Source organism: Mesorhizobium sp. M1088, from assembly GCF_040318575.1.
Classification (GTDB): Bacteria; Pseudomonadota; Alphaproteobacteria; order Rhizobiales; family Rhizobiaceae; genus Mesorhizobium.
This window is the reverse complement of sequence record NZ_JAMYMO010000007.1, coordinates 1-111,829: the sequence shown is the minus strand read 5'-3', so window position 1 is coordinate 111,829 and position 111,829 is coordinate 1. Positions and strand designations below refer to the sequence as shown.

113 protein-coding genes, 3 tRNA genes and 1 pseudogene (1 of these 117 cut by a window edge) are annotated in these 111,829 nt (G+C 62.3%); 66 read left to right on the top strand and 51 right to left on the bottom strand.

Going from position 1 to position 111,829, the window contains the following annotated elements:
• Nucleotides 1–293: the beginning of an aq_1923 C-terminal domain gene (locus NKH49_RS11515; RefSeq protein ID WP_352926117.1), read on the bottom strand. 922 nt of this gene lie to the left of the window's left edge; the window shows 293 of its 1,215 coding nt (coding positions 1–293); the start codon lies at nt 291–293; the stop codon falls past the left edge of the window.
• A gap of 372 nt (nt 294–665) precedes the next feature.
• On the opposite strand from NKH49_RS11515, the gene parC reads away from it, so the two are divergent.
• Both parC and NKH49_RS11505 read left to right on the top strand, forming a co-directional pair.
• Nucleotides 666–2,918 (top strand): DNA topoisomerase IV subunit A, encoded by a 2,253-nt coding sequence (gene parC, locus NKH49_RS11510; RefSeq protein WP_352926115.1) that lies wholly within the window; start codon nt 666–668, stop codon nt 2,916–2,918.
• 249 nt (nt 2,919–3,167) lie between these two features.
• A complete protein-coding gene (locus NKH49_RS11505; protein WP_352542394.1) occupies nt 3,168–4,388 on the top strand; it encodes an AI-2E family transporter in 1,221 nt (406 codons plus the stop codon).
• On the opposite strand, the gene NKH49_RS11500 is transcribed toward NKH49_RS11505, so the two are convergent.
• From NKH49_RS11500 to NKH49_RS11490, 3 genes are all read right to left on the bottom strand, one after another.
• Entirely contained in the window at nt 4,376–5,272 is an 897-nt protein-coding gene (locus tag NKH49_RS11500) for a DMT family transporter (RefSeq protein ID WP_352472036.1), read from the bottom strand. The genes NKH49_RS11505 and NKH49_RS11500 overlap by 13 nt on opposite strands.
• Before the next feature lie 122 nt (nt 5,273–5,394).
• Entirely contained in the window at nt 5,395–6,159 is a 765-nt protein-coding gene (locus tag NKH49_RS11495; RefSeq protein WP_352472035.1) for an arginyltransferase, read from the bottom strand.
• A 138-nt stretch (nt 6,160–6,297) separates the two neighbouring features.
• Nucleotides 6,298–6,768, bottom strand: a complete 471-nt coding sequence (locus NKH49_RS11490; RefSeq protein ID WP_352926112.1) for an RDD family protein — start codon at nt 6,766–6,768, stop codon at nt 6,298–6,300.
• 210 nt (nt 6,769–6,978) lie between these two features.
• Between NKH49_RS11490 and sthA the strand changes: the two genes are divergently transcribed.
• Nucleotides 6,979–8,367 carry a Si-specific NAD(P)(+) transhydrogenase gene (gene sthA / locus NKH49_RS11485; RefSeq protein WP_352472033.1) on the top strand — a complete coding sequence of 463 codons (1,389 nt, stop codon included), beginning with the start codon at nt 6,979–6,981 and terminating at the stop codon, nt 8,365–8,367.
• A gap of 9 nt (nt 8,368–8,376) precedes the next feature.
• Here the strand turns inward: sthA and NKH49_RS11480 are convergent, their stop codons facing one another.
• Entirely contained in the window at nt 8,377–9,051 is a 675-nt protein-coding gene (locus NKH49_RS11480) for an alpha/beta hydrolase (protein WP_352542396.1), read from the bottom strand.
• Nucleotides 9,052–9,266: 215 nt separating this feature from the next.
• Between NKH49_RS11480 and NKH49_RS11475 the strand changes: the two genes are divergently transcribed.
• Nucleotides 9,267–10,442: an OpgC family protein gene (locus tag NKH49_RS11475; RefSeq protein WP_352926110.1), complete on the top strand. Its 1,176-nt coding sequence runs from the start codon at nt 9,267–9,269 to the stop codon at nt 10,440–10,442.
• A gap of 23 nt (nt 10,443–10,465) precedes the next feature.
• On the opposite strand, the gene NKH49_RS11470 is transcribed toward NKH49_RS11475, so the two are convergent.
• Nucleotides 10,466–11,548: a LacI family DNA-binding transcriptional regulator gene (locus NKH49_RS11470; protein ID WP_352926108.1), complete on the bottom strand. Its 1,083-nt coding sequence runs from the start codon at nt 11,546–11,548 to the stop codon at nt 10,466–10,468.
• 163 nt (nt 11,549–11,711) lie between these two features.
• Here NKH49_RS11470 and NKH49_RS11465 point away from each other — a divergent pair, with 163 nt between their 5' ends.
• Both NKH49_RS11465 and NKH49_RS11460 read left to right on the top strand, forming a co-directional pair.
• Complete coding sequence (locus NKH49_RS11465) at nt 11,712–11,855, top strand: hypothetical protein (RefSeq protein WP_352472030.1); 144 nt, start codon at nt 11,712–11,714, stop codon at nt 11,853–11,855.
• Nucleotides 11,856–11,912: 57 nt separating this feature from the next.
• Nucleotides 11,913–12,056: a hypothetical protein gene (locus NKH49_RS11460; RefSeq protein WP_352472029.1), complete on the top strand. Its 144-nt coding sequence runs from the start codon at nt 11,913–11,915 to the stop codon at nt 12,054–12,056.
• Nucleotides 12,057–12,082: 26 nt separating this feature from the next.
• Here the strand turns inward: NKH49_RS11460 and NKH49_RS11455 are convergent, their stop codons facing one another.
• Both NKH49_RS11455 and NKH49_RS11450 read right to left on the bottom strand, forming a co-directional pair.
• Entirely contained in the window at nt 12,083–12,445 is a 363-nt protein-coding gene (locus NKH49_RS11455) for a DUF423 domain-containing protein (RefSeq protein WP_352766908.1), read from the bottom strand.
• A 61-nt stretch (nt 12,446–12,506) separates the two neighbouring features.
• Nucleotides 12,507–13,766, bottom strand: coding sequence for a multidrug efflux MFS transporter (locus NKH49_RS11450; RefSeq protein ID WP_352926106.1), 1,260 nt, complete (start codon nt 13,764–13,766; stop codon nt 12,507–12,509).
• 170 nt (nt 13,767–13,936) lie between these two features.
• Between NKH49_RS11450 and NKH49_RS11445 the strand changes: the two genes are divergently transcribed.
• Both NKH49_RS11445 and NKH49_RS11440 read left to right on the top strand, forming a co-directional pair.
• On the top strand, nt 13,937–14,599 hold the full coding sequence (locus tag NKH49_RS11445; protein ID WP_352702620.1) for a GntR family transcriptional regulator: 663 nt from the start codon (nt 13,937–13,939) through the stop codon (nt 14,597–14,599).
• 96 nt (nt 14,600–14,695) lie between these two features.
• Entirely contained in the window at nt 14,696–14,953 is a 258-nt protein-coding gene (locus NKH49_RS11440; RefSeq protein ID WP_023674477.1) for a DUF982 domain-containing protein, read from the top strand.
• Between the two features lie 51 nt (nt 14,954–15,004).
• Here the strand turns inward: NKH49_RS11440 and NKH49_RS11435 are convergent, their stop codons facing one another.
• Complete coding sequence (locus NKH49_RS11435; protein ID WP_352449291.1) at nt 15,005–15,163, bottom strand: hypothetical protein; 159 nt, start codon at nt 15,161–15,163, stop codon at nt 15,005–15,007.
• A 113-nt stretch (nt 15,164–15,276) separates the two neighbouring features.
• Nucleotides 15,277–16,320 carry an aldo/keto reductase gene (locus tag NKH49_RS11430; protein ID WP_352926104.1) on the bottom strand — a complete coding sequence of 348 codons (1,044 nt, stop codon included), beginning with the start codon at nt 16,318–16,320 and terminating at the stop codon, nt 15,277–15,279.
• Nucleotides 16,321–16,600: 280 nt separating this feature from the next.
• On the opposite strand from NKH49_RS11430, the gene ppk2 reads away from it, so the two are divergent.
• On the top strand, nt 16,601–17,524 hold the full coding sequence (ppk2, locus tag NKH49_RS11425; protein WP_352926102.1) for a polyphosphate kinase 2: 924 nt from the start codon (nt 16,601–16,603) through the stop codon (nt 17,522–17,524).
• Between the two features lie 48 nt (nt 17,525–17,572).
• On the opposite strand, the gene NKH49_RS11420 is transcribed toward ppk2, so the two are convergent.
• From NKH49_RS11420 to NKH49_RS11410, 3 genes are all read right to left on the bottom strand, one after another.
• Nucleotides 17,573–18,220: a dihydrofolate reductase family protein gene (locus tag NKH49_RS11420; protein ID WP_352926100.1), complete on the bottom strand. Its 648-nt coding sequence runs from the start codon at nt 18,218–18,220 to the stop codon at nt 17,573–17,575.
• A 400-nt stretch (nt 18,221–18,620) separates the two neighbouring features.
• The gene (hemB, locus tag NKH49_RS11415) at nt 18,621–19,652 is read right to left on the bottom strand and encodes a porphobilinogen synthase (protein WP_352542426.1); all 1,032 of its coding nucleotides are present in this window, start codon (nt 19,650–19,652) and stop codon (nt 18,621–18,623) included.
• Between the two features lie 86 nt (nt 19,653–19,738).
• Nucleotides 19,739–20,563: a DUF8605 domain-containing protein gene (locus NKH49_RS11410; protein WP_352472018.1), complete on the bottom strand. Its 825-nt coding sequence runs from the start codon at nt 20,561–20,563 to the stop codon at nt 19,739–19,741.
• 145 nt (nt 20,564–20,708) lie between these two features.
• On the opposite strand from NKH49_RS11410, the gene NKH49_RS11405 reads away from it, so the two are divergent.
• The 17 genes from NKH49_RS11405 to NKH49_RS11325 all read left to right on the top strand — a co-directional run bounded on the left by NKH49_RS11405 (nt 20,709) and on the right by NKH49_RS11325 (nt 37,089).
• The gene (locus NKH49_RS11405) at nt 20,709–21,752 is read left to right on the top strand and encodes an enoyl-CoA hydratase/isomerase family protein (protein ID WP_352542403.1); all 1,044 of its coding nucleotides are present in this window, start codon (nt 20,709–20,711) and stop codon (nt 21,750–21,752) included.
• Nucleotides 21,749–22,171 carry a DUF6163 family protein gene (locus tag NKH49_RS11400; protein WP_023674485.1) on the top strand — a complete coding sequence of 141 codons (423 nt, stop codon included), beginning with the start codon at nt 21,749–21,751 and terminating at the stop codon, nt 22,169–22,171. The genes NKH49_RS11405 and NKH49_RS11400 overlap by 4 nt, the downstream gene beginning before the upstream one ends.
• A gap of 202 nt (nt 22,172–22,373) precedes the next feature.
• A complete protein-coding gene (gene ldtR / locus NKH49_RS11395) occupies nt 22,374–22,889 on the top strand; it encodes a transcriptional regulator LdtR (RefSeq protein ID WP_023674486.1) in 516 nt (171 codons plus the stop codon).
• 338 nt (nt 22,890–23,227) lie between these two features.
• Entirely contained in the window at nt 23,228–24,481 is a 1,254-nt protein-coding gene (locus NKH49_RS11390; protein WP_023674488.1) for a L,D-transpeptidase family protein, read from the top strand.
• A 125-nt stretch (nt 24,482–24,606) separates the two neighbouring features.
• A complete protein-coding gene (locus tag NKH49_RS11385) occupies nt 24,607–26,253 on the top strand; it encodes a Na+/H+ antiporter (RefSeq protein ID WP_352472014.1) in 1,647 nt (548 codons plus the stop codon).
• 116 nt (nt 26,254–26,369) lie between these two features.
• The gene (glyA, locus tag NKH49_RS11380) at nt 26,370–27,683 is read left to right on the top strand and encodes a serine hydroxymethyltransferase (protein ID WP_352449301.1); all 1,314 of its coding nucleotides are present in this window, start codon (nt 26,370–26,372) and stop codon (nt 27,681–27,683) included.
• A gap of 70 nt (nt 27,684–27,753) precedes the next feature.
• Entirely contained in the window at nt 27,754–28,338 is a 585-nt protein-coding gene (locus NKH49_RS11375) for an invasion associated locus B family protein (RefSeq protein WP_352472055.1), read from the top strand.
• A 153-nt stretch (nt 28,339–28,491) separates the two neighbouring features.
• Nucleotides 28,492–29,001, top strand: a complete 510-nt coding sequence (nrdR, locus tag NKH49_RS11370) for a transcriptional regulator NrdR (RefSeq protein WP_352472013.1) — start codon at nt 28,492–28,494, stop codon at nt 28,999–29,001.
• A gap of 2 nt (nt 29,002–29,003) precedes the next feature.
• Nucleotides 29,004–30,134, top strand: coding sequence for a bifunctional diaminohydroxyphosphoribosylaminopyrimidine deaminase/5-amino-6-(5-phosphoribosylamino)uracil reductase RibD (gene ribD / locus NKH49_RS11365; protein WP_352926097.1), 1,131 nt, complete (start codon nt 29,004–29,006; stop codon nt 30,132–30,134).
• A gap of 30 nt (nt 30,135–30,164) precedes the next feature.
• On the top strand, nt 30,165–30,782 hold the full coding sequence (locus tag NKH49_RS11360) for a riboflavin synthase (RefSeq protein WP_352926095.1): 618 nt from the start codon (nt 30,165–30,167) through the stop codon (nt 30,780–30,782).
• Nucleotides 30,783–30,912: 130 nt separating this feature from the next.
• Nucleotides 30,913–31,407 carry a 6,7-dimethyl-8-ribityllumazine synthase gene (gene ribH / locus NKH49_RS11355; RefSeq protein ID WP_352501516.1) on the top strand — a complete coding sequence of 165 codons (495 nt, stop codon included), beginning with the start codon at nt 30,913–30,915 and terminating at the stop codon, nt 31,405–31,407.
• The gene (gene nusB / locus NKH49_RS11350; protein WP_023674496.1) at nt 31,404–31,904 is read left to right on the top strand and encodes a transcription antitermination factor NusB; all 501 of its coding nucleotides are present in this window, start codon (nt 31,404–31,406) and stop codon (nt 31,902–31,904) included. Before ribH ends, nusB begins: the two co-directional genes overlap by 4 nt.
• Nucleotides 31,901–33,118, top strand: coding sequence for an MFS transporter (locus tag NKH49_RS11345; protein ID WP_352770062.1), 1,218 nt, complete (start codon nt 31,901–31,903; stop codon nt 33,116–33,118). Before nusB ends, NKH49_RS11345 begins: the two co-directional genes overlap by 4 nt.
• Nucleotides 33,119–33,277: 159 nt before the next feature.
• A complete protein-coding gene (osmF, locus tag NKH49_RS11340) occupies nt 33,278–34,189 on the top strand; it encodes a glycine betaine ABC transporter substrate-binding protein OsmF (protein WP_352542407.1) in 912 nt (303 codons plus the stop codon).
• A gap of 43 nt (nt 34,190–34,232) precedes the next feature.
• Nucleotides 34,233–35,408, top strand: a complete 1,176-nt coding sequence (locus tag NKH49_RS11335) for an ABC transporter permease (protein WP_352926093.1) — start codon at nt 34,233–34,235, stop codon at nt 35,406–35,408.
• A complete protein-coding gene (locus tag NKH49_RS11330; protein ID WP_352926091.1) occupies nt 35,405–36,343 on the top strand; it encodes an ABC transporter ATP-binding protein in 939 nt (312 codons plus the stop codon). Before NKH49_RS11335 ends, NKH49_RS11330 begins: the two co-directional genes overlap by 4 nt.
• Nucleotides 36,340–37,089: an ABC transporter permease gene (locus tag NKH49_RS11325; RefSeq protein ID WP_352926089.1), complete on the top strand. Its 750-nt coding sequence runs from the start codon at nt 36,340–36,342 to the stop codon at nt 37,087–37,089. Before NKH49_RS11330 ends, NKH49_RS11325 begins: the two co-directional genes overlap by 4 nt.
• Nucleotides 37,090–37,116: 27 nt before the next feature.
• Here NKH49_RS11325 and NKH49_RS11320 read toward each other — a convergent pair whose 3' ends face one another.
• Nucleotides 37,117–37,350, bottom strand: coding sequence for a hypothetical protein (locus NKH49_RS11320; protein ID WP_352926087.1), 234 nt, complete (start codon nt 37,348–37,350; stop codon nt 37,117–37,119).
• Nucleotides 37,351–37,429: 79 nt separating this feature from the next.
• Here NKH49_RS11320 and NKH49_RS11315 point away from each other — a divergent pair, with 79 nt between their 5' ends.
• Both NKH49_RS11315 and NKH49_RS11310 read left to right on the top strand, forming a co-directional pair.
• Nucleotides 37,430–37,930, top strand: coding sequence for a DUF2165 family protein (locus NKH49_RS11315; RefSeq protein ID WP_352472005.1), 501 nt, complete (start codon nt 37,430–37,432; stop codon nt 37,928–37,930).
• 251 nt (nt 37,931–38,181) lie between these two features.
• Nucleotides 38,182–40,323 carry a sodium-translocating pyrophosphatase gene (locus tag NKH49_RS11310; protein ID WP_352501522.1) on the top strand — a complete coding sequence of 714 codons (2,142 nt, stop codon included), beginning with the start codon at nt 38,182–38,184 and terminating at the stop codon, nt 40,321–40,323.
• Between the two features lie 123 nt (nt 40,324–40,446).
• Here the strand turns inward: NKH49_RS11310 and NKH49_RS11305 are convergent, their stop codons facing one another.
• Nucleotides 40,447–40,980, bottom strand: a complete 534-nt coding sequence (locus tag NKH49_RS11305) for an outer membrane protein assembly factor BamE (protein ID WP_352472003.1) — start codon at nt 40,978–40,980, stop codon at nt 40,447–40,449.
• 114 nt (nt 40,981–41,094) lie between these two features.
• On the opposite strand from NKH49_RS11305, the gene NKH49_RS11300 reads away from it, so the two are divergent.
• The 7 genes from NKH49_RS11300 to NKH49_RS11270 all read left to right on the top strand — a co-directional run bounded on the left by NKH49_RS11300 (nt 41,095) and on the right by NKH49_RS11270 (nt 46,030).
• Entirely contained in the window at nt 41,095–41,634 is a 540-nt protein-coding gene (locus tag NKH49_RS11300; protein WP_352501523.1) for a ubiquinol-cytochrome C chaperone family protein, read from the top strand.
• 40 nt (nt 41,635–41,674) lie between these two features.
• On the top strand, nt 41,675–42,223 hold the full coding sequence (locus NKH49_RS11295; RefSeq protein WP_352926085.1) for a YceD family protein: 549 nt from the start codon (nt 41,675–41,677) through the stop codon (nt 42,221–42,223).
• Nucleotides 42,224–42,346: 123 nt separating this feature from the next.
• Nucleotides 42,347–43,417, top strand: coding sequence for a phosphate acyltransferase PlsX (plsX, locus tag NKH49_RS11290; protein ID WP_352472001.1), 1,071 nt, complete (start codon nt 42,347–42,349; stop codon nt 43,415–43,417).
• 9 nt (nt 43,418–43,426) lie between these two features.
• On the top strand, nt 43,427–44,398 hold the full coding sequence (locus NKH49_RS11285) for a beta-ketoacyl-ACP synthase III (protein ID WP_352682037.1): 972 nt from the start codon (nt 43,427–43,429) through the stop codon (nt 44,396–44,398).
• A gap of 104 nt (nt 44,399–44,502) precedes the next feature.
• Complete coding sequence (locus NKH49_RS11280) at nt 44,503–44,826, top strand: integration host factor subunit alpha (protein WP_023717292.1); 324 nt, start codon at nt 44,503–44,505, stop codon at nt 44,824–44,826.
• Between the two features lie 245 nt (nt 44,827–45,071).
• Nucleotides 45,072–45,614: a MerR family transcriptional regulator gene (locus tag NKH49_RS11275; protein WP_352682035.1), complete on the top strand. Its 543-nt coding sequence runs from the start codon at nt 45,072–45,074 to the stop codon at nt 45,612–45,614.
• Between the two features lie 74 nt (nt 45,615–45,688).
• On the top strand, nt 45,689–46,030 hold the full coding sequence (locus NKH49_RS11270; RefSeq protein WP_352926083.1) for a hypothetical protein: 342 nt from the start codon (nt 45,689–45,691) through the stop codon (nt 46,028–46,030).
• Between the two features lie 126 nt (nt 46,031–46,156).
• Here NKH49_RS11270 and NKH49_RS11265 read toward each other — a convergent pair whose 3' ends face one another.
• Nucleotides 46,157–46,348: a hypothetical protein gene (locus tag NKH49_RS11265; RefSeq protein WP_023674514.1), complete on the bottom strand. Its 192-nt coding sequence runs from the start codon at nt 46,346–46,348 to the stop codon at nt 46,157–46,159.
• Between the two features lie 317 nt (nt 46,349–46,665).
• Here NKH49_RS11265 and NKH49_RS11260 point away from each other — a divergent pair, with 317 nt between their 5' ends.
• Nucleotides 46,666–46,944, top strand: a complete 279-nt coding sequence (locus tag NKH49_RS11260; RefSeq protein ID WP_352471998.1) for a helix-turn-helix domain-containing protein — start codon at nt 46,666–46,668, stop codon at nt 46,942–46,944.
• A gap of 119 nt (nt 46,945–47,063) precedes the next feature.
• Nucleotides 47,064–47,522, top strand: a complete 459-nt coding sequence (locus tag NKH49_RS11255) for a YbaK/EbsC family protein (protein ID WP_352926081.1) — start codon at nt 47,064–47,066, stop codon at nt 47,520–47,522.
• Between the two features lie 38 nt (nt 47,523–47,560).
• Here the strand turns inward: NKH49_RS11255 and NKH49_RS11250 are convergent, their stop codons facing one another.
• From NKH49_RS11250 to NKH49_RS11220, 7 genes are all read right to left on the bottom strand, one after another.
• Nucleotides 47,561–47,755, bottom strand: coding sequence for a hypothetical protein (locus NKH49_RS11250; protein WP_023674517.1), 195 nt, complete (start codon nt 47,753–47,755; stop codon nt 47,561–47,563).
• 147 nt (nt 47,756–47,902) lie between these two features.
• A complete protein-coding gene (locus tag NKH49_RS11245; RefSeq protein ID WP_352471996.1) occupies nt 47,903–48,136 on the bottom strand; it encodes a hypothetical protein in 234 nt (77 codons plus the stop codon).
• Between the two features lie 768 nt (nt 48,137–48,904).
• Nucleotides 48,905–48,981 (bottom strand) — tRNA-Pro (locus NKH49_RS11240).
• A gap of 36 nt (nt 48,982–49,017) precedes the next feature.
• Nucleotides 49,018–50,307 carry an O-antigen ligase family protein gene (locus NKH49_RS11235; RefSeq protein ID WP_352817644.1) on the bottom strand — a complete coding sequence of 430 codons (1,290 nt, stop codon included), beginning with the start codon at nt 50,305–50,307 and terminating at the stop codon, nt 49,018–49,020.
• Nucleotides 50,304–51,839, bottom strand: coding sequence for an undecaprenyl-phosphate glucose phosphotransferase (locus NKH49_RS11230; RefSeq protein WP_352542416.1), 1,536 nt, complete (start codon nt 51,837–51,839; stop codon nt 50,304–50,306). Before NKH49_RS11230 ends, NKH49_RS11235 begins: the two co-directional genes overlap by 4 nt.
• 116 nt (nt 51,840–51,955) lie before the next feature.
• Nucleotides 51,956–53,080, bottom strand: coding sequence for a glycosyltransferase family 4 protein (locus NKH49_RS11225; RefSeq protein ID WP_352817641.1), 1,125 nt, complete (start codon nt 53,078–53,080; stop codon nt 51,956–51,958).
• A gap of 12 nt (nt 53,081–53,092) precedes the next feature.
• Nucleotides 53,093–53,656 (bottom strand): polysaccharide biosynthesis/export family protein, encoded by a 564-nt coding sequence (locus tag NKH49_RS11220; protein WP_352817638.1) that lies wholly within the window; start codon nt 53,654–53,656, stop codon nt 53,093–53,095.
• 255 nt (nt 53,657–53,911) lie between these two features.
• On the opposite strand from NKH49_RS11220, the gene NKH49_RS11215 reads away from it, so the two are divergent.
• On the top strand, nt 53,912–56,161 hold the full coding sequence (locus NKH49_RS11215; RefSeq protein WP_352926078.1) for a GumC family protein: 2,250 nt from the start codon (nt 53,912–53,914) through the stop codon (nt 56,159–56,161).
• Nucleotides 56,162–56,184: 23 nt separating this feature from the next.
• Here the strand turns inward: NKH49_RS11215 and NKH49_RS11210 are convergent, their stop codons facing one another.
• Nucleotides 56,185–57,414: a GNAT family N-acetyltransferase gene (locus NKH49_RS11210; RefSeq protein ID WP_352926076.1), complete on the bottom strand. Its 1,230-nt coding sequence runs from the start codon at nt 57,412–57,414 to the stop codon at nt 56,185–56,187.
• A gap of 89 nt (nt 57,415–57,503) precedes the next feature.
• Here NKH49_RS11210 and NKH49_RS11205 point away from each other — a divergent pair, with 89 nt between their 5' ends.
• Nucleotides 57,504–58,562, top strand: a complete 1,059-nt coding sequence (locus NKH49_RS11205; protein WP_352491885.1) for a polysaccharide deacetylase family protein — start codon at nt 57,504–57,506, stop codon at nt 58,560–58,562.
• On the opposite strand, the gene NKH49_RS11200 is transcribed toward NKH49_RS11205, so the two are convergent.
• Entirely contained in the window at nt 58,559–58,786 is a 228-nt protein-coding gene (locus tag NKH49_RS11200) for a DUF2842 domain-containing protein (RefSeq protein ID WP_023674629.1), read from the bottom strand. The genes NKH49_RS11205 and NKH49_RS11200 overlap by 4 nt on opposite strands.
• A 110-nt stretch (nt 58,787–58,896) precedes the next feature.
• On the opposite strand from NKH49_RS11200, the gene NKH49_RS11195 reads away from it, so the two are divergent.
• Nucleotides 58,897–60,033: a COX15/CtaA family protein gene (locus NKH49_RS11195; protein ID WP_502907867.1), complete on the top strand. Its 1,137-nt coding sequence runs from the start codon at nt 58,897–58,899 to the stop codon at nt 60,031–60,033.
• A gap of 15 nt (nt 60,034–60,048) precedes the next feature.
• Here the strand turns inward: NKH49_RS11195 and NKH49_RS11190 are convergent.
• From NKH49_RS11190 to speB, 3 genes and pseudogenes are all read right to left on the bottom strand, one after another.
• Nucleotides 60,049–60,861 (bottom strand): annotated as a pseudogene (locus NKH49_RS11190) (aminoglycoside phosphotransferase family protein); the annotation flags it as partial.
• Complete coding sequence (gene argC / locus NKH49_RS11185) at nt 60,862–61,788, bottom strand: N-acetyl-gamma-glutamyl-phosphate reductase (RefSeq protein ID WP_352575931.1); 927 nt, start codon at nt 61,786–61,788, stop codon at nt 60,862–60,864.
• A 29-nt stretch (nt 61,789–61,817) separates the two neighbouring features.
• A complete protein-coding gene (gene speB, locus NKH49_RS11180) occupies nt 61,818–62,825 on the bottom strand; it encodes an agmatinase (RefSeq protein ID WP_352471982.1) in 1,008 nt (335 codons plus the stop codon).
• 304 nt (nt 62,826–63,129) lie between these two features.
• Here speB and NKH49_RS11175 point away from each other — a divergent pair, with 304 nt between their 5' ends.
• Nucleotides 63,130–64,188: a glycerophosphodiester phosphodiesterase family protein gene (locus tag NKH49_RS11175; protein WP_352745892.1), complete on the top strand. Its 1,059-nt coding sequence runs from the start codon at nt 63,130–63,132 to the stop codon at nt 64,186–64,188.
• Between the two features lie 350 nt (nt 64,189–64,538).
• On the opposite strand, the gene NKH49_RS11170 is transcribed toward NKH49_RS11175, so the two are convergent.
• Complete coding sequence (locus NKH49_RS11170) at nt 64,539–65,417, bottom strand: aldo/keto reductase family oxidoreductase (RefSeq protein ID WP_352926072.1); 879 nt, start codon at nt 65,415–65,417, stop codon at nt 64,539–64,541.
• 94 nt (nt 65,418–65,511) lie between these two features.
• On the opposite strand from NKH49_RS11170, the gene NKH49_RS11165 reads away from it, so the two are divergent.
• Nucleotides 65,512–66,420 (top strand): LysR family transcriptional regulator, encoded by a 909-nt coding sequence (locus tag NKH49_RS11165; RefSeq protein WP_352614137.1) that lies wholly within the window; start codon nt 65,512–65,514, stop codon nt 66,418–66,420.
• Between the two features lie 87 nt (nt 66,421–66,507).
• Here the strand turns inward: NKH49_RS11165 and NKH49_RS11160 are convergent, their stop codons facing one another.
• The 6 genes from NKH49_RS11160 to NKH49_RS11135 form a co-directional block, all read right to left on the bottom strand.
• Nucleotides 66,508–67,038, bottom strand: a complete 531-nt coding sequence (locus tag NKH49_RS11160; RefSeq protein WP_352817620.1) for a hypothetical protein — start codon at nt 67,036–67,038, stop codon at nt 66,508–66,510.
• 224 nt (nt 67,039–67,262) lie between these two features.
• Nucleotides 67,263–67,745, bottom strand: a complete 483-nt coding sequence (gene rpsI / locus NKH49_RS11155; protein WP_023674644.1) for a 30S ribosomal protein S9 — start codon at nt 67,743–67,745, stop codon at nt 67,263–67,265.
• A 1-nt stretch (nt 67,746) separates the two neighbouring features.
• On the bottom strand, nt 67,747–68,211 hold the full coding sequence (gene rplM, locus NKH49_RS11150; protein WP_023674645.1) for a 50S ribosomal protein L13: 465 nt from the start codon (nt 68,209–68,211) through the stop codon (nt 67,747–67,749).
• 257 nt (nt 68,212–68,468) lie between these two features.
• Complete coding sequence (locus NKH49_RS11145; protein ID WP_352449337.1) at nt 68,469–68,867, bottom strand: type II toxin-antitoxin system HicB family antitoxin; 399 nt, start codon at nt 68,865–68,867, stop codon at nt 68,469–68,471.
• Nucleotides 68,868–68,894: 27 nt separating this feature from the next.
• Nucleotides 68,895–69,077 carry a type II toxin-antitoxin system HicA family toxin gene (locus tag NKH49_RS11140; protein ID WP_352449435.1) on the bottom strand — a complete coding sequence of 61 codons (183 nt, stop codon included), beginning with the start codon at nt 69,075–69,077 and terminating at the stop codon, nt 68,895–68,897.
• Nucleotides 69,078–69,133: 56 nt separating this feature from the next.
• A complete protein-coding gene (locus NKH49_RS11135) occupies nt 69,134–69,589 on the bottom strand; it encodes a PaaI family thioesterase (RefSeq protein ID WP_352926070.1) in 456 nt (151 codons plus the stop codon).
• 156 nt (nt 69,590–69,745) lie between these two features.
• Here NKH49_RS11135 and NKH49_RS11130 point away from each other — a divergent pair, with 156 nt between their 5' ends.
• The 5 genes from NKH49_RS11130 (at nt 69,746) to NKH49_RS11110 (ending at nt 73,400) form a co-directional block, all read left to right on the top strand.
• Nucleotides 69,746–70,567 carry an enoyl-CoA hydratase gene (locus NKH49_RS11130; protein ID WP_352926068.1) on the top strand — a complete coding sequence of 274 codons (822 nt, stop codon included), beginning with the start codon at nt 69,746–69,748 and terminating at the stop codon, nt 70,565–70,567.
• A gap of 9 nt (nt 70,568–70,576) precedes the next feature.
• Nucleotides 70,577–70,999, top strand: coding sequence for a VOC family protein (locus NKH49_RS11125; RefSeq protein ID WP_352926066.1), 423 nt, complete (start codon nt 70,577–70,579; stop codon nt 70,997–70,999).
• Between the two features lie 76 nt (nt 71,000–71,075).
• Nucleotides 71,076–71,597: a CoA-binding protein gene (locus NKH49_RS11120; RefSeq protein ID WP_352471975.1), complete on the top strand. Its 522-nt coding sequence runs from the start codon at nt 71,076–71,078 to the stop codon at nt 71,595–71,597.
• Between the two features lie 166 nt (nt 71,598–71,763).
• Complete coding sequence (locus NKH49_RS11115) at nt 71,764–73,044, top strand: O-acetylhomoserine aminocarboxypropyltransferase (RefSeq protein WP_352769999.1); 1,281 nt, start codon at nt 71,764–71,766, stop codon at nt 73,042–73,044.
• Between the two features lie 5 nt (nt 73,045–73,049).
• The gene (locus tag NKH49_RS11110; protein ID WP_352926064.1) at nt 73,050–73,400 is read left to right on the top strand and encodes a cupin domain-containing protein; all 351 of its coding nucleotides are present in this window, start codon (nt 73,050–73,052) and stop codon (nt 73,398–73,400) included.
• Between the two features lie 106 nt (nt 73,401–73,506).
• Here the strand turns inward: NKH49_RS11110 and NKH49_RS11105 are convergent, their stop codons facing one another.
• Nucleotides 73,507–74,760, bottom strand: a complete 1,254-nt coding sequence (locus tag NKH49_RS11105) for an LVIVD repeat-containing protein (protein WP_352471973.1) — start codon at nt 74,758–74,760, stop codon at nt 73,507–73,509.
• 15 nt (nt 74,761–74,775) lie between these two features.
• On the opposite strand from NKH49_RS11105, the gene NKH49_RS11100 reads away from it, so the two are divergent.
• Nucleotides 74,776–74,946, top strand: a complete 171-nt coding sequence (locus tag NKH49_RS11100) for a hypothetical protein (RefSeq protein WP_352682002.1) — start codon at nt 74,776–74,778, stop codon at nt 74,944–74,946.
• A gap of 127 nt (nt 74,947–75,073) precedes the next feature.
• The gene (locus NKH49_RS11095; RefSeq protein ID WP_352682001.1) at nt 75,074–75,988 is read left to right on the top strand and encodes a LysR family transcriptional regulator; all 915 of its coding nucleotides are present in this window, start codon (nt 75,074–75,076) and stop codon (nt 75,986–75,988) included.
• A 160-nt stretch (nt 75,989–76,148) separates the two neighbouring features.
• Here the strand turns inward: NKH49_RS11095 and NKH49_RS11090 are convergent, their stop codons facing one another.
• Nucleotides 76,149–77,396 (bottom strand): cytochrome P450, encoded by a 1,248-nt coding sequence (locus NKH49_RS11090; protein ID WP_352926062.1) that lies wholly within the window; start codon nt 77,394–77,396, stop codon nt 76,149–76,151.
• 97 nt (nt 77,397–77,493) lie between these two features.
• Here NKH49_RS11090 and NKH49_RS11085 point away from each other — a divergent pair, with 97 nt between their 5' ends.
• Entirely contained in the window at nt 77,494–78,597 is a 1,104-nt protein-coding gene (locus NKH49_RS11085; protein WP_352820079.1) for an NAD(P)/FAD-dependent oxidoreductase, read from the top strand.
• 3 nt (nt 78,598–78,600) lie between these two features.
• On the opposite strand, the gene NKH49_RS11080 is transcribed toward NKH49_RS11085, so the two are convergent.
• Nucleotides 78,601–79,191, bottom strand: coding sequence for a hypothetical protein (locus NKH49_RS11080; RefSeq protein ID WP_352918817.1), 591 nt, complete (start codon nt 79,189–79,191; stop codon nt 78,601–78,603).
• A gap of 374 nt (nt 79,192–79,565) precedes the next feature.
• Here NKH49_RS11080 and NKH49_RS11075 point away from each other — a divergent pair, with 374 nt between their 5' ends.
• The 7 genes from NKH49_RS11075 to NKH49_RS11045 all read left to right on the top strand — a co-directional run bounded on the left by NKH49_RS11075 (nt 79,566) and on the right by NKH49_RS11045 (nt 88,971).
• Nucleotides 79,566–80,960, top strand: a complete 1,395-nt coding sequence (locus NKH49_RS11075; RefSeq protein WP_352926061.1) for a TackOD1 domain-containing metal-binding protein — start codon at nt 79,566–79,568, stop codon at nt 80,958–80,960.
• Nucleotides 80,957–82,231 (top strand): glycosyltransferase family 2 protein, encoded by a 1,275-nt coding sequence (locus tag NKH49_RS11070; RefSeq protein ID WP_352820082.1) that lies wholly within the window; start codon nt 80,957–80,959, stop codon nt 82,229–82,231. The genes NKH49_RS11075 and NKH49_RS11070 overlap by 4 nt, the downstream gene beginning before the upstream one ends.
• A 14-nt stretch (nt 82,232–82,245) precedes the next feature.
• Nucleotides 82,246–83,256 (top strand): HlyD family secretion protein, encoded by a 1,011-nt coding sequence (locus tag NKH49_RS11065; RefSeq protein ID WP_352926059.1) that lies wholly within the window; start codon nt 82,246–82,248, stop codon nt 83,254–83,256.
• Nucleotides 83,257–83,601: 345 nt separating this feature from the next.
• Nucleotides 83,602–84,231, top strand: a complete 630-nt coding sequence (locus NKH49_RS11060) for an ATP-dependent Clp protease proteolytic subunit (protein ID WP_023674655.1) — start codon at nt 83,602–83,604, stop codon at nt 84,229–84,231.
• A gap of 304 nt (nt 84,232–84,535) precedes the next feature.
• A complete protein-coding gene (gene clpX, locus NKH49_RS11055; RefSeq protein ID WP_006332719.1) occupies nt 84,536–85,810 on the top strand; it encodes an ATP-dependent Clp protease ATP-binding subunit ClpX in 1,275 nt (424 codons plus the stop codon).
• A 280-nt stretch (nt 85,811–86,090) separates the two neighbouring features.
• On the top strand, nt 86,091–88,502 hold the full coding sequence (gene lon, locus NKH49_RS11050; protein ID WP_352501552.1) for an endopeptidase La: 2,412 nt from the start codon (nt 86,091–86,093) through the stop codon (nt 88,500–88,502).
• 196 nt (nt 88,503–88,698) lie between these two features.
• Nucleotides 88,699–88,971: an HU family DNA-binding protein gene (locus tag NKH49_RS11045; RefSeq protein ID WP_006201846.1), complete on the top strand. Its 273-nt coding sequence runs from the start codon at nt 88,699–88,701 to the stop codon at nt 88,969–88,971.
• 74 nt (nt 88,972–89,045) lie between these two features.
• Here NKH49_RS11045 and NKH49_RS11040 read toward each other — a convergent pair whose 3' ends face one another.
• Nucleotides 89,046–90,068, bottom strand: coding sequence for an aldo/keto reductase (locus NKH49_RS11040; protein WP_352926057.1), 1,023 nt, complete (start codon nt 90,066–90,068; stop codon nt 89,046–89,048).
• A gap of 183 nt (nt 90,069–90,251) precedes the next feature.
• Here NKH49_RS11040 and hxlB point away from each other — a divergent pair, with 183 nt between their 5' ends.
• Both hxlB and NKH49_RS11030 read left to right on the top strand, forming a co-directional pair.
• Nucleotides 90,252–90,818, top strand: a complete 567-nt coding sequence (gene hxlB, locus NKH49_RS11035) for a 6-phospho-3-hexuloisomerase (protein WP_352918808.1) — start codon at nt 90,252–90,254, stop codon at nt 90,816–90,818.
• 5 nt (nt 90,819–90,823) lie between these two features.
• Nucleotides 90,824–91,567, top strand: a complete 744-nt coding sequence (locus NKH49_RS11030) for a creatininase family protein (RefSeq protein WP_352926055.1) — start codon at nt 90,824–90,826, stop codon at nt 91,565–91,567.
• Between the two features lie 50 nt (nt 91,568–91,617).
• On the opposite strand, the gene NKH49_RS11025 is transcribed toward NKH49_RS11030, so the two are convergent.
• The 3 genes from NKH49_RS11025 to NKH49_RS11015 all read right to left on the bottom strand — a co-directional run bounded on the left by NKH49_RS11025 (nt 91,618) and on the right by NKH49_RS11015 (nt 95,463).
• Nucleotides 91,618–92,535, bottom strand: a complete 918-nt coding sequence (locus NKH49_RS11025) for a carbohydrate ABC transporter permease (RefSeq protein WP_352614125.1) — start codon at nt 92,533–92,535, stop codon at nt 91,618–91,620.
• Nucleotides 92,536–92,548: 13 nt separating this feature from the next.
• Nucleotides 92,549–93,670, bottom strand: coding sequence for a carbohydrate ABC transporter permease (locus NKH49_RS11020; protein WP_352456633.1), 1,122 nt, complete (start codon nt 93,668–93,670; stop codon nt 92,549–92,551).
• Nucleotides 93,671–93,798: 128 nt separating this feature from the next.
• The gene (locus NKH49_RS11015; RefSeq protein WP_352926053.1) at nt 93,799–95,463 is read right to left on the bottom strand and encodes an ABC transporter substrate-binding protein; all 1,665 of its coding nucleotides are present in this window, start codon (nt 95,461–95,463) and stop codon (nt 93,799–93,801) included.
• A 293-nt stretch (nt 95,464–95,756) separates the two neighbouring features.
• Between NKH49_RS11015 and NKH49_RS11010 the strand changes: the two genes are divergently transcribed.
• Genes NKH49_RS11010 through rbsK form a run of 3 tightly spaced genes read left to right on the top strand, consistent with a single transcriptional unit; the run spans nt 95,757 to nt 98,245 of the window.
• Entirely contained in the window at nt 95,757–96,815 is a 1,059-nt protein-coding gene (locus NKH49_RS11010) for an ABC transporter ATP-binding protein (RefSeq protein ID WP_352449436.1), read from the top strand.
• Between the two features lie 31 nt (nt 96,816–96,846).
• Nucleotides 96,847–97,299: an RbsD/FucU family protein gene (locus NKH49_RS11005; RefSeq protein WP_023674665.1), complete on the top strand. Its 453-nt coding sequence runs from the start codon at nt 96,847–96,849 to the stop codon at nt 97,297–97,299.
• A 4-nt stretch (nt 97,300–97,303) separates the two neighbouring features.
• Complete coding sequence (gene rbsK, locus NKH49_RS11000; protein WP_352769962.1) at nt 97,304–98,245, top strand: ribokinase; 942 nt, start codon at nt 97,304–97,306, stop codon at nt 98,243–98,245.
• Nucleotides 98,246–98,338: 93 nt separating this feature from the next.
• Here the strand turns inward: rbsK and NKH49_RS10995 are convergent.
• Nucleotides 98,339–98,415: transfer RNA gene (locus NKH49_RS10995), tRNA-Asp, on the bottom strand.
• 217 nt (nt 98,416–98,632) lie between these two features.
• Here NKH49_RS10995 and NKH49_RS10990 point away from each other — a divergent pair.
• Both NKH49_RS10990 and NKH49_RS10985 read left to right on the top strand, forming a co-directional pair.
• Nucleotides 98,633–98,708: transfer RNA gene (locus NKH49_RS10990), tRNA-Val, on the top strand.
• A gap of 20 nt (nt 98,709–98,728) precedes the next feature.
• Nucleotides 98,729–99,232 (top strand): hypothetical protein, encoded by a 504-nt coding sequence (locus NKH49_RS10985; RefSeq protein ID WP_352820086.1) that lies wholly within the window; start codon nt 98,729–98,731, stop codon nt 99,230–99,232.
• A gap of 182 nt (nt 99,233–99,414) precedes the next feature.
• On the opposite strand, the gene NKH49_RS10980 is transcribed toward NKH49_RS10985, so the two are convergent.
• The 6 genes from NKH49_RS10980 to NKH49_RS10955 all read right to left on the bottom strand — a co-directional run bounded on the left by NKH49_RS10980 (nt 99,415) and on the right by NKH49_RS10955 (nt 105,009).
• Complete coding sequence (locus NKH49_RS10980; RefSeq protein WP_352471954.1) at nt 99,415–100,071, bottom strand: GNAT family N-acetyltransferase; 657 nt, start codon at nt 100,069–100,071, stop codon at nt 99,415–99,417.
• Entirely contained in the window at nt 100,068–100,847 is a 780-nt protein-coding gene (locus NKH49_RS10975) for an SDR family NAD(P)-dependent oxidoreductase (protein ID WP_352926050.1), read from the bottom strand. Before NKH49_RS10975 ends, NKH49_RS10980 begins: the two co-directional genes overlap by 4 nt.
• Nucleotides 100,844–101,839, bottom strand: coding sequence for an ABC transporter permease (locus tag NKH49_RS10970; protein WP_352926048.1), 996 nt, complete (start codon nt 101,837–101,839; stop codon nt 100,844–100,846). The genes NKH49_RS10975 and NKH49_RS10970 overlap by 4 nt, the downstream gene beginning before the upstream one ends.
• A gap of 162 nt (nt 101,840–102,001) precedes the next feature.
• On the bottom strand, nt 102,002–103,042 hold the full coding sequence (locus tag NKH49_RS10965) for a sugar ABC transporter substrate-binding protein (protein WP_352926046.1): 1,041 nt from the start codon (nt 103,040–103,042) through the stop codon (nt 102,002–102,004).
• Nucleotides 103,043–103,081: 39 nt separating this feature from the next.
• A complete protein-coding gene (locus NKH49_RS10960; protein ID WP_352898362.1) occupies nt 103,082–103,846 on the bottom strand; it encodes an ATP-binding cassette domain-containing protein in 765 nt (254 codons plus the stop codon).
• The gene (locus tag NKH49_RS10955) at nt 103,843–105,009 is read right to left on the bottom strand and encodes an ROK family transcriptional regulator (RefSeq protein WP_352619162.1); all 1,167 of its coding nucleotides are present in this window, start codon (nt 105,007–105,009) and stop codon (nt 103,843–103,845) included. Before NKH49_RS10955 ends, NKH49_RS10960 begins: the two co-directional genes overlap by 4 nt.
• Before the next feature lie 323 nt (nt 105,010–105,332).
• Here NKH49_RS10955 and NKH49_RS10950 point away from each other — a divergent pair, with 323 nt between their 5' ends.
• A complete protein-coding gene (locus tag NKH49_RS10950) occupies nt 105,333–106,124 on the top strand; it encodes an alpha/beta fold hydrolase (RefSeq protein WP_352926045.1) in 792 nt (263 codons plus the stop codon).
• 74 nt (nt 106,125–106,198) lie between these two features.
• Here NKH49_RS10950 and NKH49_RS10945 read toward each other — a convergent pair whose 3' ends face one another.
• Together NKH49_RS10945 and NKH49_RS10940 are read right to left on the bottom strand one after the other, a co-directional pair.
• Nucleotides 106,199–107,491: a M23 family metallopeptidase gene (locus tag NKH49_RS10945; RefSeq protein WP_352926043.1), complete on the bottom strand. Its 1,293-nt coding sequence runs from the start codon at nt 107,489–107,491 to the stop codon at nt 106,199–106,201.
• 138 nt (nt 107,492–107,629) lie between these two features.
• Nucleotides 107,630–108,097, bottom strand: a complete 468-nt coding sequence (locus NKH49_RS10940; protein ID WP_352575971.1) for a peroxiredoxin — start codon at nt 108,095–108,097, stop codon at nt 107,630–107,632.
• 96 nt (nt 108,098–108,193) lie between these two features.
• On the opposite strand from NKH49_RS10940, the gene NKH49_RS10935 reads away from it, so the two are divergent.
• A complete protein-coding gene (locus NKH49_RS10935; RefSeq protein WP_352926041.1) occupies nt 108,194–111,571 on the top strand; it encodes a hypothetical protein in 3,378 nt (1,125 codons plus the stop codon).
• The last annotated feature ends 258 nt before the right edge of the window (nt 111,572–111,829 follow it).

The following is a 111,829-nucleotide window of genomic DNA, read 5'->3' as shown; positions in this document are numbered from 1 at the left end:
CCATTGGCTTCGGTCACACCTTCGAGCTTGACGTCGCCGATCTTGAGCGCCTCCTTTTCGGCCGCCGGTTTGACCGCTACGCCTTGCAGAATCATGCTGGAGGTGTCGCCGGTTACTCCGGTCCAGGAGAGGTCGACACCCTGCGCGGCGAGGGCAGCCTTCAGCCGGTCGGCGACCGCGGTATCCTGCGCGAATGCCGCATTCAGCGGCAGCGTCAGCAAAAAGGTCGAAAAAGCCAGTCTCTTAACAAGTGTCGAGTGTCTTTTAATAAGTGTCGAGTGTCTGATCGTCATCGAGAGCTCCCCTGAGAGTGTCCTGAAATTCTTTTCAAATCGTCGCGTCGTCACCATTCGGTGACGAACTGGACCGGAAAAAGGCGGGCCTCGGCACAATGGTCGAAAATCGCGGCCAAAGGCAAACCCGATCCATCAGCCTTGCGATAGAAGCAGGATGTAACGGATTGATGTTGGCCGGCGTCGCGACGCTTCCAATTCCTGTTGCATAATGGGTGTCGCGCAAAAATGTGCAACGGTTTTGCGATAACGACATGCATCAAAACAAGGACCTAAAGCGTCGCATGGGGCCGGTCGAACGCGATGCGCTTTAGGAGCACGCATACCGGTGTGCCTCTTGCCGCGAATCACCCGCTCGGCTAGTGCCAGCCCATGGGAAAAAGGCTTTTGCCGCCCGAGAGTGGCGGCGGCGACAATATTGAGCCGGTCGATCTGAAGAAGGCGCTGGAAGAGCGCTATCTCGCCTACGCGCTGTCGACCATCATGCACCGGGCGCTGCCGGACGTGCGCGACGGATTGAAGCCGGTGCATCGTCGCATCATGCATGCCATGCGCCTGTTGCGGCTCAACGCCGACCAGGGTTTTGCCAAATGCGCCCGCATCGTCGGCGAGGTGATGGGCAAATTCCATCCGCATGGCGACCAGTCGATCTACGACGCGTTGGTGCGGTTGGCGCAGGATTTTTCGATGCGCTACCCGCTGGTCGACGGGCAGGGCAATTTCGGCAATATCGACGGCGATAACGCCGCCGCCATGCGCTACACCGAAGCGCGCATGACCGAAGTGTCGACGCTGCTTTTGGAAGGCATCACCGAGGACGCCGTCGATTTCCGCCCGACCTACAACGAGGAAGACGAGGAGCCGGCCGTGCTGCCCGGCGCCTTCCCGAACCTGCTCGCCAACGGCTCGTCCGGCATCGCCGTCGGCATGGCGACCTCGATCCCGCCGCACAATGCGGCCGAGCTCTGCGACGCCGCGCTTCACCTGATTGATCATCCGGATGCGCCCGTCACCAAGCTGATGGATTTCGTGCAAGGTCCGGATTTCCCGACCGGCGGCATCATCGTCGACAGCCGAGCCTCGATCCTCGAAGCCTACGAAACGGGTCGAGGCGGCTTTCGCGTCAGGGCGAAATGGAGCCAGGAGGACCAGGGCAGGGGCACCTGGAACATAGTCGTCACCGAAATCCCCTATGGCGTCCAGAAGGCCAGGCTGATCGAAAAGATCGCCGAGCTCTTGATGGCGCGTAAGCTGCCGCTGCTCGAGGACATCCGCGACGAGAGCGCCGAGGACATCCGCGTCGTGCTGGTGCCGAAGAGCCGCTCGGTCGATCCCGGCATCATGATGGAATCGCTGTTCAAGCTGACCGAGCTCGAAAGCCGCTTTCCGCTCAACATGAACGTGTTGTCGCGCGGCAAGGTGCCGAACGTGCTGTCGCTGAAAGGTGTGCTCAAGGAATGGCTGGAGCACCGCCGCGACGTCCTGATCCGCCGCTCCAAGCACCGCCTCGGCGAGATCGAAAGGCGGCTGGAGATCCTCGCCGGCTATTTGATCGCCTACCTCAACATCGACGAGGTGATCAGGATCATCCGCGAGGAGGACGAGCCCAAGCAGGTGATGATGGTGCGCTGGTCGCTGACCGACACCCAGGCTGAAGCCATCCTCAACATGCGGCTGAGAGCGCTGCGCAAGCTCGAGGAATTCGAAATCCGCGAGGAATTCAATGGCCTGACCGGCGAGAAGAAGCAGATCGAGGCACTGCTTGCGTCCGACGCCAAGCAGTGGGCGACGATCAAGTGGGAAGTCGCCAATGTTCGCCAGAAATACGGGCCCGACACCGAGATCGGCAAGCGCCGCACCGAGTTCGCCGACGCACCCGAGCATGACCTGACCGATATCGCCCACGCCATGATCGAGCGCGAGCCGGTCACCGTGGTCGTTTCGGAAAAGGGCTGGCTGAGGGCCATGAAAGGTCATCTGACCGACCATTCGGCCCTGACCTTCAAGGAAGGCGACAGCCTCAAGCTCGCCTTCCACGCCCAGACGACCGACAAGGTGCTGGTCTTCACCACCGGCGGCAAGTTCTACACGATCGGCGCCGACCGGCTGCCGGGTGGGCGTGGCCACGGCGAGCCGATCCGCATCATCGTCGACATGGACAACGACCAGGATATCGTCACCGCTTTCGTCCATGATCCCAAGCGCAAGCTGCTGCTGGTGTCGCATGACGGCAACGGTTTCATCGTGCCGGAAGAAGAAGTCGTCGCCAACACCCGCAAGGGCAAGCAGGTGATGAACGTCAAGGCGCCCGACGAAGCCCAGCGCTGTGTGAGCGTCGCCGGCGACCATCTCGCCATTGTCGGCGAGAACCGTAAGATGCTGGTGTTCCCGCTGGCCGAGATCCCCGAGATGGGACGCGGCAAGGGCGTGCGCCTGCAGAAATACAAGGATGGCGGTGTCCTCGACCTCAAGACCTTCACGCTGGCAAGCGGCCTGTCCTGGCAGGATTCGGCAGACCGCACCTTCACCAAATCGCGTGACGAGCTTGCCGAATGGATCGGCGCCCGCGCCTCGGCCGGCCGCATGGTGCCGAAGGGTTTCCCGAGGACTGGCAAGTTCGGGTGAAGCGGTAATCTCCCCCCTCGAGGGGGAGATGGCCGGCAGGCCAGAGGGGGTCCCCGCGCATGAAGCGCCAGCCTGCTTTGTTCGTGGTAAGGTCGCGTCAGGACGTCCCGACCCCCTCTGTCGCCTTCGGCGACATCTCCCCCTCAAGGGGGGAGATTAGCAGCGCCACCCGAACATTTGGAATGTCGTCACGATTGCTGCACTATATCAGTGCATAAGCGATGCGATGGGCTAGGGAGAATTGGGCGCTTGAAGGAAATCAGGATCCAGAAGCCGGAGCGGCAACAGCGTCTGTTTGGCCTGTCGACGCCGCTCAGGGCCGCTGTCATTCCACCGCTGTCGGCGGCGCGCTGGCTCCTGGTGCTGATCGTCGCCGCCGGCGTATATTTTTTCCACGGCTTCCTGTTCCCGGTCCTTGCCGCCCTGGTTATCGCTTTCGCCAGTTGGCCGCTCTATCGGCGGCTGCTCGCAGGCGTCGGCGGCAACCGCACGATTGCCGCTACGCTTGCGATCCTGTTCATCCTGACCTTCCTGGTGGTGCCGATCGCGCTTGCCGGCACCTACGCCATCAACGAGGTGCGCGAATGGGTCGGCTGGGCTATCGAGACCAACCGCTACGGCGCGCCGACGCCGCACTGGATCGCCACGCTGCCTGTAGTAGGCGAATGGCTCAATGAACAGTGGACGGTCAACGTTGGCCATCCAGGCGGTATCGGCGAACTGATCCAGCTGATCAGCGGCGCCAATATCGGCAGCATCTATCGCGGCGCGCTTGCCGCCGGCGGCAGCGCCTTCGGACTTTTGCTGACGCTGCTGTTCATGATGATCGCATTGTTCTTTGCCTATCGCGACGGCGAGCATTTCGCCGGGCAGGTCGATCGCCTCGGCGAACGCATCCTGCCGGCCCGATGGGAACGGATCTCACGCGTGGTGCCGGCGACGATCTCGTCGACGGTTACCGGTATGACCGTTATCGCCATCGGCGAAGGACTGGTGCTGGGCATCGCTTACTGGTTGGCCGGCGTACCGTCGCCGGTGACGCTCGGCGCGCTGACCGGCATCATGGCGCTTATCCCCGGCGGCGCGCCGCTGTCGTTCACGCTGGTCTCGATCTATCTCGCCGCCAGCGGCTCGCCGATGGCGGGGCTGGCGCTGTTCGTCTGGGGCGCGGTCGAACTCTTCATCGTCGACAAGACATTGCGCCCGAAGCTGGTCGGCGGGCCGATAAAGCTGCCCTTCCTGCCAACCTTTTTCGGCCTGATCGGCGGCGTCAAGACAATGGGTTTTCTCGGCCTGTTCATCGGCCCGGTGCTGATGGCCCTGCTGGTCGCAATCTGGCGCGAATGGCTGCGCGAGGTGGAACTGACCGATGAACTCGCTGCCGCCGAACCGGCGGAGCAGGAAGATGCACCGCCGCAGATTGAAATTGTTGCCGAACGCGCCGCCGCGAAAAAGAATCAGGCCGGGTGACTGACGGCGAACGTGGCGCGGCGCTTGCGCCCGTCGTGCAACTGCCAGAGCGAATGGCCGATCAAGGTCATGATGAGGATCGCGCCGCCGATCAGGCTGTTGCGCGTCGGTGTTTCGGCGAAGATCATCCACACCCAGACCGGCGCCAGCACGGTTTCAAGCAGGTAGAACATCGCCACCTCCGGCCCGGAGATGTATTTCGGGCCGTTGGCGAGGCAGAAGAACGAGATCGGCATGATGACGGCACCGTTGAAGACGATCCACCATGGCGCGTTGACGTGAAAACCCACCTTGGAAACCATCAGGGTGGCGACGGCCAGCGGCAGGACCACTCCGATCAGCGCCGTGAAACCCATATCCTTGCCGCTGGCGCGCGAGATGGTGATGGCCGCGGCGATCATGAAAGCCGAGCATAGCGCCATCAGGTCGCCGAAGAGATGTCCGGTTCCAACGGAATCGCCGACAATGATCGTCACGCCGACGATCATAAGTGCCAGCGCTGCAAGCGTCAGGGGCCGTGGCCTCTCCTTCAGGAACAGCCATGACAAAAGGGCCGCGAACATGGTTGTGAACGCCAGGATGAAAACGAGGTTGGCTGTCGAGGTATTGTAGACACCGGTGATGAAGGCGATCGAGCCGAGCCCGTAGAGGCCGGCAACGATGAGCCCTGACCAGCCCGGTACAAGCTGCGGTGCCTTTGCGCTCAGCGATCGCCAGGCGGCCCAGATGATAAGCGTGGCGACGAAGGTCGTGCCGGTGCGCAACAGCAGGATCGTCCACGCCTCGCCGTCGGCGAGCCGGATCAGCGGAATGTCGACGGTCAGCGTCAGCCCGCCGATGGCGGTGATCAGAAGGCCTCTCTGGTGGTCGTTGTGGGAAGACATGCGGCAATTCTCGCGTAGGCTTGGAGGCGCAAAATTGACCCGCCCGGTTTCCCAGCCGATCGGCCGGAAGCCCAGCGGCATCCTCCTCGAAACAATTTAAGAGTGAATACCGAAAGCGAAGATCAGCGCGAAACCGCTTCGTGATTGTAGCGTTCCCAGCCTTTCGGGCCGAGATGCTCCTGCGGCTGGAAGCGCATCTTATAATTCATCTTGCGCGAGCCGTTGACCCAGTAACCCAGGTAGACATGGGGCAGGCCCATCGCCCTGGCGCGGGCGATGTGATCGAGGATCATGAAGGTGCCGAGCGAACGGTCCTCGAAGTCCGGGTTGAAGTAGGAATAGACCATCGACAGGCCATCGGCCATCTTGTCGGTAAGCGCCACGGCGATCAGTTCGCCCTGGCCCTTGCCGGTAATGAAGCTGTCAGGTCCGCGGCGACGGTATTCGATGACCTTGGTGTCGACATGGGTATCCTCGACCATCATGGCGTAGTCGAGCACGGTCATGTCAGACATGCCGCCACGGCGGTGGCGGACGTCGAGATAGCTGCGGAACAGCGAATACTGTTCGGTGGAGGGTTCGGCGTCGTGCATGGCGCCGACCAGATCCGAATTATGCTGTATGACCCGTTTCATGTTGCGGCTGGCGGTGAATTCCTGCGCCAGGATGCGCACGGACACACAGGCGCGGCAGGTCTCGCAGGCCGGCCTGTAGGCGATGTTCTGCGAGCGCCTGAAACCGCCCTGCGTCAACAGATCGTTCATCTCGGGGGCCTTGTCGCCGACCAAGTGTGTGAACACCTTGCGCTCGAACTGGCCCTCGAGATAGGGACATGGCGAGGGCGCGGTCAGAAAGAACTGCGGCGACTGGGTCGGGTGCTGCGTCATCGAGCCTTGGAAATACTCCTGCGAATCGCTCTACCTTTGGCGCGGACGCCGAAAAATTCAACAGGATTGTGAAAGCCTGGTTGATTGGACGTCTTCACATTTGTGCGCAAAGGCTGCGGCCGCGCTTCAAAAGTCTGCTCAGCGGCCACTGCGGCTGACAACGGTGCCGAGCAGCAGGTCGTGCAGCGTGCGCTTGCGGTCGGAAAACAGGCTCACCAGCAGGACCAGCGGCGAAAGGATGACATTACCGGCCCAAAACAGCACCGAATGCACGACGGCGGTCAGCCCGTCGATGCGGCTGCCGTCGAGTCGGTCGAGCCGGATGCCCATCATCTTCATGCCGGTGGTGGCCTGGTCTTTACTGCCGAGCGTGTTCCAGATGTAGAGGATGGCGACGGTCGGCACGAGAATGGAAAACAGCATCCAGCCGAGGCCGAGCGTCAACAGCCCGAACAGGAACACCAGGATCGCGAATGGAATGGTGAGCAGCGCGACGATGAAATAGTCGATGACGAAAGCGAGAATGCGCCGCGCGCGCACGCCCTCATAAGAGCGGACATCTTCGAGCCTGCTGGTGATGATTTCGCCGTCGAGAACGCGAGCGTTCATGCCATTTCCTCGTAATCGAACCCGGGTTAATGCACGGGCCGCGTATTGATGAAATGGTGAAGGTTCGCGGCGGAATCAAGATCGAGCCTTTCGCCGCCGTGTAGATGGCGACAGAGCGCCTGGGGCCGTCTGACTTGTTGAATTCACGGCGCGGATAGCGTTAGTTTGCTGCGGCGCACAAAGCGCGCCGAGCCGAGGGGACGGGGCGACATGGACTACGACATGCTGGTCATCGGCAGCGGCCCATCCGGGCGCCGCGCCGCGGTGCAGTCGGCCAAGCTCGGCAAGTCGGTGCTGGTGGTCGACAGGGGCCGGCGTCTCGGCGGCGTTTCGGTGCATACCGGCACTATACCGTCGAAGACGTTGCGCGAGACGGTGCTCAACCTCTCCGGCTGGCGCGAGCGCGGCTTTTATGGACGCGGCTACCGCGTCAAGCAGGACATTTCGGTCGGCGATCTGGTCGAGCGCCTGCACAAGACGCTCGACCATGAGGTCGAGGTGCTGCAGCACCAGTTCATGCGCAACACGGTCAAGAGTGCGCGCGCCGCGGTAAAATTCCTGGGCCCCAACAAGGTCAGCCTGACCACCGACACCGGCGACTACAGCGAGGTTGGCTTCGCCCATGCGCTGATCGCGGTCGGCACCCGGCCGCACCGGCCGCGCGACGTGCCGTTCGACAAGACACGGATCTTCGACAGCGACGAGATGCTGGAGCTCGATCGGCTACCGCGCACGCTGACGGTGATCGGCGCCGGCGTCATCGGCGTCGAATATGCGACAATCTTTTCGGCACTCGACGTTCCGGTGACACTGGTCGAGCCGCGCAACACGATGTTGGATTTCGTCGACCGCGAGATCGTCGACGACTTCATCCATCAGATGCGCGACCGCGGCATGACCATCCGATTGGGCAGTGCCGTCAAGGAGATCGCCTCGAAACCCGACTATGCTGAGGTGACGCTGGCCGACGGCCGCACCATACGTTCCGAGATCGTGCTTTATGCCGCGGGACGCACCGGCAATGTCGGCAATTTAGGGCTCGACGCCGTCGGCATCGAGGCTGATTCGCGAGGCCGCATTAAGGTCGATCCGCAGACCTTCCAGACCAGCGCGCCCAACATCTATGCCGCCGGCGATGTCATCGGCTTTCCGAGCCTGGCATCGACCTCGATGGAGCAGGGCAGGGTGGCCGCCTGCCATGCCTTCGGCGTGCCCTTGCCGCCCCCGCCCGAAACCTTTCCCTACGGCATCTACGCCGTGCCGGAAATCTCCACCGTCGGGCAATCCGAGGAGCAGGTGCGCGAGAGCGGTGCCGCCTACGAGGTCGGCGTGGCGCGGTTCCGCGAGACATCGCGCGGCCACATCATGGGTGTCAACACCGGTTTCCTGAAGCTTCTGTTCTCGATCGAAACACGCCGTCTGCTCGGCGCCCATATTGTCGGCGAGGGCGCGACCGAACTCATCCACATCGGCCAGGCGGTCATCAATCTCGGCGGCACAGTCGACTTCTTCGTCAACAACACCTTCAACTACCCGACGCTGGCGGAAGCCTACAAGATCGCCGGGCTGGACGCCTGGAACCGCATGGGGCGAGGGTAGCTTCGGGGCTCATCGATCCGACGCTGCAACGGCGACCGCAGGATCCGCCAGCCATTGCCCGACGATGTCGGCGTCCGGATCGCCGATTTCATGGCCGGAGGCAATGGTGTGGGTTTCGACCTTGGCGCCATGCGAGCTCAGTAGAGCGGCCAGCACCGGCGCGAATGGCGCGTAGGTCAGGTCGGCGGCGCCGGCGACGATCAGAGCCCGCGCCTTCGACAGGTCGGCCGGCGGCACCTCGTCGAGCACCGGCATCGGACGCAGCAATGCAGCGCGCTCGATGAAGCCCGGATGCAGCAGCATGACGCTTGAGACCAAATTGGCGCCGTTCGAATAGCCGAGAAAGGTCGCGTGGCGGAGATCGAGGCTGTGGCGCTTCGCGACGCCGGCGACGAAGGCCGCGAATGCCTCCGCCTCCGCGCGGATGCTTGCCTGCTCGAATCGCGTCGGGGTGATTCGCGTGAACCAACGGAACCCGTCCTCCTGAGGGATGCGGCCACGGACCGCAACCAGCGCCGCATGCGGCGCGATTTGCCGACCAAGCGGCAGCAAGGTCGTCTCGTCGACACCCGATCCATGCAACAGGAACAGCCAGTCACCCAGTAAGTTGGCGGGTCGATGGAGCCGGTAGAAAAAGCCTGAATTCTCCTGCAGAATACCGTCTTCGAGGCTCTCCTCGGCCATGGTCACATCCTCTTGATTTCGCGTTACTTTCGTTAATTTGCCGGCTTCAAAACAAAATATTTTCAAGCTCCGCGAAAGTTGATTGAACCGGGCGCATTTCAGTCCGTTTCTTTGCCGATATAATCCCCGCGGGGGATCGAAGCAGTGTGCGCCGGGTGGTCGCCCGAGGGATCGCATGCCGGACATAAAACAACCAGCTTTAAGGCCTTTTATCGATGACCATGCCAGTTTCGCCGGAACGCGATACGCGTATTGACGTGTTCCGGGCTCTCGCCCTCCTGACCATATTCATCGACCACGTGCCGGGCACCGTTTTCGAAACCCTGACCTATAAGAATTTCGGGTTTTCGGATGCGGCCGAGGCCTTCGTGCTGATCTCCGGCATGTCCGTCGCTCTTGCCTACGGCACCAAATTCCAACCAGGAAACCGGCTGGTCGCAACGCTGAAGATGTGGCGCCGCGCCGGCGTGCTCTATGTCACCCACATCGTCACGACGATGGTGGTCATGGCTATCTTCTGCGCAGCGGCGGTGTTTGCGAAACGGCCGGACCTTCTGACCCTGATCAACATCGAGCCGCTCGTCAGGAACCCGCCGCAAGTCCTCGTCGGCATCGTCACGCTCGGCCATCAGCTCGGTTACAACAACATACTGCCGGTCTATGCGGCCCTGCTGTTGATGGCGCCGGCCTTCCTGCTGTTCATCAGCTACAGGCCGCTGGCGGCGCTTGCCGTATCCGCAGCCCTTTGGCTGATTGCCGGTATCTACCAGATCGCGCCGCCGAACTACCCGGAGCCCGGTTTCTGGTTCCTCAATCCGCTGTCATGGCAATTGCTGTTCAATATCGGCATGGCCAGCGTGTTGCATGTGCGGCGTGGCGGCACCGTCCCTGTCAATCGCTGGCTGGTCGGCGCGGCCGCCGCCTATGTGCTGACGGCGCTCGTCTGGGTGCACAGCCCGCTGTGGGGGCATGTGTCATGGCTTGACCTGCCGGTGGTGCTGACCGGTTTCGACAAGACGTTCCTGTCGTTGCCGCGGCTGCTGCACATCCTGGCGATGAGCTATCTGGTCGTCGCCTTGCCCTTCGTCTCGAACCTGTTCCGCACCGGCCGCGACAATCCGCTCGCCATATTGGGCAAACGCTCGCTGCCGGTTTTCATTGCCGGCACGGTGATTGCCATGGCGGCGCAGGTGATGAAGCTGATCAACCCGGGCGGCATTGCCTATGACAGTCTGCTGCTCGCCGCCGGCATCGCCATGCAGTTCGCGCTCGCCTTCTATCTGGAGTGGCTGTCCGCCATCGGCTGGTCCGGCAAGGGCAAGCCGGTCCGCAACGAGGCGCCGCCTGTCCGTCCATCCTTTGGCATCGGTCCCATGGCGGCCAATAGGTAAGATTTGGAGCCGATCTGCCCCAGTCAGCCTGTACTTGGCGGCGGTCCGGACGATGCCCTGACGACAAGTTCGACGTCGAGCGTTTCTCGCCGCACGGTGCCGTCGAAGTCGAGGATTCTTCGCGCTGCCCGGCGGCCGATCTCGGCGATCGGCTGGGCGATGGTGGTGAGCGGAGGCTCGCAAGTTGCGGCTTCAGGCACGCCGTCGAAGCCGACGACGGAAACATCGCGGGGAACCGCGATGCCCCGTGCGTTGAGCCATTCCAATGCCACCATCGCGATCCGGTCCGACATCGCCAGGATGGCGGTCGGCGGTTCCGCCGAGGCGAAGATGGTTTCGACACTGGCCCTTGTGCTCGCCTTATCGTTTTCCGTCTCGTAGACCGGCACCTTGGCGGTGTCGACACCAAACCGGGAAAGCTCTTCGAAATAGCCGAGGAGGCGGTCACGGGTTCCGGTATAGACCGCGGTCCGGACCTGCTCGGGCGAGACAAGACCGGTGCTGTCGTCGGCGAAGGCCAGCGACAGCACGGCGAAGCGGCGATGTCCAAGTTCCGCCAGATGGCGCGCCGCGAGCCGGCCGCCGGCAACATTGTCGATACTGATCGCCGAGACCGTCTCGTCCTGCGAGCCGAGCTCGAGCGCGACGAAGGGGAGCTTTCGTTCGCGCGTCAGCTCAACGAGACGCGGACCGCCCTCGATGCAGAAAAGGATGAAGCCATCCACGAGGGCGCTCTGGATATTCCAGGCAAGTTTTTCCTCGTTGCCAGCCGACACGAGGGCTATCCCCGCGCCGGTGGCGTCGCAGGCTTCCGAGATGCCGGCCATCATCACGCGGGCAAACGGGTCGTCGAAGAAATAGGACAGCGGCTCGGTTGTGGCGACGCCGATTGCATTGACCTTGCCGGCGCGCAGCAGCCGGCCCTTGGGATCCGGGCCGGCGTAGCCCAGCGCCTCGGCCGCCGCCTTGACCCGCTCGCGGACTTCCTCGCGCACGATTTCGGGACGGCTGAAGGCATTGGAGGCAGTGCCGTGCGATACGCCCGCGGCTTTGGCGATGTCTGCCAGCCGGATGGGCCTCCTGCTGCCCTCGGTGGGTGATGTCATTTGTTCGTCTCCAGGACTCCTGTCCGACAGTAGTGCCGATTACCTAACATCTTCCTTGGATCGATTCAAATTTTTGCTTGACATTTATGCTGTGACGCATATTCTTGAATCGATCCAAGAGCGGTTTTGCCCGCACATTGGATCGATACAAGAGGAGAGGGCCATGCACCCCGTCAATTATCTGTTCGAGGACATTTACCGGAACGACTGGAGCATCCGCTCGAGCGCGGAGGCCCGCAAGGGGCGCGACAGGACCGGTCCGTGGATTCGCGACCTGCGTTTCCTCGTAGGACGCAAGCGGAGCTGATCGGCGGCCTATTTTTTGTGCCCGCTGATTGGATCGATTCAAAAAGGAGATTAAGCCATGCACCCGATCAAGCATCTGTTCGAAGACATCTATCGCAATTATTGGGGCATATCGCCGGCCACCGAACGGCCGGAGCGGCGGCGTGTGGTCAAAACGGCCAAACGCGACGGCCAAGTCCGGCCCGAACGTCGCCAAGACTGACAGAACCGGCGAACCTGGCTGCCGCGTCAAGGGCGCGGCCGCACCAGCGCCGAGGCGGCCATCATCAGCCAGCCGCCGATGAGCAACGTGCCGCCGATCGGCGCCGACATCGGGAACAGCCGCGAGCCAAGGAAGTCGCGGGCCAAAAGATCTCCCGAGAACAGCAGAAGCCCGACGAGAAGGATGAGGCTTCCGGTTCTCAGGACGCTATTTCCACCGAGCAGCCCGACCGCAAGGAAGACCGGCGCGTGCATGAGCAGGAAGGAGGCGGCCGTACCGACGAAAGCGCCGCCGAGATGCGCCGCCGCCGCCGAAAGCCCCACGCCGGTTGCACCGCACAGTCCGCCGGCAAAAACCAGAATGCTGCTGCCTGCCGTGTGTTCAGCCATGCTCGTTTCCACGCCTCCGTGATTCCTGACAACCGCCTGAGATAATGCTTGCGAACCCGTGTCAGGATTTGCCGGCTTCCGCCAGCATGTCGCGTTCGCGGCGCGACTGGACCAGCCAGTTATAGGCCGCTCCGCCCGCCATCAGAATGGATGTGCCGAGAAACACCGAGCGCATACCGAAATGGCCGCCGGCGAAGCCGCCGAGCAATGGTCCGGCGACCTGCCCGACATATTGCGCCGAGATCGACAAGCCAAGCACATTGCCGCCGACCCCGTCGGGCACATTGTGGCGGATGACGCTGGTGATGCAGGGCAAAAGACCGCCAAGCGCCAGGCCCATCAGGAAACGCAGGACGACGAGTTGCCAGCCCTGGGTAACGAAGGCCTGCGGGATCAGCAGCAGCGCCGAGACGGCGAGTGCGGCAACGATGACGTTCCAGTGGCCGATACGGTCGGCGAGCTTGCCGAGCCGCGACGCCGACAGGATGGCGCCGAGCGCTGCCGCGGACATGACGATGCCGGAGACCAGCGTGACCTGGCTCTGATCTTCGATGAGCTGCTGGACATAGACGGTGATGATCGGCTCGATCGACATGGTAGCGAAACTCAACAGCATGCCGGTCGCCAGCATGGCGACGACGGGGCGCTTGTCGGGAATCTGCGACCAGCCGTCTTGCACTTTTTCTTCTGACGCGGCCTTGGCGGCAACCGGGCGAGGCGCCTCCTTGATCAGCAAGGTGGTTGCCAGAAACGCCAGGAAAATGACGCCGCCGGCGAGCAGGAATGTGGCGCGGATGCCAATCAGCGGCGGCAGCGCGCCGCCGAGCAGCGGACCGACCAGGGCACCGGCGGTGATACCGGCCGACAGCACGCCCAGCGCCCAGCCGGAGCGATCCTTCGGCGTCTGCATGGCAACCAGGATGGTCGAGCCCGAAGAATAGCCGCCGGCAAAGCCGATCAGCAGGCGCAAGAGCACCAATTGCCAGACAGTCTGCACCATGCCGGTCAGCGACATGCACAGCGCCATGCCGAAACTGGCGCGCACCAGCATCAGTTTGCGGCCGTAGCGGTCGCCTAACCGCCCCCACAGCGGTGCGACCAGCGCGGCGGCAAGGAAGGTGGCGCCGTAGGCGATGCCCGACCACTGCACGATCGCCGCATGGCCCTTGGCGCCCAGCTGCTCGACGTAGAGCGGCAGGAAGGGCAACAGCAGCGTCATCGCCACAAGCGTGCTGAACGAGCCGGCAAAACACACGGCGAGATTGCGACGCCAGTGAACGTTATGTGTGCCTTGCACGGCGAGGGTGGTGTCTTGCGGCATGTCAGAGACTGCTATCGCTGAGTTGCTGTGGATACCATTTTGGGATACCAAGCTGGTATCCGTCATGGACGCAAAGGCTGGTCGCTGTCAATGCGGTCCCTGCAAAGTGATCGCCAATAATGGCCGGTGAACAGAGGGCCAATGAACCGGCTCCAACAAACGGAACGCCAATGTCGCAGATGCAGAACGTCGAAAAGCAGCTTCGCGAGATGATCCTCGGGCTCGAGATCGGTCCCGGCGAGCGGCTGACGGAGCGCTGGGTTGAAAGCCGCTTCGGCGCCTCGCGCACGCCGGTCAGGGCTGCGTTGCTGCGGCTCGAGACCGAAGGCCTGATCTGCCGCGACGGCCGCGGCTGGACGGTCTCGCCCATCAATCTTGCCGAGCTGGAGCAGATCGCCGTCTATCGCGAGGCGGTCGAGGTCGCGGCAGTCAGGCTGACTTGTGCCTTGCAGGACAGGGGTGCCGTCGAAATTATCGAGGCTATGCTCGATTCCTGCGACGACCAAACCCCGCGCGAGGAATGGCATCGTGTCGGCATGGATTTTCATATCGAGCTGGCACGCCTGTCAGGCAACGAGTTCCTGTTCAGAGCGGTTCGCGATGCGATGACGCGCCTGTCGCGCGCCCGCTGGCTCGAGGTTCGGGACGAGGCAGCGCTTGGCCGTGCCTGGGCCGAACACCATGCCATTCTGTCGGCGGTGCGGGCCGGCGATGCCGATAGCGCCGCCCGCCTGCTTTCGGCCCATATCATCGGCAGCCGCGACCGGCTGGTGACCTCGCTGCGCAACGACCGGCGCGGCCTGCGCGCCCGGGGATTTGCCGTCGTCGCTTGAGTGAGGATCGGCTGCCATTGATCACGAAAAGAGCAGATGAGCGAAGAATGCTACTTTCGGTCTCGCTTCGCAAATGCCGATGGCGTAAGAGCGGCGATGGAAAACAACCGATTTGACACACCCGTGACCGTCAAGGGCGCGGCGGGAAGCAATCAGCTCTTGCGTACGGCCCGGGAGGCTTCCGACTACCTCCTCAACAATTGGCCCGGCAAGCGCAGCCCCAAGCACCGCGAAGCGTTGCAAGCCTGTCATGATGCGCTGGCCGGCGACAAGCCGGCCATGAACGCAAGACGGGCCTTCATTGCCGCCGCTCGTGAAGTGAACGTCTTCGTCAGCGACAAGGCGCCCGCCTGAGGCATAGCGGGATTTGACCGAGGCCCGGACCGCCTGACAGGCCGGGCGTCATCACTCGGTCGTTTCGGTTTTGGTTTGGGACTCGCTCTCGCCCTCGGGCTTCGATCGCTCCTTGGCTGCGACCTTGGCAGCCTGCTTTTCCGCCTTCTTGGCGGCCTTCTGCCGGTCGCGTTCCTTGCGTTCCTGACCGTAGTTCGGTGCTCGTGCCATATCGTTTCCTTTCGTTGTGCTTGGCCTTTGCCTAGGAGCATTGGACCGCAAACACAACACCGCAAGGCACGATCGGGCTCCATATCTCGGCGCAGTCCGGAGAGCCCGGCTTTTCAGGCGCCGTCGCGGTCGAGAACGAGATCGGCCGGCCCGAACCGGTCCTTTGCCGTGAATTGCTGGTGCCAGTAGGGATAGAGCACGGGCGGCCTGCTGACCACATCGAGCCGTGTGCGCTCCTCATCGGCAAGCACAAGGCTTGCAGCGGCGATATTGTCTTTGAAATGCGCTTCGGTTCGTCCGCCGATCACCAGCGAACTGACAGCGGGCCGGCCGAGCAGCCAGGCAAGCGCCACCTGCGCCGCCGACACGCCGTGGTTATCGCCGATATCGATCAGCGTGTCGACGATCCGCCACAGCCGGTCCTCGTCGCGGATCGGCGGTTCCGACCAGCCGCTGAGCTGGCGGGCGGTCGGCTGGTCACGGTGGTATTTGCCGGACAGCAATCCGCCGGCAAGCGGGCTCCAGACCAGCACGCCGAGCCCCTGGTCGACCGAGATCGGCAACAATTCATACTCGGCCTCGCGCGCTTCCAACGTGTAATGGATCTGCTGGGTGACGAAGCGCGGCTGGTGATGACGGTCGCTGATCCCCAGCCCCTTCATCACTTGCCAGCCGGAATAATTGGAGCAGCCGACATAACGGACCTTGCCCTGCGCGACCAGCGTGTCGAGCGCGGTGATGGTTTCCTCAAGCGGTGTCAGGCCATCCCACTCGTGCAGGAAATAGATGTCGATGACATCCGTCCTGAGCCGCTTAAGGCTCCTTTCGCATTCGCGGATCAGATGGTAGCGCGACAGGCCTTCATCATTGGGGCCTTCGCCGATCCGCATGCGCGCCTTGGAGGCGATCAGCACGTCGCCCTTGCGCTTGCCGCCGAGCGCCTCGCCGATGATCTCTTCCGACACGCCGTTCGAATAGACGTTGGCGGTGTCGATGACATTGACGCCGGCATCGATGCAAAGGTCGATCATCCGGCGCGCCTCGTCGAGATCGGTCTTGCCGACCGCCGAAAACGCGCCGCCGCCGCCGAACGTCATGGTGCCCATGGTCAGCGTCGAAACCTTCAGCCCGGAACGGCCGAGAGTGCGGTATTCCATGTCGTATCCTCACAATTTATCGGGAAAGGGCGTTGCAGACGACAGCCCTCAATGAACCGGCTATTTGTAGGATAATTCGTTCCGCTTGTCGCCCGTTCCGCAGGGCAAGCTCGATCACATCTTGCGGATTTAAACGCACAGCCAGCGCAGTAGTGGCTGCAATAAAACCGTCATTGCCGGCCTATACTAACATCGGTCCAGCGCTTCGATTTCCGGCCGCCGGGCCGGGCGGCAGAGCGCCTGACAGCGGCCGGCAAGGCCTGTAAGCGGAGCAGCGTAAATGACCAAGATAAAACAGAATTCCCCGGCCAGGGACTGGCTGGAAGCGGAACTCGCCGACACGCTGGATGAAGACTATGAGCTGGAAATCTCGGAGCCGGCGCTGTCGATGGAGATCGCCAAGATCTACAAGAATGCGCATCCGCCATCGATCGACCGCCTGCAGTATTTTCGCGATCTCATCACGCTGCAATCCGAGTTGATCAAGCTGCAGTCCTGGGTCGCCTATCACAAGAAGAAGCTCGTCGTGGTTTTCGAGGGCCGCGACTCGGCGGGCAAGGGTGGTGTTGTCAAGCGCATCACCCAGAGGCTTAATCCGCGCATCTGCCGCGTCGCAGCACTTCCGGCGCCGACCGAGCGCGAGAAGTCGCAATGGTATTTCCAGCGCTACGTTCCGCATCTGCCGGCCGGCGGCGAGATCGTGCTGTTCGACCGCTCCTGGTACAACCGCTCCGGCGTCGAGCGGGTAATGGGCTTTGCCCAGCCGGATCAGGTCGAGGAGTTCTTCCGCGACGTTCCGGATTTCGAACGCATGCTGGTCCGCTCGGGCATTACGCTTGTCAAATACTGGTTTTCGATCACCGACGAGGAGCAGCAGATGCGCTTTTTGATGCGCATCCATGACCCGATGAAGCAATGGAAACTGTCGCCGATGGACCTCCAGTCGCGCGTGCGCTGGGAGCAGTACACCAAGGCCAAGGAAGAAACGTTCGCCCGCACCAATATCCCGGAAGCCCCGTGGTTCATCGTCGAGGGCAACGACAAGAAGAAACGGGCACGGCTGAACTGCATCGACCATCTCCTTAAGCAGATGCCCTATGAGGAGGTGCCGCACGAGGAGATCACACTGCCGAAGCGCGTCTTCAATCCCGAATACGAGCGCCAGGTACTGCCGCGCGAACTGTATGTGCCGGAGAAGTACTGACTAAAGCGGCGAGGAGGGCGCCGCTCCATGGCGGCACCCTGCAACAAGCTAGGTGCGCTCGATGATGACATGCGTGGCCTTCGGCGTCGCGACCTGCTCGCTGCAGCGATAGCCGAGCTTGGGCATGTCGATGCCGGCAAAAAGGCTCTCGCCGGCGCCTAGCAGGACCGGTGAGATCGCCAGATGCATTTCGTCGATGAGCTTTTCCTTGAGATATTGCCGGATCGTAGAAACGCCGCCGCCCAGCCGTACATCCTTACCGTCAGCCACTGCGTTCGCCTTCTCCAGCGCTGAGTGGATGCCGTCGGTCACGAAATAGAAGGTCGTGCCGCCCTCCAAGACAATAGGATCACGCGCATGGTGCGTGAGCACGAAGACCGGCACGTGGTAGGGTGGGTTGTCACCCCACCAGCCTTTCCAGCTGTCATCCGGCCATTCGCCGCGGATCGGCCCAAACATGTTGCGGCCGAGGATCCATGCGCCGACATTTTCGAAGCTGCGTGCCGCGAACGCCTCGTCGGTGTCCGTGGTCCCGCCATCCTTGCCGAGGACCATCTTGCGGAAGGTGCGGGTGCCGAACATCCATTCGTGCAGGGCTTCTCCGCCAACACCCAGCGGGTTCTTCAGGTCTTGGTCGGGACCGGCGCCGAAGCCGTCGATCGACAGGGTGAAGGCGCTGACGCGAAGCTTGGACATGGGAGCCTCCTCGATAACCAATTGTGACATGCAAGCAGTTATCGGGGTAGCTTAACTGATTGCATTTTGCAAGCGGTATTTTGAATCGCCGGCGGGGCAATCGCTTCCAAATCATGTTGGAATAACCAATCTCAATGTCGGCGCCGCCCGTCATCCGCCTGCCGGCAGCTTCTCCCTGTATAGTGACGGGGAGAAGGGGCTGGCCGCAACGTCGATGTTTTTGCAACGCTGGAGATTGGTGAAATCTTTTACGAACGCGTCTTTCTCCCTGCCACTTTACAGGGAGAAATGCCCGGCAGGGCAACGAGGGGCAGCGTAAACTTGAAGCGATGTCCTGCGGCGTTCCATGTGGCGCTTTGGACGAACGAACACTACTCGATGTAGACGCTACAAAGGCGCATCACCCCTTGAGCATCGCCGCCACTTCCGGCGCGAAGTAGGTCAGGATGCCGTCGCAGCCGGCGCGCTTGAAGGCGAGCAGCGATTCCAGCATCGCCTTTTCGCCGTCGATCCAGCCATTGGCGGCGGCGGCCTTGATCATCGAATATTCGCCCGAGACCTGATAGGCAAAGGTCGGCATCTGCAACTCGACTTTCAGCCGGCGGATGATGTCGAGATAGGGCAGGCCGGGCTTGACCATCAGCATGTCGGCGCCCTCGGCCAGATCCTGCTCGGCCTCGCGCACCGCTTCGTCGGAATTGGCGTGATCGATATAATAGGTCTTCTTGTCGCCCTTGAGCAGGCCGGCGGTGCCGACCGCCTCACGGTAGGGGCCGTAAAAAGCGGATGCGAACTTGGTCGCATAGGACATGATCGCCACATCCTGAAATCCATTGGCGTCGAGCGCATCGCGGATGGCACCGATCCGGCCGTCCATCATGTCCGAGGGGGCAATGATGTCGGCCCCCGCCGCTGCCTGGATGACGGCCGCCGCCGTCACTTGCTCCACCGTTTCATCATTGACGATAATGCCCTCGCGCAAGATGCCGTCATGGCCATGCGAGGTGAACGGGTCAAGCGCCGCGTCGGTGATGATGCCGATCTCCGGCACCGCCCGCTTGATGGCGCGGGTGGCGCGGTTGATGATGTTTTCCGGATCGAGGATGTGCGAACCGGTCTGATCGCGCAGGCCGAGCTCCACATTGGGGAAAGTGGCGATCGCCGGAATGCCAAGCTTGGCCGCGCGCTCAGCCTCCTTGACGGCGAGGTCGAGCGACAGGCGGAACACGCCGGGCATGGCGGCGATCGGTTCGCGCACTTGTCTGCCGTCGACGACGAAGATCGGCCAAATCAGATCGTCGACCGAGAGCCGGTTCTCCTGGACAAGGCGGCGCGACCAATCGGCCTTGCGCATGCGCCGCAGACGCCGGCTGCCGGTGATCTCGTCGACGCTGCGCGCGCCGGCAGGCTTTGCAGGGGTGAATTTGTTCATCGCAAAAACTCCGGATCGGGCGGCTTTTACCACGAGCCTCCGCTGCTGACCAATGCGACACGATTGTGCCAGGGTCCTGTCGGGCGCTATTCTGGTTGGCCATTGCCCGACAGGATCTGCGCAGCACCCCGCATGGCGACGCGGAATGCCTCGTCGAAGCTGACGCCGCGCACTTGCCAATTGTAGCTCTTGCCATTCAAGGCAAGCCGCCAGTCGGCTATCCAGCCCAGTTCCTTGTCGCTCCAGACGATACTGCCGGCGAGCGCCTGGTCGGCTCCGGCCTTCCTGGCAAGCTGGTCCAGCGTCGTGATATCGGCATGGCGCAGGGCCTGGTCGTCAAGCTTCGAGGCCGACAGCAGTGACGCTTCGGGAAACACAATCGGCATGACCAGCGGACCGGTGGCATTGACGAAGGATTCGCGCATCGCCGCCCCGCGCTCATCGTCGGCGGTCAGCACGAACTGCCTTGTGCCTTGCTCCGCCGCCAGGAAAATTGCCAGGCGTGGCCGCTCGCCAAGCCATGGTTTGCTGCCAAGCGCGGCAAGCACCGGATCGATAACGTCAGGCCTGTACAGACAAGTGAGATCATGCGGCCGGTCATGGGTGCCTTGTTCGTCATGGATTGGAATGCCTTCGAGACGGTCGCGATAGCGGAATTCGGCAACGAAGCTGCCGGCCTTGTCGCGCAGCGCCGCCATCTCAGTTCTCTTCGGCAGCCGCTGATCGCCGGACACACGAACCAGCACCGCATCGAGGCAGGCCTTGAAGCCGATCTGCCTGTTGACCTCGCCCTGGCCGGTGACGATGGTCTGCGATTGATAGAGCTCGTCGACGGTTTCGGCCGATACGGGAGGAGTGTTCGCAGCGATCAGGCCGACCACCATAACAGCAAGGCGCGGCAACCAAGGCATGGTTCAACCTTCCGGTTCAAAGCGCCAGCATTAGCACTGGGTGACGCCGACGACCATGCAGCGGATTGGCCGCCGCCATTGACGCGGCCATGCGCCACGCTTTAGCACTTCACTCCCGGCGGGCGCGGGGAGGGATTCTCTGGCGATGGATTTTGGCGGAGGCGACGAGATTCGCTTCGAAAGATTGGGCAGGGCTGGCGTCGTCACGCTGACGCGGCCGCAGGCGCTCAATGCCGTAACCCACCGCATGGTCAAGGCGCTGGACAAGGCGCTGCGCAGTTGGGAGCGCGACGACGGCGTCGACGTTGTCGTCGTCAAGGCCGAGGGCAGGGCATTTTCGGCGGGCGGCGACATCCTCCACATCTACGAAGCCGGCCGCGCAGGAAGGCCTCCGGTCGATTTCTTCGCCGATGAATACCGGCTGAACGCCCGCATCGCCCGCTTCAAGAAACCCTATGTCGCGGTGATCGACGGCATCGTCATGGGCGGCGGCGTAGGTATCTCCTTCCATGGTTCGCAGCGAGTGCTGACCGAAAACGCCCAGTTTGCCATGCCCGAGGTCGGCATCGGCTTTTTCCCGGATGTCGGCGCCAGCCATCTGTTGCCGGATCTCGGCGGCAGCTTCGGCATGTATCTGGCGCTGACCGGCAACCGCATCCGCTATGGCGATGCTTTGTGCTCGGGCCTCGCCACCCATACGATCAAGGCGGAGGACCAGGCCGGCTTCCTCGACCGTCTGGCGGAAAGCGGCGACCCGGAATCGGTGCTGCGCGGCTGCTTCGTCCCGGCCAGGCGCGAGACCGACAGGCCGACGCTGGAAGCCATCGCCCGGCATTTCGCGCAGCCGTCGCTGGCCGATATCGTCGCCAGTCTGGAGCGGGCAGCCGCTGCCGACGAGTTCGCGGCAAAGACGCTGGCCACCATCCGCACACGTTCACCGACCAGCCTGCATGTTGCATGGCGCCAGATTAGCGCCGGGCAGACGTTGTCGATGGACGAGTGCATGAAAATGGAGTTCCGTATCCTCAACCGCATGCTTGCCGGGCACGACTTCTATGAAGGTATCCGCGCCGCCATCATCGATAAAGGCTCGACGCCGCAATGGCGGCCGGCAGGTATCGATGACGTCAGCGCCGCCAACGTCGACGCCTATTTCGCATCGCTCGGCGAACGGGAACTGAAGCTGTGAGCGAGGTCGCCTCGAGACGCGTGGTGCTGCAGCCCTCGACGATCGAGGTCATCTTCGCCTGGTTCCAGCGCGTCATCGCCGGCTACTGTCTGCTGTTCGGCATCTTGTACTGGATCCGGCTGATCGGCTTTTACCCCGGCCCGTTGTGGCGCTTCGACCTGATGCCGGTACACTGGCAGGTGGCGGCGGTGGTGCTGGCGGTGTTTTTTCCGTTCGCTGCCGCCGGCCTGTGGATGCTGGCGTCCTGGGGGCCGGTGATCTGGTTCATCTGCGCGGTGACCGAGTGCGTCATGTATGCTGGCTTCCCCGAGTTGTTCGGCCACCGGCCGCTGATCGTCGCCTCGCACCTTGCGGTGGCGCTGCTCTACATAGTGTTCCGCGTGGTGATCTGGATCCAGAAGCGGCAACCCCGGCGATAGCAATTCCGGCCAGGATCGTTGGCTAAATCTTTAGGTTAATTATCCTTGCTCGGGTGACCGTCCGTTAAGCCTCTTTCGAAACCCCTTACCGGTAAGCTCTTGTTAGCCTTGGCGTTTAAGTCGAATTTTATGAGTATTCGATAGTGTCGCGGTCAAGGTGAAGAACAAAAAATCACCGGGCGACAAACGAGAGGCAAAGACAATGATCAATTCGCGTCCGGCGGCGAAGACCGCCAACGTATCCGATGACCGCCGCGAGGCGATCCGTTCGCTGTACATGGAATCGCTGCAGCTGGTCGAGCGGCTGCATCGCCGTCTGCTTGATGTGATCAAGGACGAATTCGACCGCAACGGTCGCTCCGACATCAACGCCATCCAGGCGCTGCTCCTGTTCAACATCGGCAATTCGGAGCTGACCGCCGGCGAACTGCGCTCGCGTGGCTACTATCTCGGCTCGAACGTCTCCTACAATCTGAAGAAGCTGGTCGATCTCGGCTTCATCAACCACCAGCGCTCGCGCATCGACCGCCGTTCGGTGCGGGTTTCGCTGACGCCGAAGGGCAATGAGGTGGCGGAAGTCGTCGCCGGCCTCTACGAGCGCCATGTCGGTTCGATCGAGCAGGTTGGCGGCATCAACACGGAGGAGTTCAAGCAGATGAACCGCGCCCTGCAGCGCCTGGATCGGTTCTGGAACGATACCATCGCCTACCGGATGTAATCGCATCCGCCGCATCTAGATTTGAAGCTGGACTACGGAAGTGCTGCCGCGGAGTGGACCAAAGGCCGGTGCCGAAAAGCACCGGTCTTGCCGTTTCGTCAGGCCGGCCGATCCAAATTCGAGCAACAGCCACGTTGCCGCCATATTCCAATGGAACCGAAGATGCGGGTGATGCTGGGGCCAAAGCCGTGCATTTGTCCTGTGCTCAAGTCACTTCCCATGTGGTTTTACACCGAAGTGATGCGGGCCATGGTTGGCTAATTGTTAAGAAGCCAACTCTAGAGTGCGGGCGAGACCGCCCGGTGGGTTGAATTGTAGCAAGAATGTCTGGAACGTCCATGAGAACCAGCCGCCGTTTCTTCCTTTCAGGAGCCTCCGCGCTCGCAGCCGCAATGGTCGCCGGCCGCGCCAGTGCACAGGATGTGATCGGGGATATCCTGAAATCCTCGGCGCGCGGCAATTGGGACGACCAATTCGATGCGCGTGCCAGCGAAGGCGGCAAGGTTGCCTCGACGCTGCCGATCTTCAGCCTGCAGACGGTGTCCTTCACCGAGCAGGCGATCATGCAGTATCAGAATATCGTCGCGCAAGGCGGCTGGGAACAGGTTCCAGACACCAAGAAGCTGCAGCTTGGCGTCGAGGATCCCGATGTGGTGCCGCTGCGCAGGCGCTTGATGATATCGGGCGATCTGGCGCAGAGCGCCGGGCTCTCGGAAGCGTTCGATTCGTACGTCGACTCGGCGCTCAAGCGCTTCCAGTTGCGTCACGGCTTGCCGGCCGACGGAACCACGGGCAAATATACTTTCGCGGCAATGAACGTGTCGGCGCCGGTTCGGCTTGGTCAGCTCCAGACCAATCTGCAACGGCTGCGTGAGCGGGCCGGCACGCTTGGCAACCGCTATGTTCTGGTCGACATCCCGGCGGCGCAGATCGAGGCTGTCGAGAACGACCGCGTTGTGCTGCGCCACACCGCAATCGTCGGCAAGATCGATCGCCAGACGCCGATCGTCAATTCCAAGATCAACGAAATCATCGTCAATCCGTACTGGAACGCGCCGGTCTCGATCGTGCGCAAGGATATCATTCCGCTGATGCGGAAGGACCCCAACTATCTCAAGGACAGCCATATCCGCCTGTTTGCGCCGGACGGCAGCGAGGTCGACCCAATGACGGTCGACTGGTCGACCGATGATGCCGCCAAATACCGCTTCCGCCAGGATCCCGGTTCCGGCAACGCGATGGCCTCAGTCAAGATCAATTTTCCCAGCCCGGACGGCGTCTACATGCACGACACGCCGCAGCAGAGCCTGTTCGGCAAGCTGATGCGCTTCGATTCCTCTGGCTGCGTGCGGGTTCAGAACGTGCGCGACCTCGTCACCTGGATTCTGCGCGACACACCGGGCTGGGATCGCCAGCATTTCGAGGCGGCGATCAAGACCGGGGAGAACACGCCGGTGCAGGTCACCAATCCGGTGCCGGTTTATTTTCTCTACGTCTCGGCCTGGTCGACAGGGCCGGGCGTGGTCCAGTTCCGTGACGACATTTACGGCCTCGACGGAGCCAACGAGCTGCAGATCACATCCGCGCTCTAAGCAGCTGAGTTCATTTGCAAAAGGCCGCCGGAAGGCGGCCTTTTTCGTTGCCGAGTCTTTCGCGGAAAGCTTTGCTGGGCCGATTGCCGGAAAAAGGACGCGGCGCTGTAGTCGGAAATCGCATCATGCATGTCGCAATGTTCATTCTGGTCGTGCTCATCTTCGTCGCCGTTTCGGGCGCGCTGGTCCGGCTGGTGCGGGTGCCGCTGCCGGTACTGCAGATCGCCATCGGTGCAGCGCTCGCCTGGCCGGTGCGCGGCATGCATGTCGAGATCGATCCCGAGCTGTTCCTGCTAGTGTTCATCCCACCGCTGCTGTTCAGCGACGCCTATGGTGCGCCCAAGCGCGAACTGATCGCGCTGCGCGGGCCGATCCTCGACCTCGCCATCGGGCTGGTCTTCTTCACCATTGTCGGCTTCGGCTACGCTTTGCACTGGCTTGTCCCGAGCATCCCGCTCGTCGTCGCTTTCGCACTTGCTGCGGTGCTGTCGCCCACCGATGCGGTGGCCGTCTCCTCGATCGTCGACAAGAGCCTGGTCCCGGCCCGGCTGATGCACATCCTGGAGGGCGAGGCGCTGCTCAACGATGCGTCGGGCCTCGTGATGTTCCGCTTTGCGGTGGCAGCTGCCTTGACCGGCAGCTTCTCCTTCGTCGCGGCATCCGTGACTTTCCTCTATGCCGTCGCTGCCGGCATCCTGGCCGGCGTGGCTGCCTTGTTCGTCGCCGCCAAGGTGCTGCAATTGCTGAACCGTATCGGCGGCGTGCCGTCCGAGGCGCAGGTGCTGGTCATGGTCCTGCTGCCGTTCATCGCCTATCTCGGCGCCGAGAATGTCGGCGCCTCGGGCATTCTGGGGGCGGTCACGGCCGGAGTGCTCACCGGCGGCTCCGGGATTTTCCGCTTTCTCGGCGTCTCGGCGCGCATACAGACCGTATCGCTGTGGACGACGCTATCCTTCGTCTTCAACGGCGCGCTGTTCATCCTGCTCGGGTTGCAGCTTCCCGAAATCATCGGCAACGTGCCGCCTGAGCTCGGCAGCCGCTATCCGGTCATCCAGCCAATCGCCACGGTGGTCGCGCTGACACTATGCCTGATCGGGCTGCGCTTCCTGTGGATCTGGGTCGGCGACATCGCGACGCGCGTCTCGGCGCGATTACGCGAGCAGAAGGCCGAGCCGTTCGGGCTGCGCGTCCGGATCGCCGGCTCTGTTGCCGGCGTGCGCGGCGCCATCACGCTGGCCGGCATCCTGTCGCTGCCGCTCACCATGCCGAATGGTTCGCCCTTTCCGGCGCGCGACGTGGTGATCTTCCTCGCCGCAGGCGTCATCATCTGCTCATTGCTCATAGCCAGCCTTGCCTTGCCCAAGGTGGCACGGGGGCTGGTCGAGCCGGGCGAGGATCCTGGCGCTGCCGAGGAGCGTCTTGCGCGCGTGGGCGCGGCCAACGCCGCCATCGCCCGCATCGAGAGCATGGCCGGCGCGACCGACGGCGATGAAGGGGAAATACCCGGCGCCCGGCTTGCCGCCGCCGATAGCATCGTCGCCGGCTACCGTCGCCGCATCGCTGCCTCCGACGAGGCCGACGAGGCGCGCGCCGAGGCCCGCGAGGCCGGACGGCTGGAGCTCGAATTGAGGCTGGCGGGCATTGAGGCCGAACGCGCAGCGGTTCGCGCAATGTTTCGCAGCGGCCAGATTAACGACCATACGATGCAGGCGCTGTTCACCGAGATCACGCTCACCGAGGCCCTGCTGAAGGGCCGGCAGGCAAGGAAATAGAGGCTGCCAGTCTCTCTGGCGCAATCCGGCCAGCAAATTTCGCGCTGCAAACGTGGCGGGCCGAAAGCAACTGTGTTAATGGCGCGACAGACCCCGAACCTTGAGGATTTCAGCCCATGGCAACAGCAGCGGCAGTGTCGAACAAATTCGAATCCTTTTTCGAAACCACGCTTGCCGATGCCGACCCCGAGATTTTCGGCGCAATCCGCAACGAACTCGGCCGCCAGCGCCACGAGATCGAGCTGATTGCCTCGGAAAATATCGTCTCGCGTGCCGTGCTCGAGGCACAGGGGTCGATCATGACCAACAAATATGCCGAGGGCTATCCGGGCAAGCGCTACTATGGCGGCTGCCAATTCGTCGATGTCGCCGAGGAACTGGCCATCGAACGCGCGAAAAAGCTGTTCGGCTGCAACTTCGCCAACGTCCAGCCGAATTCCGGTAGCCAGATGAACCAGGCGGTGTTCCTGGCGTTGCTGCAGCCCGGCGACACCTTCATGGGCCTCGACCTCAATTCCGGCGGACACCTGACACATGGCTCGCCGGTCAATATGAGCGGCAAATGGTTCAAGGTCGTCTCCTATGGCGTACGCCGGGACGATCATCTGCTCGACATGGATGCGATCGAGAAGACCGCCCATGAGACCAGGCCGAAATTGATCCTGGCCGGCGGCACAGCCTATTCACGTGTCTGGGACTGGAAGCGTTTTCGCGAGATCGCCGATTCGATCGGTGCCTATCTGATGGTCGACATGGCCCACATCGCCGGCCTGGTCGCCGGCGGCATGCATCCGTCGCCGCTGCCGCATGCCCATGTGGTCACCACCACGACGCACAAATCGCTGCGCGGGCCGCGCGGCGGCATGATCCTTTGCAACGACGAGGATATTGCCAAGAAGATGAATTCGGCCGTCTTCCCCGGCCTGCAGGGTGGACCGCTGATGCATGTGATCGCCGCCAAGGCGGTGGCTCTGGGCGAGGCGCTGAAGCCGAGCTTCAAGATCTATGCGGAGAGCGTCGTCGCCAATGCCAAGGCGCTGGCCTCCAGTCTGCAGGAAACCGGTCTCGACATCGTCTCCGGCGGCACCGACAACCATCTGATGTTGGTCGACCTGCGTCCCAAGAACGCCACCGGCAAGCGCGCCGAGGCTGCCCTTGGCCGCGCCAACATCACCTGCAACAAGAACGGCATCCCCTTCGATCCGGAAAAGCCTTTCGTGACATCGGGCGTTCGGCTCGGCACGCCGGCCGGCACCACGCGCGGCTTCGGTCAGGCCGAGTTCCGCGAGATCGGCAAGCTGATCGCCGAAGTGCTGGATGGACTGAAGGTCGCCAATTCCGACGAAGGCAACGCGGCCGTCGAGGCAACCGTGAAGGCCAAGGTGGCGGCATTGACGGATCGTTTTCCGCTTTACCCGTATCTTGGTTGACGCAGGGCGTCGGTCCCCCAACTGTGACGGCGCCGATCAACTGGCCACGGCTGCATCTCGGAGACGCTTGATGATGATGCGAATTTTCCGTTTCACCAGTGTTGGCGCTGCCTTGCTCACCTTAGCCACCTCTCAGCTACTCGGCGCGGCCTTGGCGCAGACCGAGCCGACGCCGGCAGCACCCAAGACAGAAACCTTCGGCAGGTGGTCCACCACGGTGGACGAGGTCAACACCGGTGAGGACGTGCGCAAGACCTGCGCCGCCTCGACGGTCTTTTTCGACGCTAACGGCACCAGTGGCACCCTCACGCTGGCCATCTCGAATGGCGACGTACTGCCACCCGAGGGCTATCCGAGCCTCATCATCGCCGTGAGAAACAGTGACTTGCCCAAGGGGGACAACATCCCGGCGGTGTTCCGCGACGTCAACGACAAGATCAAGGCTGGTTTTCATATTATCGCCGACGGACAGTGGATGATGGACAACAAACCCGAGACCACGGTTGCCATACTGCGTGCCATGCGCCGTACCAGCGCCCTCGATGTCAGCTTCGCCGACAAGCCGGTCGCGACGATATCGATGGACGGCTTCACCAAGGCCTATCGCTATCTCGGCACGTCCTGCGGCTTCCCGACCGGCGACGTCGCTCCCTGATTGGCGTATTGCCGTCCAACTAATTGCCGCTCTCGCAATTTTCCTCGTGCCTCGCTATCTCTGAGACGCGATCGGTCATCGGCCATACTTTGCCATCGTGGCAAAAACCTCTAAGCCGTTCGCACTACGAGAATCGCGAACCGAAGGCTCTCCATGCGCTGTCCCTACTGTCAGTCCGAAGATACGCAGGTGAAGGATTCGCGCCCTGCCGAAGACGGTGCAGCGATCCGCAGGCGGCGCGTCTGCCCGGATTGCGGCGGCCGCTTCACCACTTTCGAGCGCGTCCAATTGCGCGATCTCGTCGTGGTGAAGAAGTCTGGACGCAAGGTGCCGTTCGACCGCGACAAGTTGCTGCGCTCTGTCGAGATCGCGGTACGCAAGCGCAATGTCGACCCGGAACGTATCGATCGGGCGGTGACCGGCATCGTGCGCCAGCTCGAAAGCTCGGGCGAGACCGAGGTGGCCTCGGGGGAAGTCGGCCGGCTGGTCATGGAGGCGCTTAAGTCGCTCGATGATGTCGCCTATGTGCGCTTTGCCTCCGTCTACCGCAATTTCCGCGAGGCCAAGGATTTCCACGACGTGTTGGGCGAACTCAAAGGCGACGAGCTCAAAGCCGACGAGCCCAGGGGCGAAGAGCTGAAGAGCGAAGAGGACGCCAGCTGAGCATGGCAGGGTCCGGACGCAGCACGGCTGAACAAGAGGTCCTCGATCGCCGCTATATGGCGGCAGCCCTCAGGCTGTCGCGCAAGAATGCCGGGCGGACCTCGACCAACCCTTCCGTCGGCACGCTGATCGTGCGCGATGACGGCGACGGGCCGATGATCGTCGGCAGCGGCGTCACCGCCGTCGGCGGCCGGCCGCATGCCGAGACCGAGGCTTTGGCAGAGGCCGGCGAACTGGCGCGCGGCGCCACCGCCTATGTAACGCTGGAGCCCTGCGCCCATCACGGCCGCACGCCGCCTTGCGCCAATGCGCTGGTCAGTGCCGGCGTGGCGCGTGTGGTCGGCGCTGCCAGCGATCCTGACCCGCGTGTTTCCGGCAAGGGCTATGCAATCTTGCGTGCCGCCGGCGTCGAAGTGGTGGAAAAAGTGTTGGCGGCCGAGGCTGCGGAGCAGATGGCCGGCTATTTAATTCGATCTCTGAAAAAACGCCCGGAAGTGATCCTGAAACTTGCGCTTTCGAGCGACAACAAGATCGGCGTGAAAGGCGAGGGACAGGTCTCCATCACCGGCGATATCGCCCGACGCGAAGTCTATCTGATGCGCGCCGAAGCCGATGGCATATTGATCGGCATCGGCACGGCACTGGAGGACGATCCGGCGCTGACGGTTCGGCTTCCGGGACTGGAGAGCCGTTCGCCAGCGCGCATCGTACTCGACCGTCAGATCAGGTTACCCGAGACTTCGAAACTGGTCGCCGGCGTCGACCGTGTGCCGCTCTATGTCGCTGCCTGCGCCGAGGCCGATCCGCACCGGCGCGCCACGCTCGAACGCGCCGGCGTGCGCTTCATCGGCACTGAGACGTATGAAGGCGATATTGCGCTGCCGGAACTGCTCGAGGATCTGGCGGCACTCGGCATGGCCAGCGTGCTGATCGAGGGCGGCGCCAAGATCGCCAAGGCCTTCCTCGCCGAACAAGTGGTCGACCGCATCGTGCTGTTTCAGGGGCCGGATGCGATCGGCGGGGACGGCATTGCATCGCCAGTCGATGCCAACAATATCCCGCCGGGATTTCGCAAATTGCGCAACATGCGTTTCGGCGAAGATACATATGCGGAATGGATAAGAGACATCTAGGACCGAACTGATGTTCACGGGGCCAAACTAATGTTCACTGGAATCGTCACCGATGTCGGCACCGTCGCTGCCGTGAAGCCGCTCAGGGAAGGCGTCGGTTTGCGTATCGACACCGCTTACGATCCGCAGACCATTGCCATCGGTGCCTCGATTTCCTGTGGCGGCGTCTGCCTGACGGTGACGGGATTGCCGGAAGACGGCGCCAACGAGCGCTGGTTCGAGGTCGAGGCCTGGGAAGAAGCACTCAGGCTGACGACCGCGATGGGCTGGAAATCCGGCACGCGCATCAACCTGGAGCGGGCGCTGAAGATCGGCGACGAGCTTGGCGGCCATATCGTTTCAGGCCATGTAGACGGCATGGCCGAGATCGTGGGGCGCAAGGAGGACGGTGACGCCGTTCGCTTCACTCTGGATGCACCGCGAGAGCTGGCCAAATTCATCGCGCCCAAGGGCTCCGTCGCACTCGACGGCACTTCGCTGACCGTCAACAAGGTCGAAGGCAGCCGCTTCGACGTGCTGTTGATCCACCACTCACTGACGGTCACCACCTGGGGCGAACGCCAGGTCGGCGATCGCGTCAATCTCGAGATCGACACCATGGCCCGCTATGCGGCGCGACTGGTGGAGGCGGCTAAAGAGGGGCTTTGAGGCGCTCGTCCATAAAGCCCATTCCCTGGTGCGACCGCCGCCGAGTTGGCCTTGAAAGTTCCTTCGGCAATCTTCCGCTTGCGATCAAACCGGCTTCGGCCTAAGTCACCGGCGATCCCCGGAGACATCTATGGCAGGCACATCCCAACACGGCAAAGCGTTCATCCGTCCGAAGAAGAAGGCCCACGTTCTTGTCATCGAGGCGCGCTTTCACGACGACCTTGCCGACGCGTTGCTCGAAGGCGCGACAAAGGCCCTCGAGGAAGCGGGCGCGACATACGATGTCGTCACCGTTCCGGGCTCGCTCGAAATCCCGGCGGTGATTTCCTTCGCGCTCGACGGTGCCTCCGAAGGCGGGACGAACTATGACGGCTTCGTCGCCCTCGGCACGGTGGTCCGCGGCGACACCTATCATTTCGATATCGTCGCCAATGAATCCAGCCGTGCCCTGATGGACCTGTCCGTGCAGGATGCGGTCTGCATCGGCAACGGCATCCTGACCACCGAAAACGACGAACAGGCCTGGACACGGGCCAGGCGTTCGGAAGGCGACAAGGGCGGCTTTGCCGCGCGTGCGGCGCTGACCATGATCGCTCTAAAGGAACAGCTGGGAGCGCCCTCGTGAGCGAACCCGCTTCGCCCGGCCAGCCCACGGTGCGCCACGCCAACAAGCGCGGTGCTGCCCGTCTGGCCGCCGTGCAGGCGCTCTACCAGATGGATGTCGCCGGCAGCGGCGTCTTCGAGATCACCGCCGAGTACGAGGCGTTCAGGCTCGGCAAGGAAGTCGACGGCGCGCTCTATCGCGAGGCCGACGCGCAATGGTTTCGCGCCATTCTTGCCGGCGTTGTCGAGCACCAGAAGACCATCGATCCAGTCATCCGACAGGCGCTGACCGAGGACTGGCCTCTGTCGAGGCTCGATTCCACATTGCGCGCCATATTGCGCGCCGGCGTCTACGAGCTGATGCAGCGCGAGGACGTGCCGGTGGCGGTTATCGTCTCCGAATATGTCGACATCGCCAAGGCATTTTACGAGGAAGACGAGCCTAAACTGGTCAATGCGGTGCTTGATCGCGTGTCGCGCCGGGTGCGTGGCGAGGGCCGCGGCAAGGACGCCTCATGACTGCTATCGTCGCCGTTGGGGCGGGCAAGGAAGCGCGTCGCACCGCCTTCATCCTCGCAGCCTCGCAGGCGATCATCGGCTCGGCCGCACCCATCGCCATTTCCATGGGCGGATTGGCGGGGCAGTACCTGCTCGATGCTGACAAGTCGCTGGCAACCGCGCCGATCACCGGTTTCAATGTCGGCGTGGCGCTCGGTTCCTTGCCGGCCGCGGCGATCATCCGCCGGCTCGGCCAGCGCGACGGCTTCATGACCGGCACAGCGGTCACGGCGCTTGGCGGGCTGGTCGCCACGCTGGCGCTGTTTCATGCCAGCTTCTGGCTATTCGCTTTCGGCTTGGCCGTGATCGGCATCGGAGGCGCCTTCGTCCAGCAGTTCCGCTTTGCCGCCGCCGACAATGCGCCGCCTGAATTCAAGGCGCGCGCCATCTCCTTCGTGCTGGCCGGCGGCATCGTCACCGCCATCCTTGGACCGCAGATCGTCATCTTCACCGGCGACCTGTTCTCGCCGGTGAAGTTTGCCGGCTCGTTTGCGTCCATCCTGGTGCTGGCGGCGGTCGGCGCCGCCATTCTCTCTTTGTTGCGCATCCCGGCCAAGGCAACCGACAAGGTGGAAATCGCCGACAGCGACGCCCGGCCGCTCTCGGAAATCGTCACCAGGCCGCGCTTCGTCGCAGCGCTGTTTTGCGCCGTCGGCAGCTACGCGCTGATGAGCTTCGTCATGACGGGCGCGCCGCTGGCCATGGTGGGCTGCGGCCTTTCGACCGACGACGCCACGCTAGGCATTTCCTGGCATGTGATGGCGATGTTCGCGCCGAGCTTCTTCACGGGGTCGCTGATCTATCGCTTCGGCGCTGAGCGGATCCTGGCCATCGGCCTGGTGCTGCTGATTGGCTGCGCCATAGTGGCGCTGTCAGGGTTGGCACTGTGGCAGTTCTGGACGGCGCTGATCCTGCTCGGCCTTGGCTGGAACTTCAGCTTCATCGGTGCCACCGCCATGGTGGCCGACAGCTACCAGTCATCCGAAAAAGGCAAGGTCCAGGGGTTTCACGATTTCGTCCTGTTCGGCTCCGTCGCCTTCGCCTCGCTGATGTCGGGGGCGGTCTACAATGCCTGGGGCTGGGAGATGTTGAACTGGATGATTTTCCCGGTCGTCGTGCTGTGCTTCGTGGCACTGGGCGTGTTGAAGATGACGGGCTTGCGCGCGGCCAGCTGACGTCACGCTGTCGGGACGAGGCAACGGCGGAGTCACTCGCATCCGAACAAAATTATTGCGCCCATCCCCTTTCTTATGAAACCGTGTACCCCGACGGGGCATCGAAGCCATGCTCATATGCGGCAGCCGTATTCCGGTTCACAGCAAGGGATTTGTGAGATGTTTTCAATCAAGGTTCTGGCCGGCGCTGTACTGGCGCTCGGAGTTGCGTTGGCCTCGGCGAGTGCCCAGGTGGTGGTGTCGTCGAAGATCGACACCGAGGGCGGCGTGCTCGGCAATATCATCCAACTGGTGCTGAACGCCAACAATATCCAGACCACCGACCGCATCCAACTCGGCGGCACACCTGTGGTGCGCAAGGCGATTACAGCCGGCGAGATAGACATCTATCCGGAATACACCGGCAACGCCGCCTTCTTCTTCGAGAAGGCCGACGATCCGGTGTGGAAAGACGCCGCCAAGGCCTACGAGACTGCCAAGAAGCTCGACTACGACGCCAACAAGATCGTCTGGCTGTCACCGTCACCGGCGAACAATACTTGGGCGATCGCCCTGCGCAAGGAGGTCGCGGATACCAATAAGCTCGTCACCCTTTCCGACTTCGGCAAGTATGTCTCGGGCGGCGGCAAGGTGGTGCTGGCGGCCTCCGCCGAGTTCGTCAATTCGGCGGCCGCGCTGCCCGCTTTCCAGAAGACCTATGGCTTCACGCTGAAGCCGGACCAGTTGATCACGCTGTCGGGCGGCGACACGGCGGCGACAATTGCCGCCGCAGCCAACCAGACCAACGGCGCCAACGCCGCCATGGTCTATGGCACCGACGGCGGTATCGCGCCCTCCGGCCTCGTCGTGCTTGAGGACGACAAGGGTGTGCAGCCGGTCTACCAGCCGGCGCCGATCATCCGCGAGGCGGTGCTGAAGGAGCATCCCGAAATCGAGACGCTGCTGAAGCCGGTGTTCGCCAAGCTCGATCTCGTCACGTTGCAGGAGTTGAATGGTCGCGTGCAGGTTGGCGGCGAGCCGGTCAAGGGCGTCGCCGAGGACTTTTTGAAAAAGAACGGCTTCCTGAAGTAAGGCGATTCCGGCGCTCCGCTTTCGAGGTGCGCCGGATCGGCCGATGGGGGAGGGCGTGCGCATCCGGTTCGACAAGCTCGGCGTGGTCATCGCGGCGATATCGGCCTATGCGGCTTTTGCGGCGCCATTCGCCACCTTCCGCGCCAATCGCATCGTACCCGGCGAGGCGCGCTCGATCCTCGAATCTTTGCCTGCGACGGTCGGTCCGCTGTTGATGGCGATTGTCGTCGCAGCGGCGCTCATTGCGCTGCTGAAAACGCCGCTTGCTCTGCGCCTCGCCGCCAGTGTGGTTGCGCTTGCAGCGCTGGCGCTGCTGATCGGCGTCGCCGGCAGTTTCCTGACACCCGCCGGCAACACCTTCGCCCGTATCTCGCCGGCTTCGGGCTTTTGGCTGCTCATCTTCGCCTTCACGCTTCTGCTCGCCGACGTGCTTACGCGGCTGAACCTGTCGCCGCAGGTACGCATCGGCGTGCTTGTTGTCGCCGCCGCGGCGATCGGGCTGCTGCTCGTCTCGGGAAGCTGGAACAGCCTGTCGATCCTCAAGGAATATTTCAATCGCGCCGATAGTTTTTGGGCGGAAGGCTCCAAGCACGTGACGCTGGCGCTGGGTTCGCTGGCGGCAGCGGTGATTATCGGCCTGCCGCTCGGCATCCTCTGCCACCGCGTCGAGAAATTGCGAGCCGGCGTGCTCAACGTGCTGAACATCATCCAGACCATTCCTTCGATCGCGCTGTTCGGCCTCTTGATTGCACCGCTCGGCTGGGTCGCTTCGCATGTTCCGGGTGCTGCCGCGCTCGGCATTCGCGGCATCGGTACAGCGCCGGCTTTCGTCGCTTTGTTCCTCTATTCACTGCTGCCGGTAGTGGCCAACACCGTGGTCGGCCTTGCCGGTGTGCCGCGTGCCGCCAACGACGCAGCGCGCGGCATGGGCATGACCGACCGCCAGCGGCTGTTCGGCGTCGAGTTTCCGCTGGCCTTCCCGGTGATCCTCACCGGCATCCGCATCGTGCTGGTGCAGAATATCGGCCTCGCCACGATTGCCGCGTTGATCGGCGGCGGCGGCTTTGGCGTGTTCGTATTCCAAGGGGTCGGCCAGACGGCGATGGACCTGGTGCTGCTCGGTGCTGTTCCGACGGTGGTGCTGGCCTTCGCCGCTGCCATCATCCTCGATGCAGTGATCGAAATGAGCGCCAGCAAGCGCAGGGTTGAAACGGCATGATCGAGATCGAAGGCGTCACCAAGCGCTTCGGCGAGACGACAGTCGTCGACGACGTGTCGATAGTAATCGAGCCGCGCAGCATCGCCGTCATCGTCGGCACCTCCGGCTCCGGCAAGACGACGCTGCTTCGCATGATAAACCGGCTGGTCGAGCCGACATCGGGCGTGATCAAGCTCGACGGCGTCGACAACCGCTCGGTCCCGGATTATGAGCTGCGCCGCAGCATCGGCTATGCCATCCAGGGCCACGGGCTGTTTCCGCATCGCACGGTGGCGCAGAACATCGCCACTGTGCCGGTATTGCTCGGCTGGGACGCCAACCGCATCAAGGCCCGCGTCGACGAGCTGATGACGCTATACCAGCTCGACCCGCAAGCCTACGGGTCACGCTATCCGCATGAGCTTTCCGGCGGCCAGCAGCAGCGCGTCGGCGTCGCCCGGGCGCTTGCCGCGGAACCCAACGTGCTGTTGATGGATGAGCCGTTCGGCGCGCTCGATCCGATCATCCGCAACAAGGCGCAGGAGGATCTGCTGGCGATCCAGAAACGCTTCGGCACTACCATCATCCTCGTCACCCATGACATGGAAGAGGCCGTTCACATGGGCGACAAGATCGCGGTGATGGATGGCGGCAAAGTAGTGCAATATGCCGCGCCGGCCGAGATACTGGCGAAACCGGCCAGCGCGTTTGTCGAGACCTTGGTTGGCGCCAGTGAAAAACCGTTCCGGCTGTTGTCGCTTGGCCGGGTGCGCGACGCGGTGGAAAAAGGCACGGCCGAAGGCGAGGCGATCCCCGGTGACGCCAGCCAACGCGACGCGCTCGCCGAACTCCTGTGGTCGGGCCGCCCGGCACTTCCGGTGAAAGATACCGACGGCAAGCCACTTGGCCGCGTCACTGTGGACGGGCTGGTTAAGCGCGCGGCGAGGCCGGCATGAAAGCCTGGCTTCCCTTGCTGCTCAGGCTTGCCCTGGTGGTGGTGCTTATTGCCTTCGTCACCAATCCCGGCTGGTTCGAACCGCTGCTGAAGCCGCTGACAGAGAACAACGCGCCGGTAATCTACAATCAGGGCAGCCTTTTGACGTTGACGCTGCTGCATCTGCGGACCGTATTGATCGCGACGGTTGCTGCGACGATCGTTGCGGTCGCGCTCGCCATTCTGGTCACCAGGCCAGCCGGCGCCGAATTCCTGCCGCTGTCGCGCAGCCTGGTCAATATCGGCCAGACCTTTCCGCCGGTGGCGGTGCTGGCGCTTGCCGTGCCGGCCGTCGGCTTCGGCGAAAAGCCGACGCTGATTGCGCTGTTTCTCTACGGACTGCTGCCGATCTTCGAGAATGCGCTGACCGGCCTGACGACGCTGCCGGCCAACGTAGTCGAGGCGGCGCGTGGCGCCGGCATGACCGGCTGGCAAAGACTGGTCAAGGTCGAGCTGCCGCTCAGCGCGCCGATCATTCTCGGTGGTATCCGGCTGTCGGTGGTGATCAGCCTCGCCACCGCGACCATCGGCTCGACGGTAGCGGCGAGGACACTGGGCGAGGTGATCATCGCAGGCCTGCTGTCGAACAACCTCGCCTTCATCCTGCAGGGTGGCCTGATCGTCGCCGCCCTTGCCGTGCTGATCTATGACGGGCTGTCGGCGGTCGAGCGCTACACCGCCCGGCGCATGGGACGCGAGCCCGAGTAGCGTCTCGGGGCGAAGTTCGCTCTTTTTTCAGTGGCCGGTCGACCGCGTCGGATGATCGAGCGTCAGTTCCAGCGTTGTGCCAGTCTCGCCGGTGATCCAGCGGCGGCGGATGATGGCGAAATCGTGCTGTGTGTCGGCTCTAACCACAGAGACCAAGTCGCCCACCGCGCAATCACTGTCGAGATCGAGGGCTTCGACAGTCTCGGCAATGTCTTGCTTGCCGACATAATATCTCGCAATGGCTGTGAGCACGATGATCACTGGCCCACCCGTTGCGCGATCTTCGGGACTCGGCGATTGATGAGTGCGATGCCCCGATCTTTCAGCAGGAGTTCTTGCCATGACCGCGCGTTTCTCCAAGATCGTCATGTGTTTGTGTCTGGCGGCTTTCGCCTTCCTCGTCGCCTTCGGCAACATCACCGATTACGGCTCAAACTTCGCCTTTGTCCAGCATGTGCTGAGCATGGATACGACCTTTCCCGGCAATGCACTGATGTACCGCTCGATCACCAACCCGTCGCTGTGGACGGCTGGCTACTGGCTGATCATCATTGGCGAGGCGCTGACCTGCCTGCTTTACCTAATCGCCGCCTGGCAACTCTGGCAGGCGCGCAACGCCAGCGGACAGGCTTTCAACGATGCCAAGAAGTTCGCCATCATTGCCGCCACAATGGGCTTCCTCGTTTGGTATTTCGGCTTCATGGTCGTTGGCGGCGAGTGGTTCGCCATGTGGCAGTCTTCGACTTGGAATGGTCAGGAGGCGGCGTTCAAATTCTACATCACCATGCTGCTGGTGCTGGTCTTCGTCGTCCAGCCGGACGGCGACCCGCGTAAAGCCTGACCACTGTTCGCCGATTTCAACCGATCTAACCGGATGGCAGTGTCGACAGGCGCTGCCGTCCAGCCTTTTGGGCGAAACCCGGGATCTTTTGGGCGAAAGCCGGACAGGAACGGAACAATATCTTGACGTTCCGAGCCCTGTTTCGCATAAGCCGCTGCGAAGGGACGGATTCCGGTTGCGGAAAATTCGTCCCCTGTCTCAACGGCCCGGGGAGGGGTTCTTTTGGGCCACCAATCGAGGAAAATTCGGCAATGACCATAATTTCAGCTGTCATCGCCTGCGGTCTGCTTTCAGTCCTTTACGCCATCTGGGCGACACGTTCGGTCCTCGCGGCCGATCAGGGCAATGCACGCATGCAGGAAATTTCCGCGGCCATCCGCGAAGGCGCTCAGGCTTATCTGGCGCGCCAGTACACCACCATCGCCATCGTCGGCGTCGTGGTCCTGCTGCTTGCCTGGTGGCTGCTTTCGATCACCGCCGCCATCGGCTTCCTGATCGGCGCCGTTCTATCGGGTGCCGCTGGCTTCATCGGCATGCACGTCTCGGTGCGCGCTAATGTGCGTACCGCGCAGGCGGCTTCCAACAGCCTCGCTGCCGGTCTCGAGATCGCCTTCAAGTCGGGCGCCATCACTGGCATGCTGGTTGCTGGCCTGGCCCTGCTCGGCGTCTCGATCTACTACCTGATCCTGACCCAGTTCATGGGTCTGCAGCCAAACGATCGCGTCGTCATCGACTCGCTTGTTTCGCTCGGCTTCGGCGCCTCGCTGATCTCGATCTTCGCCCGTCTCGGCGGCGGCATCTTCACAAAAGGCGCCGACGTCGGCGGCGATCTTGTCGGCAAGGTTGAAGCCGGCATTCCCGAGGACGATCCACGCAATCCGGCCACCATTGCCGACAACGTCGGCGACAATGTCGGCGATTGCGCCGGCATGGCCGCCGACCTGTTCGAGACCTATGCGGTGACCGTGGTCGCCACCATGGTCCTCGCCGCCATCTTCTTCGGTGGCACCGACGTTCTCGGCGCGGCCATGCTCTATCCCCTGGCCATCTGCGGCGCCTGCATTCTCACCTCGATCGTCGGCACTTTCTTCGTCAAGCTCGGTTCCAGCGGCTCGATCATGGGCGCGCTCTACAAGGGCCTGATCGTCACCGGCCTGCTGTCAATTGTCGGCCTTGCCGTGGCCACCTCGGCATGCATCGGCTGGGGTGAGATCGGCACCGTCGCCGGCATGACCATCACCGGCACGAACCTGTTCATCTGCGGCCTTGTCGGCCTTGCGGTGACCGGACTCATCGTGGTGATCACCGAATATTATACCGGCACCAACAAGCGTCCGGTGAACTCCATCGCCCAGGCCTCGGTCACCGGTCACGGCACCAATGTCATCCAGGGCCTCGCGGTCTCGCTGGAAGCGACGGCGTTGCCGGCGATCGTCATCGTCGGCGGCATCATCTCGACATACCAGCTCGCCGGCCTCTACGGCACGGCGATCGCGGTGACGACGATGCTTGGCCTCGCCGGCATGATCGTCGCGCTCGATGCCTTCGGCCCGGTCACCGACAATGCCGGCGGCATTGCCGAAATGGCCGGCCTGCCCAAGGAAGTGCGCCAGTCAACCGACGCGCTCGACGCTGTCGGCAACACCACCAAGGCGGTAACCAAGGGCTACGCCATCGGTTCGGCCGGCCTCGGCGCGCTGGTGCTGTTCGCGGCCTACTCTAACGACCTGAAGTTCTTTGCCGCCAATGGCGACAAATACCCCTACTTCCAGGGTATGGGCGACGTCTCCTTCGACCTCTCCAATCCTTACGTCGTCGCCGGCCTGATCTTCGGTGGCCTGATCCCGTATCTGTTCGGCGGCATCGCCATGACCGCCGTCGGCCGCGCCGCGGGTGCTATCGTCCAGGAGGTGCGCAAGCAGTTCCGCGAGGATCCGGGCATCATGGCCGGCACCTCGAAGCCGAACTATGCGCGCGCCGTCGACCTTCTGACCAAGGCAGCGATCCGGGAGATGATCGTTCCGTCATTGCTGCCGGTGCTGGCGCCGCTGGTGGTCTATTTCGGCGTCCTCCTGATCTCCGGTTCGAAGGCATCCGCCTTTGCCGCGCTTGGCGCCTCGCTGCTCGGCGTCATCGTCAACGGCCTGTTCGTCGCCATCTCGATGACCTCCGGCGGCGGCGCCTGGGACAACGCCAAGAAGTCGTTCGAAGATGGTTTCGTCGACAAGGACGGCCTCAAGCACATCAAGGGCTCCGAAGCGCACAAGGCTTCGGTGACCGGCGACACGGTCGGCGATCCCTACAAGGATACTGCCGGCCCAGCGGTCAACCCGGCGATCAAGATCACCAACATCGTCGCGCTGCTGTTGCTGGCCGTTCTCGCGCACGGCTAAGCTCGGTCGCTATGGCCTTAAAACAAAACCCGCGGGATCGCTCCCGCGGGTTCTTCATTGCCTGAGATATGCCGCTTACAGGGAAGCGAAAGGAACGGAAGGAAGCCGACACCCTCGGGTGGATCAGCTGCCGCCGAGCGTGCTGCCGCCGCTGGCGCCGGGAATACCAGGCGCCAGCTTGCTGGCGCCACTGATGATCTGGCTGAGGAAGTTCTGGTCCTTGCCGCCGGTCGGCGTGGTGCGCGAGATGAAGTCGAACACCTTGCCGTCTTTCAAGCCGTAATTGGCGATCTGGGTGACGCGCCCGTCATCGCCAAAATAGACCGCCAGCACATGCTGGTCGACCAGCCGCGGCTTGTCGAAGGCGACATAGCGCTTGCGCGTCTGCGAAATGTAATAAAAGGCCTCGTTATCGAAGGTCGCCTTCGTCGAGGGAGTGCCGAGCGCCAGCAGCACCTGTTCGCGGCTTGAGCCGACCGGCACCAGGTCGATCGCCTGCTGGTCTATGACGTAGCCTTGCGTCAGCGTCTCGCTCGGATTGAGATCGCCGATCATCTTGGACGAATTGCAGGCGGAAAGTGCCGCAGCGATCACCAGCAGCGAAACCGCACCGCCGGGCTTGGGCAGGAAAGTCGACTTGAATTTCAGCGCGCGCAACTACAACTCCATAAGCTGGCCGCAACTTGCGCTGGGCCGCAAAACCGGTAAACCAGCTTGCTTGCCGATGCAACAAGGCCACTTCAACAAACGGTCCCGGGAGACCACCCTCAAATGTTCCAGCGCCTCTTTGGCCGCGAACGACATGCCAACCGCGCCATCACCGAGGCGCTTTACGCACAAATCGTGGCGGCGGCGCGGCAAACGGTGTTTTATTCCGCCTGGAACGTACCGGACACGCCGCTCGGCCGCTTCGAGATGCTGTCGTTGCACATGTTCCTGTTCCAGCACCGGTTGCGCGGCGAGGGCGGTGCTGCGGCAGAGGTTGCGCAGGTGCTGATCGACGAGTTCTTCATGGATGTCGAACATTCGTTGCGTGAATTGGGCATTGGCGACGTCGGCGTGCCGAAGCGAATGCGGAAACTGGCGAAAATGTTCTATGGCCGTACCGCCGCCTATGATGATGCGCTGCAAAGAAATGACCATGATGCACTCGCCGTCGCCCTTGCCCGCAATGTCAGGCCGGATGCCGGCGCCTGGCCGCAAGCGTCGCAACTGGCACTCTATGCCGCCGATGCATCAAGGCAACTCGCGGAACAGCCGACCGAATCGATCGTTTCCGGAACGGTGTCATTTCCCGTGGCCAACGCTTGAGCGACGGCAGGCCGATGAAGGTGGCGAAGTGGAGGCGAAGATGAAACACCCTGATACCCACAGCCCAGTGTCATTCCTGGCAAATGTCGCCCGGCTGCCGCAAAAGGGGCTGCCGGTGGTGATCGATGCCGACGCTGGGCAGCGCGCCCTGCTGGCCCTCGAGCACGAGCTGCTTTCGGTCGAGAACTATCGCGCCGAACTCCTGGTCGAGCCCTGGAAACGCAACGGAGTGAAAGTCAGCGGCCATGTCGAGGCCGATATAACGCAGGCCTGCATCGTCACCCTCGACCCGGTCGAGGCGCATATCGACGAGCCGGTCGAAGCGCTGTTCCTGCCGGAGCAATCCAAGCTCGGGCGGCAAGGTTTCGACGGCGGCGGTGAGATTCTGCTCGACGCCGAAGGCCCCGACAGCCCGGAAACCTTTTCCGGCGATGCGATCGACGTCGGGGCGCTTGCCGAGCAGTTCTTTGGCTTGGCGATCGATCCATATCCGCGCAAGCCGGGTGTATCGCTGGAGGCCGCCGGCGATGCCGAGCCTGTGGAGAATGAATTCCAGCAAAAGCTCAGATCACTGTTGGGAAAATCCTGATGGCTGACCCAATTTGAGAAAAGTTGGTTGTGCGGCAGCCCAAAACCGTTATTTTCGCCGAACCTTCGCGAGCCCCGCACCTTGGCAAGCCCGCTGGCCAATCAACCGTGAGATGAACACCGCGTGATCAGGATTTCCATCGATGCCATGGGCGGCGATCACGGGCCAAGCGTGGTCATCCCGGCGCTCATGACTGTCGCCACCCGCCGTCCGGATATACGCTTCGTCATTTATGGGCGCGAAGAAGTGGTACGGCCCGAACTCGCCAAATTCCCCAAGCTGGCGGAAGTGAGTGAGTTCGTGCACTGCGAGATCGCAGTGCGGATGGACGACAAGCCGAGCCAGGCGCTGCGCCATGGCCGCTGGAAGTCATCGATGTGGAAGGCCGTCGAGGCGGTCAAGGCAGGCACTGCCGACGCCTGCATCTCGGCCGGCAATACCGGCGCGCTGATGGCAATGTCCAGATTCTGCCTTCGCACCATGGCGACCATCGATCGCCCGGCAATCGCGGCGCTCTGGCCGACATTGCGCGGCGAGAGCGTGGTGCTGGACGTCGGCGCCACCATTGGCGCGGATGCGCATCAACTGGTTGATTTTGCCATTCTGGGCACCGGCATGGCGCGCTCGGTTTTCGGCATCGAACGGCCGAGCGTCGGGCTGCTCAATGTCGGCGTCGAGGAGATCAAGGGTCAGGAAGAGGTCAAGGAGGCGGGTCGTATGTTGCGCGAGGCCAACATGGCCTCGATGAACTACCATGGCTTTGTCGAGGGTGACGACATCGGCAAGGGCAGTGTCGACGTCGTCGTTACCGAGGGATTTGCCGGCAACATCGCGCTGAAGACGGCGGAAGGCACCGTTAGGCAGATCGCCGGCTATCTGCGCGCGGCGATGAACCGGACGCTGATGGCCAGGATCGGCTATATCTTCGCCAAGACCGCCTTCGATCGCCTGCGCGAGAAGATGGATGTCGGCCGCTCCAATGGCGGCGTCTTCCTCGGATTGAACGGCATCGTGGTGAAGAGCCATGGCGGGGCTGATTCGGATGGCTTCGCGGCGGCGATCGAGCTTGGCTACGACATGGTGCGCAACAATCTGCTTGACCGCATCGAAGCCGATCTCGACCTGTTCCATGCCCGCAATCCGAATGCCCAGACAATCCGGAAATCCGACGTCGTCATCGACGCAAAGGAATAGGAAAGAGCATTGATCAGATCCGTCGTGCGCGGCACGGGCGCCGCGCTGCCCCGCCGCATTATGAAGAATGCCGATTTCGAAGGCATGGTCGAGACGTCGGACGAGTGGATCGTCCAGCGCACCGGCATTCGCCAGCGCCACATTGCGGCCGACGACGAGACGACGGCCTCGCTGGGCGAGGCGGCAGCGCGCGCGGCCCTCGACAGTGCCGGCCTGACGGCTGACGACATCGACCTGATCGTGCTGGCGACCTCGACGCCCAACAACACCTTTCCCGCGACCGCGGTCGAGATCCAGAACCGGCTCGGCATGCACCACGGTTTTGCCTTCGACCTGCAGGCGGTCTGCTCCGGCTTCGTCTATGCAGTGACGACCGCGGACCTCTATATCCGCGGCGGCTTGGCCAGACGGGTACTGGTGATCGGCTCGGAAACATTTTCGCGTATTCTCGACTGGAACGACCGCTCGACCTGCGTTTTGTTCGGCGACGGCGCCGGCGCGATGGTGCTGGAAGCAGGCACGGGGGCAGGCGGCATCGCCGACCGAGGCGTTCTGGCGGCCAGCCTGCGCTCCGACGGCATCCACAAGGACAAGCTTTTTGTCGACGGTGGGCCGTCGACCACCGGAACGGTCGGGCACCTCAGGATGGAAGGCCGCGAAGTGTTCAAGCATGCGGTCGGCATGATCACCGACGTCATCGAGGCGACGTTCGCACAGGCCGGCATCGGCGCCGCCGATCTCGACTGGTTCGTGCCGCATCAAGCCAATAAACGAATTATTGACGCTTCGGCCAAAAAGCTTGGGATAGAGGAGCGGAAGGTGGTGGTGACCGTCGATTTGCACGGTAATACCTCGGCGGCTTCCGTGCCGCTGGCACTGTCCGCAGCCGTCGCCGACGGTCGCATCAGAAAGGGTGACCTGGTACTGCTCGAGGCGATGGGCGGCGGCTTCACCTGGGGTGCCGTCCTGCTCCGCTGGTAAGTGCCGAACTATCGGGTTCGGGTCCTTGACCTTGACGGATCAATTACTTAGGTTCTGCCGTTGCTTGTATCGATTTATGTTTTTGAGCTGATGGGACGGTTCGTATGGGGGGAAAGACACTTACGCGCGCCGACCTCGCCGAAGCCGTTTACCGCAAGGTTGGGCTGTCACGTACTGAATCGGCCGAGCTTGTCGAGGCGGTGCTGAATGAGATCTGCGAGGCGATCGTTCGCGGCGAGACGGTGAAGCTGTCGTCCTTCGCGACCTTCCACGTCCGCTCCAAGAACGAGCGCATCGGGCGCAATCCCAAGACCGGTGAGGAAGTGCCGATCCTGCCGCGCCGGGTGATGACCTTCAAGTCGTCGAACGTACTGAAGAACCGTATCCTGCGCTCCCATCAAAACAGCAAAGCCAAGGGCAGCAAGTAGCCGCCCAATACCCCTTTGCCAAGAATCATGCTCCAGGCTTCGGTTGAAAAATGAACCCGGCTTTTGCGCCGGGCTTGAATATTGTTTCATAAACCGCTGAAATAAGATGCGATTCGGTAGGCCGGATCGGCATTTGGGTGTGATCCGTTCCGCCGGGACGGAAAGCTGCTCTCTTTGTTAAGCGTGGTGTCGCCCGAACCCGGTTCCCGCCTTTCGCGATCATGCTCTAGCGTGAGGATTCGTCCATGGACAAGAGCCCTGATGCTTTCCGCACCATCAGCGAGGTCGCGGAGGATCTGGATTTGCCGCAGCACGTGCTGCGTTTCTGGGAGACGCGTTTCAACCAGATCAAGCCGATGAAGCGCGGCGGCGGCCGCCGCTACTACCGTCCGCAGGACGTCGAACTGATCAAGGGTATTCGTCATATGCTCTACGACCAGGGCTATACGATCAAGGGCGTGCAGAAGCTGTTGCGCGAGAACGGCAACCAGTTTCTGATCGCCGTCGGCAGTGGCGACATGGCGGCGGTCGAGGCGATCTCGCAGCGCCGACAGGCCGACACGGTACCGCTGACGCAAGCGGCGCAGCCGCGCGGCCCGGACGACGAAATGCTGGTTGGCCAGCCGAGGGTGAAACCCAGCCGTCGTTTTTTCGGTATGGGCAAGACCGACGAGGAAGGTCCGGTTCCGCCGGACACGTCAAAACTTTCCCGTGACAATCGCGCGTTGCTGCAGGAGGCGCTGTTCGACCTCCTGGAATGCAAGCGCCTGCTCGATCAGGTTCGCTAGAGCCCGCCGGGTTGACCGGAACGGTCTTCAGGGTCATGCGTTAGGCTTCCTTCTGCAGATGAAGGAAGCACGTCATGGCATCGCTTTCGAGCATCTCCGACACCGATCTCAACAAGCAGGTCGCGGCCTTGGCCAGGGAACTGGCCACCTTGAAGAAAGCCGTGTTGAAGCAGGGCGGCGCCTTTTACGAAGACGGGCGCGATACCGCGTCGGATTACTATTCGGATATCACTGAGCGGCTCGGCAACGCCTTGCCGGCAATCAAAAGGCAAGGCCGGGCGATCGAGAAGACCGCCCGAGATCACCCGGCGACGGCGGCCGCTGTCGGGCTGGTTCTGGTCGGGCTCGTCGCCAGTCTGTTCCTCGGCGGCCGACAGCAAAACGCGCCGCGAGCGCGTTCAAGGTCGGCACGTTAAGAAAAGCAAATGGCGGTGGTCAGCGGACCGCCGCCATTTTTCGCCGACACGGCAAACCCGGCAAGCGCGCCGCCCTTGATCCAGGACCAGAACGCCTGACTGCGGGTTGTTCGCCCGAGGGTGTTTTCAGTACTTCTTCGCGACAACCTTCTTGTGATGGTGGCGGTAGTGGTGGACGCGGTGATGGTAGTGATGGCGGTGATGCTTCTTGACGGTGGTGTGCATCGTCGTCGCATTCGCGCTGCTTGCGCCGATGATCGGCATCGAGAGGGCAAGTGCGATTGCAAGTCCAAGGGCGGAGAGAAGAGGCTTCTTCATGACATCGTTTCCTTTTTGCGCAGGCGGAATTTGAGCGTCACTGATTCAGGTCGGTGACTCGAGCGCTGCGGTTGGGACTATCGCCTTGGAGTTTTTCGGCAGTTTCTCCGGCCTGTAGAATTTTGTTTCCGAACTGTGTCTGCTGAGGATCCGGCCAGATGTCAGCTCGCCGGCATCCGCCATCCATTCCGGCGTCGGTTCACGATGCCGTGACGCTATCTTTGATGCTTGGCAAATCACCGGCGAGCGGGCATTCTCCCGATCGTCTCAGGCAACAACATGATTTGATCTAACTCTTTCATCCCACGGAGTTGCCAATGCCCCAAATAGCAAAACGCGAACCTTATTCCGAACTGGCGGCGAGCGCGGTTACGCCTGAACGCAGTGCCGTCCGAACCGCCCGGGAAGCCCGTGGATACAGCATCGAAGAGCTGTCCCTGGCGTGCGGGCTGGCAGCCTATGAGATTGCCGACGTTGAAAGCGGCAAGGATGCCGATCCCTCGAAACGTCGGCGTATTGCCTCCGCGCTTCAACTTCCGGAAAGCGCTCTGTTTGACGAAGCCGTGTTGCCTGCCAAAAGGCGATCCGTGTCGTAGCGACGTGTCATGCTTTTATTCCACGAGCTCGCCATGGGTCGCCCTGGCGGGCTTCGTTTTTTCGGCCACGTAGTGGACTTGCCGGCCGCCACGGCGACGCCAGACGGAAATTGCTGGAGATGAGCCTCGAATCCGTTCGCGCCTTCTTCGCCGCACACGCGCCCGACATTGACGTCATCGTCACGGAGGCAAGCTCGGCGACGGTGGCTCTGGCCGCCGAAGCGCATGGCGTAGCGCCGGCGCAGATTGCCAAGACGATCTGCTTGCGCGCCGGCGACCAGACGATGCTGATCGTGGCCAGCGGGATCTCCAGGCTGGACAATCGCAAATTCAAGGACCGGTTTGGTGGCAAGGCGCGAATGCTGGACGCCGACCAGGTGCTCGCCGCGACCAACCATCCCGTCGGTGGGGTGTGCCCGTTGGGCCTACCGGCGCCGCTCCCGGTCTACTGCGACATCTCGCTGCGCGCCTTTGACGAGGTCGTCCCGGCGGCAGGCGCGACGAATGCCGCCGTGCGGCTCAGCCCGCAACGCCTGGCCGAACTCGTCGACGCCGAGTGGGTGGATGTGTGCCAGTAGCGATTTATCCGGGTCGTGGAATCCGCTGAGCGTAACCGCTACTCGGTCTTCTGTGGCTCTTCTTTCTTGATCGTCTGAGCGTCCGTGACAGTCGACATATCGGCCTTCTCGACGCTTGCTGTCTTCGTCTGCGTGTCGACCGATGCCTGAACCTTGGAATGCGCGGGGCAATCCGCAGAGGCAGCTGATATGGACATGGTCAGTGCCGCGGCTATTGCGAGGAATGTCTTCATGATCATTCTCCTCTTTCGTTCGATGGGTAAAGTTAGCCCGTCTGGCACCGACCGCAAAATCACATTTGTTCACACGCGCTCCTGCGCACACGGAAGCCGACGCTGGGCCAGTGATTCAAATGGCTGCGCGGATAGCCGCTTGCCGTATCAAGGCCCACTGGCTCCGGCCGGAGGATTTTTGGCGTTAAAGATCTCGCCGCTCAGAGCCAGTCTCAAATCTTCGGCGCTGAGCTGACCACTTTCAAATAAATCCATCACTCTGCGGCCGAGCACTTCTCTGCCTGGATCTCCATCAGCGAGGCCTAGTTCACGGCATCGGGCATCAAGTGCCTTGGTCAACATGGTCAGCTCGGCAGGACAGGCAACTCCTTGAAGCGACATTGCATCTCTCCCGAAAAGGGCGAAAGCGCGTGGCATCTTCGTAGCGTCCGCTCGCCCTTACAACTGCGGACGACGGCAATTCAACTAGAGCCAACCTTTTTCGAACTCAACATTCAAACGTACCAAAACGCCGCGCGCTCCAATGCGAGGATCCTGCTACAATACGGTATGGCCGTCCGAATAGCGGTTGTCCTCGCGCTTCTTTTCGCCTTCGCCTACGGTTTCGCAAAACTCGCGGAACATTATCGCAGCGTTGGCGACAGGCCCTCTCCGTGTGAAGAATTGCCCTATCCTGATTGTCCTGACCAAAAAGCTCCTCCCCGGGAAGAAACTGAGCCTTGAGCGCGCGCCTGTTCAGGCCAGGCCAGCCGTCGGGATTGAATTAGTTCTTTCCAACCGATGGTTGGTGGACGCATTGCAGCTGATGCGCCTAGGATTCAGTACGATCCGCGCGCACCGGGCATGCCCAACCCCCGAGTCACCCCTGCCTGATGCAAGGCGCCTGATCGAGTCCCGCCGTTCTGGCATGTGCGGCGGGACCTTTTCTCACGATAAAGGTTGGCGTACGCAGCAAAGCTTACCTAGCCATTACCGCGCGGTTTCTCGGTGGGCTTCTGGCTAGACGCCAGCCTCCGTGCCTCGCGCACGAGTGATGCGTGATCGATTCCTCGATGAGATCACGCGCCTGCGTATGTTGCGCTGGCTGCAGTGCGGCTATTGTCTGTACAGCCAGTTTGGGGGAAAACTGGCTAAGCCTTTGGATTTTAATGGTCGGAGTGGCCGGATTCGAACCGACGACCCCTTGACCCCCAGTCAAGTGCGCTACCGGGCTGCGCTACACTCCGAACCGGTCGCGATGTATCGTGATAGACCGGGTCCGGTCAACCGAATTCGGTTGCTGTCCTGCCTGAGGCAACCGCGACGGGGATTGCCGGTCGCTGCGTCGCCCGCAACTGCCACTGGTGGCGGTATTCGAGCGCGATGGCACCCCAGATCAAGCCGAGCAGCAGGTAGACATGGCGCCAGTGGTCGATGTCGATGAAGGTGCCGAGCCCGATATTGCCGATGAAGGCGACGTAGGCGCATAGAAGATAAGGCTGCCACGGCCGGTCGCGCAGCAGAATGCGGAAGCCGGCGGCGATCGTCCAGCACGTCAGCGTCAGGAACGACACGAAGCCGAGCCAGCCGTAATCCATCAGCATCTTCAGCCAGATGTCGTGCGTGTCCTCGCCGAAGATCTTGCCGAAGACGAGCGGGCCGATGCCGAACGGATGCTCCAGTGCCATCTGAAAGCCGATCGTATAGCGGGCGAAGCGGCCGAGCCGGGCGGTGTCGTAGCTTTGTTCGAGCTGTGCGCGGTTCGAGAACATTTCGGCGACTCCTGGCAGTTGCAGGATGACGATCATTGCGATGACCAGCAGTCCGACGGCGGCGATGGTCATGACGACGACGCGCAGCCTGAACTTGCCGCTGGCGCTCTGCAGGAACAAGGCACCGGTCAAAAGGATCGCCGAAACGGCGAACATGCCCCAGGCGCCGCGCGAAAAGGAAAAGAAGATGCCGGCGGTGATGATCAGCAACGGCACCGCCAATAGCGGCATGCGTGCGACCGAGCCGGTAAGCAGCAGGTAGAGCAGGTAGATGCCGGGCAGCACCAGGAACGGACCGAACACGTTCGGGTCCTGGAAGGCGCCGGCGGCACGGTCGTATTTGGTGAAGATCTCGGCTCCTGGAAAGGCATGGAAATAGCCGGCTATGCCGACCAGCGAAGTCAGCACCGCCGACACCACATAGGCGACGAAGATCACCCGGTAGAGACTGGGCCGGACCGCCGTTACCGAAGCGAAAAAAACCGCGGTTAAGGCCAGGAACAGCGAGACGGCGAGATAGAGCGGCGTGCCGGCGAGGTCCGACATCTGCGTCATCGAGATCATGCCGCCGATGTTCATGATCACCAGCAGCACCAGCAGCGGCACCGCCGCGCGTTGTATGCGCAGGCCGAACAAGGGCCACACCACGATCAGCCCGACCATATAGAGGTCGTATGGCGCCGGTTCATCGATGACGAAGCCCGACAGGAAAACGCCGAGGAAAACCGCCCCCGACGCAATCAGTGCAATCAGCTTGGCGTTGACCGCCGCCGCCGGCAATACATAGGCCGTCGCGCTCAATATGCGTTTTCCGTGTTGAGCAGTCGGATCGGCGTCAGGAACAGGATTTTGAGGTCGAACAAGAGCGACCAGTTCTCGATATAATAGAGGTCGTATTCCGTCCGCATGCGAATCTTCTCGTTGGTGTCCATCTCGCCGCGCCAGCCATTGATCTGCGCCCAGCCGGTCACACCGGGTTTGACCTTGTGGCGAGCGAAATAGCCGTCGACCACTTCATTGTAGAGGAGGTTGTGCGACTGCGCGGCAATGGCGTGCGGGCGCGGCCCGACCAGCGACAGCGAACCGAACAGCGAATTGAAGAACTGCGGCAGTTCGTCGACCGAGGTCTTGCGGATGAAGCGGCCGACGCGGGTGACGCGCGGATCGTTCTTGGTCACGGTCTGTTTGGCCGTCGGGTCCGCCTTGTCGGTATACATCGAACGGAACTTGTAGACGTCGATGATCTCGTTGTTGAAGCCGTGCCGCTTCTGATGGAACAGCACCGGCCCCTTGCTGTCGAGTTTGATCGCGATTGCGGTCGCCAGCATCACCGGCGAGAACACGATGATGCCGATGATCGAAAAGACAATGTCGAAGGCGCGCTTGGCGACCGAATCCCAGTCGTTGATCGGCTTGTCGAAAATATCGAGCATCGGCACCGAGCCGATGTAGGAATAGGCGCGCGGCCTGAACTGCAGCGCGTTCGAATGCGCCGATAGCCGGATGTCGACCGGCAGCACCCACAGCTTCTTCAATAACTGCAGCACGCGCGATTCGGCGGTCAGCGGCAGCGATACGATCAGCATGTCGATGCGCGCGATGCGGGCAAATTCGATGAGTTCGGAAATTGTACCGAGCTTGGGATAACCGGCGACAACCGGCGGCGACCGCTTGTCGCCGCGGTCGTCGAAGATGCCGCAGATGCGGATGTCGTTGTAGGGCTGCCTTTCGACCGAGCGGATCAATACCTCCGCCGCCTTGCCGCCGCCGACGATGACGGCGCGGCGCTCCATCCGCCCGTCGCGCGCCCAGCGCCGGATCAGCTTCGACATCACCAGTCGGAGACCCAGGATCAGCACGAAACCGACGACGAACCATGTGCCGAAGAGCAGGCGCGAATAGTCTTCCGACATTTTCATGGTGAAGGCGGTGAGCGCCATCAAGGCGAATGTTCCGGCCCAGACCAGCAGGAGACGGCCGAAATTGGCGATCGGCCGCATCAGCGCGACGATCTGGTAGCGGTCGGTGACGTCGAACAGAACGACCGCGAGGAACGAAGTGGCGGCGATCGTCAGTGAGTATTGCCAGGCAAGATAGTTGAAAAAGCCGACATAATAGAAATAGACGGCAAGACCTGACACCAACAGCAGCGCGAATTCCACCATGCGCAGGACGCCGCTCACCATGATCGGCGACATCGTATCGCGCCGGTATTGCGAGGCGACCTGGCGGGCAACATCGTTCATGCCGCCGGCCGTATTGTTCTCGGCAGGGGCGTCGAATTTGCGCACCGCGTCTAGCGAAAAACGGCGCGCTGGGTCGATTTCGTTCATGGGGCGTCCGCAGGTTTCCCTCAGGTGAATAGCAAAAGAGAGCTAAGAAACCCTTGAAACAACGGATGGCTTTGGAGACGCTTTCACCAGGAGCAGCCCGGTGGAAACCCGTTGTTCTATTTTTTGAGCGCGGCGAAATAGGCCTTTTCGATTTCGGCGGCCATTACATCGGCGCCGAAGCGTGCCTTGAGGTCGGCGAGGCCGGGCATCAGGCCTTTGTAGGTGTCGAGATCGGCCAATGCGGCGCTTATCTTGTCGCCAAGTTCGCGCGGGTCGGGCCGGATCAGGACAGGCGAGCCGGTGTCGAAGATTTCCGGTATGCCGCCGACCGCCGTCGCGATGATCGGCTTGCCGGCGGCGAGCGCTTCCAGAACTATATAGGGCATGGCTTCCGCGCGCGAGGGAACGACGACCAGTTCGGCCAGCCTGAAGGCGAGCCTGGCCGGCATCGGCGCCAGGAAGCTGACCTCGAGGCCGAGCTGATCTACCTGGGCGCGATAGCGCGGCAGGTCGTCGCCGTCGCCGACCATCAGCGCTTTCAATGGGCGGCCGAGCCGTGTCGCGGCTCGCCCCAGCGCATCGATGAAGATGTCCGGGCCTTTGAGGTCGCGCATCATGCCGATATAGAGGAGGTCAACCGCATTGTGCTCGGTCCGCACCGGCTCGAACTCGGCGGCGCGCAGGCCGTTGTGGACGAGAGCGTTCGGAATGGGCGGCTCGCCGACCTTCCTGCGATAAGTCCGCCGCTCATAATCGGAAACAAACAGCAGGCAATCGGTGAAGCGAGCCATGAAGCGCTCGAGCGCGAAGAACAGCTTCCCCATGGCGGTGGTCTCGTCATAGTGAAGCGAGCCGCCATGCGGCGAATAAAGGCGGGCTACGCGAGACCTGGATACCCGCAACAATGAGCCAAACAGACGGGCATAGGCGCCACCTTTGGCGCCATGCCCGTGCAGCACGTCCGGCCGCAATTCTTTTATGATCCTGTAGGTGCGCCGGGCCGAGGCGAGATCGCCTGGCCCGACATGACGCTGCATCGGGGTGCGGTGAATGCCGAGCGCCAGGCTGCCTTTCATCTGTTCGAACAGCCGTTCCTCGAAATCGCCGCCCGTCGTCGAATCGCAAACGATGCCGACGGCATGGCCGGCGGCGACCTGAGCCTCGGTCAGGTCGCGCACATGCCGGAAGATGCCTCCGACCGGTGAGCGAAAGCAGTGGACGATCCTGAGTGTGTCCGCCACTTTGTCAGCACATCAAAACAGGCGTTCGCGAACATAGACTGTATCGCCGGGCAGCAGCGGGTCGGAGGTCACCACGCGTCCGGTTATCACCTTGCCGTTGATGTCGCGGGTAATGTCGACGCTTGCCTGGTTGGCGCGTGGCGTGAACCCGCCGGCGATGGCGACGGCTTTCTGCACGGTCAGGCCTGGAACGTAGGAATACTGCCCCGCCGCACCCACTTCACCCATGACGAAGATCGGCCGGTAGCGATCGATTTCTACCGAAACATCGGGATCCCGCAAATAACCCTGGCGCAGTTTCTCGGCGATCTCGCTTTCAAGCTGTTGGGCGGTGTGGCCGCGCGCCGGCACGTTGCCAACGAGCGGCAGCGAGAGATAGCCGGACTGATCGACGCTGTAGGTATTGGTCAGTCCTTCCTGCTCGAACACGGTTACGCGGACGCGGTCGCCGGCGCCGAGGCGATAGGGCTGGTCGAGAACTTCATGGAATGCGGCCGGCGTCGGCCGGTAGCTGGAGCAGCCCGAAAGCATCGATACGGCAAGCAGCGCGCGGAAAAGGGGAGCAGTGCTTTTCATGAGCGGACACGTACCTTTGAATAGCCGGCGACTCTGCGGCAAACCTTAACGATCGAGCTCGGTTATCATCCTGTTAGGGTTAATGGCCGGTAAAGGCGCGCGGCCGATGCGGGCCGGATCGACGAATGCAGATGGTTTTCAGCCTCTTGTTTGCGGCTTGTTAATAGAGCCTGACAGGTTCTTACCGCGATATTAACGGCTGAGTTACCATAGTTGTTTACGGTGCATGCTGACTCAGTACCGGAGCAGGGATGCATGTCCGTTCAATCCGCGGCCGCAGATGTCGACGTCGATCTCAGGCAGCTTTTCGCCGGCCTGGCGCGAAACTGGCTGCGCATCCTTGTCGTCGCACTGGTTGTAACCGGTCTGGCCTTTGCGCTCGCCTGGCTTGCAACGCCCGAATACAAGGCGGCAGCCAAGCTGGAGATCGGGCCTCGAGAATCGGAGTTCACGCGGCCAGCCGGGGCCAACGGCAACGAGCGGTCGATTCCCGACGAAGAGGCTGTGGCCACCGAGGTCCAGATCATCTCGTCCCCCGACATCCTCAAGCAGGTGGCGGCGAAGCTCAACCTGGCGAAATTGCCCGAATTCGACGAGGCGCTGAAGATGTCGGCGCTGAGCCGCGCCCTTGTCCTTGTTGGCTTGAAAAGCGATCCGTTCGAGATTCCGCTGGAAGAGCGCGTGCTGGACGCAATGCATGAGAAGCTCAACGTCTATGGCGTTGAAAAAACCCGCGCGATCGCAATCGAGTTCTCGTCAGAGGATCCAAAGCTTGCCGCCGCGATCCCGAACGCCATTGCAAACGCCTATATCGCCTCCAAGGGCAATGCCAAGCTCGAATCGAATTCCGCCGCCACCGACTTTCTGGCGCCGGAAATCGCGGATCTGCAGAACCGGGTGAAGGAGGCGGAAGCCAAGGTTGCCGCATTCCGTGCGCAGTCCGATCTTTTGATGGGCGGCAACAATTCGGTGCTTGCCACCCAGCAGCTGTCCGAATTGTCGAGCGAACTGTCACGCGTGCGCGCCAATCGCGCTTCGGCGGAAGCGACCGCTGACAGCGTGCGCAGGGCGTTGCGCAATGGCGGCTCGCTGGATGCCGTTCCGGAGGTGTTGTCTTCCGAACTGATCCAGCGCCTACGCGAGCGGCAAGTCGAACTCAAGAACAACATCGCCGACCTTTCCACCACCTTGCTCGACAACCATCCGCGCATCCGCGCGCTGAAGTCGCAGCTCGCGGATCTCGACCGCCAGATCCGCAACGAAGCGGAAAAGATCATGAAAGGTCTGATGGCGCAGGCCGAGACGGCGAAGGCGCGAGAGGCTCAACTCGTGGCAGACGTCAACACGCTGAAGGCGGCGTCCGCCCGCGCCGGCGAAGAGCAGGTGGAACTCGATGCGCTGCAGCGTGATGCCGCGACCAAGCGTCAGCAGCTCGATCTCTATTCATCCAGCTATCTCCAGGCGGCCGCACGCAAGGATCGCAACTATCTGCCCGTCGACGCTCGCGTATTTTCGGACGCCCAGGTGCCGGCCGAACCTTATTTCCCCAAGATTGGTCCGATTGTCAGTGCGGCCTTTGTCGGCTCGTTGCTCATCATGGCGATCGTCACGCTGCTGCAGGAACTGTTTTCCGGCCGCGCCATGCGTCCGGCCGCCGGTGCCCATTTCGAGCGCATCGAGCAGGTTGCGATGCCGGCTGTCCAGGCCGAACGCGTGATGGCCGAGCCCGACCCGTCGGTTGGCCGGTCCGAACCGGCAGTCGTCGAGATCGATGAGGCCGACGACGACAATATCATTGAAAGCAAAGTGGAGCCGGAACCCGTCGCGGTGGCGGAAGCGGCTGCCGAGAAAATCGAACCGGAGTACTCTGAAATGGCCGCTGGAGACATTGAACCGGCACGTTCTATCCTCGGCGAGGTCGACATCGACAAGGCCGCGGAAAAACTGATCGCCACCGGTGCCGCCCGCGCCATATTCGTGTCGCCAGAAGGCGACGAGGCGGCTGCCTCGGCAGTGCTGGTGGCGCGCGCAGTCTCCGACGCCGGGCTTCGCGTGCTGCTGCTTGATCTCACCGCTTCGGGTGCCGCCTCGCGGCCGATGCTGGACAGCGGGCTGTTTCCGGGCATCACCGATCTGCTCGCCTCGCAAGCGCAGTTCAGCGATGTGATCCACCCCGATCTCTATTCGGACTGCCACGTTATTCCCGTCGGCACAGCCGATCCGGTCCGCGCCATGCGCGCCGCCGACCGGCTGCCGATCATCATGCAGTCGCTGACCACCGCCTATGATTTGGTCGTGGTCGAATGCGGACCGGCCGACGCGCAAGGCATCAGCCGCCTGGTGGGCGAGGGGACCGAGGTCTTGCTCTCCATGCTTGAGCCGGACGACGAGGTGACGCAGGCCGCGGTCGCGCTCATCGAGAGTGGCTATCCCGACCTGACGCTGGTCACGCCCATCGGCCATGTGGCGCCGGGCCCAATGCCGGGACGGCGCTCGGCCGCCTGAGGCAGTTTTCTCTCAAATCGAAATCAGCTGTCGTCTTCGCCTGCGGCCGGTGCTGTCCGCCCCACGGCTTTACGGCGCAGCAGCTTGGTCAGCTTCCAGACCATTGGGCTGTGCTTGATGAATGCCTTCAGGCTTGCGCCGTGCCTGAGCGCAAGCGCCAGCGCACGACCTTTCGGCGTCAGCGGAACCAGCACCTCGAAATGCTGCGTTTCGACATCGCACCACAATCGCTTGTAGGGTTCGTCGCCGACCGAGAAATCATAGATTTCGAAACCCGCCTCGCAGGCTTCCTGGATGTTCTCGAAGAACAGGAAGTCGCCCGGGCTGGTGTGTGCGAGGTCGTCCTCGGCAATCGCCCCGAATTCGCAGATCAGCCGCTTGCCCGAGCGGCTCGACCCGGTGACTGCACGAAGTTTGCCGGCGACTTCCAGCCCATGCAGGACGAAGGACGGATCTTCCTCTTGAAGCGCGTCGGCAAACAGCGAGCGGAAAAAAGCGCGCACCTCCGCCTCACCGAAAACATTGGCGATGCCCATCTTGCGGAAGCGGAATTCCTTCATCTCGAAAAAGGCATCGAGCAGCGTGTGCACCTCGTCCGAAGTCCTCGCCTCGATGCGACGATAGCTGCCAACGGCCTCGAACTTGCGCGCCTGCGAGCGATGCTTCTTGCGCCTGCGCTTGCCGCTCACGCGGGTGAGCAGTGCGTCAAATCCTCCCACAAGACCGGCAGCCAGCGACAGATTGGGGCTCGAAAAATGCGGCAAGGCGGAGAGCGGGTTGGCAACGCCGTCGAGATCGGGCAGCAGCCGCTCCAGCGCGACAAGATCGATGTCGCGCCGCGCCTTGGCAATCGCCGCCAGCATCGAGCGGATCGCCGCGCTATCGGCATTCGCCAGCCATTGCGGGTCGGCGGCGGCAAAATTGCCGTTTGCATGGCGGCCGCCCATGAACCGGGCGACGCGGAACGCTCCACTGCGAGTGACCTCCAGCGCCAGTGAGAAAACCGGCCTGTCCTCGGCGCGCAGCGTCGCAACGACAACGTCGGCGCCGGTATGTGCGGCCCAGTTCAGGATCCAGCCGGCGCTTTGCGCAGGGGCAAAAAGCGCCGAATGGCAGAATTCTGCGTACGCCGCCAACGCCGCACTATCGGCGACCGAGGTTGACAGGCCGGCTTTGCCGGCCGGCAAGGCATACGGCGACGCCTCGCTGCTTGCCAGCCGATTGCCGTCAAATGACGCGGTGGCGTCAACCATACCTCAATCCTTGGGGCGTATTCGTCGCGATTGGGGGTCCGCGCAGGCGCATTCCATGCTTAATGAGCTTAGGCGCAAAAGGTGAATGAATGATCGACGGGGGCGAGGCAATCCGCAAACTGGCGCTCAATCTCGCCCGCTATTCCGGTCTCGCGCCGCTGGCCAAGCCGTTTATCGGCGGCCTTGGCGCCATCCTGATGCTGCATAGGGTAACCGCGACACCGGAAAAGCCGAACGGCGTCAACCGCCACTTGAACATCGCGCCCGGGTTCCTCGACACCGTGATCGCCGACATGAAGGCGAACGGCTACAGTTTCGTCACGCTTGACGAGGCGATCGAGCGCATCAAGGCTGGCGACAAGGACGGCCAGTTTGCGACAATCACCGCCGACGACGCCTATCGAGACAACATGACCGAGGCGCTGCCGGTGCTGGAGAAACACGGCGCGCCGATCACCATCTACGTCGCGCCGGGGCTGATCGACGGCGCTGCCGATTTGTGGTGGGACGTGGTCGAGGACATCGTCAATGCGCGCGATCGCCTGACGCTGACGACGCCGGATGGCCCGGTGACAATCGACTGCTCGAGTCCGGGAAAAAAGGTCCAGGCCAATGCGCGCCTGCACGCTCATCTGACGCTGAAGGTGCGCGAGCAGGACCAGCGTGCGGTGTTGCGGGATCTGGCGCGCTCGAACGGCATCGAGTTGGGTGGTCCGCGCCCGAGCACGCTGATGAACTGGGACGAGATCCGCACCATGGCCGGGCACCCGCTGGTGACGATCGGCGCACATAGCGTCAATCACTGCAATCTGAAGCGGCTTTCCGAGAGCGATGCGCGACATGAGATCGGCGATGTCAAGCGCATATTGCAGGCCAAACTCGGCGAGGAGCCGCGCCATTTCGCCTATCCCTACGGTTATGCCAGTGCCGTCGGCCGCCGCGAAGTAGGCCTAGTCCGCGATGCCGGCTACGCCTCGGCGGTGACGACCCGCCACGGCATACTCCGCGCCGAGCATGCCGGCTTCCTGCACGCCCTGCCGCGCATTTCGGTCAATGGCCGCTACCAGAGCGTCGCCCACATCCGAACAATGTTGTCGGGCGTGACGACGCCGCTGGCCAATGCCGGCAAGACGGTGGTGACGATCTAACTGTTGCCTCGCCCCTTCGGCCGCGGCTCCAGGATCAGCCATTTGATGATGCCCATCGCCGGCAGCACCCACAAAAGCCCGCTGAGCAGGAAGAAGATGAAGTGCGCCAGCGGCCCGGACTGCGACAATTGGGCGACCGCCACAATCGAGGCGACCAGCGCATAGACTATGACCAGCACTACCAGCAGGAAGCTTCCGATCAGCTTTTTCAGGCGAATGGGCATGGCGCGATCTCGTTGATCGCTATCGCTTAGGCCGAACAGCCAATACGCGCAACCCGCCAGAAACGGCGCGACGGCGTGCCGCGCTGTCCGGTCTTGCAAGCCGGGTTGCGATGGTTCACCAATCCGCGACTTCAACTGCCGGGAACAAATCCATGGCTGCTGCCATATCCGATGCCGCGCCTTTCGCCGCCCGCGATCGCGACCTTCGCAACCGCGCGCTGGTACGCGGTTGGCTCTATGTCGTGCTCCTGGTGCTGTTTGCGCTGGTACTGGTCGGCGGCGCTACAAGGCTCACCAATTCCGGACTGTCGATCACCGAATGGCAGCCGATACACGGCGTCATCCCGCCGCTCAATGATGCCGAGTGGCAGGAGGAGTTCCTGCGCTACCAGCAGACCCCGCAATATGCCGAACTCAACAACGGCATGAGCATCGAGGCGTTCAAATCGATCTTCTGGTGGGAATGGGTGCACCGCATCCTGGCGCGTAGTGTCGGCGTGGTCTTCGCCCTGCCGTTGCTGTTCTTCTGGGCGACGCGCCGCATCGAGCGGGGCCTCGGCACGAAGTTGTCGGGCATCCTCCTTCTCGGCGCTCTGCAGGGCGCGATAGGCTGGTGGATGGTGGCGTCCGGGTTGGTTGACCGGGTTTCGGTCAGCCAATATCGGCTGGCGACGCATCTGACGCTGGCGGCGCTGATCTTCACGGCGACCATGGTGGTCGCGCGTGGGCTGGCGCCGCACTCGGAACCTGCCGCCGACCGCTCGACGCAACGTCTGGCCGGCTTCCTGGCGCTGCTGGCGCTGGTCCAGATCTATCTCGGCGGGCTGGTCGCAGGGCTAGACGCCGGCTTGAGCTACAACACCTGGCCGCTGATGGACGGCAAGCTGGTCCCCGACGACCTGCTGCTGCTCGAGCCGGCATGGCGCAATTTCTTCGAAAACCCGAAGACGGTGCAATTCGTCCACCGGGTCGGCGCCTACACGATCTTCGCGGTCGCGCTCTGGCACATGATTGCGACACGCCGGCGCCTGCCGGGCACGACGCATGCCCGACGCGCGACGCTTCTGTTCCTGATTGTCGTGGTGCAGGCATCGATCGGCATCGGCACCCTATCGATGCATGTGCCGCTGCACATGGCCCTGACGCATCAGGCATTCGCGCTGGTTCTGCTGGGCTTCGCCGCCGCGCATTGGCGCGGTACCAAGGGCGCTTACCCGCTGCCCCACGAGATCGCTCTCAGAGGCTGAGCCGCACCCGCCGGATGCCGCGGCAATCGCCAGCTCGCGGTTTTCGTCGACCGCATTGCGATCTTCATGATGCCATGCAGCCGACAGGCAGCCATAGGCGATGGCGTGGTCCAGTATCGCGGGCGGCGACTGGCCGAGCGTTGCGGCAAAGACATGCGCCATATGCGCGATCCGCCGCGGATCGATGCAAAGATCGTCTCGGTCGAGTGGGTTGTAGAACACATTGGCGGCATCGAAGCCGGGGTCGCCGAGAACGCCCTTCGGGTCGATCGCCAGCCAGCCGCGCGGACCGTGCATGATGTTGTCGTGATGCAGGTCGCCATGCAGCGGCCGCACGTCGTGCGGATTGGACAACAGCCGTTCCGCGATTTCGGCAGCTTCGACATACAGGCTCTTTTCGCCGGCGGCGCGATCGGCCTTCGCCTTTTTGAACAGGCTGGAAAACCGGGTCCGCAACGGCTGAAGGTCCGGCGGGGCAGGGTGCTTCGACGGCGAGACCAGCCTTGCCATCACCTCCGCCGCGATCGCGGTGGCGGCATTGTCGCCCTGATCCGCAATCATCTGTGACAGCGAGGTTTCGCCGGCATACTCGAGCAGCATGCGGTGGCCATCGCGGCCCAGCAGCCGCACCGCGCCTTCGCCGCGTCGCCAGGCGAGGAAATGCTCGCCGCGCAACTCGTCCTCGACATCGTCGAAAGGCTTTAGATCCTTGACGATTGCCGGTGAGCCGTTTTCGCGAGCAACCTTCCAGATGCGGCTGCTGAACGTTTCGGCGATGAGTTCGGGCGCGCCGACCTTCCAGCGCTTTGGAAATGCCGGCACATCCATTCAGAGGCCGAGCATCAGATCCATGTTCTGCACGGCGGCGCCCGAGGCGCCCTTGCCGAGATTGTCATAGACCGCAAGCAGCAGCGCCTGAGCTCGATCGTCATTGGCGAAGACGTAGAGCTTCATCCGGTTGGTGCCATTATAGATCTCCGGATCGATGTCGGGCATGCGTTCCTGATGCAGATACGGTGCCACCTCGACCACGCCGCCATCGATGGAAGCGAAATGATCGGCGATCGCCGCGTGAAGCTCGGCGCCGGTCGGCACATGGTCGAGGCCGCCGAGTTGCAGCGGCACCACCGTGATCATGCCTTGCGCGAAATTGCCGACTGCCGGCTGCATGATCGGATCGTGCGAAAGCCTGGCATAGGTCCTGAGTTCCGGCACGTGCTTGTGCTGCAGCGTCAGTCCGTAGGGCAGGAATTCCGGCGCATCCTCGCCCTTGGCGACATAATCCTCGATCATAGGCCGGCCGCCGCCGGAATAGCCGGAAATGCCGTTGACGGTGACCGGAAAATCGGCCGGCAGCAGCCCCGCCGCAACCAGCGGCCGCAGCGTCGCGATTGGTCCTTGCGGCCAGCAGCCAGGATTGGCGACGCGCTTCGCCGAAGCGATCTTCTTCGCCTGGTCCTTGTCCATTTCGGCGAAACCATATTCCCACCCATCGGCGACACGATGCGCCGTCGAGGCGTCGATCACTTTGGTGGTGTCATTGGCGATCAGCGAAACGCTTTCCTTGGCGGCCGCGTCCGGTAGGCAGAGAATCGCGACATCGGCGGCATTGAGGAACTCGGCGCGCGCTGCCGTTTCCTTGCGGCGCTCGGTCGGGATGGAGATGATTTCCAGGTCGCCGCGCTCGGCAAGCAGCGCCCTTATCTGCAGACCGGTGGTGCCGTGCTCGCCGTCGATGAAGATTTTCGGTTTCATTGCGTGCCAAAATTCCTGTTATCTCAAAGCTATATGCCGCTCGCCTGATTCAATCCGGCAACGCTGTGATTGCCTTGGTTCATTTCCTCGAGCCGGGCCTTTCGTTCCGCCAGCAGCCCGAGATAGTGCATGGCCACCATCGAGCCGGCAATCGCCGTTATATCGGCGTGATCATAGGCTGGCGCAACCTCGACGACGTCGGCGCCGACGATATCGAGCTGGTTGATCTGGCGCAGCACCGACAGGATCTTTGCCGAAGACGGGCCTCCCGCGACCGGCGTTCCGGTGCCGGGCGCAAAAGCCGGGTCCAGGCAATCGATGTCGAAAGTGACATAGGTCTTCTTGCCGCCCGTACGGTCGACGATGGCATAGGCGATGTCGGACGCACGCATTTCCTCCACTTCATGGCCGTACAGGATCTTGATACCGAACGTGTCGGGCGCATGGGTGCGGATGCCGATCTGGATCGACCGGTCGGGGTCGATGATGCCCTCCTTGACTGCACGGCCGACGAAGGAGCCGTGATCGATGCGCTTGCCGTCGTCGGGCCAGGTGTCCTGGTGTGCGTCGAACTGCACCAGAGCCAGCGGGCCATGGATGGCGGCATGCGCCTTGAGCAGCGGCCAGGTGACGAAGTGATCGCCACCGAGTGACAGCAGAAAGGCGCCGGATTTCAGGATCTTGGCCGCTTCGCGTTCGATCGTGGCAGGCGTCTTCTGGTGATTGCCGCTGTCGAGCAGGCAGTCGCCATAATCGACCACGGCAAGCTGTTCGAACAGATCGCGCGAAAACGGATATTGCGGGTCGTTGTCGAGGATGGCCGAGGCGCGGCGGATTGCCTGCGGTCCGAAACGGGCGCCCGGCCGATTGGTGACCGCAGCGTCGAAGGGAATGCCCCACACCACCGCATCGGCGTCCTTCACGTCCTTCGAATATTTGCGCCGCATGAACGACAGGGCGCCGGCATAGGTCGGCTCGAACGACGCACCCGTCCTGGAGCGGGTGGTGAAGGCATGATCGATGGTCCTTGGCGGCATGAAGCGATCTCCTGTGCGTCGACGCGCACCCTTATTGGACATAATTCTCAGAATTGCGACCCCTGCGGAGGATCATGGCCATTCGATCCGGTCACAAATCCTTGCTCGCCAGGCGAACCCGGCAGGCTCGCCAGGAGATTGCCTGGCAAGCAACCGAAAGTAGCCGCCGAAGACTGCTTCGGCCGGCGCTGACCTGATTTTCCGGCATTTTGCAAGCCGGCTTCGTTCACCTGCCTGTCACGGGCATCGCTTAACCGGGGTGCGATCCCGGTACGGAGCGATTCTCGTGCGAACGACCTGTCTCATGCGAACGATTTGGCTGAGCCTTCTACTTTCCGCGGCGCTGGCGCTCTCCCTTGGCCAGGCGTCGGCAGGCGAAACGCGCGCCAGGCAGATTCTCGACCGCTTCGAGCACGCCAACCAATGGCGCGACCATGTGATAGTGGCCGCGCACCGCGCCGGCGGCATGCAATCCGGCAAGACGCTCTATCCCGAAAATTCGATCGCCGCCGCCGAGGCGTCGATCGCAATGGGCGCCGAAATCGTCGAGGTCGATATAAGGCGCTCGAAGGACGGACAGTTCGTCGTCATGCATGACAGTTGGCTCGACCGCACGACGAATTGCAAGGGTGAGGTGGTCAACCGCACGATGGCCGAACTCAAGACGTGCCGTTTGGTGATCGAAGGCACCGGCGCCGTTACGGGCGAGACGGTCTCGACGTTGCGCGAGATGTTGATGACGACCAGGGACAGGATCCTCATCAATCTCGACAACAAGCTCGACACCGAAAGCCTCGTCGGCATGGTCGCGGTTGCGCGCGACCTCGGCATGGCCGAACAGGTGATCGTCAAGGAGAACCTGTGGAATGCGGAGCGGATTGCCAGTGTCAAGGCCGCCATGGACGCGATCGGCAGCGGCTTCCAGTTCATGCCGATTATCGCCGATGACGCGGTTCGCGACGCCATGTTTGCCGAGAAAGTGGGCCGGGCCTTCCCGATGCGCGCGGTCGAGATGATCAACTGGCGCATGGGATCAGAGACACTGACCGAGACCGGCGGCCCGCTGTTCAGCCCGCGCATGCGCGCGCTGGCGGTGAGGGGCGACTGGCACATCTGGGCCGACACCTATGCCATCGTCAACAAGCCGGGAGGCTTCCTCGCCGGCGGTCGCGGCGACGAGCTGGCGGTTGCGGCCAGCCTGCCGCGCGAGACTTATGGCTTCTGGGTCGAGCGCGGCGCCACCATCATCCAGACCGACGAACCGAAGGCCGCCATCAGTTGGCTGGCGGCGAACGGTTTTCGCGTGCCCTATGCCGGTGAGAAGCGCCCGGCCGAGCCGGCCAACACGGCCAGCATCAACTAGACCGGCGCGGCGAGAATTGGATCTCCCTCTTGTGGTGACGATGCCCGGCAGGGCAGAAGGGCGCTGTCCCGCCGACCCCAGGCCGGCAGCGCCAAACTTTCGAAGGAACCCAGAAACAGAAAACCCGCCTCCGTGGGCGGGTCGCTGGAGCCAAGCACCATACCCAGATTAGTAGCATAGCTGCCGGCCCAAAGCAAGAACAAAATGTGGCGTAGTAGCAGAAAAATGCGACGATCCTTCAGCGCCTCGGCGGTTCCGCCTGCAAGGTCGCGCCTTCGCTGTCCTGCCGGCAATCTCCCCCGCAAGGGAACCCACTTGGGGGAGATTGGCTCATCACTGCCTTCGGCAATCTACCCGCAGGCCGCCATTGCCACACCATCCAGCTCCTTGATGACATCGTCCGACAGTTCGAGGTCGGCAGCGGCGAGGTTCTCCCGCAGATGCGCGACGGAAGACGTGCCGGGAATCAGAAGAATGTTGGGCGCGCGGCGGAGCAGCCAGGCGAGCGCGACCTGCATGGGCGTGGCGCCGAGGCGTGCCGCGACCTTGGACAAGGTCGACGACTGCAACGGGTTGAAGCCGCCAAGCGGGAAGAACGGCACATAGGCGGTGCCGTCGCGGGCCAGATCGTTGATCAAGGCATCATCGCCCCGATGCGCCAGATTGTACTGGTTCTGCACGCAGACGATCCTGCACATCCTGCGGCCTTCGGCGACCTGTGCGGCGGTGACGTTGCTCAGCCCGATGTGGCGCACGAGGCCCTGTCGCTGGAGCTCGGCAAGCGTCGCAAGCGGCGCCTCGATCGACCCTTCGGCGGGGCCATGCGCGTCGAACATGACCCGAAGGTTGACCACCTCCAGCACGTCGAGTCCGAGATTGTGCAGATTGTCTTGCACCGCCTGTGTCAGCTCTTCTGCCGAGAAAGCCGGCAGCCACGAGCCATCCGTGCCACGTCGGGCACCGATCTTGGTGACGATAACGAGGTCGTCTGGATAGGGTGCGAGCGCTTCGCGGATCAACAGGTTGGTCATGTGCGGGCCATAGAAGTCGCTGGTGTCGATGTGGTTGACGCCTTGTGCAACGGCTTCGCGCAGTACGGCCAATGCCGTGTCGTGGTCCTTTGGTGGGCCGAAGACGCCTGGCCCTGCGAGCTGCATTGCGCCGTAGCCGAGCCGTCTCACCTTGCGGTCGCCGAGGATGAATGTGCCGGACTGGTCGACGCTGGACATGGTCTTTCTCCTTCAGGAACGGTGCACAGATAGACGCTGTCCGATCTCATGATAATTGGGTACAATTCGCACGGGCTGTGCGGAATGACGAACAATGCAGATTGATCTCGGGGACCTGAACGCCTTCGTGGCCGTAGCGCGCGCCAAAGGTTTTCGGGATGCGGCACGCGCCAGCGGCGGTAGTGCGTCCGGCTTGAGCGAGGCGGTGCGGCGCCTGGAGACGCAGCTCGGTGTCAGGCTGCTCAACCGGACGACCCGCAGCGTTGTCCTGACGGAAGCCGGCGAAGGCCTGCTGGCGCGGCTCGGTCCTGCCTTGACCGAGGTGGAGTCGGCCCTCGACGTAGTGAACGGCTTTCGCGACAGGCCGGCAGGTACGTTGCGCCTCAATGTGCCGGTCAGCGCGGCGCGGCTGGTACTGCCCAGCATCGTTCCGCCTTTTCTCGCCGCCTATCCGGGCATCCGGTTGGAGGTGATCTCGGAGGAGAGCTTCGTCGATGTGCTGGCGGCGGGGTGCGACGCCGGCATTCGCTATGAGGAGCGGCTGGAGCAGGACATGATCGCTGTGCCGATCGGACCGCGTGTGCAGCGCTTCGCCACCGCCGCCAGCCCGGCCTACCTGGATCGTCATGGCCGGCCGCAACACCCGCGCGACCTGCTCGGCCACGCCTGCCTGCGCGGCCGCTTTGCCAGCCGTGCGATGCCGCCGTGGGAATTCGAGCGCGACGGCGAGGTGGTGCGGGTCGACCCGACGGGGCCGCTTCTCGTGACCCTGGGCGGGGCGACTGACCTCAAAGTCGATGCAGCCATCGCCGGCACCGGCATCATCAGCCTGTTCGAGGATTGGCTACGTCCTCACTTCGAGAGCGGAGCGCTCGAACCGCTGCTTGAACCCTGGTGGCAGAGCTTCTCCGGGCCGTTCCTTTACTATCCCGGACGGCGCCTCGTGCCGGCGCCGTTGCGGGCGTTCATTGACTTCATCAAGGCGTCCGCCGGCCAGCCCTGACACCCGGGAGAGCCGCGCCCGAAAATAAGCGCGGCTCCCTTCCCTCAGGTGACCCGCCACTACGCTTCGCGGCAGGTCTTGCTTGATCTATTTGACTGGAATCATCAGGTGCGCGTAGGGCGTGTCGGGGAACATGACGTATGGTTGTGTGGGGTTCGGCTCGTGGGGATACAAGGCCATCATGTCTGGTGCGTTCATGACCATCACGTGCGGACCATCATGCAGCCATTCGGCCCCCTCCGGCGGCTTGGTTGCAAAGGGGTCGGTATTGCTGGCCGCATCGCCTCCTTTTAGCATGTAGGCGAAAGCAACTTTCCCTGCAGGCGGCTCCTTCTTGGACATGATCGCGTGCATCCACGCCATCCCGTTCTCATCCGTGCACATTGGGTCGTCGGCGGGAGTGCTCGGGTCGTCCGGGATGCAAGTGAAACCGTTGGTGCCCTTCCTCAACGTTTTCATCTCCCAATTCACGACGGCGGCGTTTTTGCCGACAGCCGCCGGTGCCGCTGTAATCGCATTCTCGATCAGCTGCTCGTCGCTTTTGTCGGCCGCAGGCGCGGCGAATGCCCAAGTGGCGGCGACAGCTGCCAGAAACGCACTGCTGGAATGAATGCGCATTGCCTCCTCCTTCGCGAGCGTCGGGTTACCGGCGCGTCGCAACGTGCACAGCTCCCGCTCTGTGGAGTTGGCTGCTGCCCTGGGATCTGGAACGCGCCTGTAATTAAGATACTACTAATATTACGTTGGGTCACCTGAAGATGCGGGATTGCTATGTCGACAAAGAAAAGGGGGCTGCGAATACGCAGCCCCTCTGAAAAAATCGATAGAAAACAGGTCTCTGTTTAACGCTTCGAGAACTGGAAGGAGCGGCGGGCCTTCGCCTTGCCGTACTTCTTGCGCTCGACGACGCGGCTGTCGCGGGTCAGGAAGCCACCCTTCTTGAGCACGGCGCGCAGCGCCGGCTCGTAATAGGTCAGCGCCTTGGAGATGCCGTGGCGCACGGCACCGGCCTGGCCGGAAAGGCCGCCGCCGATGACGGTGGCAACGATGTCGTACTGGCCGGCGCGATTGGCGGCGATGATCGGCTGGTTGAGGATCATCTGCAGCACCGGACGCGCGAAATATTCAGCGAACACCTTGTCGTTGACGACGATCTTGCCGGAGCCGGGCTTCACCCAGACACGGGCGATAGCGTTCTTGCGCTTGCCGGTGGCATAGGCGCGGCCCGACTTATCGAGTTTCTGGACGTGGACGGGTGCGGCCGGCTGGGTGTTGGTATTGCCGGTGGCAGCTCCGAGTTCTGCGAGCGAGGAAAGCTCAGCCATCTTACGAAACCTTCTTGTTCTTGGCGTTCAGCTTGGCCACGTCGAGGACGACGGGCTGCTGGGCGACATGCGGATGTTCCGTGCCTGCATAGACGCGGAGGTTCTTCATCTGGCGACGGCCGAGCGGGCCACGCGGGATCATGCGTTCGACGGCCTTCTCGACGACACGCTCGGGGAAACGACCCTCGAGCAGCTGGCGCGCGGTGCGCTCCTTGACGCCGCCGGGGTGGCCGGTGTGCCAGTAATAGACCTTGTCGGTGAACTTCTTGCCGGTGAACACCACCTTGTCGGCATTGATGACGATGACGTTGTCGCCGTCGTCGACGTGCGGGGTGAAGGTGGGCTTGTGTTTGCCGCGAAGATGATTGGCGATGACAGTGGCGAGACGGCCGACGACGAGACCCTCGGCGTCGATCAGCACCCACTTCTTCACCACATCCGCAGGCTTCTGCGAAAAGGTTGCCATGGATTGTTGCTTTCGGTTCGGACCTTCAAAAGAAGGCGTTTCTTGTTGCTTGGATTGGCGAAAGGCGCTTGCCCGCCGCCAATAACAAAACGGCGGCCTTTGCGGGCCGCTGCTTCGTCACGGCTTATAGGGGAGGGGTTCGACCGCGTCAAGGCGCATGAAACACTTGCCAGAAGATAAAGCCAAATGAAAACAAGGACTTGTGTTAAAGGTATGATTTTACCACATCGCGATTTTGGCTCTATGTCGGGCAAGTCTCAGTGCTTTGCCTCGATTTCCTTGCGAGCTGCGCTGGAGAGGAATGCCGATCGCGTTATGCCTCGGTCGCGCGCTGCGGCGTCGATCGCCCGCAAAACGCCACGCTCGAAAGTCACATTCGCCCTCACGACGGCGCTGTCATTGTCGATGAGTGGTACCGAGACCAGATAGCCTCCTTCAGCAAGTGCTTTGCGTATATCCGCAAGCGCGATGATCGCCTCGTGGCTGGACGGTTCGGGAACAGGCATATCCTCCGCCCACAGTTGCAATGCTTCGACTGCATTCGGTACGATGTCTTCCGCCTCGTCCGCGGCTGAAAAGCAGCCGGGAATGTCGGGAAAGCGAATGCCGAACGCGCTGTCGGGATCTTTATCGACCAACGCGAAATAGTTCTTCATCTCAGCCTCCAAGCCGCTTCAGGTCGCCTATATCCAGCCCGCTTGCTTGGCGATGGCGCGAGCTGTACCGGTTGGTAGATCCTTCTCCGGATGCGGAACGATCAACACGATCTCGCCCTTTCGGAACTTGTGATGTGAGCCGCGTATGGAAACCAGCTCGAAACCGTCGTCCTTGAGACGCTTCACGATTTTGCGGCTGTCACGCTCCAGCAAAGATCACCCATGCGCACATATATACACATCAAGGAAAAATTCAATCGAAAGCATCAGGCCGGCGCTCGCTTTGGCGGGATCGAATAGGTGCCCGTTGCGTGCGCTACCGTGTGTCCCTTCGGGCCGGCGACGATGTCGATATCGAACACCATCAGGCTCTTGCCGAGCTTGAGGATGCGGCAATGGCCGTCGATCGGCCCGGCCTCGGCCTTGCGGACGAAATTGATGTTGAGACTGGTGGTGACCGAAAGCGCATCCGGTCCGGCATGCGAGAGCACGCAGACATAACCGCCTATGTCGGCCAGCGTGAACAGCGCCGAACCCGACACGGTGCCGCCGGGACGCAAATGGCGCTCGTCGGCGTTGAGCCGCACGACACAGCCGCCTGGAAACACCTCCAACGCCTCGTAGAAGGTGAACTGGTCGTTGAGCTGCGGGAAAATGGTCGCCATCAGCGCGTTGATTTCGGCAGCCGTCAGCACCGGCTTGAGATTGCTGTGGGCGGGCATTTCAGTCTCCCGGTTTGCGCCCTGCTTGTATGAACGCGACGTGGCGTTTCTGGCAACAGCCATTCATTAGGGCAGTAGCGGACGAGGGAGTTGGACGAAGCGAGACGGCATACTAGATTAGTCCATCATCGATCCGGAATCGCGGAGGAACGACCTATGGCCGAAATCGTCGCCATCAAGCCTGCCGTTGCCGAAGGGCCGGTCGTCTCCAGGCTGGACAACGGTGTGCTGCGCCTGACGCTCGCCAATCCGCCGGCCAACGCTCTTTCGCTTGCAGTGATGGCGGCGCTGACGGCGGAACTCGACCGCGCCAAGGCCGACAAGTCCGTCCGCGTCATCGTCCTTGGGGCGACCGGCAAAGTGTTCTGCGCCGGGCACGACCTCAAGGAGTTGAGCGCGCACCGCGCCGATGCCGATCGCGGCAGGGGCTTCTTCGAAAAGACGTTTTCCGCCTGCGCCGCGCTGATGCAGGCGATCGTTCGCCATCCTAAGCCGGTGATCGCCGAAGTCGACGGTCTGGCGACGGCGGCCGGATTGCAGTTGGTCGCCAGCTGCGATCTCGCCATCGCCTCGCACGAGGCGACCTTCTGCACGCCTGGCGTCAATATCGGACTGTTCTGCTCGACGCCGATGGTGGCGCTGTCGCGCAACGTCTCGCGCAAGCACGCCTTGGAGATGCTTTTGACCGGCGAGACGATCGATGCGGCAACCGCCAAGGAATTCGGCTTGGTCAACCGCGTCGTGCCGCGCGAATATCTGAATCAGATTGTCACCAAATACGCGCAAACCATTGCGTCCAAATCCTCTCTGGTCGTCAAGATCGGCAAGGAAGCCTTCTACGAACAGGCAGAAATGGGGCTGGCCGAGGCCTATGATTACACCGGGCGCGTCATGGTCGAGAACATGCTGGCGCGCGATGCGGAAGAGGGCATTGGCGCCTTCATCGGCAAGCGCAAGCCGGAATGGCCGGAGGAGTAGGAGGCGGATATGGAACCGCGCATCTCCATCATCACCATCGCCACCGACGATCTCGACCGTGCGACGCGCTTCTATGAGGCGATGGGCCTGACCCGCCATGCCGGGATCACCGACGGCGTTGCCTTCTTCCAGATGGGCGGCGCTATTCTTGGCTTGTTTCCGCGCCCAAGCGCCGAAGAGGATTCGGGCGTCAGCTTCTCGAAGGCGCCGTCGGCCGTCTACCTCGCCTACAACACCCGCTCTGACGCCGAGGTCGACGAAGTGCTTGCGGCGGCTGAGAAGGCTGGCGGCAAGATCGTCAAGCCGGCCGGGCGCGCCTTCTGGGGCGGCTGGTATGGCTATTTCGCCGATGCCGACGGGCATGTCTGGGAAGTTGCGCACAATCCGGCCTTTCCGATTGCGGAAGACGGAACGATCTCGCTGCCGGGCTGACGACGTTCTCCCTGGCCCATTGCAAGCCACTTGCTCGGCTGTTGGCACCTCACTCCGAAGCGCTGTATGACGAGGCATGAACCACGACGCCTACGACAACGCCTATATCGCCGGCATCCTCAATTCGGTGAAGACCATCGCCATGGTCGGCGCATCGGCCAATGACGTGCGGCCGAGCTATTTCGTGCTGAAATATCTGCTCGGCAAAGGGTTTTCGGTGTTCCCGATCAATCCCGGCCAGGCCGGCAAGGAAATCCTCGGGCGGATGACCTATGCCAGGCTGGCCGATGTTCCAGAGCCAATCGACATGGTCGACGTGTTTCGCGCTTCCGCTGCCGTGCCGGGCATTGTCGACGAGGTGTTGCGGCTCGATCCGCTGCCGAAAGTCATCTGGATGCAGCTTGGCATACGCCATGACGAGGCGGCGACGCGCGCAGAGGCTGTCGGCATCAAGGTGGTGATGAACCGTTGCCCCAAGATCGAATATGGCAAGCTGTCCGGCGAGATCGGCTGGACCGGCGTCAATTCCGGCGTCTTGTCCTCGAAGAAGCCGCTGATGCGCCCGGGATTCCAGAGTTTCGGCGTTCGCCAGAAGTAGGTAGTGAATAGAGAATGGTGAATAGAAAGATTTTTCTGGAAGGCGGGCAAGGCGGCATATGAGCCGCTTGCAATCAGGGTGGGGCTGGCCGACTTTGCCATTCACCATTCACCATTCACCATTCACCATTCACCATTCACCATTCACCATTGAGGGAGGTTTTTCGATGGCCCGCACGCCCGGTTTCAATACGCTCGCCGTCCATGCCGGCGCCAAGCCGGATCCGGCGACGGGCGCACGCGCGACGCCGATCTACCAGACCACCTCCTTCGTCTTCGACGATGCCGACCATGCCGCCTCGCTGTTCGGGCTGAAGGCGTTCGGCAACATCTATACCCGCATCATGAACCCGACGCAGGCAGTGCTGGAAGAGCGCATCGCGGCACTCGAAGGCGGCACGGCAGGCCTTGCGGTCGCCTCCGGCCATGCCGCGCAGGTGCTGGTCTTCCACAATCTGATGCAGCCCGGCGACAATTTCGTTTCCGCGACAAAGCTTTACGGCGGCTCGATCAACCAATTCGGCCACGCCTTCAAGAATTTCGGTTGGCAGGTGCGCTGGGCCGACACCAATGACGTCTCGACCTTCGAGAGCCAGATCGACGACAGGACCAAGGCAATCTTCATCGAGAGCCTGGCCAATCCCGGCGGCGTCTTCGTCGACATCGAGAAGATCGGCGACATCGCCCGCAAGCACGGCCTGCCGCTGATCGTCGACAACACGCTGGCCTCGCCCTATCTGCTGCGGCCGATCGAGCATGGCGCCGACATCGTCGTGCATTCGCTGACCAAGTTCATCGGCGGTCACGGCAATTCGATCGGCGGCGCCATTGTCGACGGCGGCACGTTCGATTGGTCGAAGTCGGGCAAGTATCCGATGCTGTCGGAGCCGCGCCCCGAATATGGCGGCCTCGTCCTGCACGAGACCTTCGGCAATTTCGCCTTCGCCATCGCTGCTCGCGTGCTCGGCCTGCGCGACATCGGCGCGGCGATTTCGCCGTTCAACGCATTCCTTATCCTGACCGGTCTGGAAACCTTGCCGCTCAGGATGCAGCGCCACTGCGACAATGCGGCGGCGGTCGCCGGATGGCTTTCCAACCATCCCAAGGTCGCCTGGGTTTCCTATCCCGGCCTGCCCAGCGACAAGAACAACGCGTTGCAGAAGAAGTACTCGCCGCTTGGCGCCGGCGCGGTGTTCACATTCGGGCTGAAGGGCGGCTATGCGGCGGGCATCAAGTTCGTCGAGGCGCTCGAACTGTTCTCGCATCTGGCCAATGTCGGCGACACCAAGTCGCTGGTCATCCACCCGGCATCGACCACGCATCGCCAGCTTTCCGACGAGCAGAAGATCAACGCCGGGGCAGGGCCTGACACGGTCAGGCTTTCGGTCGGCATCGAGGACGTCAACGACATCGTCGCCGATCTGGAACAGGCTCTCGCCAAGGTTTGATCGCCATGGCCACACCGAAATTTCTTTCCGTCGGCGTCGACGCCGTCGAACCGGAACTTGGCGCACCAGCGCCGGATCGCCTGATGTCGGGCGATCCGAAATTCCGCACCTGGAATGTCGAGGAACAGCACGGCGGCCTCTATGCCGGCGTCTGGGAAGCGACGCCAGGCAAATGGCGCATCGAATTTGATGAGTGGGAGTTCTGCCACATCCTGTCAGGGGTTTCGGTGATCGCCGAAGACGGCGGCGACGCGCGCACCGTCAGGGCAGGCGACAGTTTCGTGCTGAGGCCGGGCTTTAGAGGAAGCTGGGAAGTGCTTGAAACGACGCGCAAGGAGTATGTAATCAAGCTTTGATCTCGCATCGCGCCGGATTTTACAAAAGCGATCGATTTCCGTGTCGGGAAATCCGTATCGGCTGATCATGTCGCGGTGCCATGAAACGTCAGGGTGAATGTGACCGTCACGTTCGATCCGTTTCCGGCCGCGGGCCGGTGTAGCGGAGAATCCAGAGCCCCTGGTTCTTGTCAGTTATGTAAATGAAGCCGCGCCGGTCCACGACCACGTCCTCGGTCTGAACAACCAGCTTGTCTTCCGGCATAGGGCCGTAGCGTCGGACTGGCTCCGGCGGGATGAAGTAGCCGACCTCGCGCGGAAGCCGAGTATTCGAGACGTCATAGACCCTGAGCCCGGCGTTGAAGTGCGCGATATAGAACAGATCGCCTTGTTTCTGGACATCGGGATGATGCTGGTGGTGGTTGATGTTGTGCGGTCCGCGCCAGCCGCCACGAGTTGTGAAATCCGAATAGGGAGCGCCTTCGGGTGGCACTGGTTCGGGCAACAGCGACAGCAGAAAGGGTTCACTGGAATCGGAAATATCGACGATCGAAGCGTGATGCATCGGACCAAGTCCATAGGTGACGTTCTCCGAATTGGCGAAGGCAATGCCGCGCTCTGGAATCGGCAGCACGCTATGCACACCGAAGCGCGAGTGAAACGGAGGGCTGAAGCTCAGGCCGCCGACCTGCCTCGGCTGGGAGACATCGCTAATATCGAGCACAACGATTCCCGCCGCACCATAAGGCAAATAGACAAGATCGCCAGTGACATAAGGCGGGCCGTGCAGCGAGACATCCTCGCCCGTGCTGGCGCAGAAGGCGCCGCACATGCATTGCGGCTTCAGTCGCAACCGGTAGCGATCGGCGGTCTCCTGGTCGGCGGCGGGCTTCGCAGCCGCAAAGCTCTCGCCGCCGGCCTCGTGCTGGCCCGGCACCCACCAGCGTCCGGCTTCGCGCGGATTCGAGCGATCCGAAATATCGAGGATGACGTAGATGTTGCCCCTGTAACCCGGCATGCCGGCGGCAAGGTGGACATAACGTCCACCGGGATAGAGGTTGCGATGCGTGCCGTTTCCGCCGGTGCGGTAGTGACTGAGTTGTTTCGGATTGATGGGGTCCGCGATATCCCAGATCAGAACGCCTTCGCCGAACGGTGCGTCGGGGTCACCGCCGAAATTAGCAAAGGGCTTTTCGAGGGCGGTCACCATCGTGTCGCCGGACAAATCTATTTGTAGAGTCCAAGTATTCGTGCCGAGATAGGGCACGAACTTGACCGTCTCGGGCTTGGCCGGGTCGGTCACGTCCACGATGCTCCAGCCGGAGTGCCAGAAGTGCCCAGTGTAGAGATACCAACGTTCGCCAACCTGCCTGATCGCCATTTTGAAGGCTGGGCGATGATCGAGATCGGTATAGCCCACTGCTTCGACATTGTGGGCGAAAGCGCCAGGGGGCGCTGGCGACGAAGCTGGAACGGGCTGGGCAAGGGCCTCGCAGACAAGACCGGATTGAGATGTCGCGGCGACCGTCGCGCCGATGAGCGGCACTTTCAGCATCTGGCGGCGTGAAATCTCGGAATTTTTCAAAGCGCGTCTCCCGGATTTTGCAGCTTTCCGGATTTTGCAGATTCCGATACTTTCCGTCCAATATCGTTTGAGGCATGGGTAATTCTATTTGGGAAATTAAAGGCTGAAGATGAACCACAAGCTGATGCAGTCCTTCATGGCCGTCGCCGAAGAGCTGCATTTCGGGCGCGCGGCAGCGCGCTTGCATATCTCACAGCCGCCCCTGACAAAGCAGATCCAGCAACTGGAACAGGCGATGGGTGTGCGCTTGCTGGAGCGCACCAAGCGCAAGGTCGAACTGACTGCGGCGGGGCGTGTGTTCCTTGATGAGGTTAGGGCCGTGCTTCAGCAGACAGAGCAGGCGGTGGAGCTTGCTCGCAAAGCCGATCGTGGCGAAACCGGCCATCTTGCTGTCGGATTCATCGACGCGGCTATCTACAGCGTGGTGCCGTCTGTCGTCCAACGCTTCACCAAGCGCTATCCCGAGGTCGAGTTGAGCCTGACCGACCTGCGCATTCCCAATCAAGTCAGGGCTGTGGCCGAACGCCAGCTCGATATCGGTTTTGTTCATCCTCCCGTCGTTCACAACGCATTGAAGGTCGAAAGCATACTGGTCGAACCCCTGATCGTGGCCTTGCCGGAAACGCATCGGCTGGCCTCGGAAGCAGAGGTCGCGCTAGCCGACTTGGCCTCCGAAGCGTTGATTCAGTTCCCGCGCAGCATCAATCCATCCCTCTATGACGAGATCGTCGGGTTGTGCCGTTCATCCGGGTTCAGCCCGAGGATCGTTCGAGAAGCAACGCCGAAGCAGACAATCATCGGACTTGTATCCGTCGGGCTGGGCGTCTCGCTGCTGCCCGCCTGTCTGCAAAATTTGCGCCGGAGCGGCGTCGTTTATCGCCCTATCCAGGGACGAACCTTGTCTATCGACACTTCAATCATCTACCGGCATGAACAACCCTCGCCGGTGCTGAAGGCCTTCCTCGACATCGTCCGCGAGACGACGCAAAAAGATTCAAATCCCGTCTCTCTTCAAGCTTCATGACCGAATTTCTGTAGGCATCCGGGATTTTTAGTGTGAGGTCCTGCTTCGGGTAGCTTCATCGTTCAATCAGCGATTATTTGGCACTCGCGGCCTTGAGATGTTACCTATTTGACCGGAATTCGCCGGAGCCGGCTTCGAAGCCTGTCGTCGGAAGCCGTCCTCAGATTCTGACGGCAAGCGTTTCCAGCCCGTGGAAATGATAGGTGTCGCGGAAGCGCGGCTGTTCGGCAAGATGCAGCTGCGGTAGCCGGTCGAACAAGGTTTTCAGCGACACCTGCAGTTCGAGCCGGGCGAGCGGCGCGCCGATGCAGAAATGGATGCCGGCGCCGAACGATACGTTCTTCTGGTCGGCACGGTCCGGCCTGAAGGCGAGGGGCTCGGCAAACGCAGTAGGGTCGCGATTGGCCATGCCGAGCAACAGCCCGATCGTCTCGCCCGGCTGGACGATGATCCCCGGCCCGGCCTCGACCTCCTGATAGGCGTAGCGCGTGAACATGTGTAGCGGCGCGTCGAAGCGCAGGCACTCTTCGACCGTCGCGGCTGTTGCTTCCGGTGAGGCGAAGAAGCGGCGCGGGTCGCCGCCTTGCCCAAGGATCGAGCGCACCGCATTGCCGGTCTGGTGGACAGTTGCTTCATGGCCGGCATTGAGCAAAAGGATGGCCGAGGATACCAGCTCGTTCTCCGACAGTTTCTGGCCGTCCTCCTGTGCCGCAATCAGCAGCGACAGAAGATCCTCGCCCGGCCTCTTTCGCCGCTCGGCGACGTAGCCGCGCAGAAAATCGGAAAAGTCGCGCGCGGCGCGATTGGCCGTGTCCTCCGTCTCGCGGGTGCGGCCATGCATGTACATGGCGACCATCCGATGCGACCAGTCGAGCAGCTGCGGCCCCATGTCGACCGGCACGCCGAGCATTTCCGCAATGATGGTGATCGGCAAGGGAGCTGCGAATGCCGGCAGCAGGTCGACTCCTCCTGGTTCGAAACGGTCGATCAGTTCGTTGGCCAGCGCCTCGACACGTGGCCTGAGCCGCTCGACCTGGCGCGAGACGAAGGCGCGGTTGACCAGCGTTCTGAGCCGTGTGTGGACAGGCGGCTCCAGCTCCAGCATCGAATTGGCCTCGATGCCGTCGAACGCGCTGAGGTGCGTGCGGTCCTGACCGATGCCTCGGCTGTCCGGAATGCCGGCCGGGTTCTGCCGGCCGAAGCGGCGATCGCGCAGCAGCCGGTTGACGTCGTCGAAGCCGCCAAAGCACCAGAAACCAAACTCCTCCCAGAAGAAGGCGTTCGATGCGCCATGCAGGAAGGCGTAGGCTTCGTACGGATTCTGGAAGAACGCCGGCTCGTGCGGATCGAGCCGCAGGCGACGCGTGGCTGGATCAAAAGCAAGGTAGGGCGGCTTCAATTCGGTCATGCCAGATCATTAGCGCGGCTTGCCAGTCTGGTGCCAGACCGTATGTTGGCCCTCCAGTGAGGTGAGCCGCCGAAGCGGTTGCGGAAGGACGGTTTTCATGAATGTGATCGTGGTCGGTGCAGGCATTGCCGGGCTATCCACGGCGTGGTCACTGGTCAGGGCCGGGCACCTCGTCTCGATCGTCGAGCAGGGACCGATCCCCAATCCGCTTGCCGCGTCGGGCGACCATCATCGCATCATCCGCCGCGCCTACCGGGCCGGAACGGGCTACGGCCGGCTGATCACCGAAGCCTATGAAGCCTGGGATGAGATGTGGGCCGATCTCGGCGAAAGCCATCTCGATCCGCGCGGCTTCATCTGCATTTCGCGCCAGCCGGGAGATGAGGCCGAGGAATACCGAGAAGGCATGGAAGCCGGGAACTACCCGTTCGAATTGTTCGAGCCGGATGCCGCGGTCGAACGCTGGCCGTTCCTGCAGCCTGGTTCATTCCGCTATGCGTATTTTTCGCCGGACGGCGGCGCGCTGCACTGCCGCAAGATCGCCGCCGGCCTCGCCAGGTGGCTGCGCGCGAACGGCGCCAATGTCTACGAGAACAGCAAGGTGGTCGAGATCGACGCCGAGGCCGGGCATATCGTGCTGGCAGGCGGCGAAACGATGCAGGCCGACCGGATCGTCGTCGCTGCCGGCGCCTGGGTGCTGAAACTGTTCCCGGAGCTGGACGGCGAGCTGAAAACCTGGCGCACCGCGCTCGCCTATGTCGAACCGCCGGCGGATCTGCAGGCAGCCTGGCAGGCAGCGCCGGTTGTCCTCGACATTGGCGGCACTGTCGACGGCTACGCAATCCCGCCGACAGGCGGCGCCGGCATGAAATTCGGCTCGGGCCTGCACAGGGTGCCGACCAGCGATGCAGACTGGAACCGTCAGCCGGTACCGGGCGAGGGTGAGGCGATCCGCAACCTGTTTTCGCCGCCGATCGCTCGTATCGAGGAGTACAAGGTCACCGAAGTGGTCACCTGCGCCTACACATTCACCGCCGACGAGAAGTTCCTGGCCCACCGGAAAGGCAGATGCCTGATCGTCTCGGCCTGCTCCGGCCACGGCTACAAGTTCGGCGCGGCGGTCGGCAGAAGGGTTGCGGCCTGCGTCGGCAGTGGCGATGTCGGCGGCCTGAAGAAATGGCTCAGGGCGGAGGTGGCCTGAGCGCTAATACTGGCAATGCCTCGGAATATGCACGCGGCGCCAGCTGGATGAGCCCTCCCTGACCACCACGCGGCGGGCCACTGTCTGATAAGACGCCGGAATGTCGATGATGCGCCGTTGCTCCGGCCGCACCAGAACCTCTTCGGCGACGCTCTCGTATTCGGCGGGGAGGACAACGCGCCGCCGGCGTTCCGGCTCAACCACGACGATCTCGGCCACCCGTTCATAGCGCGCCTTGTGCCTGACCTTGCACAGCACCTGGCGGCCATCGATGATGCGCCATTCCCAGGAATAGCCGCCGTCATCGACCCTCACGGACCGGTAGATGGTGCGGGTGATGGCGGGCACGATCTCGTAGCTGACGCGCGCCGGCGCGATCTGCACCACGCGCTCGCGCGTCCCGTAGATCGGCGCTTCATACTGCACCTGCTGGCCGGCTGGGCTGACGAGCACGTCCTCGTAGACCGTGTCGTAGAAGGCCGGCCGATTGACCTGCTCGTAGCATTCGACCGCGCGTCCGCCGGCCGCCGTTTCCGACATTGTGCCGAGCATGGTCAGGCCGGCAATGGCGAAGGAAGAAGCTTTCCTGGTCATGGAACTCCCCCTGTTTGAACCGCATGAAGCGGGTTCAACGTTGAACTGTAGGGAAAGCCATGTCGTGGAAAAGGCGATTCATCAAACTTCGTTAATTCGACTACCTGAGTCCGACAGACAAATTCTTGCTGCCAATTAAGCATCCGCTAACAATCAACGAATAACATTTGACGTATTCGAGTTGATTGACTTGGTCGCTGGTCAGGAACGTCGTGGGGGGACGTAGCTGGCCATCCGGTGTCGCATGCGATCCCGCGTTTTCCGCATATCTCGTCCTGCAATAATCCTTTCAGTAAATGTGACGTTGCCCTTGGATCCTCCACCCAGGCTGCAAGTCGTACCTGTGGCGGCGTTCCTTTGCGAGCGCCGGGCAAATGGAGGCCGACATGCCCGCAGAACTTGTTCCGAAATCCGTTGTGCAACTGCCGGCACCGACGGCTTCCACCGCAAGCCATGAACTCACCGACCTTTGCCTGGCACTCTGGGCCAGAATGGGATTGTCCTGGAAGCCTGCCGTCGAATGGTTCCCACGCGTGGTCGTTCTGCATTCGGCGATCTACCGCACGATGTTCGACTCCTCGTCGGAAGGGGACATCGATGCCGTTCTTCTGGCCGATGAGCGGCGTAACTCGCCGCTGGACAACCTGCGTGACCACATTCCGCTGGCGATGGTGCCTGTCATCGATCTGGGCGGCCGTGCCGGCCGGTTCGCGGATGTACATTTCGATCTGATGCAGCAAACGACTTGGGCGGAGACGGCAAAATGCATACTCGATTTTCGCCGCCGCCGCCAACAGCTTGCCGCGCACATCCGTTCGACAAATACGCCCGAAACGCGCTTTCTTGCGCATACCTTCGCCGCCGGCAGAAGCATCGAAGCCAAGCGCTATCCGATGACGTCGGCCTCCATAAGCTATCCGGGCTTTCCGTCGGCGGCCAAGACAATCCCGATCGCCGAAGATCTCTCCCATCGCGGACTTCTGCTTAAGACCTTCTTCGACCGCGTGCATGAGTGCGGCGCCTGCGGGTCGCGGCGGCTTACCGTTCGCGAGGAATGTCCCTCCTGCCGTTCGGCCGATATGTTCGAGGCCGAGCTTATTCATCATTATCGTTGCGCGGCTCTTCGTCCTGAAGGCGATTTTCGGCAGGGAAGCGCACTGGTCTGCCCCAAATGCAGCCAGCAATTGCGTCACTATGGAAAGGACTATGACAAGCCCGGCCACTCGCAAATCTGCAGGAGGTGCAAGGATTCGACATCGGAGCCGGCTGTTGGATTCGTCTGCCAGGATTGTGATGCGCGGGCTGATGGCGACAGCGTTAAACGTATCGACCTTTTTTCCTACGCACTCACGGATCAGGCGCTGTCTCTGCTCACCAGTCCGGAGAAAAAGCTGCCAACGTCCTTGTTGGGGTTGCCGCCGTCCCTGGTTCAGGAACTCGACCGCGCACGCATGACCGGAGCGAAGGGCCCGCCGTTGGCGGTCACGGAATTGCGTTACGGAGCACGAGAGTCGCTCATAAAATCAAAGGGCCAGGACGTCTTTGAGAAACTGCGCCGTCTCTTCATCGAAAACCTGAGCAATTACCTTGCGGAGACAGGATCGGTGCACAAAGGCGCCGCCGCCGACTATTTCATCATGACGGCGAAGGGCGACGCAACATTGTCGGAGCAGATATCGGCAATGCTTTCAATCTGCGAGGCGTCTTTGGGCGAAAAGCTTGATCCTCGCCCTCGGGTGGCGACCAAAACGGGGCAAGCCTCGCGTTGAATGATCTCGAACTCGGATTTGCGTTCCTGCTAGCTCAATCGACGGCGAGCCTGGCCTCCGTTTTCTGGTACACGCTGGTCTTTGAGTTCCCCCGCTACATCATTCCGTTCGTCGCGGCCGCTGTGACCATGCGTTCGCGTGATGCCGCGGGTTCGATTGACCATGAGCGACCATTACGGCCCAATGTAAGCATCATTCTGGTTGGCCATAATGAGGCTGAGTCCATCGAAACCTGCGTCCGCTCGTTGCGGGAACAGTCTTTCAATGACTTCGAAGTTGTCATTGTCAGTGATGGTTCGACCGATCGGATGAGCAGGGTCTCGCAAGCTCTGGTCAAGAGAGGTTATGCCTCGCGCATCATTTCGACGGATCTGCGGGGCGGCAAGGCGAGCGGGATCAATCTGGCGTGCCGCGTAGCCAAAGGCGACATACTGATCAATGTCGATTGCGACTGTTCGTTTGATCGGTACGCGATCGAGAATATTCTCGGCCCCTTTTCGGATCCAGCGGTTGGAGCGGCATGCGGCGATATTGCACCGCGCAACGGCCACGCGAGTATCGTCGCCCAGTTTCAGGAGATCGAATATTTGCAGTCGATTTCGGTCGGAAAGCGTATTGCTGGAGCTCTCGATCAGGTCGTTTGCATTTCGGGAGCGTTCAGCGCCTTCAGGCGCAAAGCCCTTTTGGGGGTTGGGGGGTTCGACGTAGGCGGTGGCGAGGATCTGGATGTCACGCTGAGATTGCGGCGGGCGGGCTGGCGCATGGCCTATGTACCGGATGCGATCTGCTATACGGACGTCCCGATAACCGCATACCAATATATCCGCCAGCGATTGCGCTGGGAACGCGATGCCATTTGGCTACGCTTTCGCAAACACTACCGCCTGTTTCATGTCTCGGACTCGGGTTTCCGGCTTCCGGAGGCCCTACACCAATGGGATTTCCTCCTTTTCAACGTCGTTGGTGCCGCGATATTCCCGCTCTATCTCGTCTGGCTCGCCCTCCAGTACGGCTCTTTCACGCCCGCGATCCTCATCGGCATGCAGTGCGGCCTCCTGGTTCTCGACGTGTTTGTGCTGGCGCTGGCCAGTTGGACCACCGAGCGGCGGGGGTTCTGGCGAAGCATATGGTTCCTGCCCGGCTACTCCCTGTTCATGACCTATGTGATGAGACCCGTTCGATTGATCGCCTATATCGATGAATGGGTGTTCTCAGGTTCACATCGCGACAACTACACGCCGATCAAAGTTCGGCTAGAGCGGCCCTGGTAGAGAACGAGTTTCAGATGAAATACATTCGAAAACATGTCCGAGTGGACAATCTGGGAAAACAGCAGCGCGCGAATGTGGGAAGTTGGGGTCGCATCGTTTACCTCGCTCTCCTCGGTTTGTTTTCCTCTTCGATCGTCTACTACCTCATTGGTGATGCGGTCGTCTTGTCAGCGGACGGTATTGTCCTGAAGGATCGGTATGCCGTCGATGCCGCCTATCCGGCCAAGGTGACGCATGTCTTTGTCAAGGCGGGAGACAAGGTCGAGCCCGGTACATTGCTCGTCGAGCTTGAATCGTTCGACATGGTCAAGGAGATCGCGGAGCTGCTGTTGCGACAGGGTGAACTCGCCGTTCGCGAGGGCCAGCTCCACAGCCGACACGAAGCGATCCAGTCCGTGATGCCGCTGGCCGAGCGGACAGCGCGTGAAACCAGGACGACACTTGCGAGAATCGACACCATCGTCACGGCAGGCATCGTCTCGACTTCGACGAAGGACGAAGCCGTTCGTGGCAGCTTCCAGGCCGCCGAACATCTGGCTGATCTGACCGGTCAACTGCAAGCGACCAAATCCGAACTCGCCCTGGTGGCGCAATTCCGTGCGAGATCGGGCGAGGCTATGGATGAGGTAAAGGCCATATATGACGGCGGAAACATCCGCTCGGTCACGGAGGGGGTCGTTGGCGCGAAGGTGCCGGTCCCTGGCCAGGTGCTGCGGTTCGGCGATCCGCTTCTACAGATCGACGGCGGCAAGTCCTACGTCCTCGCCTATCTGCCGGACAACTATCTGTTTTCGCTGCGCGAAGGAATGGCGGTCGACGTGGGTAACGGAACCGAGCGTGCAAGAGGAACAGTCGAAAAGATTCTGTCGGTCGCCGACGCGTTGCCGGACGAGTTTCAGAACATGTTCCGGCCCCGCGACAGGTCAAGGCTGATCCGTATCGCACTCGATGAGGCGAATTCCTTCGCGGTCTCGCAAAAAGTATCAGTGAGTGGTTGCGCGTTCGGCTTCTGTTGGGCCAGGTAATGCCTGCTTAATCCTGCGGAGGCAGCTACTTAGCCGTCCCGGGAACGCAGTCAATCTTCCTCGCCCGATACGACGTTCCAGGCCCTTCGCGTTGCGAGCAACGCCAGTGCCACCATGGCCGCGCGAAACCGTGGGATCAAAGAGGTGAAGTCAATCCACCAGGATCCGTGCCACGTCCTCCGGGCACCGTCCGGCAAGCTTGATTCGTTTTAACCAAGTGGCTAGGAGAGGCGGCCTTGCGCTAGGGTGAGCCGGCATCCTATTTACACAATAACGATCCAGAACCGATTCTGCCCGATTGCAAATCTCCGGCGCCGGAATCCCATCCTCAAAAAGGGATAGTCCATGAAGAACCCCGTCGAAACCTACATGAACCTCGTTCCGATGGTGGTCGAACAGACCAATCGCGGCGAGCGGGCCTACGACATTTTCTCGCGGCTCCTCAAGGAGCGCATTATTTTCATCACCGGCCCGGTCGAGGATGGCATGGCGACGCTGGTCTGCGCGCAGCTGCTGTTCCTCGAGGCGGAGAATCCGAAGAAGGAAATCAACCTCTATATCAACTCGCCCGGCGGCGTCGTCACCTCCGGCATGGCGATCTACGACACCATGCAGTTCATCAAGCCTGCGGTGTCGACGCTCTGCATCGGTCAGGCCGCCTCGATGGGCTCGCTGCTCTTGACGGCGGGCCACAAGGACATGCGCTTTGCCACGCCGAACGCCCGCATCATGGTCCACCAGCCTTCCGGCGGCTTCCAGGGCCAGGCTTCCGACATCGAGCGCCATGCCCAGGACATCATCAAGCTGAAGCGCCGCCTCAACGAGGTCTACGTCAAGCACACCGGCAAGAGTTATGATGAGATTGAAAAAACGCTCGACCGTGACCATTTCATGACTGCCGACGAGGCCAGGGATTTCGGCCTCATCGACAAGGTCATTTCGTCACGTGAGCCGGTCGAAGGTATTGCCTTATAGGTCCGCGGTGGCCCCGCGGTGGCAATGAGTGGCGGGATCACGCGCTTTTGGCGCAGCTTGCGGCATTTCGGCCACAATTGGCTGTTCCCTCGACGGGTGCAATTGCCTACGTTAAGGCTATGTTGATTTTCGACGGCTTAGCTTTGCGTGGGGTTGTTCGAATCATTGCCCCGTTTTCCGATTTGTGTTTCGTACGGAATGCGTTGCGGGAGCCGGGGCACTGGCGGCGGCGGATTCCCGCGATAGATTGAATATGCGCCCTTTCAACCAGACCATCGGCGGGCGGCCATGAAAGGACATGAAAATGAGCAAGGTCGGCAACAACAGCGGTGATTCCAAGAACACGCTTTATTGCTCGTTTTGCGGCAAAAGCCAGCACGAAGTGCGCAAGCTGATCGCCGGGCCGACGGTGTTCATCTGCGACGAATGCGTCGAGCTGTGCATGGACATCATCCGCGAGGAGAACAAGACCTCGATGGTAAAGTCGCGCGAGGGCGTGCCGACCCCGCAGGAAATCCTCAAGGTTCTCGACGACTACGTCATCGGCCAGCCTTACGCCAAGCGCGTGCTGTCGGTGGCCGTCCACAACCACTACAAGCGCCTCGCCCATGCCGGCAAGAACAACGACGTCGAGCTGGCGAAGTCGAACATCCTGCTGATCGGCCCGACCGGCTGCGGCAAGACGTTGCTGGCGCAGACTCTGGCCCGCATCATCGACGTCCCCTTCACCATGGCCGACGCGACGACGCTGACCGAGGCCGGCTATGTCGGCGAGGATGTCGAGAACATCATCCTGAAACTGTTGCAGTCGGCCGACTACAATGTCGAGCGCGCCCAGCGCGGCATCGTCTATATCGACGAGATCGACAAGATCTCGCGCAAGTCGGACAATCCCTCGATCACCCGCGACGTGTCGGGCGAGGGCGTGCAGCAGGCACTTTTGAAGATTATGGAAGGCACTGTCGCCTCCGTGCCGCCGCAGGGCGGCAGGAAGCATCCGCAGCAGGAATTCCTGCAGGTCGACACCGCCAACATCCTGTTCATCTGCGGCGGCGCTTTCGCCGGCCTGGACAAGATCATCTCGGATCGCGGCAGGAAGACCTCGATCGGTTTCGGCGCCATCGTCGCTTCGCCCGAGGATCGCCGCACCGGCGATGTTTTCCGCCTGGTCGAGCCTGAGGATCTGTTGAAGTTCGGCCTCATTCCCGAGTTCGTCGGCCGTCTGCCCGTCCTGGCGACGCTGGAGGATCTCGACGAGCCGGCGCTGATCCAGATCCTGACCGAACCGAAGAACGCGCTGGTCAAGCAGTATCAGCGGCTGTTCGAGATGGAGAACGTCGACCTGACCTTCCATGAGAACGCGCTGTCGGCGATCGCCAAGCGCGCCATCGAGCGCAAGACCGGCGCACGCGGCCTGCGTTCGATCATGGAAGCGATCCTGCTCGACACCATGTTCGAGCTGCCGGCACTGGAAGGCGTGCGCGAAGTGGTTATTTCGGAAGAGGTGGTGTCAGGCAATGCCAGGCCGCTCTACATCTATTCCGAGCAGAAGGAAAAGAAGGGCAACGTCAGCGCCTGACGTGAGCCGGCAATGGATTTTTCTGAAACGGCGCCGCAGGGCGCCGTTTTGCTGTCGCACACCGCGTACGGCGCCGCGTAATGGCTGCGGATTGGAGGGACGGACCGTGTTGACCCTTGATCTTTACCCCCTGTGCCTCCAACTAAAGGCGGAAGGCCGTGGTGCCGAATTCTGTGCTGTAAAACTCCCGTCACAAACGGTGGTAGGCGGAACGATCCCCGGTCGTTAATATGAGATTCGCGGTTGGCCGATTGGCGGCCGCGACATGAAAGGTTGGACAATGGCCAAATTATCCAAGGCTCCCAGCGACGGCGTCTTCGCGGTCCTCCCACTGCGCGACATCGTGGTGTTCCCGCACATGATCGTTCCGCTCTTCGTCGGGCGTGAAAAGTCGATCAAGGCGCTGGAAGAAGTGATGGGTCAGGAAAAGCAGATCCTGCTCGCGACCCAGATGAATGCCGCCGACGACGATCCGGAGCCCGATGCCATCTTTGACATCGGCACGCTCGCCAATGTGCTGCAATTGCTGAAACTGCCGGACGGCACCGTAAAGGTGCTGGTCGAAGGTGCCTCGCGCGCGAAAATCGTCGCGTTCACCGACCGTCCCGACTTCCACGAGGCCCGTGCTGCGGCGCTGGTCGAACCGGAGGAGGAAGAGGTCGAAGTCGAGGCGCTGGCACGTTCCGTGGTTACCGACTTCGAGAACTACGTCAAGCTGAACAAGAAGATCTCGCCCGAAGTGGTGGGTGCTGCCAGCCAGATCGACGACTATTCCAAGCTCGCCGACACGGTCGCTTCGCACCTTGCCATCAAGATCCCCGAGAAGCAGGAGATGCTCGCCACGCTGTCCGTCAAGGAACGGCTGGAAAAGGCGATGGGCTTCATGGAAGCCGAAATCTCGGTGCTGCAGGTGGAGAAGCGCATCCGCTCGCGCGTCAAGCGCCAGATGGAGAAAACGCAGCGCGAATACTACCTCAACGAGCAGATGAAGGCGATCCAGAAGGAGCTCGGCGAGGGTGAGGACGGCCGCGACGAGGCCGCCGAGATCGAGGCGCGCATCAAGAAGACCAAGCTCTCCAAGGAGGCCCGCGAAAAGGCGGAAGCCGAGCTGAAGAAGCTGCGGACGATGTCGCCGATGTCGGCTGAATCGACCGTCGTGCGCAACTATCTCGACTGGCTGCTGTCGATCCCATGGGGCAGGAACTCCAAGGTCAAGCAGGACCTGGCCTTTGCCCAGAATGTGCTCGATACCGATCATTTCGGCCTCGACAAGGTCAAGGACCGCATCGTCGAATATCTCGCTGTGCAGAGCCGCCAGAAGAAGCTGAAGGGGCCGATCCTGTGCCTCGTCGGACCTCCCGGCGTGGGCAAGACCTCGCTCGGCAAGTCGATCGCCAAGGCGACCGGCCGTGAGTTCATCCGCATGGCGCTGGGCGGCGTGCGCGACGAGGCCGAGATCCGTGGTCACCGCCGCACCTACATCGGCTCGATGCCCGGCAAGGTCATCCAGTCGATGAAGAAGGCGAAGAAATCCAACCCGCTCTTCCTGCTCGACGAGATCGACAAGATGGGCCAGGATTTCCGCGGCGATCCGTCATCGGCTTTGCTCGAGGTGCTCGATCCCGAGCAGAACTCGACGTTCATGGACCATTACCTCGAGGTCGAATACGACCTGTCGAGCGTGATGTTCGTGACGACGGCGAACACGCTGAACATCCCTGCGCCTTTGATGGACCGCATGGAGATCATCCGCATCGCCGGCTACACCGAGGACGAGAAGATCGAGATCGCCAAGCGTCACCTGATGCCCAAGGTGATCCGCGACCACGCGTTGCAACCGAAGGAGTTCTCCGTCGGCGAGGACGCGATCCGCGGCATCATCCAGACCTACACCCGTGAAGCGGGCGTCAGGAGCCTGGAGCGCGAGCTGATGAAGCTCGGGCGCAAGGCGGTGACCGAGATCCTGAAGACGAAGAAGAAGACGATCAACATCACGGCGGACAATCTTGCCGATTACCTTGGTGTTCCGCGCTTCCGCTTCGGCCAGGTCGAGAGCGACGATCAGGTCGGCGTGGTCACCGGGCTCGCCTGGACGGAAGTCGGCGGCGAGCTGTTGACGGTGGAAGGTGTCATGATGCCCGGCAAGGGCCGCATGACCGTGACCGGCAATCTGCGCGACGTGATGAAGGAATCGATTTCGGCGGCGGCGTCCTATGTCCGCTCGCGGGCCATCGATTTCGGCGTCGAGCCGCCACTGTTCGACAAGCGCGATATCCACGTCCACGTGCCGGAGGGTGCAACCCCGAAGGACGGACCGTCGGCTGGCGTGGCGATGGCGACGGCGATCGTCTCGGTGCTGACCGGTATCCCGGTCAGGGCCGATGTGGCGATGACCGGCGAGATCACGCTGCGCGGCAGGGTGCTGCCGATCGGCGGCCTTAAGGAAAAGCTGCTTGCCGCACTCCGCGGCGGCATCAAGAAGGTGCTGATTCCGGAAGAGAACGCCAAGGATCTGGCGGAGATTCCGGAGAACGTGAAGAGCGGCATGGAGATCATTCCGGTCTCACGGGTTGGCGAAGTGTTGCGCCATGCGCTGGTGCGCATGCCGGAACCGATCCAGTGGGTCGAACCCGTCAATGCGCCGGCCGTGGTCGATGTCGGAGACGAGGCTGGTAAATCGCTGGCGCATTAGTGCTTGCTAAAGTTGCAATGCACAAAGAGAGAGCCGGGCCTTGAGCCCGGCTTTTTCATGTGAAGAACCGCGGATTCCCGGGCTTTTTTCGACTTTCCCGGCGCTTTTCGACTTGGTTGCCGGAGCGCTTCTTTCTAAAGTCCGTTTCCTGCCGGATGAGTCGAGTGTTCCGGTTTTCTCATGGAAGGGAATTTTTATGAACAAGAACGAACTGGTGTCCGCTGTCGCCGATGCCGCGAGTATTTCGAAGGGTGACGCGCAGTCGGCGGTTGATGCGGTGTTTTCCGTCATCACCGGCGAACTGAAAAAGGGCGGCGATGTCCGGCTTGTCGGCTTCGGAAATTTCACCGTGTCAAAACGCGCCGCGTCGACCGGCCGCAATCCGCAGACCGGTGCGGAAGTGAAGATCCCGGCGCGCACCGTGCCGAAGTTCTCGGCCGGCAAGGGCCTCAAGGACGCGGTCAACTAGGCGCCTCCTTAAGTCTTTCAGAGAAAAGAAAAGCCGGCATATCCGGTTTTTCTTTTCTGATGGAAAAGGCGGCGCTATGCCGTCGGCGCGTCCGTGCGCATCAAGCCTTCTTTCTTGAGATCGGTCCACAGCGCCGACGGCAGCTTCGCGTCGAGCAGCGAGCGATTGCTTTCGACTTCGCCCGGCCGCTGGCCGCCGGGGATTACCGAGACGACGGAAGGATGCAGCAGCGGGAACTGCAGCGCCGCCTCGATCAGGCGCACGCCGTGGCGTTTGCAGACGGCCTCGATGCGGGTGACGCGGTCGATGATGTCTTGCGGCGCCTCCGAATAATTGTAGTAGGCGCCGGGCTTCGGCCCGCTTGCCAGGATGCCGGAATTGTAAGGCCCGCCGAGAACGATGCCGATGCCGCGTTGCTGGCATAGCGGCAGGAAAGACTGCAGCGCTTCCTGCTCCAGCAGCGTGTAACGCCCGGCAAGCAGGAACAGATCGAAATCGCCGCGCTCGGCCAGCGTCTGGGCAACCTGCCACTCGTTGATGCCGCCGCCGAATGCCTTGATCACGCCCTGGTCGCGCAATGCCAGCAATCCGTAGTAGCCGGAGCTCATGAATTCCTGGATGCGCTGGTCCGAGGCTTCCTTGCTGCCATGGGTGAAGATGTCGACATCGTGCACGAAGAGGATGTCGATGCGGTCGACGCCGAGCCGTTCCAGCGAGGCCTCGAAGGAGCGCATGACGCCGTCATAGCTGTAATCGTAGACCTCTCGGCGCGATGGGGTGTCGAAGAATTTGCCGATGCCGGTGCGCTGTTCCGGCGGGCAGGCGCGCATTATGCGCCCGACTTTGCTGGACAGCACGTAGTCGTCGCGCTTCTTCGAACGCAGGAACGGATTGAGCCGCGTTTCGGCTAGGCCTAGCCCATAAAGCGGCGCGGTGTCGAAGTAGCGGCAGCCGACCCGCCATGCCGCCTCCAGCGTAGCATTGGCATCCTCGTCGGAGACGGCGCGGTAAAGATTGCCGAGCGGTGCGGTGCCGAAGCCGAGCTCGGTGAAGGTGATGCCGCCATTGCCGATGCGGTCGAAATGCCGTGTCTTCATATGCTGCCGTTTCCTCATTTGGATTTGCCGTGACACTATCACGGCTGTAGCGCATCAAAAGCACTGCGTGTCGTTGGACACCGATTTTCGCGGTGATAGCATGAATGAAAACAAGCCGTTCGGGGCAAAGGTGACTGAGATATTCAAATGGTTCTCCGGCACCGGCAAGCTGGTGCAAATGTCATGACGGACGCCGGCGAAAACCTGTTTGGGATTGCGCTGAACGAGCTTGGCACCGTGCTGGAGCGTATCGACGCAAGCCGCATCGACGCCGCTTGCGCCATCTTGGCCGGTGCGAAAAAGATCGTCACCTATGGCTGCGGCCGCGAGGCGCTGCAGGTCAAGGGTTTTGCCATGCGGCTCTATCATCTCGGTCTGCCGGTGTCGGTCGTCGGCGACATGACCACGCCGCCGCTGGGCGCGGGCGATGTCTTCCTCGCCAGTTCCGGCCCGGGTGAGACGTCGACGGTGCTGACCTTGATGCAGGTCGCGCGCGAGGCCGGTGCCACAGTCCTGCTGCTCACCGCGCAAGCCGACAGCACTGCCGCAAAGCTGGCCGACTTCACATTGCTTATCCCGGCTCAGACCATGGCCGACGACCAGGGTCCCGAAAAGACATCCGTCCTGCCGATGGGCTCGGTGTTCGAAGGCGTGCTGTTCGTCCTCTTCGAAGTGATGGTGCTGAAGCTCAGGGATCTGACCGGCGTCTCGCCGGGAGCGATGCGCGCCCGCCACACCAATATGGAGTAGGTGTCATGCGCTACGAATTGATGCTGCCGCATCAGATACGCAAGGTGATCGCCGAAAACTGGCCGGTCGTGTTGCCGCTGGGTGTGCTTGAATATCACGGCGAGCACATGGCCGTCGGCATGGACACGCTGGCGGTGGTCAAGAGCCTGGAACTGTTCGAAAAAGAAGCCGAGATCGTCATTCTGCCGCCCTTCTATTACGGCGCGGCGAGCTATGCTGTTGCAGCACCAGAGGGCAGTGGTTCGCTGCAGGTCGGCGGCAATGTGCTGGCGCCATTTGCGGAAGAACTGTTCTATAGCCTGCTGCGCATCGGCTTCCGCAACATCCACGCCATCATTCACCACCAGACCGAAAATTTTGCCGCCGGCATGCCAACCGATCTCGCCTTCAAGGCCGCCGGCCGGCAGGCGATCTTCCGCTTCCTGGAGAAAGAACGTGGCGAAGGCTGGTGGGGCTCTGCGGCGATGGCTGACTATTATGCCGAACACGCCGAGGGCAGCAATTTCTTCAACTGGGTGCAGGTGCATCCGTTGATGCCGGCCTCAATGCACAGCCAGTACCCGTTCGACCATGCCGGCATCGGCGAGACGTCGCTGATGCTGGCGCTGTGCCCGGAGGCGGTGGATGCCGGCCGCTTCGCCGACAACACCGGCTGGTACACGGCAAGTGCGCCCGAAGCTTCGGCGGAATTGGGGCAAAAAGGGGTTGCCATGATCCTCGAGCATTTGCGGGCAACGCTTTCGGGTTAGCGCGCTTTTCCCTTCTCCCACAACAAGGGGAGAAGGGAGAGCCGGCGCAGTTATTTCACCGCGCCCGCTGTCATGCCCATGATCAGGTAACGCTCGAGCGCGATGCCGATGACGGCGAGCGGTGTGATGGCGGCGGTGGCAAGCGCTGCCATCGACCACCAGTTGATGCCTTGTGAGCCGGTCTGGCTCGCCACCATGACAGGAATGGTCTTTGCGTCGGTCGAGGTCAAAAGCGCGGCGAAGAAATACTCGTTCCAGCACAGCACCATCGCCAGGATGAAGGCGGCGACCATGCCCGGCAGCGCGATCGGCATGACGATGCGCAAGAAGGCGCCCCAGATCGACAGGCCGTCGACGAGTGCTGCCTCCTCCAGCTCCACCGGGATGGAGTTGAACTGGTCGCGCATGATCCAGATGACGATCGGCAGCACCATCAGCGTATAGAGCAGGATCAGCCCGACGCGTGTGTCGAGCAGGCCGACCTCCCGGTAAAGCACGAGGAAGGGCAAGGCCAAAACCACCGGCGGCAGGATCAGCTGAGACAGGAAGAAGAAGGAAATATCCTCGTTCCTGAACCAGGCGAACTTGTAACGATAGCGGGTCAGCCCGTAGGCGGCGAGGCTGCCGATGACGATGGCGAGGCTCGACGCGCCGACCGAAGTGATGACCGAATTCATGAAGCGCTTGATGAATTCGTCGCGGACCGTCGACGTCCGAAAGATCGAGTCCGGCGACAGGCCGAGCGAACGCCAGCCTTTCCAGTCGGGCCGGAAGTCGACGAACGGGATCAGATGGCCCTGGGTGACGTCGACCGCGGTCTTGAACGAAGTGGTTATCGTCCAATAGATCGGGAACAGGCAGATGAAAGCCCAGAAGATGAGCGCGCCGTAGATGAAGACGCGGTTGGCGACGAAGCTCGCCGGCGAGCGGATTTCGGAAGCGGCATAGTCGGTGGTCTGAACGCTCATCTTGCCGGCCCGATCAGTTGACGTTGCGCACGAAGCGGCTGGCGAACTTCAGCAGCCAGGTCACGAACACGATGATGATGATCAAATAGGCCATCGCCAGCATCGTGCCGTAGCCGACGTTCGAACGGTCGCGATATTCGCGGTAGATGAAACTGGACACCGAATCGGTCGCGCCGCCCGGCCCGCCGGAGGTGACGGTGATGATGATATCGGCGAGCTTCAGCTTGAAGATGATGCGCAGGATGACCGCTGTCACCGACACCGGCAGCATCAGCGGGAAGGTGACCTGCCAGAAGGTCTGCCAGGCGGTGGCGCCATCGACACGCGCTGCCTCGAGCACCTCGCGCGACATTGCCTGCAGGCCGGCGAGCAGCATGATCATCATGAACGGGATGAACGTCCACGCGTCGAGCACCATGATCGAGATGCGGGCGGTGATCGGGTTGGAGAAGAAGGCCGGGTTTTCCCAGCCGAGATGCCGCGCCAGCGTCGCGGCGGGCCCGAAGCGGTATTCCATCAGCGACTTGCCGATCATCCACGACACCGCCACCGGCGACAGCATCAGCGGCATGAGAAACACGACGCGGAAGAATTTTCGTGCCCTAATCTGCGCGTTGAGCAGCAGCGCCAGGCCGAAGGCGATGACATATTCGACGAACACCGCCAGCACGTAGAGCACCATGTTGAACAGCGCGTTGCGATAATAGGCGTCGTTCAGCATCTGCCAGAAATTGTCGAGCCCGTTGAACTGCCGTCCGCTGAAGGAACTGAGGTTCCAGTCGGTCAGCGCGATGTAGAAGCCGAACAGCGTCGGGAAGATCACCATGGCAATGGTAAACAGCAGCGCCGGCAGCAGGAACAGAGCGCGCTGGCCGTCCTCGCCGCGCGTCAGCACCTGGCCGATGCCGAGCGCGACACCCCACAGCACGTAGGCATAGACCACCGGCCGCCAGGTGTCGAAGCCGATAGTGTCGACCTCGCTCTTGTAGAGGATTTGCAGCGCGATCACCGCCAGAAGGCCGAGCGTCGCAGCAGCCATCAGCGCCCAGCCAAGCCGTTTGCGGCTCCGCGGAATCAGGTCGGATGGCACGGCGCCTGCCGGCCATTCACTTGTCGACAAAGTCTGGTCAGCCAGGGTCCGGTCAGCCACGCGTCTTGCCTGTTCACAGGAGGCTCGATGACCGGCCGAGCCGATCGAGGCCGGGCCGGTCAAGCGGATGTCCGGCGGCTGTGCGCCGCCGGACCAGGTTTCACGATCTCAGCCTACATGCCGAGCGATGCCTTGTAGAGCTTGACCTGTTTGTCGCGGCCGATCTGGTCGGTCAGCTTCTCCCAGGCGGCTGCGATGGCGTCGGCGCCTTCCTGCGCCTTCATCTTGCCGGCAAAGGTGTTGGCCAAAATGTCCTCGGCGGCGCTGTAGTACTGGAAGATGCCGGGGATGCGCGGCTCGATCGCCGCGTTCGGATGGTTGTAGCTGTCGGCTTCCGACTTCAGATACGAGGTGATGAACGCCTCGTCGTAGCCCGCCGCCACCCATTCCGGAATGTTGAAATGCGAGTTGCGATAGGGCTGGAAACCCGACGGATAGGCCGCGCACCAGAGCGACAGGTCCTTGCCGCCGAGGTGGGCAGCGGCAGACCATGCCGCCTTCTTCTTCTTTTCGTCGCTGTCGACGCGGGCCATGACGTAAACGCCCCAGCCGAGATAGGCGCAGTTCGGCGCATGGTTCGGGCCGCTGGCGAGCTTGTCCCACTGGCCGGTCTTGGAGTTGTAGACATCGTCCGAGCCCGGCAGGATCGAGAAGCCGGTGATGTCGCCGACGACCGAGGAATCGTTGGTCTTGACGTTCGAACCGACGTCGCCCCACCAGGTAACCATCGAACCGGTGCCTGCCAGGAATTGCTGGAAGGCGGTGGTGTTCGGGTCGGCGTTGATCTGGTCGGCAGGTTCGGAGGGCAGGGCATCGATGACGTCTTGGATCGCCCGCACCCATGCCGGATTGTTGACGCGCGGCTTCATCGTGTCGGCATCGAACAGCCAGGCCTTGTCATCGGGATGCTTGGCGTAGGCGCTGGCGCGGCTGCCGAGGAAATAAAAGCCGAAACCGCCCCAGGGCTTGGGCGCATCGAGATAGCCAAAGACATCCTGGCCTTTCACCTGCTTGCCCTTGAGGAACTTCGTCACCGCCTGCACCTGCTGCCAGGTCTTCGGCACACCCCATTCGCCTTCTCCGCCGCCGTCCTTCCAGGCCTTGGCGAGGTCGGCATCGGCAAACACGTCGGTGCGGTAGTTGAAATTATGTGCGTCGCCGTCAACGGTCACGCGATATTGCTTGCCGTCCCATGTGCCCACCGGCGGCTGCAGATAGGCCACGACATCCTTCATGTCGATCTGGTCCTTGACCCAGTCCGGCATCTCGGAGGTGAGACCCTTGCCGCAGACGTCGCCTTCGAACGGTGCCCCCATTTCGATGATGTCGAAATCGACGGTGCCGGTCGCGATCGACTGCTGCAGGCGGGCGTTGTAGTCAGCCTGCGCCAGGTCGATCCAGTTGATCTTGGCGCCGGTATAGGTCTCCCACGGCTTCAGGAAGCCGCGAAACAGCACATTGTGCAGGTTCTGGTTGTTGAGGCCCATGAAGGTGAGTTCGACACCGGCGAATTCGCCTTCCTTGACATTGGCCTTGGTGGCGGCAAGGCAAAGCTCGCCGACCTGCTGGAAGTCGGCATCGGTCGGCTGACCCTTGCCGACACCCGGAATCTGCAGGATCTGCGCGCGCAGGTCGTCGGCGGCCGCAGCCGTGCGCGTCAGCGCACCAAGTCCGGCGCTTGAGGCCGCCGCGAGGGCGGCCATGCTGGCCGCTCCCTTCAGCACGTCGCGGCGGGTGGCCCCGGCGCGGACAAGTTGGTTATAAAGGCTGACTTTCATTTCGTTCCTCCCAGAAGGTCAATTGTGAATTGGTTCAGATGGTGGAGCGCCGATTATGTTCCCCAACGACAGCGACTCCGGTAAATAGCGGCCCGAATTCTCCCTCCCGCGACGCTTGGCATTCAGTGCCGGACAAGCGTACCGGTGCGCCCGGAACAGGGTCATAAGCCGGACACTGTCACTATTCGCACAACGAAGTGCGGTGTCAACGTGAATGGGTTTTTTATCTATAAGAGACTGACTTGCCCTCGCCGTTTGCGTTGTTTAGCTTCACGGCAACTGAAGGGGGAATGATGGCTCAAGTCGCGATCCGCAATGTGGCCAAGGCGTTCGGAACCGTCAAGGTTCTGCACGATGTCAGCGTCGACATCGCCGACGGGCAGTTCGTGGTGCTGGTCGGGCCTTCCGGCTGCGGCAAGTCCACGCTGCTGAGGATGGTGGCCGGGCTGGAGACGGTCTCCGGCGGCACCATCGCCATCGGCGAGCGCATCGTCAACCATCTGCCGCCGGCCAAGCGCGACATCGCCATGGTGTTCCAGAACTACGCGCTCTATCCGCACAAGACGGTCGAGCAGAACATGGCCTTTGCTCTCAAGCTGCGCAAAACCGACCCGGCGGTGGTCACTGAGCGGGTCAAGCGCGCCGCCGACATCCTCGACCTCAATCCCTACCTCAAGCGCTATCCGCGCCAGCTCTCTGGCGGCCAGCGCCAGCGCGTCGCCATGGGCCGCGCCATCGTGCGCAACCCGCAGGTGTTCCTCTTCGACGAGCCGCTCTCCAATCTCGACGCCAAGCTGCGTGTCCAGATGCGCACCGAGATCAAGGAACTGCACCAGCGGCTGAAGACCACCACCATCTACGTCACCCACGACCAGATCGAGGCCATGACCATGGCCGACAAGATCGTGGTGATGCGCGACGGTCGCATCGAACAGGTCGGCGCGCCGCTGGAATTATTCGACCGGCCAGCCAACCTGTTTGTCGCCGGCTTCATCGGCTCGCCCTCGATGAACCTGCTCAAGGGCGTCGTGCGCAAGGGCGACAAGCCCGTCGTCGAGATCGCCGGGACGCCGTTCCCGATTGCGGCGACCAGTGCCGTCGAGGATGGCCGTAATGTCGTCTACGGCGTGCGGCCCGAGCACCTCGAAATCCATCCCGATGGTGTTCCGGCGAAGATTTCGGTGGTCGAGCCGACCGGTTCCGAGACTTTGGTGTTCCTGCGCTTCGGCGAGGGCGAGATGGTGGCGCTGTTCCGTGAGCGCCACGACTTCAAGCCGGGCGACACACTGCACCTGAAACCGCGGCTCGACCAGGTGCATCTCTTCGACGCAGAGACCGGCAAGCGTCTCTGATTTCGCCCCAGCAAACTTCGCGAGGAATACCATGCTCAAAGGAATCAATCCGCTGCTCAATGCCGATGTGCTGCAGGCGCTGCGGGCGATGGGCCACGGTGACGATCTGATTATCGCCGACACCAATTTCCCGTCCGATTCGGTGGCGCGCCAGACCGTGCTTGGCCGGCTGCTGCGCATCGATGCGTCGGCGGCCGACGTGGTCAAGGCGGTACTGTCGCTCTATCCGCTGGACACCTTCGTCGACGATGCCGCCGCGCGCATGGAGATCGTCGGCAAGCCGGACGACATTCCCGCCGTGCAGCAGGAAGTGCAAAAAGAGATCGATGCCGCCGAGGGCAAGGCCTGGCCGATGATCTCGGTCGAGCGCTACGCCTTCTACGAACGCGCCAAGAAGGCCTATTGCGTCATCCAGACCGGCGAGCGCCGCTTCTATGGCTGTTTTGCGTTCCGCAAAGGCGTCGTGCCACCGGATGCGGAGTAGCGGGATGCCGGCGAATCCGATCGTCATGAAGCCGGTTGTCATATTGGGCGTCTTCGTCGCCGATACGGCCTACCGCGCCGCCCGCCAGCCGCGCATGGGCGAGACGATCCTGGGCACGTCCTTCACGCTCGGCCCCGGCGGCAAGGGCTCGAACCAGGCGGTGGCGGCCGGCCGGCTCGGCGCCGACGTCACCTTCCTTACCCGCCTCGGCGTCGACCCCTTTGCCGATATGGCGAGACAGACCTGGTCGCACGCCGGCGTGAAGAGCGCCGTCATCGACACGCCGGAAAGCTACACCGGTGCCGCCTATATCTTCATCGAGGAGACGAGCGGCAACAACGCGATCATCGTCAGTCCGGGTGCGGCGATGCTGATCTCGCCCGCCGATATCGAGGCAAATGCCGGCCTGATCCGCGCGGCCGGCGTTTTCGTCACCCAGCTCGAACAGCCGATCGAGGCGGCGCTGCGGGCGCTGGAGATCGCGCGCGGGGCAGGGGTGACCACCATCCTCAACCCGGCGCCCGCGGCCAGGCTTCCGGACCGCATCTACACGCTTTGCGACTATGTCACGCCGAACGAAACCGAGGCCGAGGAACTGACCGGCATCAAGGTGTCCTCGATCGACGACGCCCGCCGTGCCGCCGACAGCCTGCTTGAGAAGGGCGTTGGGGCAGTCATCGTGACGCTTGGCGAAAACGGTGCGCTGCTGCACACGGCCGATCGTTCCGAGCATGTCGCAGCGGTCGCCGCCGGCCCGGTGGTCGAGACCACAGGCGCGGGCGACGCCTTCAACGGCGGCCTGGCTGCCGCGCTGTCGAGGGGGATCGAACCTCTGGAAGCGGTGCGCTTCGCCTGCGCCGTCGCAGGCATCTCGGTGACGCGCCCGGGCACCGCGCCGTCCATGCCGACGCTGCAGGAGGTCGAGGCGCTGCTCGCCGAGGGGTGAGACCGTATGGATTACATCATGAACGACGACGGTTTTTGACAAATCAACGTCGACATTTCTCCGACACCAGGGGACGTGACCCCAAAGGAGAAATGGCGCGAGTGACGGGGCTCGAACCCGCGACCTCCGGCGTGACAGGCCGGCACTCTAACCAACTGAGCTACACCCGCGCATGGACGAGCACGTGTCAGCCGTGTTCGTCGTTGGGGCGGTGGATAAGGGGTAAGCCACCGGGTGTCAAGCGGACCCGGACAGCATAACAGCAAACAGCAGAAGGTTTTTTGACAAGCCGAACTTTGTTGCCGAAACCGGCTCCCGGCCAAGCCACTGGCCGCTCATTTGGCCTTGCGAAGCCGGTCCTAACTGCTTAAAGGTCCGGCCCGGAGCGGGCGATTAGCTCAGTTGGTAGAGCGCTTCGTTTACACCGAAGATGTCGGCGGTTCGAGCCCGTCATCGCCCACCATTTTCCTCGATGTGTTCAGTTTGGGCTACACCGCTCAAGCTGATCGCCAGGTGAGACGCATCCGATCACTGTGCTACTCGGACTTTGGTCTGATTCAAACTGTCTTTCCGCAGGGACTTAAGTCTGATCTGCTTGCCTCTCATGAGGGAAACGATTGCCGAAAGCTACAACTTGCAGTATCTCAATTGCGTATGGGCATGGGCGGGAGCGAAAATATTCCTGGATGGCTTGCGAGTCATCTTCCGGAGGATCCCGTGATCGCAGGAGATCTCGCGGATAAGATATCGAAGGAAGCTGAAAAAAACCGGCTTCCAGGCGATCGGGTTGTGAAGACAACCCGTAACGAAGAAGACACCTTCAAGAAAGAACAAGTCGAAGCTTATCCCGACGCCGCGGTTGCAGGAGTCTTTGCCAGCGGTTCATTCCTCGCCCTGTTGGTATTAGCCATTTATCTGCTTTATGTGCTCTCGATTGTGGCCGGGGGAACGGTCGCGGATGTTCCCCTGCCGCCCATACTGCACTAGTAGACGCTCCGCCAACACTCTGATTAGCCCGCACCGTGTTGGCCTGGCGCCTTCCAGAAGGTTCGGTTGGTGCGGCAAAGGTGTTCACGCGGAGGCACATGGTTGCTGCAGCACCGCAGCATTGTACTTCCATAATCCTCCCGGTCAGTGTCCATGCAGGTTGTGCGATTGCTTGCCGCGGCTCAGCGTGCAGCTTCTGCCCGATGAGCAAGCCGTTTTCCGATGTAAACGCAATGCATCGGCAGGTCCGGGTGCTGCAGCACCCGAAATCCGATCGTCCTATAAAACCTTAGCGCACCATCGTTCTCCGGCATGACTTCGAGGTGGATGCCGGTCGAGCCGCTCGCGGCAAGGCGCTGCTCGAGGAAGGCCATCGCGCGCCTGCCGATGCCTTTCCCGCGCGCTTGCGGCAACAGGTCGATATGGCCATGCGACGGGTAGGCCGCCAGCGCAGGCGGAACAGCGAAATCGGGGTGGTGGATCCGGTACCGCGCCCAGTCGCTGCCGCGCCAGCGCGAGTTGTCGGGTCCCGGGTCTACCACGCGCCGCTGCAGGTCCGGATACCAGTCTGATGCCAGGCTGGCATTGAAAGCGCCCGTATCGGCTGCGCCAAGCAGATAGCCGGCCGCACCTGTGGGGCTATCGATAATAAAGGCCAGATCGGGTTCGAGCACCTGGTAGGGAATAGTGTAGAGGAGGCCGAGCAGGTCCGGGTCGTCCTCGCGGCCGCTGGCATCCTTGCCGGCATCGCCGGTCTTGAGACAGATCATCGCAAGCGCTGCATGATCGGCGGTGGTCGCCCGGCGCAGGAAGAAACCGCCGCCGAAATCGAGGATCATGGCGGCAGCAGCCGGAAATCCTTGCCCTCGGGCAAAAGCTGCCCGCCGTCGACGATGATGGTCGTGCCCGTGATGTAGCTGGCGTCGTCCGAGGCCAGAAACAGGAAGGCGTTGGCCACGTCGCGCGGGCTGCCGAGCCGGCCGAGCGGAATGGCGTCTTCCATGTTCTTGATGAAGGCCGCACCGCGATGCTGCTCTATGCCTTCGGTGAGGATGTTGCCGGGCTCGACGCCGTTGACCGTAATGCCGTAGCCCGAGAATTCGAGCGCAGCCGAACGGATCAGCCCATTGATGCCGGCCTTGGTCGCTGAATAATGGCCGTGGCCGGGGCTGGTGACATGCGGGCCGGTGATCGAGGAGGTGAACAGCATGCGGCCAAAATGCTGTGCCTTCATTGGCACCAGTGAGGCGCGAGCAGCGATGAAGCTGCCGCGCAAGTTCACCGCCATGACCCGGTCCCAGTCGTCGGGACTGGTGTTTTCCAGCAATTGCCAGGGATAGATGCCGGCATTCTGCACCATGATGTCGAGTCGGCCGTGACGGTCGAGGGCCAGCGCCACGGCGGCTTCCGCATCGGCCATCTGCGAAATGTCGGTATGAATGAAGTGGGCGCCGACCTCATCTGCCGTTGCTCGTCCGGCTTCGGTCTCGGTATCGGCCAGCACGAGCTTTGCGCCTTCCTCGGCAAAGCGCTGCGCGATCGCCTTGCCAATGCCGCGGGCAGCACCGATGACCAGCGCCACCTTGCCGACAAGCCTTCCGAGATCGCTAGTCATGCCAGCCTCTGGCGGATTGTCTGCCTGAATGCGTCGAGCAGCACGGCGGCAAGCACCAGCAGGCCGTGTATCACCAGGGTGAAATTGGCTGGCAGGCCCATCAAATTGATCGCCGTGTTGATCGCCGAGAGCAGCAGCACGCCGGCATAGACGCCGGGCAGGGTGCCGACACCGCCTTTCAGGCTGACGCCGCCGATGACGACGGCGGCAAAGGCGTTGAACAAGAATCCCGCACCGAGATTGGCGCTGGCTCCGGAGGTGCGGATCGCCAGCAGCCAGCCGGCAAGGCCGGCGATGGCGCCGGCGAGAACGAAGGCTATGACGAGGTTGCGGTTGACGCGGATGCCGGCGCGGAAGGTCGCCGTCTCGTTGCCACCGATCATGACCAGATGGCGGCCGAAGGGCGTCTTGGCCATGACCAGCGAAGAGATGACGAAACAGGCAATCGCGATCCAGGCGGTGAGCGGCAGGCCGAGCAGGCGCTGGATGGCGAACCAGCGGATCGCCGGCGCAAGGTCCTGCGCCGAGCGGCCGCCGGAAATGACCAGCACCAGGCCGCGCACCCAGATGTAAGAAGCCAGCGTGATTATGAAGGCGCTCATCTTGACCCTGACCACCAGATAGCCGTTGAAGGCGCCAATGAGGCCGCCGATGGCAAGCGCGATGAGCAGCGAAACCGGAACCATGAGCCATTGCGGCTGCAACTGGATGCCAAGGCCGATGCCGGACGAGCAGAACAGGATGCCGACCGCCATGGCGCTGAGCGCCGCGACCGATTCGACCGACAGGTCCATGTGGCCGGCGATGATAACCAGCGCCAGGCCGATCGACATCACGCCGAGCACGCTCGACGCCTCGATGATGTTGGCGAAGATGCCGAGCTGAAAATAGTTCGGGATAAGGATGGAAAAGACCACCAGCACGAAGACCAGCATGAACCAGACAAGATTGTCGAGGATGAACTCGAGGGTTTGGCGCGTGCGGGGGTTCATCTCAGGATCCGGTTGGCGCCGACCCCGAAAAACCACTCGGTTTTCGGACTATCAGGCGTGGTTGAAAATTGCTGCAGCATTCCCGCGCGCGTCCGTTTGAACGCACCCGGGCTGCAGGGCTGGGCTCCGGGCCGGCAGGGCCCGGAGCTTCTGGCGAGTTCGCTATTCGACCGGCTTTATGGTTTCGGTCGGCGGCTTCATGTTGCCCCAGAACGCCGGGTTATCGACATTTTCCTTGGTGATCGCAGCGCCGGGGATCTTGATGTTCGGTCCCCACGCTTCCTTGGTCAGGGTTGATTTCAGGCCAAGCACATCATATTCGCCGGGCTTGATCTCCTGCTTGTTGACCACCTTGTCCATGAACATCGCGACCGCCGCGGCCTGGGCGTAGAGCGGCTGCTCGACTTCGACGTTGAGCCAGCCCTTGCGGATCAGGTCGAGGCCGACCGGAGCGCCGTTCGAGCTCATCAGCATGACGTCGCCCGGCTTCTTGCCGGCGGCCTCGAGCGAGGCGACGGCAGCGACCGAAAGATGCGCGGCATGGCTGAAGATCAGGTCGATGTCGGGGTTGGCGAGCATCTGGTCGGCGACGATGGTGCCGGCGTTGCTGGCCTCCCATTGCATGGCCGGCAGCGAGATGATCTTGACGTCCGGGAACGCCTTCATTTTCTCCTCGAAACCCTTCTGGATGTCGAGCGTGTAGGGGTCGCCCGGATCGCCGAGCACCTGCAGGATCTTGCCCTTCACCGAGCCGTTCTTCGCGGTCAGGAGCTTTTGTGCCTGGTCGGCGGCGACGTAGCCGATCTCGACGGTTCCGGCCACCGAGGTGAAGTCGGACGGGGTCGAGGTTATCTGGCGGTCGAACTCGACGACCGGGATGCCGGCGGCACGGGCCGCCTCGATCGACGGTTTCAGCGCATTGAAATCGACGGCGGCAAGGATGATCGCCGCCGGCTTCAGCGCGATGACGTCGTTCATCTGCGATTGCTGAGCGTCGGTCTTGTTGTCGGCGTTCAACGTCTTCATCTCGTAGCCGACCTGCTTCAGGAACAGTTCCAGCGCGCTCACCGAGCCGGTCTGGAACTCATCGAGCAATGTCGGCACCATGTAGTAGACGGTGCCCTTGGACTGGGCTAATGCCGGCGTGAGCGTGGCAAAGGCCAGTGCCAGGATACCGAAGACGGAAAGAAGTATTTTCTTCATGTCGTTCGCTCCTCTTGCGCCGGACCCCTCATATGTCCCTCAGCTTGCCGGTCCGGCACCGGCGAGCGTCTCTCCGGTGATCATTTTGATCACCGCGTCGGGACTTGTTTTGTTGCGTGCGACGTCGCCCGCCACGACGCCTTGCCGGATCACCACGATCCGGTCGGCGACCTGGAAGGCCTGTTGCATGATATGGGTGATGATGACGACGCCGATGCCCTGGCTCGCCACCTGGCGGATCATGTCGAGGCCGCGCCGCGTCTGTTCGACGCCGAGTGCCGCGAACGGCTCGTCGAGAAGCACCAGCTTGCCGCCAAAATGCACGAATCGGTTGAGCTCGATGGCCTGCCGCTGACCGCCCGAGAGGTGCTCGACATTGGTGCGAAGCGAGGGAATGCGGGTGCCGGCGCTGGCCAGCGCCTTTTGCACCACCTGCTCCATGGCGCGCTCGTCGAGCACCGGAATGCCGAGAACCTTCCTGGTGATCTCGCGGCCCATGAAGAAATTGGCGACCACGTCGACATTGGTGCAAAGCGACAGGTCCTGGTAGACCGTCTCGATCCCCGCGGCCTTGGCCTCGGCGGGGGATTTGGCGAGGAATTCCTTGCCTTCGAACAGCATGCGGCCGGAGGTCGGCTCCAGGCCGCCGGCAATGATCTTGACCAGCGTCGATTTGCCGGCGCCGTTGTCGCCAAGAAGCGCCACCACTTCGCCCTTGTCGATCGAAAAGCTGATGCCTTTCAGCGCTTCGATGGCGCCGTAATTCTTGGCGACGTTGTCGAGCACCAGCAGCGGTTCGCTCATGCCGCGATCCCTTTGTTATGCAAGAGATCTCGCCCGCGTTCGCGCTCGGCGGTGAAGATCTGGCCGAAGCGCGGCGAAAGCACCCCCGAAACGGCAAGCGCGGCGGCGCCGCGCAACACGGCATGCTGGCCGCCGCGCGCGACGCTGACGCGGGGCGTCGTGCGGTCGCTTCGCGCCGACACCGAGTTGGGCAGGTGCGCGGCCGCGCCGGCAAGCCTTTCGAGCAGGTCGGTGGAGGCAAGCCCGCCGAGGATGATGGTTTCGGGATCGAACAGGTTTTCGATGATGGTGACGGCGTTGCGGAAGATCGGCGCAATCTCGCTCACCCACTCGGCGTCGGCGATGTTGCGGCGCCGCAGCGCCTCGAGCGAGAGATACCGTTCGAGGCAGCCGCGATTGCCGCACGGGCAGGGCTCGCCGCCCGGCACCGCGGGAATGTGGCCGATTTCACCGGCGTTTCCCCAGGCGCCGCGCAATGCCGCCCCGTCATGCACCATGACGCCGCCGAGACCGACGCCGAAATAAAGATAGTAATACTCGGAATATGCCGTTCCGAGACCGTAGAGGCGCTCGCCGATAGCAGCCGCCGCCATATCGGTTTCGAAAAAGGCCGGCAGTCCGGTCGAGGCGGCCAGCCGCTCGCGCAGCGCCACATCCTTCCAGCCGGTCATGGTGGTCGGCCCGACAAAGCTCATGGACTCCACGCCGAACGGTCCGGGTAGCGCCATGCCGATGCCGAGAACGCGGCCACCGGGCCGCAATGCCGTCAATTCGAGCACCATGGCGCCGATCAGCTCGAAAGCGTGGTCGGGCGTTGCATTTGGAGCTTCGCGGTAGGTGCTCTCGATAACATCGCCGCTTAGGTTGATCAGGGCGGCATTGATGCCCAGCGGGGTGACGTGGATGCCGACGGCATAGCCGCCTTCCGGATTGATGCGCAGCGTTGCCGGTGGCAGGCCGCGCCCCTTGGGCTCTTCGCGCAGCGACAGCACGTAACCGTGCTCTTCCAGCTCGCGAACGATGGTCGACACCGTCTGCACGGTGAGTCCGACCCGCCTGGCAATATCGCCGCGGGCGATCGGCCCGTGAAGGCGGATGGATTCGAGCACGATGCGCCGGTTATACGGCCGCCCGAACTCCTGATTGGTTCCCCGCAGTGCCATGCCTTGTGCCCTCGAGAGAGGCCAGACTGGCACTGAAGATTTATTCAGTCAAATGGAATTCAAAAATAATTCGCCTGTGGCCAAGGTCCTTCTAACGCCGGCGAATTCGCGCCCGCCGGCGGATGGGCCAACTCTGGCAATTTTCCAGTATGAAGCGCCACCGGCTGGACGGGACGCCAGGCATGACCTTTGACCGGCATTCCGATCAGCGCCCTGAAGCCCATTTCGGAACCCGGCTGTGAGCCGGCCAGGGATCGGAGTTCGTTGCGCCTTTCCGTTGCAGGGAGCATACTTGCTCTCGTCGGTCTGCGGGAGGAGATGCGATGCCGAAGCTGACCCTCGACGGGATTGATCTCGGCTATGAGGTGCGGGGCGACGGGCCGCCGGTTCTGTTCGTCCACGGCAGCGTCACGAACGGCATGATGACATGGTCCGCCCAGCTACCGCTTGCGGAGCGCTGGAAGCTGGTTGTGGTCGACCGGCCCGGATACGGATCAAGTTCCCCTGCCGAACGCGAGGATTTCGCCGTCGACGCCGGACTGGTTGCCGGATTCCTCGATCGGACGCATGACCTCTGGGACGAAAACCGCGTCCATCTGGTCGGGCATTCCTATGGCGGCGTCATCTCTCTTCTTGCAGCAGCGATGCGCCCGCGAGCAATCCGTTCGCTCACGGTGATCGAGCCGCCGGCCTTTGACCTTGCGCGCGGGGATGTTGCCGTCAATGAACTCGTGACGCGCCTGAAGGCCCACTGGCAAAGCGGACCCCGCGACGATCCCGCGCTTTTCTTGCGCCAGTTCCTCCATCTGGTCGGCTCGGCGATACAATTGCCAGACCCGCTGCCGCCCCCGCTCGCGCAAGGCGCGGCCATGCTCGTCGTCGAACGCGGGCCATGGGAGGCCGAAATTCCGCTTCGGCAACTTGCCGATGCGCCGTTCCCGAAACTGGTGGTATCCGGCGGGCACAGCGCAGCATTCGACGCCGTCTGCGACGTGCTCGAAAACGTGCTTGGTGCCGATCGTGCCGTGATCGCCGGCGCGGGGCACAGCGTTCAGCAGACCGGTGAGCCGTTCAACCGGCGGCTCGGCGCGTTCATGGCCGCTGCTGAGGGCTGAAGGCGATCTATCTTTGATATTGCCTGGCGGGCGGTTGGCCGCGCGCCGGCTTCACGCCGAATGAATCGCCGGCTCTACAGATACTGCGCGACCTTCTTGCCGACGGTCAGGAAGCGCAGCGGATCGATCGCCTCGCCATTGTGGCGGACCTCGTAGTGCAGATGCGGGCCGGTCGAGCGGCCGCTGTTGCCGGTCTTGCCGATGACGTCTCCGGCATCGAGCTTCTGGCCGACGGCGACGTCGATTTCGCTGAGATGCCCGTAACGCGTCACAAAACCGTTGCCGTGGTCGACCTCGATCATGCGGCCGTAGCCGCCGTTCCAGCCGGCCTTGACGACGACACCGCCTGCCGTGACCTTGGCCGGCATACCGACCGGCGCCCTGAAATCCATGCCGGAATGCAAGGCGGCCGTGCCGAGGATGGGGTCGGTGCGCACGCCGAACGGGCTGGTAACGCTGCGGCCGGGGGCGGGGTTGGCGAGCGGCAGCCGGCGCGCTTCCTTTTTAAGATGATCCAGCGCGTCAAGAGCCTCGTCCAACTCCTTGACCTTGCTGTCGAAGACCAACGAGCTGTCGAGTGGTATCAGCGGGCCACCAACGTCGCTCTTTTCGAATTCGCTATCAACGGGCAGGCCGGCGGCCTCGAGCGCCTGCGAGATCGCGTCGGCGCTTTTGTAGGCATTGTCGGCAAGTGTGGCGATGCGGGTGAGCTGCTGGCTCTCGATGGCCTTCAGCGAGTTGTTGATCGAAACGAAGAGCTTGTCTGCCCGGTCGGCCGCGCTTTCGCTCGGCAGCGGATCGGCGCGCGTCGACCACAGCGAGAACGGCCTGGTGTCGTCAACGCCCACAGGAGCGGCAAGGGGGGCGGCAAGGCTGGCGACGGAATAGGCCGTCGGCTGGATGCTGCCGGTCGCGTCGGCATGTTCGTCCGGCTTTGCCGCCGGCACGGGCGGCGTTGCGACCTCGTTTTCGGCTCGTTCGAGGATCGGGCCGAGACGGCCGTGACGCAGGCTGAGCTGGCTCTGCCGTTCCAGCAGCTCGCTGACCTTGGTTTCCATCAGCTGCTGATCGAGTAGCTGGCGGCTGGTGATGCGGTCGACCTGGCTGCGCAGTGCCGAGATACGGTCTTCGTAGGCCTGCTGCATGCGCGCCTGCCGCGCCGTCGTGGCGCCGATCAGATCGTCGCGCAGCACCAGATAGGAGGTCGCCAGCAGGTAGCCGATGACGATCGCCGCCAGCGCCGAGCCGCAAAATGCCGCAAGCCACGGGCGTATGGTGAAATGCCTTATCTGGTCGCCCCGGGCGATGATGACCGTGTGGGGCTCTCTGCGTCTGCCGAAGACCGCTGACTGACTGGCTACGTTCACGGGACCAAGCTTTCGTTACGACACCAACGACGAGCCTGATTACACATTATTAGGGTTAACAAAGTTTTGCCGGATCGAAGGACAGGCAAAGGTCTTCGCGCAAAACGGGTATCGAATTGCAGCGGCCTGGCGCAGCTCTCAAAGGGCGCGAACCGCCTCCAGCACTTCTTCGGCGTGCCCCTTGACGCGGACGTTGCGCCAGATCCTGGCGATGCGTCCGTCGCGGCCGATCAGGAACGTCGCCCGCTCGACGCCCATATAGGTGCGACCGTAGAGCTTCTTTTCCACCCACAAATGGTAAGCCTCGATCACTTTGCGCTCTTCGTCGGCGACAAGGTCGACGCTCAGATCGTATTTCGCCTTGAATTTGTCGTGTTTCTTGACGCTGTCCGGCGAGAGCCCGATGACGACGGCGCCGGCCTTTTCGAACTCCGGCTTCAACTGCGAAAAGCCGATCGCCTCGTTGGTGCAGCTTGTGGTGTCGTCCTGTGGGTAGAAATAGAGTACGATGGGTTTTCCCAGCAATGCGGCGAGGCTGAGTGAACCGCCGCCGTCGCGCGGAAGATCGAACTGCGGCGCAACATCGCCCACGTCGAGGTCAGCCATACCGATGCCCTTGTTTGAAGTTACGCGCCAGGCTGCATCGATATAATGTCGAGCGGGGATTCGTCCACGATCGAATTCGTTTCAACGGAAGATTGCGTGGATCAGGAGCTACCGCAGCACGAGAAGATCAGGTTCAGGCGTGACGAGATCACCGACCTGGGAACCTTTCCGTCCGCGTGCCGCGTCCCGCCGCTCGGCCAGGCGTCGATCGGTCGCGGCGTCCGTTTGATGGCGCGGCTGTTTGCCGGCCTTGTCGCCCTTGTGCTGCTGGCTGGCGCCGGCGTCTACGCGATCGGCGTGTCCGGCTTCGGCTCGGAGCGGCTTCGCGCGGAAGCCGAAACGGCAATCGAGAGATTGGCCGGCTTCGATGTCGACGTTGCCGTCGGGCCAGCCCGGCTGACGCTTGACGGGTCGAGCTTCATTGCGCTGCAGGTCAGCGACGTCAGCCTCAAGACCGCCGACGGCAAACCGATGGCCGATGCCGGCCGGGTCCGCTTCGGCATCCGGCTGATCCCGCTGCTTTCGGGCGAGGTACGGCTGACCAGCGCCCGGATTTCCGACGCGCACATCGTCATGGCCGCGATGCCGTCCGGCGGCGACTGGACGGCCGGGCTGCGCAACCAGGATGGCCTCATCGATCCGGAAAAACTTTCCGCCGCCGTCTTCGCCAACGTCAACCGCGCGCTCGATGCGGTGCGCGAGGATTCGATGCGCCAGATCGATCTGCGCAACGTCGAGCTGGAACTGCCCGAGACCGGATCGGTCAAGTCGGTCACCATCGCCGACGCCTCCGTGTCGCAGACGGGACCGGGAAGCATGGAGTTTTCATCCGATGCGGATGTCGACGGCAGGGCGCTTACCATCGCCGCTTCCGCCACCCGCGATCCGGCGACGCGACGCATCACCACGCTGGACGCCAGCATCCAGGCGGCGGATGCCGAAGCTGCGGCAGCAGGCGGCAAATTGGGCGCGATCGCCTTGAAGCTGGCGGGGTCGGAAGGGACCGGCGACAACAGTTCGCGGCTGACCGCCGCCCTGTCACTGACCGGGTCGGTGCTCGATCTCGGTTCGCGCGGCCTGCTTCCGGCCGACATCGATCTCGATGCGACGCTCGTCGCCGGGTCGAACAAGATCCAGGTCGAAAGCTTGCTGGTGAAAACCGGCCGCTCGACCTTCGATTTCGCCGGTTCGATCGGCCCGAAGCCCGCTACCGGCGCAGCGGGCGAGGAGCCATCCTATCGTTACGACCTGACCAGCGACGGTTCGACCCTGGCGCCTTCGGATTCGCCGGAGCCGGCGCTCAGCTTCATTGCCCGTATTGCCGGCGTCTACCAGCCGACGAGCCAAAAGCTGGTCGCCGAGCAGATCGGCGTCCGGTCCGGACCGGGCAGCGAAGTGCTGGGCACGGCTTCGGTTTCATTCGTCGCCAACCAGGCGCCGGGCATATCGGTGGCGCTCAATGTCCACGACATGCCGGTCTCGCACGTCAAGCAATTATGGCCTTGGTTTTCGGCGCGCAATGCCAGGCTGTGGGTGCTTAAGAACCTGTTCGGCGGCCGCGTCGTCGATGGCAGCCTGCAGTTCCAGGTCGTGCCCGGACGGCTCGGCAACGGCGTGCCGCTTTCCGCCGATGAAGTGTTCGGCCGATTCCAGGTCGAAGGATCGCGCTTCGACACGGCCGGCCGCATTCCGCCGATCCGCGATGCCGTCGGCGTCGTCGGCTTCCACGGCAATGACGTCGACGTCGCGCTGTCGTCGGGCAGCGTCTATATGCCGAGCGGCCGCACGGTGGCGGCGAGCAACGGCACGCTCACCGTCAAGGCGGCGAACCATCCGCCGGTGATCGGCGCGCTCGACATCGACGTCGCCGGCGAGGCGCCGGCAATCGCCGAGCTGGCATCGTTTGACCCGATCAACGCCATGCGCCATGTCGGCCTGCTGCCGGACGACCTGTCCGGCACGGTGACCGGCCACGTCAAGGCCGATATTCCGCTGCAGTCCGGTGTCGACTCTTCCAAACTCGATTGGCTGGTGGCGCTCGACTACAAGGACCTGTCGCTGGGCAAGCCGTTCGAGGGGCAGACGGTCAGCCATGCCGACGGCTCGATCACGGTCGCGCCCGACCGGGCGGTGATCTCGGCGAAGGCGCTGCTCAACGGCATTCCGGCCGAGCTCGACCTGATCGAGCCGCTCAGGGATGGCGGTCCGCCGCGCAGCCGTAAAGTGGAGCTGGTGCTCGACGACAAGACGCGCGCCACCGCCATGCCTGGCCTGTCGACGCTGCTTTCCGGAACCATCAAGGTGGCGATCGACAAGAGTGGCACCGGCAACCAGAACGTGTCGGCCGACCTGACCAATGCCAGGCTGGACATTCCCTGGGCCGGCTGGAGCAAGGGCCCCGGCATTCCCGCCAAGGTCGTCTTCGCCATGGCGAAGACCGGCGACACCACGACGCTGTCCAATTTCGAACTCGACGGCAAGACCTTCTCCATCGACGGCAGCGCGGTGCTGGTCAAGGGCGCCTTGTCCTCGGCCCGGTTCAGCAAGGTCACCTTGAACAGGGGCGACGACGTCGCCGTCTCGGTGAAGCGGTCGGGCAAGGCCTATGCGGTCGAGGTCAGCGGCAGCGCGCTGGACGCACGCTCGCTGATCAAGCAATTCACGTCCGATGTCGATACCGCCACCAAGACCACCGGCGTCGATGCGATCTCGGTCAGCGCCGACGTCAGCTCCCTGACCGGCTTCCACGACGAGGTGCTGTCGAATTTGAAGCTCGACTACAGCGCCGCAGGGTCCCGGGTGAACGGGCTCAAGGTGAGCGCCACGGCAAGTTCGGGAGCCGCCATCACCATCAGCAACACGACCGGCGGCGGCCTGCGCACGCTCAACATGAAGTCGGCCGACGCCGGCGCCATACTGCGCTTCCTCAACATCTACGAGCATATGGAAGGCGGCTCGATCACGCTGGCGCTGACCGGGGCCGGCGACGGGCCGATGAAAGGCCAGGTCGACGCCAAGAACTTCTTTATCGTCAACGAGCCGAAGCTCGCCTCGATCGTGTCGACGACGCCGGCCGGCGACAACCGCAGCCTCAACGAGGCGGTCAAAGGCAATCTCGACACGTCGAGGGTGAAGTTCGAGCGCGGTTTCAGCGAGATCGATAAGGGCAGCGGCTATCTCAAGCTGCGCAACGGCGTGCTGCGCGGCTCGCGCATCGGCACCACCTTCCAGGGCACGCTCTACGACCAGAACAACAATATGGACATGACCGGCACGTTCATGCCGGCCTACGGCGTAAACCGCATCTTCGGCGAACTGCCGCTGATCGGCGCACTGCTCGGCAACGGCCGCGACCGCGGGCTGATCGGCGTCACCTACAGGCTCAGGGGCAACGCCAACAAGCCAATCCTCGACGTCAATCCGCTATCGGTAATCGCGCCCGGGATATTCCGGTCGATCTTCGAGTATCGCTGAGGTCAAAACCCAATTACCTCGAGCGACCGAGTTTTGATCTTAAGCGGCCGCTCGTCCGCCCCGCGAATTCACGCCCATGATCCAAAGGCGACTGACGTCCGCCCGGGCCTAAATGGCCGCTTTGCGCCTAATGCACGAACCCGCTTCGCGGGAGAGGCGCCTCGTTCTGAGATGGCGCGACTGCCATTTTGACTTGAGCGGGTAGAGGGGTCGATCTGACCATGGAGTTCCCTTCAACGAGAGGAACTCGCCATGGCT

Coding starts and splice junctions, on each gene's coding strand:
- parC (WP_352926115.1), top strand. CDS start 666: ATGGGAAAAAGGCTTTTGCCGCCCGAGAGTGGCGGCGGCGACAATATT.
- NKH49_RS11500 (WP_352472036.1), bottom strand. CDS start 5,272: ATGTCTTCCCACAACGACCACCAGAGAGGCCTTCTGATCACCGCCATC.
- NKH49_RS11495 (WP_352472035.1), bottom strand. CDS start 6,159: ATGACGCAGCACCCGACCCAGTCGCCGCAGTTCTTTCTGACCGCGCCC.
- NKH49_RS11490 (WP_352926112.1), bottom strand. CDS start 6,768: ATGAACGCTCGCGTTCTCGACGGCGAAATCATCACCAGCAGGCTCGAA.
- sthA (WP_352472033.1), top strand. CDS start 6,979: ATGGACTACGACATGCTGGTCATCGGCAGCGGCCCATCCGGGCGCCGC.
- NKH49_RS11480 (WP_352542396.1), bottom strand. CDS start 9,051: ATGGCCGAGGAGAGCCTCGAAGACGGTATTCTGCAGGAGAATTCAGGC.
- NKH49_RS11475 (WP_352926110.1), top strand. CDS start 9,267: ATGACCATGCCAGTTTCGCCGGAACGCGATACGCGTATTGACGTGTTC.
- NKH49_RS11470 (WP_352926108.1), bottom strand. CDS start 11,548: ATGACATCACCCACCGAGGGCAGCAGGAGGCCCATCCGGCTGGCAGAC.
- NKH49_RS11465 (WP_352472030.1), top strand. CDS start 11,712: ATGCACCCCGTCAATTATCTGTTCGAGGACATTTACCGGAACGACTGG.
- NKH49_RS11460 (WP_352472029.1), top strand. CDS start 11,913: ATGCACCCGATCAAGCATCTGTTCGAAGACATCTATCGCAATTATTGG.
- NKH49_RS11455 (WP_352766908.1), bottom strand. CDS start 12,445: ATGGCTGAACACACGGCAGGCAGCAGCATTCTGGTTTTTGCCGGCGGA.
- NKH49_RS11450 (WP_352926106.1), bottom strand. CDS start 13,766: ATGCCGCAAGACACCACCCTCGCCGTGCAAGGCACACATAACGTTCAC.
- NKH49_RS11445 (WP_352702620.1), top strand. CDS start 13,937: ATGTCGCAGATGCAGAACGTCGAAAAGCAGCTTCGCGAGATGATCCTC.
- NKH49_RS11440 (WP_023674477.1), top strand. CDS start 14,696: ATGGAAAACAACCGATTTGACACACCCGTGACCGTCAAGGGCGCGGCG.
- NKH49_RS11435 (WP_352449291.1), bottom strand. CDS start 15,163: ATGGCACGAGCACCGAACTACGGTCAGGAACGCAAGGAACGCGACCGG.
- NKH49_RS11430 (WP_352926104.1), bottom strand. CDS start 16,320: ATGGAATACCGCACTCTCGGCCGTTCCGGGCTGAAGGTTTCGACGCTG.
- ppk2 (WP_352926102.1), top strand. CDS start 16,601: ATGACCAAGATAAAACAGAATTCCCCGGCCAGGGACTGGCTGGAAGCG.
- NKH49_RS11420 (WP_352926100.1), bottom strand. CDS start 18,220: ATGTCCAAGCTTCGCGTCAGCGCCTTCACCCTGTCGATCGACGGCTTC.
- hemB (WP_352542426.1), bottom strand. CDS start 19,652: ATGAACAAATTCACCCCTGCAAAGCCTGCCGGCGCGCGCAGCGTCGAC.
- NKH49_RS11410 (WP_352472018.1), bottom strand. CDS start 20,563: ATGCCTTGGTTGCCGCGCCTTGCTGTTATGGTGGTCGGCCTGATCGCT.
- NKH49_RS11405 (WP_352542403.1), top strand. CDS start 20,709: ATGGATTTTGGCGGAGGCGACGAGATTCGCTTCGAAAGATTGGGCAGG.
- ldtR (WP_023674486.1), top strand. CDS start 22,374: ATGATCAATTCGCGTCCGGCGGCGAAGACCGCCAACGTATCCGATGAC.
- NKH49_RS11390 (WP_023674488.1), top strand. CDS start 23,228: ATGAGAACCAGCCGCCGTTTCTTCCTTTCAGGAGCCTCCGCGCTCGCA.
- NKH49_RS11385 (WP_352472014.1), top strand. CDS start 24,607: ATGCATGTCGCAATGTTCATTCTGGTCGTGCTCATCTTCGTCGCCGTT.
- glyA (WP_352449301.1), top strand. CDS start 26,370: ATGGCAACAGCAGCGGCAGTGTCGAACAAATTCGAATCCTTTTTCGAA.
- NKH49_RS11375 (WP_352472055.1), top strand. CDS start 27,754: ATGATGATGCGAATTTTCCGTTTCACCAGTGTTGGCGCTGCCTTGCTC.
- nrdR (WP_352472013.1), top strand. CDS start 28,492: ATGCGCTGTCCCTACTGTCAGTCCGAAGATACGCAGGTGAAGGATTCG.
- ribD (WP_352926097.1), top strand. CDS start 29,004: ATGGCAGGGTCCGGACGCAGCACGGCTGAACAAGAGGTCCTCGATCGC.
- NKH49_RS11360 (WP_352926095.1), top strand. CDS start 30,165: ATGTTCACTGGAATCGTCACCGATGTCGGCACCGTCGCTGCCGTGAAG.
- ribH (WP_352501516.1), top strand. CDS start 30,913: ATGGCAGGCACATCCCAACACGGCAAAGCGTTCATCCGTCCGAAGAAG.
- NKH49_RS11345 (WP_352770062.1), top strand. CDS start 31,901: ATGACTGCTATCGTCGCCGTTGGGGCGGGCAAGGAAGCGCGTCGCACC.
- osmF (WP_352542407.1), top strand. CDS start 33,278: ATGTTTTCAATCAAGGTTCTGGCCGGCGCTGTACTGGCGCTCGGAGTT.
- NKH49_RS11335 (WP_352926093.1), top strand. CDS start 34,233: ATGGGGGAGGGCGTGCGCATCCGGTTCGACAAGCTCGGCGTGGTCATC.
- NKH49_RS11330 (WP_352926091.1), top strand. CDS start 35,405: ATGATCGAGATCGAAGGCGTCACCAAGCGCTTCGGCGAGACGACAGTC.
- NKH49_RS11325 (WP_352926089.1), top strand. CDS start 36,340: ATGAAAGCCTGGCTTCCCTTGCTGCTCAGGCTTGCCCTGGTGGTGGTG.
- NKH49_RS11315 (WP_352472005.1), top strand. CDS start 37,430: ATGACCGCGCGTTTCTCCAAGATCGTCATGTGTTTGTGTCTGGCGGCT.
- NKH49_RS11310 (WP_352501522.1), top strand. CDS start 38,182: ATGACCATAATTTCAGCTGTCATCGCCTGCGGTCTGCTTTCAGTCCTT.
- NKH49_RS11300 (WP_352501523.1), top strand. CDS start 41,095: ATGTTCCAGCGCCTCTTTGGCCGCGAACGACATGCCAACCGCGCCATC.
- NKH49_RS11295 (WP_352926085.1), top strand. CDS start 41,675: ATGAAACACCCTGATACCCACAGCCCAGTGTCATTCCTGGCAAATGTC.
- NKH49_RS11280 (WP_023717292.1), top strand. CDS start 44,503: ATGGGGGGAAAGACACTTACGCGCGCCGACCTCGCCGAAGCCGTTTAC.
- NKH49_RS11275 (WP_352682035.1), top strand. CDS start 45,072: ATGGACAAGAGCCCTGATGCTTTCCGCACCATCAGCGAGGTCGCGGAG.
- NKH49_RS11270 (WP_352926083.1), top strand. CDS start 45,689: ATGGCATCGCTTTCGAGCATCTCCGACACCGATCTCAACAAGCAGGTC.
- NKH49_RS11265 (WP_023674514.1), bottom strand. CDS start 46,348: ATGAAGAAGCCTCTTCTCTCCGCCCTTGGACTTGCAATCGCACTTGCC.
- NKH49_RS11260 (WP_352471998.1), top strand. CDS start 46,666: ATGCCCCAAATAGCAAAACGCGAACCTTATTCCGAACTGGCGGCGAGC.
- NKH49_RS11255 (WP_352926081.1), top strand. CDS start 47,064: ATGAGCCTCGAATCCGTTCGCGCCTTCTTCGCCGCACACGCGCCCGAC.
- NKH49_RS11250 (WP_023674517.1), bottom strand. CDS start 47,755: ATGAAGACATTCCTCGCAATAGCCGCGGCACTGACCATGTCCATATCA.
- NKH49_RS11245 (WP_352471996.1), bottom strand. CDS start 48,136: ATGTCGCTTCAAGGAGTTGCCTGTCCTGCCGAGCTGACCATGTTGACC.
- NKH49_RS11230 (WP_352542416.1), bottom strand. CDS start 51,839: ATGAACGAAATCGACCCAGCGCGCCGTTTTTCGCTAGACGCGGTGCGC.
- NKH49_RS11220 (WP_352817638.1), bottom strand. CDS start 53,656: ATGAAAAGCACTGCTCCCCTTTTCCGCGCGCTGCTTGCCGTATCGATG.
- NKH49_RS11215 (WP_352926078.1), top strand. CDS start 53,912: ATGTCCGTTCAATCCGCGGCCGCAGATGTCGACGTCGATCTCAGGCAG.
- NKH49_RS11210 (WP_352926076.1), bottom strand. CDS start 57,414: ATGGTTGACGCCACCGCGTCATTTGACGGCAATCGGCTGGCAAGCAGC.
- NKH49_RS11205 (WP_352491885.1), top strand. CDS start 57,504: ATGATCGACGGGGGCGAGGCAATCCGCAAACTGGCGCTCAATCTCGCC.
- NKH49_RS11200 (WP_023674629.1), bottom strand. CDS start 58,786: ATGCCCATTCGCCTGAAAAAGCTGATCGGAAGCTTCCTGCTGGTAGTG.
- NKH49_RS11195 (WP_502907867.1), top strand. CDS start 58,897: ATGGTTCACCAATCCGCGACTTCAACTGCCGGGAACAAATCCATGGCT.
- argC (WP_352575931.1), bottom strand. CDS start 61,788: ATGAAACCGAAAATCTTCATCGACGGCGAGCACGGCACCACCGGTCTG.
- speB (WP_352471982.1), bottom strand. CDS start 62,825: ATGCCGCCAAGGACCATCGATCATGCCTTCACCACCCGCTCCAGGACG.
- NKH49_RS11175 (WP_352745892.1), top strand. CDS start 63,130: ATGCGAACGATTTGGCTGAGCCTTCTACTTTCCGCGGCGCTGGCGCTC.
- NKH49_RS11170 (WP_352926072.1), bottom strand. CDS start 65,417: ATGTCCAGCGTCGACCAGTCCGGCACATTCATCCTCGGCGACCGCAAG.
- NKH49_RS11165 (WP_352614137.1), top strand. CDS start 65,512: ATGCAGATTGATCTCGGGGACCTGAACGCCTTCGTGGCCGTAGCGCGC.
- NKH49_RS11160 (WP_352817620.1), bottom strand. CDS start 67,038: ATGCGCATTCATTCCAGCAGTGCGTTTCTGGCAGCTGTCGCCGCCACT.
- rpsI (WP_023674644.1), bottom strand. CDS start 67,745: ATGGCTGAGCTTTCCTCGCTCGCAGAACTCGGAGCTGCCACCGGCAAT.
- rplM (WP_023674645.1), bottom strand. CDS start 68,211: ATGGCAACCTTTTCGCAGAAGCCTGCGGATGTGGTGAAGAAGTGGGTG.
- NKH49_RS11145 (WP_352449337.1), bottom strand. CDS start 68,867: ATGAAGAACTATTTCGCGTTGGTCGATAAAGATCCCGACAGCGCGTTC.
- NKH49_RS11135 (WP_352926070.1), bottom strand. CDS start 69,589: ATGCCCGCCCACAGCAATCTCAAGCCGGTGCTGACGGCTGCCGAAATC.
- NKH49_RS11130 (WP_352926068.1), top strand. CDS start 69,746: ATGGCCGAAATCGTCGCCATCAAGCCTGCCGTTGCCGAAGGGCCGGTC.
- NKH49_RS11125 (WP_352926066.1), top strand. CDS start 70,577: ATGGAACCGCGCATCTCCATCATCACCATCGCCACCGACGATCTCGAC.
- NKH49_RS11120 (WP_352471975.1), top strand. CDS start 71,076: ATGAACCACGACGCCTACGACAACGCCTATATCGCCGGCATCCTCAAT.
- NKH49_RS11115 (WP_352769999.1), top strand. CDS start 71,764: ATGGCCCGCACGCCCGGTTTCAATACGCTCGCCGTCCATGCCGGCGCC.
- NKH49_RS11110 (WP_352926064.1), top strand. CDS start 73,050: ATGGCCACACCGAAATTTCTTTCCGTCGGCGTCGACGCCGTCGAACCG.
- NKH49_RS11105 (WP_352471973.1), bottom strand. CDS start 74,760: ATGGCGATCAGGCAGGTTGGCGAACGTTGGTATCTCTACACTGGGCAC.
- NKH49_RS11100 (WP_352682002.1), top strand. CDS start 74,776: ATGATCGAGATCGGTATAGCCCACTGCTTCGACATTGTGGGCGAAAGC.
- NKH49_RS11095 (WP_352682001.1), top strand. CDS start 75,074: ATGAACCACAAGCTGATGCAGTCCTTCATGGCCGTCGCCGAAGAGCTG.
- NKH49_RS11090 (WP_352926062.1), bottom strand. CDS start 77,396: ATGACCGAATTGAAGCCGCCCTACCTTGCTTTTGATCCAGCCACGCGT.
- NKH49_RS11085 (WP_352820079.1), top strand. CDS start 77,494: ATGAATGTGATCGTGGTCGGTGCAGGCATTGCCGGGCTATCCACGGCG.
- NKH49_RS11080 (WP_352918817.1), bottom strand. CDS start 79,191: ATGACCAGGAAAGCTTCTTCCTTCGCCATTGCCGGCCTGACCATGCTC.
- NKH49_RS11075 (WP_352926061.1), top strand. CDS start 79,566: ATGGAGGCCGACATGCCCGCAGAACTTGTTCCGAAATCCGTTGTGCAA.
- NKH49_RS11065 (WP_352926059.1), top strand. CDS start 82,246: ATGAAATACATTCGAAAACATGTCCGAGTGGACAATCTGGGAAAACAG.
- NKH49_RS11060 (WP_023674655.1), top strand. CDS start 83,602: ATGAAGAACCCCGTCGAAACCTACATGAACCTCGTTCCGATGGTGGTC.
- clpX (WP_006332719.1), top strand. CDS start 84,536: ATGAGCAAGGTCGGCAACAACAGCGGTGATTCCAAGAACACGCTTTAT.
- lon (WP_352501552.1), top strand. CDS start 86,091: ATGGCCAAATTATCCAAGGCTCCCAGCGACGGCGTCTTCGCGGTCCTC.
- NKH49_RS11045 (WP_006201846.1), top strand. CDS start 88,699: ATGAACAAGAACGAACTGGTGTCCGCTGTCGCCGATGCCGCGAGTATT.
- NKH49_RS11040 (WP_352926057.1), bottom strand. CDS start 90,068: ATGAAGACACGGCATTTCGACCGCATCGGCAATGGCGGCATCACCTTC.
- hxlB (WP_352918808.1), top strand. CDS start 90,252: ATGACGGACGCCGGCGAAAACCTGTTTGGGATTGCGCTGAACGAGCTT.
- NKH49_RS11030 (WP_352926055.1), top strand. CDS start 90,824: ATGCGCTACGAATTGATGCTGCCGCATCAGATACGCAAGGTGATCGCC.
- NKH49_RS11025 (WP_352614125.1), bottom strand. CDS start 92,535: ATGAGCGTTCAGACCACCGACTATGCCGCTTCCGAAATCCGCTCGCCG.
- NKH49_RS11015 (WP_352926053.1), bottom strand. CDS start 95,463: ATGAAAGTCAGCCTTTATAACCAACTTGTCCGCGCCGGGGCCACCCGC.
- NKH49_RS11010 (WP_352449436.1), top strand. CDS start 95,757: ATGGCTCAAGTCGCGATCCGCAATGTGGCCAAGGCGTTCGGAACCGTC.
- NKH49_RS11005 (WP_023674665.1), top strand. CDS start 96,847: ATGCTCAAAGGAATCAATCCGCTGCTCAATGCCGATGTGCTGCAGGCG.
- rbsK (WP_352769962.1), top strand. CDS start 97,304: ATGCCGGCGAATCCGATCGTCATGAAGCCGGTTGTCATATTGGGCGTC.
- NKH49_RS10980 (WP_352471954.1), bottom strand. CDS start 100,071: ATGATCCTCGATTTCGGCGGCGGTTTCTTCCTGCGCCGGGCGACCACC.
- NKH49_RS10975 (WP_352926050.1), bottom strand. CDS start 100,847: ATGACTAGCGATCTCGGAAGGCTTGTCGGCAAGGTGGCGCTGGTCATC.
- NKH49_RS10970 (WP_352926048.1), bottom strand. CDS start 101,839: ATGAACCCCCGCACGCGCCAAACCCTCGAGTTCATCCTCGACAATCTT.
- NKH49_RS10965 (WP_352926046.1), bottom strand. CDS start 103,042: ATGAAGAAAATACTTCTTTCCGTCTTCGGTATCCTGGCACTGGCCTTT.
- NKH49_RS10960 (WP_352898362.1), bottom strand. CDS start 103,846: ATGAGCGAACCGCTGCTGGTGCTCGACAACGTCGCCAAGAATTACGGC.
- NKH49_RS10955 (WP_352619162.1), bottom strand. CDS start 105,009: ATGGCACTGCGGGGAACCAATCAGGAGTTCGGGCGGCCGTATAACCGG.
- NKH49_RS10950 (WP_352926045.1), top strand. CDS start 105,333: ATGCCGAAGCTGACCCTCGACGGGATTGATCTCGGCTATGAGGTGCGG.
- NKH49_RS10940 (WP_352575971.1), bottom strand. CDS start 108,097: ATGGCTGACCTCGACGTGGGCGATGTTGCGCCGCAGTTCGATCTTCCG.